This is a genomic window from Dysosmobacter sp. Marseille-Q4140, from assembly GCA_018228705.1.
Classification (GTDB): domain Bacteria; phylum Bacillota; class Clostridia; order Oscillospirales; family Oscillospiraceae; genus Oscillibacter.
Genome location: CP073694.1, coordinates 170,896 through 284,073, shown reverse-complemented (window position 1 = coordinate 284,073; position 113,178 = coordinate 170,896). Strand labels below are relative to the sequence as shown.

The following is a 113,178-nucleotide window of genomic DNA, read 5'->3' as shown; positions in this document are numbered from 1 at the left end:
GCTGAACGGCCCCAACGTGGACGGCGACATCGCCGCTATCAACGCCGCCATGCAGGACTACCTGGATAAGGGTGTGTTCAAGACATTGTCCGAATCCCTCATCTACATTGAGCGCACCCAGTCCGACGGCAAGGTCCGTCACGGCCTCATCGGCATGGTGGATCTGGACCAGTACGACTTCACCCCCGGCTCCGGCGCCCTGATCCGGGCCACCGAGGGCACCGTCCTCTCCCGCATCCCGCCCCGGGTGAAGGTGCGGCAGGACGCCCCCATCGAGCTGCCCCATGTGATGTTGCTGATCGACGACCCGGACCGCACCGTCATTGAGCCCCTGACTGCCGCCAGCGGCGCCATGGAGGCACTGTACGACTTCGACCTCCAGCAGGGCGGCGGCCATTTGAAGGGCTGGAAGCTGACGGACGCCCAGATGGACGCCGCGGCGGCGGCCCTGGAGGGCCTCTGCGCCGAGAGCGAGATGGAGAAGAAGTACGGCATGAAGGGCGTTGCCCCGCTGCTCTTTGCCGTGGGCGACGGCAACCACTCCCTGGCTACCGCCAAGCAGTGCTATGAGAACCTGAAAAAGGTCACCCCGGAGAGCGAGTGGGCCAGCCTGCCCGCCCGGTACGCCCTGGTGGAGGTGGTCAACAACCACGACGATGCCCTCCAGTTCGAGCCCATTCACCGGGTCCTCTTCGACGTGGACCGGGAGGCCTTTATGGCAGCGTTCCGGGCCGCCTATCCCAACGCCCACGAGGGCAGGGGCGAGGGCCACGTCATCGAGGTGGTCTGGGAGGGCCACGACGGTTTCATCACCGTGCCGGATCCCAAGGTCCAGCTGGCGGTGGGCACTCTCCAGGCCGTCATCGACGATTATCTCAAGGCCCACGGCGGCGAGGTGGACTACATCCACGGCGACGAGGTCACCAAGGATCTCGGCTCCAAGCCCGGCAACATGGGCTTCCTGCTGCCCGCCATGGGCAAGGAGCAGCTGTTCAAGACCGTCATGGCCGACGGCGTGCTGCCCCGCAAGACCTTCTCCATGGGCCACGCTCAGGACAAGCGCTACTACGTGGAGGCCCGGAAAATCAAGTGAAGTGCAGTCCCCGCGACTGCTGCGGCACCGCGAGCCTCGGTTCGCGGTGCCGCTTTTTTCCGCTGCCGGGCTTTTCCCGCGGCGGCGGACGTGCTATACTGAGCAAAAACACGGGCTGCGGCCCGGAGGAGGAGCCTATGCGGACGCTTTCCCTGACAGCTTACGCCAAAGTGAACCTGGCCCTGGATATCCTGGGCCGCCGGGACGATGGCTACCACACCATGCGCATGGTGATGCAGGCCGTCTCCCTGGGGGATACCGTCACCGTCACGGAGACGGCAGGGGGCTTTGCCCTGCTGGCGGAGGGCCTGGAGCTGCCGCCGGACCGCAAGACCATGGAGCAGCAGGCGGCGGAGGCATTTTTCGCCGCCCTGGGCCGGCCTGTTCCGGGTCTGGAGGTGCGCCTTGAAAAAAAGGTGCCTGCCTACGCGGGCCTGGGCGGCGGCAGCGCCGACGTGGCGGCGGTGCTGCGATGCCTGCGGCGGCTGTACTGCCCGGAGATGCCGCTGTCAGAGCTGGAGGCCGTGGGGGCCCGGGTGGGCAGCGACGTGCCCTTCTGCCTCCGGGGCGGCACGTGCCTGGCGGAGGGCAGGGGGGAGGTCCTGACGGACCTGCCGCCGCTGCCGCCGTGTGAGATCGTGCTGTGCAAGCCGGACTTTGGCCTGCCCACCCCGGCCCTCTTTGCCCGGGTGGACGGCGGCGACCTGGGTCGGCGCCCCGACGTGGACGGCATGGCCGCCGCTCTGGCCCGGGGGGACCTGGACGCTGTGGCTGCCCGGCTGGGCAACGTTTTTGAGACGGTGCTGACCGGGGAGGAGGGCGCCGCCGTGGCGGATATCCGCCGGACGCTGCTGGACTGCGGCGCCCTGGGCACCGTGATGAGCGGCTCGGGCCCCACGGTGTTCGGCCTCTTTCGGGACGCCGCGACGGCCCGGGAGGCGGAGCGGACCCTCTCGGAGCGGTACGCCCAGACGTATCTGGCCCGTCCGGTAAAAAAAATTCCAGAAACGGTATAAAATCCGCGCCCTCTGTCCATCCTTGTGACAAGGATCCCCTGCGGGACCTACATAGCAAAGGATGGATACCGTATGAAAACGAAACAGCAGCCTGCCGGGCGGAAACTGCACCGGCTGGAGATCGCCCTTTTGATCGGCCTGGCCGCGGCCCTGACCTGGGGGGCCTGGAGCCTCAGCACCCAGCGGGAGCTGGCGGACCGGGTGGTGCGGCTCCACGTGCTGGCCAACTCCGACTCGGAGGAGGACCAGGCGCTGAAGCTGACCGTCCGGGACCGGATCTTGGAGGTGGCGGAGCCGGTGCTGGAGGTCTCCGCCGACCGGGAGGAGGCCAGAGCTGCCCTGGAGGCGGCACTTCCGCAGCTGGAGCAAACGGCGGAGGAGACCATCGCCGCCGCCGGGTATGACTACGCCGTCACCGCCAGTCTGGAGGAGACGGAGTTTCCCACCCGGGAGTACGACGGCTTTTCCCTGCCCGCCGGAGAGTATCTGGCGCTGCGGGTGGTCATCGGCGCCGGGGAGGGGCAGAACTGGTGGTGCGTGGTGTTCCCGCCCCTGTGCGCCGCGGCGTCGGAGGACGTGCCGGCGGTGGCCGTGGCGGCGGGTCTCAGCGAGGACCAGGTGTCCCTTATCACGGAGGCCGACCAGGGCTATGTGCTGAAATTCAAGGCGGTGGAGCTGTGGAACGCTCTGCGGCAGAAGCTGGAGGGCTGACCGCCCCGAACCAAAAAAGGGCAGACCCAAACGGGTCTGCCCTTTTTACGTTCTCAGGCGGCCAGATGGAACCACAGGGGGATGGACAGGATCAAAATGACGCCGCACAGCGTCACGGTGATGACGAAGGCCAGGGGATGGCGGGTTTTGAAGTCGTTCATGAGACACCTCTCCTTCGATGATATGTAGATGAGATCACCGGGCCAGGTAGGCGCTGATGTCGAAGTCCTGCAGTTTCGTGTCCCCCTTGAGATACAGGGGGTGGTGGGGCTGCCCGGATTTGAGCAGAGGCCCGGCGGTGAACCACCGGGCGCCGGCGGCGCGGCCGTCGGCGGCGAAATCCCGCATACAGTCCATGAGATAGTCCCGCTTCAAAATGATGTTGCCCCAGGCGGCCCACACTGCCGGACGCTCCGACAGGGACAGCAGATACCGGAACGCCCTGCGGTTCTCGGCGTGAAGGACCGGGTTCAGCGTGGGCTCCATATCGTCGGGCCGGGTGGCCCGCTGGGCATAGACGTTGAACATCAAGAAGCTGTCGTACCCGTTGGCCAGGGCGATCCGCTGGGCGGACTGGAGGGTGGGGTCCAGGGCGTCCGGCGCGGCGGTGGAGGGGTTGATGCCCACGCAGATCAGGGGCTTTTCTCCCCGGGTGCCCAGGATGTAGCGGTACTCGGAGTAGCGGTTGGGCACGTAGAGCCAGCGGCTTACGTCGTAGTCGGGACTGGGCTGTAAGGCCGCGGAAAGGGCCTGGTCAAAGGGCTCCAGCTCCAGATCGCCGGTGGGTCCCTGGGGAATGTGCATGGGAGGTCCTCCTCTCCGGCGGGGGCGCCCGCCGCGTTTTCCCCATTGTACCATACCCCCGCCCGCCGCGCACCCCTTTTTTCGACGCCGGACAAAAAAGAGGGTGCAGGGCAGGGCCGGATATGCTACAATATCCTCTGAACAAAACCGACGGAAGGGAGGGCTCGCCGTGCTGACCATTCTCATAGGCCGGGCCAAGACGGGAAAATCGGACTGGGTCCTGGAGCGCATCCGCGCCCAGGGGGACCGGGGCCGCCAGATCCTGCTGGTGCCGGAGCACGCCTCCCACCAGGCGGAGGTGGACCTGTGCCGCTTCTGTGGTGACACCGCCAGCCGCCACGCCGAGGTCCTCAGCTTCCGCCGCCTGAGCGAGCGGGTGCTCTCCGTCACCGGCGGCGCCGCCCAGGTGACGCTGGACGCCGGCGGCAAGCTGCTGACGCTGCAAAAGGCTCTGGGCGAGGTGGCGCCGGAGCTGCGGGTCTACCGCCGCCCCTCCCGGAAGGCTGCCTTTTTGCAGCAGCTGCTGGACCTGTTCGACGAGCTGCGCAGCTACGAGGTGGATCCCGCCGCCCTGGACGCCCAGGCCCGGGAGATGGAGAGCGGCGCCACTCGGGATAAGCTGTTGGACCTGAGCCTGCTGTACGCCGCCTATGAGGCCCGGCTCCTGCGGCCGGGCCTGGACGCCCGGGACCGGATGAGCAAGCTCTGCGACCACCTGGCCGAGTCCGCCTACGCCGTGGGGAAGGATGTCTACCTGGACGGCTTCACCTACTTCACCGCCCAGGAGCGGCGGGTGCTGGAGATCCTGCTGCGGCAGGCCAGGAGCGTCACTGTGACCCTGCTGGGGGAGCCGGACAGCCGCGAGGAGATGTTCGAGGCCTCCCTGCGCACCAAAGAGCAGCTGGTGCGCCTGGCCCAGCGGGCCGGGCGGCCCTGGGAGGCGGTCACGCTCACCGGCGGGGACGACACGCCCCTGGGCCACCTGGAGCGGTATTTTTTCGGGACCTTGGCCCCTTACGGGGGAGACCTGGGCGGCGCCGTCCGCATCCGGGAGGCGGACACCGCCTTCTCTGAGGTGGAGCAGACAGCGGCGGACATCCGGCGCCTCACGGCGGCGGGGAAGTGCCGCTACCGGGACATCACCGTGGCCGCCGCCTCCATGGGGGATTACGAGGGCATCATCCAGGCGGTGTTCCCCCGGTACGGCATCCCCGTGTACCTCAGCCGCCGCAGCGACATGCTGGAAAAGCCCGTGTGGAGCCTGGTGACCGGTGTCCTCTCGTCTCTGGAGAACGGCTTTGAGTACGAGGATATGTTCCGCTGGCTGAAAACGGGCCTGGCGGGATTGACGGCCGAGGAGTGCGACCTGCTGGAAAACTACGTCCTCAAGTGGGAGATCCACGGACGGATGTGGCTGCGGGACGTGGACTGGACCGACAACCCCGACGGCTACGGCGCCCCCTGGGACGAGCGGCGCCAGGCCCGGCTGGATGCGGTCAACGACCTGCGCCGCCGGGTGCGGGAGCCCCTGGAGCGGCTTTGGAACGGTCTGAAAGCCGGAGAGACGGCGGGGGAGAAAGTCAATTCCCTTTACAGCTTTTTGGAGGAGCTGGGGCTGCAATCGGCCCTGGAGGCACAGATGCGCGCCCAGGCTGACGCGGGCCGGATGCAGGAGGCGGAGGAGACCGCCCAGCTGTGGGAGATCCTCTGCGGCATCCTGGACCAGTTCGTGGAGATCTTGGGGGACGAGCCCATGGAGCTGGAAGAGTTCAGCCGTCTTCTGCGGCAGGTGGCCTCCCAGTACAGCGTGGGCACCATCCCGGTGTCGCTGGATCAGGTCAGCGTCAGCGGCATCGACCGCAATGACCGCCACACCGCCAAGTACCTGTTTCTCCTGGGGGCCAACGACCATGTACTGCCCGCGACGGGCCAGAGCGGCGGCATCCTCAACGAGGACGACCGGGAGGCCCTGGCCCTGCGGGGCATCCGGCTGGCCCCCAGCGGCATGGACCAGATGGGCATTCAGCTGCAAAACCTCTACGCCGCCCTGGCCCAGCCCACCCGGGGCCTGACGGTCAGCTACCCGGTCAGCGACGTGACCGGGGCGGAGCTGCGCCCGGCCTTCGTGGTGGAGCGGCTGCGGGTGCTGTTCCCGGAACTGGCGGTGGAGCGGGAAACGACTGAAAAGGATTATCGATTTACAGCGATTCAGCCTGCACTGGAGGCCGCCGGGACCGACCCCGGCGGCCCCCTGTGGCGGCACTTTGCGGAGGACCCGGATTGTGCGGACCGGCTGGCGGCCATGGAGCGGGCGGCCTCCGCCCGCCGGGGGAAGCTCTCCCGGGCGGCGGTCCAGACCCTCTACGGCAGTCGTATCAGCATGACCGCCTCCCGGGCGGAGCGGCTGCGCAGCTGCCACTTCGCCTACTTCATGGAGTACGGTCTCCGGGCAAAGCCCCGCCGGACGGCAGCCTTCGACGCCCCCCAGATCGGCACGTTCCTCCACTACCTGCTGGAGAACGTCACCCGGGACGTGCTGGCCATGGGCGGCTTTGCCGCTGTGGAGGAGGAGACCCTCCACGCCCTGACGCAGCAGTACATCGACCGCTACGCCCGGGAGGAGCTGCAGGGCCTTGACGGCCGGACCGCCCGGTTCCGCTATCTCTTCGCCCGGCTGCGGAATACCGCCTTTGCCATCGTGGACCAGATCGCCCGGGAGATGCGCTGTTCGGACTTCGTACCCCTGGCCTTCGAGCTGAGCTTCGGCGACCAGGGAGAGCTGCCGGCGGTGACCATCAGCGAGCCCGACGGGGAGCTGCGGATCGGCGGCAAGGTAGACCGGGTGGACGGCTGGGAAAAGGACGGAAAGCTGTATCTCCGGGTGGTGGACTACAAGTCCGGCCGGAAGGCCTTCGACCTCTCCGCCGTGAAGATGGGCCTGGACATCCAGATGCTGCTGTACCTCTTTGCCCTGGAAAAAGAGGGCAAAGCCCGGTTCGGCCGGGACATCGAGCCCGCCGGCGTGCTGTACTTCCCGGCCCGGGACGAGCTGCTTCCGGCGGAGCGGAACATCACGCCGGAGCAGCTCCAGAGCGAGCGGGACAAGCAGCTGCGCCGCACGGGACTGCTCCTGGCGGAACCGGAGGTGCTCCAGGCCATGGAGCACGAGGCATTGACCCAGCCCCGGTATCTCCCCGTGCGGGTGGGCCGGGACGGGGCGCTGGGCGGCAGCCTGGCCTCCGCGGCTCAGCTGGGGAAGCTGGGACAGTATGTGGAAAAGCTGGTGGGGCAGATCGGACGGGAGGTCCGGGAGGGCAACATCGATGCGGACCCCTGCTGCCGCAGCGAGGAGGACAGCTACTGCCGCTTCTGCGACTGGGCGCCGGCCTGCCACTTCCAGGACGGCCGGGACCGGGACCGCCTGCGGTGGATTTTGCCGGTGAAGCCGGAGGAGTTCTGGCAGGCCGTGGAAGAGGAGACGGCACCGGAGGCGCCGTGACGGCGGAGGGACTATGCTGGCACAACGAGGAGAGGAGGAGGAGGTCCCATGGCAAAGGTGAAGCTGACCGACCAGCAGTGCGCCGCGGTGGAGGACCGGGGCGGGGCACTGCTGGTGTCCGCCGCCGCCGGCTCCGGCAAGACCAAGGTGCTGGTGGAGCGGCTGTTCCGGTATGTGACGGAGGAGCGCCGGAACCTGGACGACTTCCTCATCATCACCTACACCCGGGCTGCCGCGGCGGAGCTGCGGAGCAAGATCGCCGCGGAATTGAACAAGCGCCTGGGGGAGGACCCCGGCGACGGACGCCTCCGGCGGCAGCTGCTGCGGGTGTACCAGGCGGACATCAAGACCGTGGACGCCTTCTGCACGGCGCTGCTGCGGGAGAATACCCACCTGCTGGCCCGGGAGGAGGACCGCCACGCCCTGACGCCGGACTTCCGGGTCCTGGACGAGGCCGACGCGGACCTGCTCCGCCGCCGGTGCCTGGGCCGGGAGCTGGAGGAGTTCTATGGAAACCTGGATGAGGGCGGCGCAGCGCTGGCGGACACCCTGGGCGCCGGCCGGGACGACAGCCGCCTGGAGGAGCTGGTGCTGGAGCTGTACGGCAAGCTCCAGAGCCACGCCTCCCCGGAGGGATGGCTGGAGAAGAGCCGGGCGGCCTGGGCGGACCTGCCCGCCGGGTTCGACGGAACGCCTTACGCCGCGGAGCTCCTGGCCCAGGTGCGCCGCCGGGCGGCCCACTGGGCGGCGCTGCTGCGGTCCGGCGCGGACCGGACGGCGGGGGACGAGGCGTTGGAGCGGGGCTACGGGGAGAAGTTCTCCGTGGCCGCCGGGTGCTTCGACGCCCTGGCCGGGGCGGAGACCTGGGAGGCGGTCCGGGCGGCCAACGCCGCCGTGACCTTCCCCCGGCTGACCACCCCCAAGGGCCGCAAGGACGATGCGGACGTGGCGGCCCTCAAGCAGATCTGGGAGAACTGCAAGGCGGGCTGGAAGAAGCTGGGGGAGCCCCTGGGCGTCAGCGGGGAGGAGGCCATGGAGGACCTGCGGGCGGTGGCTCCGGCCATGGTGGCCCTGCTGGATCTGACGGCGCGCTTTGCGGAGCGCTACCGGCAGGAGAAGCTGAGGATGAACGCCGCGGACTTCTCCGACCAGGAGCACCTGGTCCTGGGCCTCCTGGTGGGCCCCGACGGGACCCCTACGGAGCTGGGCCGCCAGGTGGCGGACCGGTACGCGGAGATCCTGGTGGACGAGTACCAGGACACCAACGAGGTGCAAAACGCCATCTTCCGGGCCGTGTCCCGGGAGGGGAAGAACCTCTTCACCGTGGGCGACGTGAAGCAGAGCATCTACCGCTTCCGCCTGGCGGACCCCACCATCTTTCTGGACAAGTACAGCCGCTACAAGACCCGGGGCGAGGCCGCCGAGGGCGAGCCAAGGAAGCTGCTGCTGACGAAGAACTTCCGCTCCCGGCAGGAGGTGCTGGACGGGGCCAACTTCATCTTTTCCAACATCCTCTCTCCCCAGATGGGGGAGATGGCCTACGGCGACGACGAGTCTCTCCACTTCGGCGCGGAATACTATCCGGCCGCGGAGGGCTGTGAGACGGAGTTCCACCTGATCTCCGCCCAGCCCCGGGGGGCGGCGGAGGAGCGGCCCGTCCGCAAGCTCACCGCCGAGGCCCGCTTCGTGGCGGCGCGGATCCGCCGCCTGCTGGACGAGCCCTTCCTGGTCACCGGAGAGGACAGTGCCCGCCGTCCCTGCCGGCCGGAGGACGTGGTGATCCTGCTGCGCTCCCCCGGCAGCCGGGGCGCGGCCTATGCCCAGGCCCTGGCGGAGCAGGACATCCCCTGCGCCTTCCAGGAGAGCGGGGACTTCTTTGAGACCATGGAGATCTCTGTCATGCTGGCGCTGCTGGAGATCGTGGACAATCCCCGTCAGGACGTGCCCCTCATCTCCGTGCTGCGCTCGCCGGTGTTCGGCTTCACCCCCGACCGGCTGGCCGAGATCCGGGGCAGAGACCGGACCGGGGACTTCTACGACGCAGTCCGCGCCGACGGCGGGGAGGACTGCCAATTTTTCCTGGCCGCGCTGGAGGACCTGCGCCAGGCGGCCCGGGACCTGAGCGTCCACCAGCTGATCTGGACCATCTACGACCGTCTCAACGTCCTGGGCGTGTTCGGCGCCATGGACGACGGACCCCAGCGCCGGGAGAACCTGATCGCCCTGAGCGGTCAGGCGGAACGGTTCGAGGCGGGAGGCTGCAAGGGCCTGTTCGCCTTCGTGACGGAGCTGCGGCGGCTGCTGGACCAGGATCAGGCGCCGCCCACCAAGGGGCCCTCCGCGGTCTCCGGTGTGCGGCTCATGAGCATCCACAAGTCCAAGGGCCTGGAGTTCCCGGTGGTGATCCTGGCGGACCTGGACCACGCCTTCTCCCGGCAGGACTTTGATACGGCGGTGCTGGTGCACCCGACCCTGGGCCTGGGGCCCCGGCGGGTGGACCTGGAGCGGCGGATCCAGTATCCCACCCTGGCCCGCCTGGCCCTCCAGGAGAAGCTGCGGCGGGAGAACCTGGCGGAGGAGCAGCGGATCCTGTACGTGGCCATGACCCGGCCCCAGGAGAAGCTGATCCTGGTGGACGCGGTGTACCACGCCGGGACCCGGCTGAAAAAGCTCTGCGCCGTGGCCGGCTGTCCGGCGCTGCCGGAGGCGGTGGCGGAGGGCCGCAGCATGGGGGACTGGGTCCTGCTGCCCCTGCTGTGCCGCCCGGAGGCCGCGCCCCTGCGGGCCCTGGCGGAGCTGGAGCCGGAGAGACTGTACGTCGGGGAGGACCGGCCCTGGCAGGTCTTTGTTCACGTCGCCGCCGATTACGCCGCCCGCCCGGCCCCGCCGGAGAGGGCGGCGGGGGAGACGGCGGAGGAGGTCTCCTTCGACCCGGCCCTGCTGGACTTCGTCTATCCCTTCCAGCGGGAGACCGCGCTGCCCGCCAAGGTCACGGCAACCCAGCTCAAGGGCCGGGAGCTGGACCAGGAGATCGCGGAAAACGCCGCCCACACGCCCTATCTGCGCCCTCTGCGCCAGCCGTTGTTCCGGCAGGAGCGCCGGGGCCTGACGGCGGCGGAGCGGGGCACCGCCACCCACCTGGCGCTGCAATACCTGGACTTCAAAAACCCCGACGCGGCGGGGCAGATCGAGGACCTGCGCCGCCGGGGGCTGCTGACCGACCAGCAGGCCGCCTCCGTGGATCCTGGGCAGCTGGTCCGCTTCCTGGAGAGCCCCCTGGCGGAGGAGATCCGCCGGGGTGGAAACCTCCTGCGGGAGTATCGCTTCACGCTGCTGATGGACGCGCGGGACTATGACGGCGCGGCTGCCGGCGGGGACCGGATGCTGCTCCAGGGCGTGGTAGACTGCTGCTTCGAGACGGCGGAGGGGCTGACGGTGGTGGATTTCAAGACCGACCATGTCCGCACGCCGGAGGAGGTCGCCCAGCGGGCGGCCCACTACCGGCCCCAGCTGGAGGCGTACAGCGGCGCTCTGGAGCGGGTGCTGGAAAAAAGGGTGGCCCGCCGGGTGCTGTACTTCCTGACCCCCGGCGAGACCGTGGAGGTCTGAGAGGCTCTTCCCGAAAAAAAGCCGCCGGAGCGTTTCGCTCCGGCGGCTTGATCGATTTTTGAAGGAGGCGGCATCACATCTCAGACGCTGCATCCTGGTCCCGGAAGAATTCTGCCAGGGCCTCCTGGGGCATGGGGCAGGCATAGTAGAATCCCTGGATCATGTCGGCGTTCTGTTCCGCCAGGTATTCGGCCTGCTCAGCGGTCTCCACGCCCTCCACGATCAGCGTCTTGTCCAGCCGGTGGAACAGCGTCAGCAGCGTCTCCGCCATCAGGCGGGAGCGCTGGTCTCCGGGCAGCCGGCGGATCAGGCTCCGGTCCAGCTTGATGCAGTCCAGCGGATAGTCCAGCACGCTGGAGAGGTTGGAATAGCCCACACCGAAATCGTCCATGTAGATCTCAAACCCCGCGGACTTCAGCGCTGCCAGCTGCCGCCGGGCGTGGCGGGCGTCGTGGAGCAGGAACCGCTCCGTGATCTCCAGCTTCACCCGGTCCGGTGTCAGGCCGTAGGCGTCCAGGATGGACAGCAGCCGGTGGGACAGGTCCTCGTCCAGCAGCTGCTGCATAGAGAGGTTCACCGACACCGACTCCAGCTCCGGGACCGTTCCGCTGCTGAGCAGGCGGCAGACCTCCTCCAGCACCAGCCAGGTCAGGTCCCCGATCATGCCCGTCTCCTCCGCCAGGGGGATGATGGTGTCCGGGGGAATGATGGTGCCCTCCTGGTCCATCAGCCGCAGCAGGGCCTCCGCGCAGCAAAAGCGCTTGTCCCGGCAGCTGTAAATGGGCTGATACCACACCCGGAACCGCCGCTCCTGGATGGACCGGCGCAGGGTCCCGATCAGTTCCTGCTTGCGCCGCAGGCTGCGGGCCACCCGCTCGTCAAACCGGACCACGCCCCGGTCCGCCTTGGCCAGGGACAGGGCGTACTCCAGCTGCTCCAGGATCTGCTCGGCGGAGCCGCTGGGCCGGTCCGCACAGCAAAGGTCCGTCATGCAGAAGTCGGAGCGGCAGACCAGATCCCCCAGGACCCAGGGCTCCTGAAAACGGGCGCGGACGGCCTCCAGATCCCGGTCGGCCTGCTGCTGGGAAGTCCATGGCAGCACCAGGGCGAAGGAGGTGTTCCCCGGTCGGAAGGCCCGGCTCTGGGGAGAGAAGCGCTCCAGATACTGGGCCGCCTCATACAGCACGGCGTCGCCCACGGCGTGGCCGTGCTGGAGATTGATGTCCGACAGGGACAGCAGCGACACCATGATCACCTGGATGGGCTGGCGGCCCGCGATCCGCAGGGATAGTTCCGTGAGGAAATTGTTGTGGCTGCGGACGCCGGTGAGACTGTCATGGTCGTTGGTGTGGCTCTGGAAGGCGATGAAGAGGATCAGGATAGCGGCGGCGCTGAGTGTGCCGTTGAGCAGGATCTCCGGGTAGCACAGCTGGAACAACGAGAGCGCAAGAATGAAGGGCGGCAGGCTGCGCATGACGTACACCATGTGGGTGGAGACGCTGCTGCGGTTGCGGAAAAAGCAGATAGCCAGCACCAGCAGCTCCAGAAACAGAAAGCCGTAGCCGATCTGGTTCAGAGGGCCCCGCTGGTAGTAGCCGTTTTCGTCAAAGTAGAACAGCAGGCCGGTGAAGGGGGTGGCCAGCGACAGGGCCGCAAAGGCGGCCGTCAGGACCATCAGGACCCGCCGGGCGGAGCGCAGGCACCGGGAACCGTAGACGTGCTCCAGGATCAGCACCAGCAGGAAATAGGCGAACAGGGAGCACATGGCGGCGCTGAGCAGGAAATACAGGGTGTTGAGGGCCATGTTCACCCACAGAGGGACCGCGTCCGGCCGGGCCAGAGTGAACACACACAGGATATTCAGCAGGATGGAAGCCCCGGAAGAGAGCAGGCAGAATAAAAACAGCCTCCGCTTGCGGGTGAAGGCCACTTTCCGCTCGTAGCAGTAGTAGCGGACAAAGATGATGCCCAAAATGAACAGCGAAAAGAATTCCGCCAGCAAGGACCAACGGATCACAGCGCACACCTTCTTTTTTGGGAAATTATACAATATTATATCATAATACCGCACGGAACGTTGCATTTCAAGGAAAGAAACGCAAAAAAGCAAAAAGAATGCTACCGGGAGACAAAAAAATCTGAAAATTCTGTGAAAAATGCTTGCATTTCAAAGGGGACTGTGGTAAACTAAAGTTCGCTTTTGTGAGGTGAAAGCTTCCCAAGGGTAGTCTGGAAGAGAAAGAGGTGAACGAGAGCAATGAAGGAAGGAATCCATCCCAATTATCAGCAGACTACGATTACTTGCGCCTGCGGTAATGTGATTGAGACAGGTTCTACCAAGAAGGATATCAAGGTGGAAGTCTGCTCTAAGTGTCACCCCTTCTTCACGGGCAAGCAGAAGCTGGTGGATACCGGCGGACGCGTGGCCAAGTTCAACAAGAAGTTCGGCCTGGACAAGTAAGTCTGACACATCGAAAAGGGTCTGCTGCGTTTGTCAGCAGACCCTTTTTTTACTCCGTGGAAAACTTTACTTTTCCCGGCAAAGCGCATATACTAATGCAATGCATATGATTATCGCGACCATCTGCCAGGATCCGGAAAGGAGCGTTTTTTTATGAATCTGCATCCCGTGGAGCTGCAAACCCTGACGCCGGAGGTGCTGCGGGTATTCGGCGCCCAGCCGCCCCTGCTGACCGCCGGGGATAAGAGCGGCTGCAATACCATGACCATCGGCTGGTGCCAGATGGGCCAGCTGTGGAGCCTTCCGGTATGCACCGTGTACGTACGGCCGGAGCGGCACACCTTCTCCTTCATGGAGAGCAGCGACTATTTCACTGTCTCTGTCCTGCCGAAGGAACTGAAGCAGACCACCGCTTTCTGCGGCAGCCACAGCGGCCGGGATACCGACAAGATCGCCGCCTGCGGTCTGACGGTCCGCTACGGTGCCGGAGACGCCCCCTTCTTTGACGAGGCGGAGTGGGTCCTGGTGTGCCGGAAGCTCTATGTCCAGGACATGGACCCCGCCTGCGTCCTGCCGTCGGCGGAGGGGACCATCCTGCCCTACTATGGCGCCAAGGGCGGCTGGCACCGCATCTACACCGGACAGGTGGTGGAGGCCTACGCCCGGTAATTACCCAAAGGAAAGGGAATCGATGGAAAAAACGGAAACGATCAGAGACAAAGTGCTGCTGGTGGGCCTGAGCTCACCGGTGCTGAAAAAAGAGGAGAATGCCGACGAAGCCACACTGGAGGAGCTCAGCGCCCTGGTGGAGACCGCCGGGGCGGAGACCGTGGGCATGATGCTGCAAAACCGCCCCGCGCCGGACCCCCGCACCTTCATCGGCGAGGGCAAGGTGGCGGAGGCCAAGCTCTACTGCGAGAATACCGGCGCCACCATGGTGATCTTCGACAACGACCTGTCCCCCTCCCAGATGCGGGTGCTGACCCAGCTGCTGGGGGTCCAGGTCCTGGACCGGTGCGCCCTGATCCTGGACATTTTCGCCCAGCGGGCCCGGACCAAGGAGGGCCGCCTCCAGGTGGAGCTGGCTCAGTATCAGTATCTGCTGCCGCGCCTGACCGGCATGTGGACCCACCTGGAGCGCCAGGCGGGCACCAGCGGCAAGGGGCCCATCGGCTCCAAGGGCCCCGGCGAGACCCAGCTGGAGACGGACCGCCGCCACATCCACCGCAAGATCGACAAGCTCAAGGCGGACCTGGAGGAGGTGCGCCGGGTCCGGGGGACCCAGCGCCAGCGGCGGCAGAAGAACGAGATCCCGGTGGTGGCCATCGTGGGCTACACCAACGCGGGCAAGTCCACCCTTCTCAACCACCTGACCGGGGCGGACATCCCCGCCAACAACCGCCTGTTCGACACTCTGGACACCACCAGCCGCCTGCTGACCGTCTCAGACACGCTGGACGTGGTGATTTCCGATACCGTGGGCTTCATCCGCAAGCTGCCCCACCAGCTGGTGGAGGCCTTCAAGGCCACGCTGGAGGAGCTGGAATACGCGGACCTGCTGCTCCACGTCATTGACGTGTCCAATCCCGAGTGGCAGCAGCAGTCCCAGGTGGTGGAGAACCTGATTTTGGAGCTGGGCGCCGGGGAGCTGCCCCGGATCGACGTGTTCAACAAGTGTGACCAGCTCCCGCCGGGGGAGATCATGCCCCACGGCGAGGACATCGTGTCCATCTCCGCCCGCACCGGCGCTGGGGTGGATACGCTGCTGAAGAAGATTGCCGACCGGCTGGACAGCGGCAGCCGCCGCTGCGTGCTGCACCTGCCCTACGACAAGGGCGGCTTGCTGGATATGCTCTACCGGGAGGCCAAGGTGGAGTCCGTGGAGTACGGCGCCACCATCGACGTGACGGCGGTCTGCACGCCAAAGGTCCTGGGCCGGGTAGCGACCTACGCGGAGCCGCCCCAGTGACGGACATAGAAGAGGAGGACGGGCCGTGAGCGAGATTTGGGTGCCCTTTGAGAACGCGGAGAGCGAGTTTGTGGAGAAGCGGTCCCGCTTCATCGGACGGGTCTTTCATGTGGAGAGCGAGGCCGAGGCCCGCGCCCGGATCGAGGAGACGAAAAAGCGCCACTACGACGCCCGGCACAACTGCTGGTGCTACCTGCTGCGGCAGGGGAACACCGTCCGCTACTCCGATGACGGGGAACCCCAGGGCACAGCGGGCCAGCCCATGCTGAACGTGTTCCAGCGCCTGGGCGTCACGGACGTGTGCTGCGTGGTGACCCGGTACTTCGGCGGGATCCTGCTGGGGGCCGGGGGATTGACCCGGGCCTATTCCAAAGGGGCGCACGACGCCCTGGCCGCCGCCGGCATCTGCCGGCTGAGCCTTTGGACGCTGTGGACCGTGCCCTGCACCTATCCGCTGCTGGAGCGGGTGAAGCTGGAGATCGCCGAGCGCGGCGGCGTCATCCGGAACACGGAGTACGCCGCGGACATCCGATTGACCGCCGCCTTTCCCGAGGGCGGGGCGGAGATGTTTTCCGCCCGGCTGACAGAGCTGTCCGCCGGTGCTCTTTCCATGGAGGAGGCCGGCGAGGAGCTGCTGCCGGGCCCCCGCCGGGAGATCAGCTGAAAAACAAAGACCCGGGAGAACACTTGGTTCTCCCGGGTCCTTTTCGCCTCAGTCCGTGGCCCGCAGCTGATAGCCCAGCTCCTGGACCTTCTGCCGGATCTCGGACTGCCGGACACCGGTGGAATCGTAATCCACCGCCAGGCATCCGCCGGGGCTGACGCTGACGGAGGTCACCCCCGGCAGGCCGTCCAGCTCCCGTTTGATCCGCTTCACATCGTGGGCCCCGGTGGGGTCCTCCAGAGAAAAATACGTGCTCAGATGTGCCATATGCATGCCTCCTCCCGCCATAGCTTGCCCGGCGGAGGCGGGATTTATCGCCGGGCATAATCCGCGCCTGCTGGGACATACAATAGGGATATTGTATGATATCGGGAGGGATGGACGTGGAGCGGCTGCGCAATGCGGGACGGGAAGTCCTGCTGTTTTTGATGGGCGGCATGGGGTATTTCTGCCTGGAGCTGCTCTGGCGGGGCTGGAGCCACTGGACCATGGTGCTGGTGGGAGGACTGTGCTTCATCGGCGTGGGGCGCATCAACGAGGTGCTGGACTGGGACACACCCCTGGTGCTCCAGGCGCTGATCGGCGCCGCGGTCATCACGGTCGTGGAGTTTGCCAGCGGGTGCGTGCTGAATCTGTGGCTGGGGCTGAACATCTGGGATTACAGCGATCTGCCGCTGAATGTGCTGGGGCAGGTGTGCCTGCTCTACGCGGTACTGTGGTATTTCCTGGCCCTGCCGGTGATCGTGGTGGACGACTATCTGCGCTGGCGGCTGTGCGGCGGCAGTTGGCCCCGCTACCGGCTGTTCCGAAGGAAACCGGCCTGAGAGACAGCCAAGCGCGGCGAAACTCTTTGGTTTCGCCGCGCTTGCAGCATGGATCATTTGCCGGTCTGCGATTTCTGAGAAGCAGGATCCTCCATTTGCTTGAGCAGGCGCCACAGGGTCACCCGGCTGATACCGAGCTCGGCCGCGGCGTGCGTCTTGTTGCCGTGACTGGCTTCCAGTGCCGAAAGCACGCGCTCCCGATCGCAGATCGGAGCGGGGGCTTGTCCGCCGCTTTCAGCCTGACTGATTTTTTTGCCGCCCAGCAGATGGACAAGCAGTTCGGAAGGAGAGGTGCCGGGTTGGAAGAGAACGGCGAACCGCTCGCAGAAATTTCGCAGTTCCCGGACGTTTCCGTACCAGGGCTGTGCCTGCAAAAGCGCGTAATCCGCCGGGGTCAGGTGAATCTCTGTGTGGAACCCCTCCCGCTGCCGGAATTTTCGGATAAAGCTGTCCACCAGAGGCGGGATATCCTCCTTTCGCTCCCGCAGAGGAGGAATATTCAGCTGGAGCACATAGAGCCGGTAGTACAGATCCTGCCGGAATTTTCCCGCACGCACCAGATCTTCCAGATTTTTGTTGGTGGCTGCGATGACCCGGATGTCGATGGGGATGATCCGGCTGTCGCCCAGCCGCATGATCTCACGCTCCTGCAGGACTCGCAGGAGCCGCCCCTGGAGCCCCAGCGGAATCTCGGAGATTTCGTCCAGGAAGATCGTTCCCTTGTGCGCAATCTCGAACAGGCCTGCCTTTCCGCCCTTGGCGGCGCCGGTGAAAGCGCCCTCCACATAGCCGAACAGCTCGCTTTCCAATAGATTTTCCGGTAGGGCGGCACAGTTGAGGGCCACAAAATTGTTTTGAGAGCGGCGGCTGGCGGCATGGATGCTCTGGCTGACCAGCTCCTTCCCGGTTCCGGATTCTCCGACGATCACGATGTTGGAATCCGTTCTGGCGAAGGCCTTGGCCTCCTGCACGCACTCCAGCATTCTGGGGGCGCGGATGATCATTTGATCAAAACTGTATTTGGCACTGTGTCCCTTGTGGTGCAGGGTCATGCGGAGCTTGTCCTCAGTGGTCTGGATCTGCGAGGCGTTGAGGACTGTCACCACACTGCCGACGACGGCGCCGTGCATCAGCAATTCGACCTTCTTTACCGAAAGGTGCGTATTTTTATAGGGGATGATCTCGTCATATTCGCCGGAGAGCGAGAGGATCCTGTTCAGCGCAGGGGAGGAGAGCACCTCGGCGGCTTTCCGGCCCAGATAGTGTTCCCTGGTGGAGAGCTGAAGGATGCGGATGGCGGCGGCGTTCAGAAAGGAGACACAGCCGTTTCGGTCAATGGCAAACAGCCCTTCGTACGCGTTATCCAGCAGGGTCTGGAGGCTCAGAGCTTTCTCCCGCTCCGCAAGGCTGATCTTTGCAACCTGCTTGGCCTCTGCGATGGCATTCCAGAAGGTATCCCGACCGGAGAGGATCTGCATGGAGGGAATCCCCAGCTCCCGTGCCCGCTGACAGCCGATCTTTCCGCCGATGATCACCCGTTTTCCATCCCGGACCGCCCGCTCCACAGTCTGCCGGACCTCCTGATATGTGTTTTCTTTTAGTGTGTACGGGGTCACATCGACGCTGAGCTGCTCGCCAAGCTGCTCCACGCCCATGACCATGTTCTGGGTGCCCAGGATCGCGGCTGGCACGCCGCTGTAATTGTGGCGCAGGCGAAGCAGCATTTCCACGATATCCGAGCCGCTGACGATCAGTTCCACAAGCGGCACGGGGAAGGACCGCTTGCACAGGTCCAGATAGGTGCCGCCCCGGGCGATCATAACGTCGCACTCCGGCGTGTTGGTCAGGACTTCGTCTGTGGCTGCGGCGACGATCGTCTCCAGGAGGTAGTGCGTGTTGTCCTGCACCTGCCGTTTCATATAAGCAGTGTGTTCTTGAAAAACCTCCTGAGCCAGGGGCTCTGCCTCAGGGTAGGGAAGCGCGATGCCAATTCGAATCAAGGAAAGACCTCCTTTTGCCGCCGGGGGTTCATGGCGTGCACAATAGACTTGCTGCGACGGGAAGCTGCTGCGATATACTATAACAGAGATGTTTCAGTTTTACAAGGAAACGTTTCGGTGAAACAGTTTGTTAACGCTTGAAAAGGAAGGGGAAAGGTGGACTTTTCAAAGAAAAAAGAGAGGATCCGCGGGAACATATGAAGAAATCAGCTGGAGAGAAGAGATTGTTTCTGCGGCTGCTGAAACAAATTCAAAGGATGTAGTGAAAAATCTGACAAATTTGAAACATGGTTTTTGGAGGCCTTCTTGGGATGATGGATAAAATATTAACATTCTTTTTTGCAAAATAACGAAAAAAGCAAAGAAAAATTTGATATTATAAAAGTGGCACGAAAAATGCTTATATATCCTGGCAGCTGTATCGGGTTCCTACGGACCCAAATCACAGTGCTGATTTACGAAGGAGGAAGATTCAATGAAAAAGACGAAGAAACTGCTTGCCCTGCTGCTGGCGCTGCTGCTCACCGGTTCACTGCTGACGGCCTGCGGCGGTTCTGAGGATGAGGTTCAGGAGGACGCCCAGGATCAGACCACAGAGGATACCCAGTCCGGTGACAGCACCGAGACCGATTGGCCCACCAAGCCCATTCAGATGATCGTGCCCTTTGACGCCGGCGGCGACACGGACTTCAACGCCCGGCAATATGCAAAGTATCTGGAAGAGGAACTGGGCCAGCCTGTGGCGGTGAGCAATGTGGTGGGCAACAGCGGCATGCTGGCTGCCAAGGAGGTCTATGATGCGGACGCCGACGGTTATACCATCCTGTTCACCCATTCCTCCATTAACGTCAACACTGCCGCCGGTACTTCCGATATCGGCATTGAGGATTTTGAAATGGTGCGCGTCTGCGGCCGTCCTGCCGTGGAGGCCATTGCCGTCCGCAGCGACTCTCCCTATGAGACCCTGGACGATCTGGTGGCCGCTATCAAGGAAAATCCCGGCGAATTCATCGTGCCCGCTTCTATCGGCGCCACCTCTCACTATGCCTGCCTGCTGATGGAGAAGGCCTGCGGCGTGGAGCTGAACATCGTCAACTCCGGCGCCTCCAGTGACCGTACCGCCGGCCTGAAAGGCGGGAATTTCGAGTTCATCATCAATCCCTACGGCACCATGAAGTCCTTCATCGACAGCGGCGACTTCCGGATCCTGGCCACTGTGGGCGAGGAGCGCAGCTCTCAGTTCCCCGACATCCCCACCGCCAAGGAGCTGGGTTATGAGGACCTGGTTTCCGTGAACGCCTATTATATCCTGGTTCCCAAGGGTACCCCCGAGGCCATCATTGAAAAGCTGGGCGCTGCCATTGACGATATTTCCAACAACAATGAGGAGTACGCCACCGCCATTGCCGAGGCGTATTATCAGGACACCTTCCTGCTCAACCGCGAGGACTCCGTGGCTTACGCGCAGGATGAGCTGGCCCGTTTCATGGAGATGTCCGCGGAACTGAAGGGCGAATGAGCCGGCGCTCTGTAAAAATCAAAAGTTAACCATCAACCACAAAACTCCGCAGGCGAGTGGACGAGCTCGCCTGCGGAGTATTAGAGAAGAGAGGAGATGAAGCACGATGTTCCGTTATCGCCGCACCATTATGTCAGCCGGTGTCCTTGCGGTGTCGCTGTTTTATTTTATATATGCGCTGCTGTGCATCGAGTCGCGCCATGTGCGGGGTGTGCCGGATTCCGGGTTTATTCCGCGGATTGTGGGCGGTCTGCTGGTCATTCTGAGTGTCATCATGACAGTATCTGACTTCCGCAGGAACCGGAGGGAGCCGGACGAAGCCTCCAGCACGGAGAAAAAAGAGAGCAGGAACGTCCTGGGAACCGCTGTGCTCCTGCTGGTCTACATTTGCCTGATCGAGCCCCTGGGCTTTTTGATCGCATCCGTCCTGTATCTGTTTGCGCAGTTCCTGTACCTCACGGAAGTGAGCAATCTGCGCCGTCTGAAGACGTATGTTCTGTATTTCGTGATTGCCCTGGTGGTATCTACCGGGATCTACTACCTGTTCCTGAACGTGTTCCACCTGATCCTGCCGGCAGGTATTTTGAAGTGAAGAGGGAGGTCGCAGTAAATGAGTATGATCCTTGAAGGTCTCCAGATGATCTTCACCCCCGGCTGTCTGCTGATCATGGCACTGGGCGTGGCCATCGGCATTATTTTCGGCGCGATCCCCGGCCTGTCCGCTACAATGGCCATTGCGCTGTTTCTGCCCATTACCTTTGAGATGGACGCTGCCCACGGCATCGCGCTGCTGTTGGCGCTGTATGTGGGCGGTATTTCCGGCGGACTGATTTCCGCCATATTGATCAACATTCCCGGCACGGCCGCCTCCATCGCCACCACCTGGGACGGACATCCCATGGCGTTGAAGGGCGAGGCGCCCAAGGCACTGGGCGTCGGCATCGTGTTCTCCTTCCTGGGGACGCTGTTCGGCGTCGTGCTGCTGATGGCCATTGCTCAGCCGATCGCTGATTTTGCCGTGACGTTCAGCCCCATGGAGTACTTTGCCATCGGCCTGTTTTCCATGACCATGGTCATCGGACTGTCCGGTGATTCCATTGTCCGCGGCTGCATCGCCGGATTGTTCGGCGTGGCACTGGGAACGGTGGGCCTGGCCCCCATCGACTCCGTCAAGCGGTATACTTTCGGAATTTACGACATGCAGTCCGGCTTTGATCTGCTGCCGGTGCTGATCGGCCTGTATGCGGTGACGGAGATCTTCATGCTCTCCAAGCACCGGGGCGAGGCGGCAGCGGACATGAGCGGCGAGGTGGATAAGAAGTCCCTGAAGATCAAGGGCTTCGGCTTTTCCATCAAGGAATTCAAGTCCCAGCTCGGAAATCTGGTCCGCTCCTCCGTGATCGGAGCCGCCGTTGGCATCCTGCCCGGCATCGGCGGCAGTGCCGCCAATGTTCTGGCCTACTCCGCTTCCAAGAGCGCCTCCAAGCACCCGGAGAAATACGGCACCGGCATCATCGACGGTATCGTCGCCTCGGAGACCTCCAACAACGCCTCCATCGGCGGCGCCATGGTCCCGCTCCTGACGCTGGGCATCCCCGGCGACACCAATACGGCCATGCTGCTGGGCGGCCTGATCGTTCAGGGTCTCGCCCCGGGTCCCATGCTCTTCTCCACCAACGGCAGCTTTGTCTACGCCATCTACATCGCCCTGCTGCTGGCCAGCTTTGTCATGCTGATCGAGGAGTTTTTCGGTCTGCGGCTGTTCGTGAAGCTGCTGAACATCCCCAAGCACATTCTGCTGCCGGTGATCTTTGTGATGTGCGTGGTGGGCGCCTTTGCCACCAACAACCGCATGTTCGATGTGTTCAGCATTTTTATCTTCGGCGCCATCGGCTATATCTTCAATATGGTGAAGCTGCCTCTGCCTCCTGTCATTCTGGGCTTCATCATGGGACCCATCGTGGAGGAGAAGCTGCGTTCCGGACTGATGTATACCAACGGAAACTTCTTCGCGTTCTTCCAGCGTCCTGTGACCGCCTGCTTCATGATCCTCACGATCCTGGTCCTTGTGTGGTGGGGGGTCAAGTATGTGCGGAAGATGCGCAGCAGCCGGAAAACGACAGCCTGAGAGGGGGATGCAGATGTACAACGCACATAAGATCACGGATAAAGTTGCCCAGGGAAAAATTGCCCTGGGATCCCACGTGGGCTTCGACAGTCCCTTTATCACCGAGATGATTGCCGGCTGCGGTTTTGATTTCATCTGGATCGATGGAGAGCACAGCGCCATTGACCGCAAGGACATCCAAAACCATCTGATGGCCTGCCGGGCCGCCGGAGCCGCCGGCATCGTGCGGGTCCCCTGGAATGACCCGGTCATCATCAAGGCGGTTCTGGATATGGGCGCCGACGGCATCGTGGTGCCCATGGTCTGCTCCTTGGAGGAGGCCAGACAGGCCGCCGCCGCCACCCACTATCCCCCCTACGGCATCCGCGGCATGGGTCCCAGGCGGGCCGTCAACTACGGCATCTGGGATAAGCAGGACTACGTGGACAACACCGACAAGTACGTCCTTACCATCGTGCAGATCGAGCATATCGACGTGGTGAAGGATCTGCCGGAGATCGCAAAGCTGCCCGGAATCAGCGGCTTTGTGGTGGGGCCCAACGACTTCTGCATGAGCATGAATACCCCGGAGCGGACCTACACCGTCAATGACCCGGAGGTCCGGGAGCAGTTCGACAAGATCGGTGAGGCCCTGGCTGGGAGCGGAAAGCTCTTTGGCGTCTCCGGTGCCTGCAGCGAGAGCTTCGTCCGGGACTGGGTCCGCAGGGGCGTCAACTACATCGCTATGAATTTTGACTTCAACTACATCGTCAGCGGCGCGCAGGGCGTCTTGCAGACTTCCCGCAGTGTGCTGGAAGCGATGGGAAAGGCATATTGAGATGAAATTGCTGACACGTGAGCAGCTGGAGGCGCTGTCGAGATTCGACACGCCGACCATCTGCAACGCTATCGAGGGCTTCGGCGTCCGGGGGCGGACGGAAGGCTTCACCCGGCCGGAGCTGCGGCTGCGTTCCGCCATGAGCGACAAGCCCATGGTGGGCTACGCCCGGACCGGTGTGATTTCGGCCCGGCATCCGGCCCGCCCGGAACACGCTGAGGTCATGGAAGCGTATTACCGTCAATACGAGGGATTCGATCTGCCCATGGTGGCCGCTATCCAGGATCTGGACCGGGTGCCTGTGGGTTCCTTCTGGGGCGATGTGCAGGCGACTGTCCACCGGGCCCTGGGCTGCATCGGCGTCATCACGGACGGCGGTGTGCGGGATATCGAAGAAGTCCGGAAGGTCGGCTTTTACATGTTCTCCAAAGAGGTCCTGATCTCCCACGCTTACATCCATATGGTGGAGGCCGGGACCGAGGTGGATATCTGCGGCATGACCGTGCGGCCCGGCGACCTCATCCATGCCGACCATCACGGAGCCATCGTGATCCCGGAGGAGATCGCCGGGGAGGTGGCGGAGGCCTGCGTCCGGGCAATGGATGCGGAAAATGCCCTGCTGGAGCCCTGCCGCGAGGCCATCGCCCGCGGCCAGCGGGTCACCGCCAGGGAGATCATGGTCTGGCGCAATGAGATGCAGCGCCGCCGGGCCTCCATTGCCGGCCGGAACTGACATGCTGCCAAGGCGCTGAAGTGCCTACCTGGGACGAGGCCTGCGTTTTTCCGCAGGCCTCGCCTTGTAAAGTAGAGGAATCCATAAGCTGAGCGGCGTTCCCCGTTCAGACGGGAAGCAGAAGAAGAGACACGGCCTTGGCCGTGTCTCTTTCTTCACAAGGGATGAGCGGTGCTTGCCGGATGCGGTCCACCGATCACTGCATGAAGGTGCCTTCCACCATCTGGTCGATGTAGGCCAGATACTGGTCCTGGACCTCCGCGGGGACCAGGTCGCTGAGGCCGCCGGCGGACAGAACGCCGTTCTGCATGGTGCCGTAGATGACCTCTCCGCCGAAGGTGCCGCTCTGCACGGCCTCCATGCAAAGACCCACCAGGGAGGCGTTGTCGGTGACCTGGCTGCAGATGATGCACTCGTTCTGACCCAGCAGATCGGAGGGCTGGGCGATGTCGTAGATCTTCACAGAGCCGCTGGCGGCGTTGGCCTCGTCGATGGCCTGCCGGGCGCCGGAGTCCACGGCGGAGGCGTCGCCGAAGAACACGTCGGCGCCCTCGTCGATCATGGCCTTGGCGAACTCAATGCCCTTGTCGGAGGCGGAGAAGTCGCCGGAGTAGACGATGTCCAGGGTGCTGACGGTCTTGCCGGCCTGCTCGCCCACATAGGCGGCCGCCTCGGCATAGCCGTTGTACTTGCCCACGGTGGTGTCCAGCTCCATGCCGCCGATGAAGGCGATGGTGCCGGTCTCGGTCATGAGACCCGCCAGAGCGCCGGCGATCCAGCCGACCTGCTGGGCGTCGGGCAGCAGGGAGGTGACGTTGCCGTTGACGGCCTGCTCAGGGGTGCCGGTGCCGCCGTTGAGCAGGGCGAAGGCCACATCCGGATACTCCTCGGCGGCCTGGAGAACAGCGTCGGTGTACTGGTTGCCGGGGGCGTAGATCAGGTCATAGCCCAGGTCGCAGTAGGTGACGATGGTCTCATAGTAGGCGGACTGGGCGATCATGTCGGAGACCTCGGTGGCCCAGCCGTGCTCAGCGGCAGCGTCCACCATGGCGTTGTAGCAGGACATGCCCCACCCGCCGTCGGAGATGCTGGAGTCGCAGATCATGGCCACCTTGTATTCTTTGTCTCCGCCAGACTCCTCGGTCTGGGCGCCGCCGTCATCGGCGGCCGTGTCGCCGCCACCGCCGCCGCAGGCGGCCAGGGACAGGACCATCGCCAGGGATAAGAGCAGAGCAAACAGTTTTTTCATCATTCTTTCCTCCAATTCTTGATATCCGTGGTTTAAGGTACGTTCTATGATCTAACAGCCGCGCAGGCGGCGGTTATTCCTCACTGATCCTCCCGCAGGTAGGGCTTGCCGGCGCCCTTGGGGCCGGCCTTCTTCATGCCGATCAGGGCCAGCACCACCACCGTGGCGATATAGGGGATCATCTGGAAGAACTGATAGGGGATGCCGAAGCTGCCCACCTGGAGGCGGATCTGCAGCGCGTCGCAGAAGCCGAAGAACAAACACGCCAGCAGCACGCCGGCGCCGGTCCAGCGGCCGAAGATCACCGCCGCCAGGGCGATGAAGCCCCGTCCGGCCACGTTGCCGTCCACATAGGTGTTGGAGTAGCAGGTGGTGAGGTAGGCGCCGCCGATGCCGGCCAGGGCGCCGCAGATCACGCAGGCGGCGTACTTCACGCCGATCACGTTGATGCCCAGGGTGGCCGCGGCCTTGGGATACTCGCCCACGGCCTTGTAGTTGAGGCCGGACTTGGTCTTGTTGAAGTAGATGGCGGTGAAGATCACCAGACCGTAGGCCAGATACACCATGGGGGGCTGATCCAGCAGGAGCTTGAGCAGGAAGTTGTCGGTGCTGATGCCCAGGGTGGCGGAGAGGTTGTTCATCAGCGTCACCTGCACCAGGGTGCTGCCGGCGCCGAAGTAGACCCGGTAGATGAAGGCCGCCAGGGCCGGGGCGAAGATGTTGATGGCCATGCCGTAGACGATCTGCTCAGCGCAAAGCGTTACGGTGGCATAGGCAAAGACCAAGTTCACCAGGATGCCCACCGCCGCGCCGGCCGCCACACCCAGCATGGGGCTGCCGGTGATGAGGCTCACCAAAAAGCCCGCCAGGGAGCCGATGGCGGCCAGACCCTCCAGGCCGATGTGGACCAGGCCTGCCCGCTGGGAGTACAGCTCCGCCAGGGACAGGAAGATCAGGGGCGTGGCCATGCGGATGCTGGCCAGCAGCAGATTGGAGATGAATTCCCAACTCATGACGTAGCGGCCTCCTTTCTGGTAAAGAGGCGGTCAATGGCCGCCTTGAACTGGGGCAGCTTCACCATGGCGAGGCCCGCCACGGTGAACACGATCACCAGGGCCTGGATGATGTCCGAGACGCTGGTGGGCACGCCGGTGGCCGCCTGCATGGTGGTGGAGCCCACCCGCAGCGCCGCGAAGAAGATGGCCACCAGGATGGTCGCCAGGGGGTGGAGCTGGGCGATCAGGGCCATGGCCACGCCGTCGAAGCCGTAGCCGGAGGCGAAGCCGTTGATGAGCCGGTACTGGGTGCCCAGCAGCTCCGCGCTGCCGCCCAGGCCCGCAATGACGCCGGAGACCACGAAGCTGAAGAGGATGTAGCGCTTGACCGCGAAGCCGTTGAACTCCGCCGCCGTCATGTTCAATCCCACCGCCCGCAGCTGGAAGCCCTTGGAGGTGTAGAACAGGAAGTAGTAGACCAAAAGGCCCGCCGCGATGGCGATGACGAAGGCCGTGGTGGCCCGCAGGCCGAACAGGCGGCTGAGCTTGGTGGCGTCCGGGACGGACATGGTCTGGGGCACGCTGCCCTCCCGCAGCCAGTTGGTGTACACCACGCCCATGAAGAGGGTGGCCACATAGTTGAGCATGATGGAGATGATCATTTCGTTCTGGCCCCGGTAAACTTTCAAAAGGCCCGGGATCAGCGCCCACAGACCGCCGGCAACAGCCCCGGCGATCAGGCACAGGATGATGGCGGGGAGGCCCTCGATCCCGCTCTGGGTGGCCACATAGCAGCAGACCACGGAGCCGATGATGAACTGGCCCTCGCCGCCCAGGTTGAACACGCCGCAGCGGTAGGCAAAGCAGGCGCAAAGGCCCGTGAAGATCAGGGGCGTTGCCCGGGACAGCGTGGTGCCCACGTTGCGCAAGTTGCCGAAGGCACCGGTCCACAGGGACTGCAGCGCCGTCAGGGGATTGGCGCCCAGGAAGGCCATGACCGCGCAGCCGATGGCGAAGGCCAGCAGCACGGAGACCACCGGCACCAGCACGCAGATCAGCTTGTTGCTGTTTTTCATATCCGTGTCTCCCTCCTCACTTGCCGGCCATGGCCAGACTGATGTCCTGGATGGGTGGTTCCTTGCCGGAAAAGACGCCCATCACCTGTCCCTCGAACATGACCACGATCCGGTCGGAAACCTCCAGGATCTCGTCGAAGTCGGCGGAGATCAGCAGCACGCCGCAGCCCTTTTCACGGGCCTCGATCATGGTGTCGTGGACGAAGCGGGTGGCGCCGATGTCCAGGCCCCGGGTGGGGTGGACCGCCACCAGCAGGTCCGGGTGGCCCTCCAGCTCCCGGGCCAGGATGACCTTCTGCTGGTTGCCGCCGGAGAGGTTCCGGGTCTCCTGGTCCACGGAGGTGCAGCGGATGTCGTATTTCTCCCGCATCTTCTCCGCATACTCCCGGATGGCCCGCTTTTTCAGCCGGAAGCCCCGGGCGGAGGAGAACTGGGGGGTGTCCGTGGATTTGAGGACGATGTTCTCCTGGATGGACATGCTGCCGATGAGGCCCATCTTGTTCCGGTCCTCGGGGATGTGAGACACGCTCTCCAGAATAAAGCCGTTGGGGGTGAACTGGGCCACCCGGGACCCCTTCAGGTCCACATGGCCGGCGTCCGGCGTCAGCACGCCGGTGACCACCTGGGCCAGCTGGCTCTGGCCGTTGCCGTCCACGCCGGCGATGCCCACGATCTCGCCCCGGCCCACGGTCAGGGACACGCCGTTGAGGCCGTTGTGCTTGGACTCCTTGTGGTAGTCCACCTTCTCCAGGGACACCACCGGCTCTCCCGGGGCGGTGATCTTCTCGTAGTGGGAGGGGGTCAGCTCCCGGCCGATCATCAGGTTGGCCAGCTCCTCGCCGTTGGTGTCGTCCCGGTTCAGGGTGCAAACGGTCCGGCCCGCCCGAAGAATGGTGATCCGGTCGGAGATCCGCATGACCTCCCGCATCTTGTGGCTGATGAAGATGATGCTCTTGCCCTCGCCGGTGAGCTTGCGCATGATGTCGAACAGGCCCTCCACCTCGATGTCCGTCAGGGCGGCGGAGGGTTCGTCCAGGATCAGCAGCTCCGCGCCCCGGTATAGGGCCTTGAGGATCTCCACCCGCTGCTGGGCGCCCACGGCGATCTCCGTGATGGGCTTGTCCAGTTCCACGTCCAGGCCGTACCGGGCGGAGAGGTCCAGGATCTCCTTTTTCCGGGCCTCCCGGTCGATAAAGATCCCCTTCGTGTTCCGGTCGCCCAGGATGATGTTCTCAAAGACCGTCATGGCCTCTACCAGCATGAAATGCTGATGGACCATGCCGATGCCCAGCTTCACCGCCTGGGCGGGGGAGTCGATGCGGACCTTTTTGCCGTCTAAGTAGATGGCGCCCTCCGTGGGCTGATACAGCCCGATGAGGACGTTCATCAGCGTGGACTTGCCGGCGCCGTTCTCGCCCAGCAGGGTGTGGACCTCGCCCCGCCGGACGGTGAGGTCGATCTCCCTGTTGGCGTAGAAGTCGCCGAACCGTTTGCTGACGTGCTCCATTCTCAGGAATTCATCCAACGTCCATCCCTCCTTCATGGGTGCTCATCCCGCCGGGACAGACGGGCGAGCATCAGTTGCTTTTTCTCCTGCAAGGTGTAGATCATGGGCTCCGCCCAGGAGTACTGCCGCAGAAAATCCCCCTGGAAATGGCAGATGGCGTCCTCGTCCCCGTCCAGAAAGCGCTGGTAGTCGGAGTCCACCAGCTCCAGCCGCAGCTGAAGGCTCCCCCTGGCCCGGAGGATCAGCTCCTCTGCGGCGCAGTCACGGAGCGTGTCCGTCAGCTCCTTGATGGTGCGGCGGTAGCCGGTGCTGTCGGCTCCGGCGGTCTCCTCGCCCCAGAGGCACTCCACGATCTCGTGAATGGACACGGGACAGCCCTGCCGGTACAGGCACAGGGCCATCAGCTCCTTGGCCTTGGCGGAGCGGAAGCGGACCGGCTCCCCGTCCACCAGCATGTCGAAGGAGCCGAAGGTGCGGAAGAAAAACCGCTTGCTCTGCCGCCGGCGCAGGAGCTTGGCCCGCTCCATGACATCGGCGATGTCCTCCCGGTCAAAGGGTTTGAAGATCATGTAGTCCGCCTTCATCCGCAGGGCGTCCACGGCGAACTTGGGGTGGGCCGTGGCAAAGACGATGATGATGTCGCCCCGGATCTGACGCAGGCGCTGCGCCAGCTCCATGCCGTTCATACCGGGCATGTCGATGTCCAGCAGAGCAAAGTCCACCACATGACCGGCGGCATAGGCGATGGCCTGGTCAGGGTCCGTGAATTTGCCCACGATCTCAAAGTCGGGCATGTCGGCGCATTTCAGCTCGAACAGCTGCAGGTCCAGCAGCATGTCGTCCACCAGGATGGTCTTCAAAGCGCCTCACCTCCCTTTTCTATGTAGATTATACCAAATGAAGCGTACGGGAACCGTACGCTTCATTGTGGATATTGTATAGAATTTGTCAAAAATTGATCTGCACTCTTCTGATAGGACAGCACCACCCGCGTACCCCGGCCCGGAGCGCTTTCGATCTCGATGCCGCAGCCGGGGAAACGGCTGAGCCGGCGGCGCACATTGCCAAGGCCGATGGAGCCTGCCTCCGTAGCCGCGGTGGGGTCGAAGCCCAGGCCGTCGTCGGCCACGGTGACGCGCCAGTGGGTCGGCGTCTCGTCCAGGGTGAGAGTGACGGTACCGCCGCCAACCTTGGGCTTGATGCCGTGGAGGATGGCGTTCTCCACCACCGGCTGGATGGTCAGCACCGGCAGGGGGAAGTCCGCCTCCGGCGGCACATGGTAGACCATGGTCAGCCGCTTGCCCAGCTGGGCTTGGTTGATGTCGGCATAGGCCCGCACCGCCCGCAGTTCCTCCCGGAAGGAGCCCATGCCCCCGGCGGCGGTGGCCGCATCCAGGGTAAAGCGCAGATATCGCGCGAAATCTCCGGCCATTTTGTAGGCGGCGTCCGGCTGCAGGACGATCAGGGCCTGGAGGGAGTTGAGGGTGTGGTAGAAGAAATGGGACCGGATCTGGCTGAGGAGCATATCGGTCTGCTCGTGCTCCAGCTGGGTCTGGAGCTGGAGGATCTCCCGCCGGGCGGCCTCGGCCTGCATCAGCCGTACACGTTCCAGGTTGTAAGTGCCCGCAGCGGCCAGCAGGCTCAGCAGCAGTCCAATGGCCAGGTACAGCCACAGACTGGGCTGGGCGTACCAGGGCCGCAGGGGAGAGAGGGTGATGGTCCAGTCGGCATTGAACAGCTCCTGCTGAAGAGAGACCGCCTCCCAGCCGGACCGGGGCGCCGTCTCCGACATCAAAATGGTCTGCCGCTCCCCGGTGTCCGGATTGATGCGCCAGACCTCGCAGGCGAAGCCCTGGTCGCTGACCCGCTCCACCGGGCTGCCGGAGAGGACCTCCGGGAAGTCCAGCGTCACGGAGACGATGCCCCAGAAGGTCCGCTGCCCGGCGGCATCCTCCAGATATACCGGCAGCCGCCCGGCGATGCCCAGGCCTCCTTGAACCAGCTCGAAGGGACCGGCGATATAGAGCTCGCCCTTTTCCATGGCGGCCCGGGCCTCCAGATTGCCCGCGCCTTCCTCGTTCATATCCAGGCCCATGGCGCTCTCATTGCCAGCTAGGGGATAGATCGCCTCCACCACGCCGCCGGGAGCGAAGAGCACGTTCCGCACGAACCGCTCCCGCAGCAGAATGGGAGCGACCTTTTCAAAGCCCTGGTAAGAGCCGCCGGTCTGGATCAGATAGGCCTCCAGCACCCGGGTCTTTCCCATTTCAGAGAGCAGCGTCTCATAGGTTTCCGAGCCGATGGACTGGGCGATATGGGACATGCGGTCCCGGTCCTGCTGGATGGCGCCGTATTCCATGTACGCGGTCAGCAGCAGCGCCGCTGCCAGCACCAGGGCGAACACGCCGCCGGCGTGGACCCACAGCCGGTGTTCGTTTTTTCGATCCTCCATGGCGGCGCCTCCCTTCCGCCTCCAGCATACGGTATTTTTTGCCGTTTGTAAAGCCGGAGAGAGCGCCGGGAGCCGGAAGAAAATTTTCTGCGGAAAATGAGACGTTCGGCTGGAAAACCCGGTATTATAGGTGAAAGGCCTTTCCGGGAAAAACAAGAACAGGAGACATGCCCATGCTGACGGAAGCGGAATTCAACGAAGCCGCTGAGCGGTATTTGAATATGGTGTACCGAATCGCCCTGAACTGGTTCGGCAACGTCCCCGACGCGGAGGACGCCGCCCAGGAGGTGATGCTGCGGCTGTGGAAGAGCGGTCCGCCGCCGGGGGAGGAGGAGCGGCTGCGATACTGGCTGGCTCGGGTCAGCGTCAATGTCTGCAAGGATCTATCCCGCACGCCCTGGCGGCTCCACACCGTTTCCCTGGAGGAAGCGGCGGAGCCTCTGGCGCCGGAACCGGAGGACCGGCAGGTGCTGGAAGAGGTCCTGCGCCTGCCGAAGAAATACCGTGTCCCCCTGTACCTCCACCACTACGAGGGCTACTCGGCGGCGGAGGTGGGGGCCATGCTGGGCTTGAATGTCTCCACCGTCCGGACCCGGCTGGACCGGGCCCGGCGGAAGCTGAGACAACAGTTGGAGGAGGGCTGAACCATGCGGACGAAGTATCAGCGGGCCTTTGACCATGTGGCCGCCTCCCACCGGCTGAAGGAGGAGGTACGAAATATGACGAAGCAGGAGCGGCGCGCGCTGCACCGGCAAGTGCCCAAGACCCTGCTGGCGGCGGTCCTGGTGGTGTTGCTGCTGGCCGGGACGGCGCTGGCCGTCAGCACACCGGGCATCCAGGACTGGTTCCGCCAGTACTGGCAGGAGGCCACCGGCCAGACGAAGATGGATAAGGGCCAGGCCGCCGCCGTGGACGGCCTGACCCAGAGCGTGGGCAGCCAGGCCGCCGGGCAGGAGCGGGAGGAGGATGTCATCGTGGAGCTCCCCGGGGCGGTCGGGGAGGAGACGGCCCCCGCAGCGGGGCCGGAGAGCGGAACGTCATCTCCGGCATCCCGGGAGGAGAATGCCGCCGGCCCGGAGGATACGGCACAATCCCCGGCCGCCGAAGCGGCGGCCGCGGCGTCGGAGGTCACGGTGACGGTGGATTCCGTCACTGCCGGAAAGTCAAATCTGTGGATTCTGCTCCATGTGAGCGGCGATTACCAGCCGGGAAAGCACTACTCCTTCTGGTCCGGATGGCTGGAGGGCGCGCCTGAAAAGAGCTTTGAGGAAGTAGGGATCGTGGTCAGCACCGGGATCATTTTCTCCCGGGACAACACACGGGTCCGGGAGGACGGCAGTCTGGAGATGCTGGTGCGCTATGAGAGCCCGGACCCCACCGCGGACCTGACGGAGAGCCGGGACATGACATTGGAGCTGGAGGACCTGAGAGCAGACGGGGAGGTGCTGGTGAAGGGCCGCTGGGAGGTGCCCATCTCCCTGTCGGCCACGGAGACCCAGCCGCCCCTGGTGCTGGAGAACGTGACGCTGCCGCTGACGGAGGACGGCGTCACCCGGCAGGTGACCTATCAGAAGGTGGAGGTCACCTCCACCGGCGTGCAGCTGACCTGCGCGCCCCAGGACTGGAAAAACGCTCTGGCGTTCTATGATATGGTCCTGGTACTGAAGGACGGTTCGGAGGTCGCTACTGAGGGCGGCCGCGCCAACTGGGTGGGCGAGGCCGATGTCAGCCCTTATGTGGGCAGCTTCGCCTGGAAGATGCCGGTGGACCTGGACCAGGCCGCCGCCCTCCGGTTCAGGGAGACGACAGTGCCTTTGGCCTGAGAAGCGAGAAGCAGCGGGACGGAATGCTCCGTCCCGCTGCTTTGCTGCGGGGTCACTCTGAAAACGTCAGGAGCTGCGCCAGGGCTTCCAGGTCCGCTCCCTGGGGCAGATAGTAGTCGCCCTCAGACTGCAGAGACGGACGACCCATGGGGATCACCGACAGAGATTTCTCCCGGACCACGATCCAGACCGTGCCCTCCGGGCCCTCGAAGCAGACCTCCAGCAGGGGGCGGATGCCGGAGAAAGTGTACTTCCCGGCAAGGGCCTCCAGCTTCAGATCGCCCAGCCTGGAGGCCAGGGCCTCCGGGTCGGCGCAGCGGCAGGGTACGGTCCGCATCTTCGTGTGCCACTGGACTGTGCGGAGTGTATATGCCTCCTGCCCGTCGGGAAAGAACACCTCCGCGCCCCGGACGGGATCGTAGGCCAGGGCCGTGAGGCTGCTGGTCATCAGCAGGGCGAACATCAGCACGCCGACCAGCAGGGCGCCGCCGTGGCGGCGGGGCGGATGGACCACGCTGCGCAGCCGGTAGCGCAGGGTCTTGGCCGAGGCGGAGAGACAGGTGGTGAAGCCCCGGCCGTTCCCGGCGGCGGAGAGCAGCAGCTCCGCGTAGCGGCGGCGGGCGCCGTCGCCGGCGTCCAGCAGCACCGTTTCGTCGCAGCTGAGCTCCAGGTCCTGGGCGCTGCGCTCCTTTGCCAGCCACATCAGGGGGTTGAACCAGCACATGGCGGTGCAGAACACCAGAAAGAACTTGGCGGCGCTGTCCGTCCGGCTGATGTGGATGATCTCGTGGCGCAGGATCAGCCGCAGGTCCTCCGCCGTGTACGTCCGCTCCGGCAGCACCACCCGGATGGACCGGGAGAAGAGACCGACGCTCAGCGGCGTGGACACGGCCGGGGAGACCAGCAGGGGGAGGCGGATCTTTTTCCATCCGGCGCTTTGCTGTTCTTCCTGCCACAGTGCCAGATCGTCCGGGTCCTCCACCGGCCGGGCGCTTTTGAGCAATGCGCGGCGGAAGCGCAGATGGTCCGCGATCTTCCACCCCAGCACAGCGCAGAAGCCTGTGGCCCACACCGCCCCGACCCAGATCACCGGCACCGGCAGGGACACCACCCACCGCGGCTCCGACCGCTCCATGCAGGGGTAGGCGGTGAGGTACAGGTAGGTGGGCAGCAGCCACAGTGCGGCGCAGGTCCGGGCGCTGATGCGTCTGCGCAGCAGCGGCAGTGCCGGCAGCAAAAGGGCGTCATAGACGCAGATGCTCAGGAAAATGGGAAAGCAGAGCGACAGCAGGGCTCGCGCCGCCCGCTCCGGGCCGTAGGTCAGACAGAGGAGGATGGCCGTAAAAGCCACATAGAGCGGCAGCACCCAGCCCGCAAGATACGGCAGATACCGCTGGCGGGGCTTTTTGCCGGGCGCGTCCGTTTCCGCCTGCTCCCCCGCGCGGAGGAAGGCCCAGACCGTTGCCCCGGCAAAGAGCAGAGATACCAGTACCCGGGCCGCAGTCTCCGTGTAGAGTTCCGAATTCATGAGACATTCCTTTCCGGGAGCGGCTGTCTTGCCGCCGCCCTCTTGTGAGGATGGATGTACGGGCGCTCAGCCGGGGGCCGCCTCCAGCAGGGAAAAGACCGCTGTCCAGTCCGCGGGCTCCCTGAGATGGTAGACCCGGTCGGAGAGGACGGGGGCGCTGGCGGCGTCGGGGAAGAGCTCCAGATAGTGGTCCTCCAGCACGGCGGTGTAGGACCCGCCGGGCCCGGCGTATTCCACGATCAGACCGCCGTCCTTCCCTCTGGGGAGACCCAGGGAACGAGTGGCGTAATTGCCGTCCAGCTCACCCAGCTCCAGATCCCCCAGAAGCCCGGTCAGGGCGGCGCCGTCGGCGCAGGTGTACTCCGTGCTCTCCCAGTCCTCCCGCCAGGCGACGCGCTGGACAGTGTAGTCCTCAGGCCGGCCGGTGGGGAAGAGCAGGTCCCGCCCGGCGCCGCTGTCTGCGACCAGGGCGGGCCAGCCGCCGGTGGACAGCAGGGCGAAGATCAAAACGCCCACCAGGGCCGCTGCGGACCGCCGCTCCGCGGCCGGATGCAGTACAGACCGCAGCCGGTAGCGCAGGGACCGGGCCGAGGCGGAGAGGCAGGTGGTAAAGCCCCAGCCGTCCCCGGCGGCGGAGAGCAGCAGCTCCGCGTAGCGACGGCGGGTGCCCTCATCCGCGTCCAGCAGCACCGTCTCGTCGCAGCCCAGCTCAATGTCCTGGGCGCTGCGGTCCATGGCCAGCCACGTCAGGGGGTTGAACCAGCACAGGGCGGTGCAGAACACCAGGAAGAACTTGGTCACATTGTCCCGGCGGGAGAGATGGACCAGCTCGTGCCGCAGCACCAGCTCCAGCTCCTCCGCCGTGTACGCCCGCTCCGGCAGCACCACCCGGAGGGCCCCGGGAAAGAGGCCGATGCTCAACGGCGTGGCCGCGGCGGGGGAGACTACCAGCCGGTAAGGCGCCGACGGAAAGCCGGCGTCCGTCTGGACCTTCCGCCACAGGGCCAGCCATTCCGGATCTTCTGCGGGGCGTGCCCGGCGCAGCAGGGCGCGGCGGAAGCGCAGGTGACCGGCGATCTTCCCCACAAGAACGGCGCAGAACCCGGCGGCCCACAGGACGCAGGCTGCCTGCACGGCCATGACGGGCAGATGCACCACCCAGCGGGGCCGGTCCAGCTTCATCTGGTTCAGGTTGGCCAGGAGGACCAGATAGTTGGGCAGCAGCCACAGCACGGCGCAGGTCCGGGCGCTGACGTACCGCCGCAGAAGAGGCAGGGCCGTCAGCAGCAGAGCGTCATAGACGCAGACGCTGACCAGTACGGAGAACAGCACGGACAGCACGTGCCGGAAGGACAGCAGGCCGAAGCAGGGCAGCAGCGCGAAAATCAGCATCAGCGGCGGAAGCCAGAAGGTAGCCAGGTAGGGGATGTGCCGTCGCCTCCCGTCCAGGGGCGTTCCGTCACCGTCCCGAAAGCTCTTTTCGCTGACGGCCGCGGCCACTGCCACTGCCGCCACCAGGCAGAAGATCTCCCGCTTGGTGAGGAGGGAACTGGCGGACATGGTCCGTGCCAGCATCTCATCCACGCTCATAGGGCGTCCCTCTCCAGCAGGTCCCGCAGCTCCTCCAGCTCCTCCCGGCTAAGCCCGCTGTCGCACAGGGCGGCGGCGAAGGTGGATACGCTGCCGCCGCAGAGTCCCCGGAAAAAGGCGCCGCTCTGGGCGGCCAGGTAGTCCGACCGGGACACCAGGGGCCGGTACACTCTCCTCCGGCCGGCTCTCTCCGCGGTCACAAAGCCCTTTTCCCCCAGCCGGGTCAGGATGGTCAGCACCGTGGTGGGCGCCATGGGGTGGGAGGCGCGCAGGCGCTCCTCCAGGTCTGCGGCGGCCGCAGGGGCCTTGCAGGCCCACAGGGCCTGCATCACTTCCAGCTCTCCGTCCGGCAGACGGCGGATGGTCGGAGTCATGGGATCACTCCTCTACATTTGTAGTATATTAATATTCTACACTTGTAGAGCATAACTGTCAACAGAATTTTCCCGCGCCCCGGGCAGTTTCTAAGGTTCGGTTAAGCTGCGGGCGGTATCCTCTCCGAAAAGAGGTGTGTGTATGAAGCTGCTGTATGCGGAGGATGAGGCGGCCATGTCCGAGGCCGTGGTGGACATTCTGACCTATCACAACTACATGGTGGACGCCGTGGCCGACGGGGCGGACGCCCTGGCCTATGCCCGCCTGGAGCACTATGACGGCATCATCCTGGACATCATGATGCCGAAGCTCAGCGGGCTGGAGGTCCTGCGGCAGCTGCGGGCCGAGGGGTGCCGCACGCCCATTTTGCTGCTGACGGCCAAGGGGGAGATCGAGGACCAGGTCCAGGGCCTGGACCTGGGGGCGGATGACTACCTGCCCAAGCCCTTTTCCATGGAGCTGCTGCTGGCCCGGGTCCGGGCCATGCTGCGCCGCCGGGAGGAGTTCACCCCCAATGTCCTGCGGCGGGGCAGCATCACGCTGAACCAGCAGACCTACGAGCTCTCCGGCGGCGGCCAGACGTTTGTCCTGCCAAAGCTGGAGTATCGGCTGATGGAACTGCTGATGCTGAACAAGGATGTGTATCTGTCCTCGGAGGAACTGCTGGTAAAGGTGTGGGGGTACGACACCGAGGCGGAACTGGGGACAGTGTGGGTCTACATCTCCTATCTGCGCAAGCGCTTGGCAGCGCTGAACGCCGACGTGACCATCGCCGCCAGGCGGAATGTGGGCTACCGGCTGGAGGTGGCGGAATGATCCGGACCCTCCAGAAAAAATTTGTGATGACCGCTATGGCGGCCATCACGGTTCTGATTGTGTTTATGCTGGGCGCCATCAATATTGCCAATATGGTCATCGTGGGCGGGCAGACCGACCGGACGCTGCGGGTGGTGGCGGAGCACGAGGGGGGGGAGCGGACTGCTGCCCCAGCCGGACACCAGTATGCCCCGGCCCTTCATGGACCCGCCGAAAAACGACTACGACACGTTCCTGTCCTCCAATTTCTTCGTGGTCCGGTTCGACCGCAGCGGCGCAGTCCTCTCCGTGGATGTGAGCCGCACCTCCGCCGTGACGGAGGCGGAGGCGGAGGAGATGGCCTGCCGGATCTATGAGAGCGGGGACGAGAGCGGACGGACCGGCCGCTTCCGCTATCTGCTGGGGGAGAGCCGGTCCGGCCGGGGCAGCGCCCTGGTATTCCTGGACACCTCCGTGGAAAACCTCTCCTACCTGCGGGTGCTACTGCTCTCCGGTGCGGCGGGTCTTGCCTGCTGGGGGGTCATGCTGCTGCTGGTGATCTTCCTGTCCCGCCGGGCCATCCGGCCCATCGTGGAGAATATGGAAAAGCAAAAGCAGCTCAACGAGGGGACGGACATTGAAGCGGTGGTGGATGTGGACCAGGTGATCCGCTATTTCGTGGTCCACAATTTCGTCTGCAACTTCGACAGCTACACCGGCTCCATGATCCACAACTACTACCTCTACGAGGAGGACGGCCTCCTGTCCATGATCCCCTGGGACTATAACCTGGCCTTCGGCGGCTTCCAGGGCGGCGGCGACGCCACGTCCATGGTGAACTACCCCATCGACACGCCGGTCTCCGGCGGCACGGTGGAATCCCGGCCCATGCTGGCCTGGATCTTTGCCGACGAGGAATATACGGCCCTGTACCATCAGTATTTCTCAGAGTTTATCGCCCAGTATTTCGAAAGCGGCTATTTTGAGCAGATGATGGCCGAGACCAAGGCCCTGATCGCCCCCTATGTAGAGCAGGATCCCACCAAATTCTGTACCTACGAGGAATTTGAGGCCGGCATCGACACGCTGGAGCGGTTCTGTCTGCTGCGGGCGCAGAGCGTCCGTGGCCAGCTGGAGGGGACCATCCCCTCCACCGACGAGGGCCAGACGGAGGACGGCAGCGCCCTGGTGGACGCCTCCGGCCTCAGCATCTCCGACATGGGCTCCATGAACAACGGCGGCATGGGCGGCGGTATAGGCATCCGGGATCGCGGTCAGACGGGGGAGGGAGATCTCTCTGCTTCCACGGGCGCGCCGGCGGAGCAGGAGGGCTCCCAGCCGGACGCCGGGGAGCCATCGGCGGGCAGTCCGCAGGGCGCGGATGACGCCGCCGACGAAGCCTCTGCCATGCCGGAGCAGCAGACCGCTCCAAATGATGTTCCCTCTCCGGACGCGGCAGGCGGCGGGCAGCCGTCCGCCGCCTCCTCCGCCGGAGACAGTCAGCAGGGTCACCCGACGGACAGGAACTCCGCAATGACCTTCCCGGGGAATTCCGCTGTGTCCGGAACGACGAGTACAGATACTTTACTGCTGTTGGGCGCCAGCGCGGCAGTCCTTCTGATCGGCCTGCTGGCCGCGGTCTTGTACCGAAAGCGCGCCTGACGATTTCTTTGATACCACTCCGCCGCGCTTTGATCCCCTCATCCCGGCGCGGCAAAAACTCTCCGGGAAAAACCGCCCCACCGGGCGGTTTTTCCCGTTTTCAGCCATGGCTGAGCGGCTGGGGAAATTTTCTTTTTGCCGGTGGAACCTTTTGACATTTTTTTCGTCTGACCTTATAGTGGATCGCAAGGAGAAACCCTACGGATACCAGCCGAAGAGAATGGAGGTACGACGATGAAAAAGCTGCTCTCCCTGCTGCTCAGCATTCTGCTGTTCACCGGCGCGGCCCTGCCCTGGGCCCAGGCCGCAGGCGGGACTGACGGAGATCTGGACCGGGTCACCCGGTCGGTGAAGTCCGCTCTGGACCTGGATACCGACGGCTACACCGATTTCAGAGGCAATTACGAAGAGGGAGAACTGGCCCCGCTCTGGAACCTCTACTGGAGCGGAGATGCCGGATCCCTGTCGGTCAGTGCCCTGGCTGACGGAACGATCACCGACTACTATGTGACGAACAGCGAACCGTCCTCTGGTCCGGACCAGGGCGTTCCAGGCTTCCCCAAGGGGGACGCCGGCCAGGCGGCCGCCGCGGCCAACGCCTTTTTGAAACGGGTACTGGGAGCGGGTGAGTCCGTGGAGCTGGAGGAGCCCTCCGGGATGGACAGCCTGGACAGCACCACCTACCGCTTCTCCGGCACTATTTTGTTAAACGGCCTGCCCTCGCCTCTGACCTGCTCCGTCACGGTCCGGGCGGCGGACAATGTGGTCACCCGCTTCCGCCGGGATGTGCCGGAGACCGCCTTCCTGGGAACCATCCCCTCTGCCGACGCCAGCGTCACCCGGGCGGCTGCGGAACAGGCCCTTCGCTCGGAGCAGTCCCTGCGGCTGGAGTACATCCTGCCGGATGAGGACAGCACCACCGCCGTGCTGTGCTACCTGCCTGACAGCGTCCACACCTTCTATGTGGATGCCAAGACCGGGAAGCTGGTAGACCTGACTGCGCTGGAGCAGGATATGTACAAATCCGGTGCCGGCGCCGCGGCGGGAGATACCGCTGCTGAGACGGAGGCCGCGGAGAACGGCCTGTCCCAGGCCGAGCAGGAGGGCATCCGGCAGCTGGAGGGCGTCCAGTCCTCCGAGGCGCTGGACAAAGCCCTGCGGGCCGTACCGGAATACGGCCTGAGCCGCTATGCCCTGGCCTCTGCCCGTTACTCCGTGGGACAGACAGCGGAGGACGGCGAGGCCCCGGTGACCTGCGTTCTCCGGTACAGCCGGACCAGCGGGGAGGACGTACTGGCCCGCACCTTCACTGTGGACGCCCGGACCGGCCAGGTCCAGACCCTCTATTCCTCCATGCCCTGGGACAGTGAGCAGAAGGCCGCCGTCAGCCAGACGAAGGCCCAGGCCGCGGCGGAGGCGTTTTTGAAGGCCTATTACGGTGACCGCTATACCCACCTGGACCTCTATGAGATGCCCGGCGAAGAGGCCGTGCCCATGGACAGCGGGGCGAGCGTCTCCAGCTACACCTTCCGCTTTGCCAGGAAGGAAAACGGCTACTTCTTCCCGGAGCAGTATTACATCGTCCGCATCGACGCCTCCGCCGGTTCGGTGTGCGGCTTCAGCTTCCAGTATGACGAGGCCGTCTCCTTCGACACGCCCGAGGGCGTGCTCTCCGCCCAGGCGGCCATGGACGCCTGGATGGACACCTATGAGGTGACTCTGGGCTATCTGCTGGTGCCCCAGAAGCTGACGGGGTCCGACGAGGTGACCCGGCGGCTCCAGCAGATGGGCCTGACCTCCTATTACTACCTGAAGCTGGGATACAGTCTGGAGCGGGAGGAGACCTGCCGGGGCATCGACGCCAAGAGCGGCCAGGTGGTCCTGTACAGCTGGCAGAGCGACGACGGGGACCTCACGTACGGCGATCTTGCGGGCAGCTGGGCGCAAAGCGACATCCAGCGCCTGGCCCGCTACGGCGTGGGTTATCTGGGCGGCGCGTTCCAGCCCAGCAAGGCCCTGACCCAGTGGGATCTGGTGTGCCTTCTGTACAGCCTGGACCGGATGGCCCTGGACCCCGCCCAGGCCACGGAGCAGGAGCGGGACGAGGCCTATGCCGCCGCCTATGCCCGGGGTACGCTGACCCGGTCAGAGCGCAATGACAGTGCGGTCCTCACCCGGAGCCAGCTGGTGCGCTGCCTGCTGGACAGCGCCGGATACGGCGCCGTTGCCCAGCTCAAGGGCATCTTCACCTGCGCCTACCCGGACCGGTCCTCCATCCCGGCGGACGAGCTGGGCTATGCGGCCCTGGCCCAGGGGCTGGAACTGGTGCAGGGCAGCTACAAGGGCCGGGGCACCGCCACCCGAGCCCAGGCGGCGGTCATGCTCTGCCGCCTGATGGACCGGTAAACCGGCCTGCTGCCTGGCGGCCGAGCTGACAAAGAGAAGACGGGAGTGCCGGATGCCCGGCGCGCCCTGGCCCGGGCAGTGAGCGCCTGCGGATCAAGCGGCATTGATGAGGCCTGCAAAACAGTGCCGCAGAAAGCCCGTGTCCCTTTGGGGCACGGGCTTTCTGCGCGGCTGACGCAGGGACGGAGCAAAAGGCTTTTTTACTTGTGCTTGCCGGAGAAATGTGATAAAATAAAAACGGTTTTATTAAATTGTCTTTATTTGAGAGGGGGGATTGCCATGCCGAAGGTCGCATACTCAGAGGAAGAGCGGGAGAAGATCCGCGCCGCCCTGATCTCTGTCGGACTGTCGCTGATGGCCGTACAGGGAATCCGCCATACCACGGTGGAACAGATCTACAAAAAGGTAGGAATTTCCCGCACCTTTTTCTATACCTTCTTTCCCGCTAAGGAGGACCTGATCGTGGAGGCCCTGTACCTCCAGCAGCCCAAGATCCTGTCCTATGCCCGCCGGTTGATGGAGGACCCTTCCCTGAGCTGGCGGGAGGGGGTCCGCCGCTTTTTTGAGGCTTGCTGCGACGGAGAGCGCAACGGCATCGCTGTGCTGACCGTGGAGGAGCAGCAGCGTATTTTCCGCCGCCTGTCGCCGGAGAGCTATCGGATCTTCCGGGAAAAACAATTTCAGCTCTTTGGGGAGATCCTGCGGTGTTTTGGTATCTGCGCCGATAAAAAGCGGATCCAGCTGCTCACCAATCTGAGCCTGTCCGTTATGGTGATCCGCCGGGCGGTGCCGGATACGCTGCCTCTGCTGGTGCCGGAGGCTGCCGACGAGACCGCCGCCATCCAGATTGAGGGCATCGTGGACTATCTGGAGCGGGTCCGGAAGCAGGATCCCTTGTGACGGTGGAGCACTGTTCCGCCCGTGTCCTTGGGCCGGGCGGATACTGTGCCCCAAAATAAAGATAAAATGTTTTTATTATCTTTAAAAATGAATGATGCCGCCGGGCAGCATCTGCCGCCCGGCCGGATCAGAATAAAAATAAGCAGGAGGAACTACCATGGGATTGTTCGGAAAACTGTTCAAGGGGCCTGAGGTGGATCAGGAGAAAAGCAGCGCCAACGCCAAAAGGATGCGGGTGCTGTTTGACCAGGTGGTGGAAAACGGCGGCGATTACAAGCTGATCTTCGGCTACACCGAGGACGTGGGCTGGTTCAACTACGGCTTCGTCCACGGCAGCAAAACCAAGATCGGCAATCTGATCGTGGGCTGGAACGAGGCCAGCGAGACCATCGTGGTGGTCCCCACAGTACCCGATCTCTCCGGCTGCGGCGATCCCACCTACTACCGCCGCTCCGAGATCCTCAAGGCCTACCGCAACAAATATCCAACAGACGCCTTTATCATCTATCCGGACCGGAAGGGCTACATCGGCATCAACGCCTACGACTGGCTGGACGATGAGAAGCTGTATGTCTATGTGTCCCAGGAGGCAGAGCTGGCGGCCTTTACCGATTTCTTCATGAATCGGTTTGCCAAGAAGTGAGGCGGAGATGTCCCTGGGAGCGATCCTGGCGTTTTTGGCGGTCCTGGTGGTCGTTTTTCTGTGGGGGAACCTGTGGTTCCATCTGGTGGAGGGGCTGCTGGGCAGGCTCCGCCGCCTGCTTCCCGACCGGCAGCCGCCCTCCGGCTGGCACCCGTATCCGACAGAGGAGGCCCCGGAGGAGCAGCGGGCGGATGACGGGCCGTGAGGCCCTGCCGGAAAAGGCGCGTGAAAAGGCCTGTGTTCTTGTGGAACACAGGCCTTTTTGTCTGTCTCTCTGGGATCGGGGAGCGCCGCACTCAGGCGGTTTCAGCCGCAGCGCCCGCCTGGGCGGCCACCGGCACGGCCTCCGCCGTCTGTCCGGTGCCTTGGCCGGGAGTCTGTTCCGGCGTCTGGACCACCGGAGGACGAAAGCTGCCGTCCAGCTTGCTTCGGACCCGGGCGGCCTCCTTGCTGTCCGCTTCATAGGGAGTGGGCTGGTAGTCGTTGCGGTCGGAGCGGCTGCTGACCCGGCAGGGCACGGCGGTCACGTCCGCCACTTCCGCTGTGCCGTCCTCCCGCAGCTGTACGGCAATCTGGACTACGGCAGTGTCCTTGTCGGAGGGGTTGCGGTTGCCGCCGAAGCAGAAGTTCCCCATGCTGTACAGGATGACACTCTCGCCCCACCGCTCCATGGGCTGGAGCACGTGGGGATGGCTGTTGTAGACGATGTGGGCGCCGCACTCGGCGGCGTAGCGGCAGATCTCCTTCTGCCAGGCGGTGGGGGAGTAGGAGCCCTCGGTGCCCATGTGGAAGGCGGCGATGATGATCTGGGCCCCCTGGGCCCGCAGGTCCTCGACAGCCTGCCGGACCTCCGCCTTCCCGATATGATAGGCGGTGTAGACGCCGATGGTCAGCCCCCGGTCCGTGGTGTAGAGAAAGGTCTCCTTGTCGCCTCCGGCGGCGATGCCCAGGTCTGAGAGCACCTGCCGCGTGTCGGCCAGGCCGGTCTTTCCATAATCCCCGCTGTGGTTGTTGGCCAGCGTCACCGCGTCGATGCCGCCCTCCAGGAGGATCTGTCCGTAGGCGGGCGGTCCCCGGAAGCGGTACTCCTTTTCCACGGGAACGTTGTAGTCCGTCAGGGCCCCTTCCAGATTGACGAAGGTGAAGTCATCCTGGATAAACAGATCCCGCACACCGGCAAAGGGGTAGGCGTAGTCGGTGCCCACCACCGCCGGAAAGGTGCCGCTTTTTCCCCAGCTGGTATGCTCCACGCCAAGGGTGCAGTCCCCGGCAAAGCTCAGGAGAAATGTATCGTCATCCGGGGCCTCTGCGGGGAGCTCTTCAGAGAGTTCCTGGGTGGGCGGAGACTGCTCCGGGAGGGCGTTCGTATCGCTGCCGGAGGAGTCCGGCGCTCCGGACGGGACCATGCGCTGCCAGCACAGCGCGCCGCCGGTCAGCAGGGCGGCACACAGCACGAGGAGCCCCAGAACGCGGGGTGCCCTGCGGCGCTTTTGGGCGCAAAGCCGCTTTCCGCCCCGGGACTTTGCCAGGCGCTTGCCGCCGCCGCTGTACAGGCTCATGGGATCCCTCCTTGCGTGGATGCACACTTTTTGCCATTGTAACGCCATGGCGCCGGAAGTCAACAACAATACAGTGACAAATTTGACAAAACCGGCTGTTTTTTGGCCCTTGGCGGAAATTTCAATGGAAGAGCGTGGGCCGAGCTGCCGCAGAGCGGCCGCAAGAGGAACCGCCGCAGACATTGGAGCGTCTGCGGCGGGCTGATATACGCAAAGACAGTATTGCTTCCGGACTGGAGAATCGCGGCGTTTATCCCACTTTTTCCACGGCGATGGCGATGGGGGACGGATTTTCGCTGTCCAGCGTGCCGGTGTAGGTGATGTTTACACTGTCGCCTTCTTCCAGACTGGCCTTGTCAACATCCTCGCCAAAATCAAAGATGTGATATTCTCCGTTGTCATCCAACAGAACCAGATAGTCGCCCAGCCGGTTGATAACGCCGCTGATGGTCTGCGTGTCCTCTGCGCTGTCCTCGACAGGGGGCTCGGTGGTATCCTGCTGCTTGCCCGCATCCTTCTGGCCGCAGGCCGTCAGCATGGACAGAGCACAGGTCAGTGTCAGTATGAAGATCAGAAATTTTTTCATGATGGATCGTCCTTTCCTGCTTGTTTGCCAGCAGGATCTTCCCATTGGACCAGGCGTTTTCCTCTCTCCCTGCCGTTGTGGGATCTTTGCGGTTTCCTCCTCCTTACCCGGCAGTGCCCCGATTGTATCAGCCGCCAGGTCCGTAAAAAACTACAATCCGGAAACAAATATATTCGAAAATGACAAAACATTTTTACAGAAGGGAGGAGGGGGCGCTTGCTGAAAAATAAAAAAGACGTGGTCGCAAAGCAAGCTTTGCGACCACGTGGTACGCCCTGAGGGATTCGAACCCCCGGCCTTCTGGTCCGTAGCCAGACGCTCTATCCAGCTGAGCTAAGGGCGCGTGTCTCACAGACAGCTTAATTATACTAGCACACTACTTTTGAAAATGCAAGAGTTTTTTTGCATTTTTTTTGGCTTTTTTTCAAACCCTTGTCAATGATGCGGCTTTGTGCTAAAGTACAGATTGTATCGATACAGGAAAGCGGTGGGTTTATGGAAAACAACACCTTCAAGAGCGTTGCCTTCGGCGGGTTTGACAAGCAGGACGTCATCCGCTACATTGAACAGTCCTCCCGGGAGGCCGCGGAGCTCCAGGAGCGGCTCCAGCAGGAGCTCGACGGCCTGCGTGCCAAGGTTCAGGCATTGGAGACCCAGGCTGCGGATCAGGAGCGCCGGGCGGGGGAGGCGGAGGACCGCTGCCGTGAGCTGGAGCGGCGTCTGAACCGGGAGCAGAGCGCCCGGCAGGCATTGGAGCAGGAGCGGGACCGCCTCCAGACCCTGGCCGACGAGGCCCAGCGCCTGCGGCCGGAGGCTCAGGCATACGCCCAGTTCCGGGACCGGGTTGGAGATATCGAGTGTGAGGCCCACCAGCGTGCAGCCGCTTTGGAAAGTGCCACTCTGACCAAGCTGCGGCAGGCGTCTGGTACTTTCCAGACACAGTACCAGACGGCCATGGGCGTGTTTGAGACCGCGGCCGCCCACGTCAATGCCGAGCTGCGCAAAATTGAGGTGACGCTCTCCCAGCTGCCCCGGGCCATGGATCGGACCGGCTTGGAACTCAAGGAATTGGAGCAGATGCTTGAGCCGGCGTCCGCCGGGAACAAGTGAATGAAAATAAGGCAGCGGGGCCGGGTGAACCACCTGGCCCCGCTGTGCTTTTCCTCCGAAAAATGAAAAAGTCAGGTAAAACCAAAAATTTTGGCCTTCGCTGCATAGGGGTGGACAAGCCTGTTAAAAATAAAACAAAAAGGAAACTTTTGATGGTATCGCACACGTTTGCATTAATTTGCGCACACGTTTGCGTTCAATCGACAAAAAATCTTACCCGATCTTTGTGCAAAAGGAAGAAACCGGGACCATCCGGTAAAATTTCCTTGCAAAGGAAGGGGGCCTGCCCTATACTGAATTCAATTAATTAAATCTTGACAGTGGGTCAGTGCGCCGCAGGGGCGGGGAGAAGCGCGGCGCAGCCGGCCGCAGGCGGCCGGCACAAGCGTATACCAATGGCAGAAGATCCGCCCGGAACCCCCTATCTTTATTTACGGAGAGAAGGTGAAAATGGATGTCCCTGGAAGTCATTGAGAAAGTCACACAGGTGGAGACCGAGACCCGGGAGCGCAAGTCTGCCGCGGAAGCGGAGGCGAAAAAGATCATTGCCGACGCGGAGCGGGAGGGGCTTGCGCTCTTGCAGCAGGTGCGCGCCAAGGCCGCTGAGACCGGCGGCGCCCAGCTCAAGCAGGCGGAGGCGAGAGCAGCGGAGCGTTCCGCCAAAATCGCCGCCGATGCAGAGGCAGAGGCGGCCGTGCTGCGGACGGAGGCCGGCAAGCATCTGGAGGAGGCAGCCGAGTATATTGTCGGAAGGGTTGTGAATCACTGAGATGGCCATTGTAAAAATGAAAAAGCTCCGGGTCATCGCCATGGCCGACCGACGGGAGGAACTGCTCCGGGAGCTGCTGCGGCTGGGGTGCCTTGAGATCAGCGAGCCGGATGAAAAGCTGTCCGACCCGGCCTGGTCCGCTCTGATGCAGCGGGAGAGCTCCGGCCTCTCTGCCACCAAGGTGGAGATCGGAGACGTGAACACCGCCCTGGCGGCCATCAAGCGGTATGCCCAGCTGAAGGAGGGCGTATTCATCAAGCGCCACCCCATCTCCGAAAAGGAGTTTTTGGGCAGCGGCACGGTGGAGCAGGCCAAGGCGGTCAGCCGGGAAGTGGGGCGGCAGCTCCAGACGCTGACCCGCCTTCAAGGCGAGGAGAGCCGTCTGCTGTCCCGCCAGGCGGGGCTGGAGCCCTGGCGGGCTCTGGACATGCCCCTGGAACTTCAGGGCAGCGAACACGCCGTGTTCCGCCTGATGGTGTGTCCCGGATCCACGGATATGACCGCTGTGCAGACGGCTCTGGCGGACACCGCCGCCCAGATGCTGGAGATCAGCGCCGACAAGCAGCAGCGCTACTGCCTGCTGATCTGCCATAAGGCGGAGGAGGAGCAGGCGCTGGAGCAGCTGCGGCCCTTCGGGTTCAGTGCCACCGCCTTCCAGGGCCTCACCGGCACGCCGGAGGAGAACCTGCGGCAGCTGGATGGCGAGATCGCGGAGAACCGGAAGCAGCAGGAGGCGGCCACCGCGGCCATCGTGTCCCAGGCCGGCGCCCGGGACGCCCTGCGGGTCTACGCGGACCGGCTGGCGGCCGAGGCGGCTAAGGATCAGAACAGCGAGCGGCTGCTGACCGACGGAACCATCCTCTTTTTCGAGGGCTGGGCCCCGGCGGAGAAACTCAGCCGGGTGGGCGCCCTGCTGGACAAGCTGGGCTGCGCATGGGAGGCGTCGGACCCCGCGGAGGACGAGATCTCCAAGGTGCCGGTGCAGCTGAAGAACAACGCTCTGACCCGCCCGCTGAACATGGTGACGGAGATGTACTCGCTCCCTGCCTATGACAATGTGGACCCCAACCCGCTGATGGCGCCGTTCTTCATTTTGTTCTACGGCATCATGATGGCGGACATGGGCTACGGATTGCTGATGATCCTGGCCTCGGTGCTGGTGACGAAGAAATATCACCCCAAGGGCACCATGGGCCACCTGTTTTCCCTGATGGGCCTGTGCGGCGTCAGCACCTTCATCATGGGTGCTATCACCGGCGGCTTCTTCGGAGACTTCCTGACCCAGGTGGTGCTGCTGACCACCGGCAAGGACTTCGCCCTGCCGGCCCTGTTCACCCCGCTGAACGACACGCTGATGATCCTGGTGGGCGCCATGTGTCTGGGCTTCGTCCAGATCGTCACGGGCATGGTGATCAGCATGGTCCAGAAGTTCAAAAAGGGACAGGTTATGGACGCCGTGTGGGAGGAGATCACCTGGTTCGTGGTCTTTGCCGGCGGCGGACTCCTGGCCCTGGGCGTGACCCCCATCGTGCTGTACGTGGGCCTCGCCATGGTGCTGCTGGGCCCCATCATTACCGGAAAAGGCCTGGGGAAGATCACCGGCATCTTCGGCTCCCTGTACAACCACATCACCGGGTACTTTGGCGACATCCTGTCCTATTCCCGTCTGATGGCTCTGATGCTGGCCGGCAGTGTCATCGCCCAGGTGTTCAACACCCTGGGCGCCATCCCCGGCAACATCGTCGTCTTTATCATCATCTCCATGGCGGGCAACGCCCTGAACTTCGCCCTGAACCTGCTGGGCTGCTATGTCCACGATCTGCGCCTGCAGTGCCTGGAGTATTTCGGTAAGTTCTACGAGGACGGCGGTAAGCCGTTCCGGCCCCTGGCGATCAACACAAAATTTGTCGATATTCAAAACGACTGAGGAGGAAAAATATTATGAGCGGTTTCTTTGATGCATTCGGCGGTCTGGCTCTGGCGCTGCTGGGCGCCGGTCTCGCGGCGGCTCTGTCCGGCGTTGGCTCTGCAAAGGGTACCGGCATTGCCGGTGAAGCCGGCACGGGCCTTCTGTGCCAGGACCCCTCCAAGTTCGGCAAGGTCATGATCCTGCAGGTCATCCCCGGCACTCAGGGCCTGTACGGCCTGGTGGTGTGGTTCTTCGCCATCTTCCGCATGGGGCTGCTGGGCGGCGACGGCCTGCCTGATCTGACCGTGCAGCAGGGTCTGCAGTACTTCGTGGCGTGCCTGCCCATGGCGTTGGGCGGCCTGCTCTCCGCCATTGCCCAGGGCCGCGTGGCCGCCGGCTCCATCAACATCCTGGCCAAGAAGCCCGACGACTGGTCCAAGGGCATGGTGCTGTGCATCACCGTGGAGTTCTACGCCATCCTGTCTCTGCTGGCTTCCATGCTGATGATCATCAATATCAGCAAGTAAGCGCCGGAAGAAAGGCGAATTGCTTATGAACGGAATCGAAAAAATCACGGCGCGGATCAACGCGGACGCCCAGGCGGAGATCGACCGGACCCTCGCCCAGGCAAGGGAGGAGGCCGCCCGCATCACCGAGCGGTACAAGGCCCAGGCGGACGCTGAGGCCGCCGCCCTGGCTGCCCGCAGTGAAAAAGCTGCCGCGGAGCGGGAAGAGCGTCTGGTCAGCGTGGCCCAGATGGAAGCCCGGAAGGTGGGGTTGGCCGCCAAGCAGGAAATGGTGGAGAAGGTCTATGAGCGGGCCCTGGAGAAGCTGCGGACCATGCCCCAGGAGCAGTACACAGCCGTTCTGGCAGCGCTGCTGATCCAGGCCTCCGCCACCGGCACCGAGGAGGCCATCTTCTCTCCGGAGGACCGGGACAAGGCCGGCAAGGCCGCCGTGGCCAAGGCCAACGAGCAGCTGCCCAAGGGCGGCCTGACCGTCTCCCAGGAGACCCGGAACATTGCCGGCGGCTTTATTCTCAAGGACAACAACGTGGAGGTCAACTGCACCTTCGATACCCTGGTGCGCCTGCAGAAGGCGGAGACCGCGGGAGCGGTGGCAAAGAAGCTGTTCCCGGACACCTGACAAGGAGGAAGTGTCTTGGCGAAAAAAATCAAGGACACCGATTACCTGGTGATCTCCGCCCGCGTCAAGGCCATGGAGACCGGGCTGCTGACCCGGGAGCGGATGGAACAGATCCTGGAGGCCAAAACCGACGAGGAGGCCGCCAAGATCCTCCAGGAGTGCGGATATCCGGAACTGGACGCCGCCGATCCCGAGGCCATGGACGCGGCGCTCTCCGCCGCCCGGGAGGCCACTCTCTCCGATGTCATGGACGGCGCCCCGGAGCCCAGGTATATCGAGCTGTTCAAACTGAAATACGACTATCACAATGTCAAGGCCCTGCTGAAGGCCGAGGCCATGGGCACCAGCGCCGACCGGATGCTGATGGACATGGGCCGGGTAAGCGCGGCGGTGCTGAAGGAGGCGGTCCGCTCCGGTGAACTGGACAGCCTGCCTCCCATGCTGGCCTCGGCGGTGGCGGAGGCCCGGGAGATCCTGGACACCACCCGCGACCCCCAGCTCAGCGACATCGCCCTGGACCGCTGGACCTACGCTGACATGGCGGCCCTGGCGGAGGAGGTCAACAGCGATTTCCTCCGGGGCTATGTGGCCGTTCAGATCGACGCCGCCAACCTCCGCGCCCTGGTGCGGACGGTCCGCATGGGCAAGAGCCCGGAGTTCCTCCGGGGCGTGCTCATGGAGGGCGGCGAGGTGGCGACCGACGCCATTTTGACCCTCAGCGCCAACCGCGGCAGCGGCATGAACGAGGTCTACGGACCCACCCGGTTCGCCGCCGCGGCGGAGGCCGGGGCCGAGGCCCTGCGGGGCGGTCCTCTGACGGAATTTGAAAAGCTGTGCGACGACGCGGTGGGCGACTATCTCGCCGGCGCCCAGTACGTGCCCTTCGGCGAGGCGCCGCTGGTCGGCTACCTGGCCGCCCGGGAGACGGAGTACACCAACCTGCGGATCCTCCTGATGGGGCGCGGCGCGGGGCTCCCGGCGGACGTGATCCGCTCCCGGCTCCGGGCCAGCTATGTGTAAGGCGGGGTGAGAAGTATGGCGACAACGTATCAGATCGCAGTCGTGGGAGACTGGGAGTCCGTCATGGGCTTCCGTGCCCTGGGGCTGGACACCTACCCCGTCACCTCCGTGGAGGAGGCCCGGGAGCAGATCCGGGAGCTGGCCAAGACCAACTGCGCGGTGATCTACCTGACGGAACAGCTGGCCAAGGACATGGAGGACGTGATCTCCCACTACAAGGATGAGATCCGCCCCGCCATCATCCTGATCCCCGGCCGGGAGGGCTCTCTCGGCATCGGCAAGGCCAACATCCAGCGGGCCATCGAGCGGGCGGTAGGCGCGGACATTCTCTAAGGGGGACAGGTCATCTCCGGCCTAAGAGCCGCCGCGCTGCGGCGGTTGGCCTCCAAAACGCGCCTTCGGGCGCAGCCCTTAGACGCTCCGGCGGACTGTGTCCGCCTCCGCTGACCCCCCTCACCAGTGACGTCGGTCACTGGTGGACGCCGCCCAGGGCGGCTGAGTCGGGGAATTTTCGGCAGGCACATGTCCTGCCGAAAATGATTGGAGATCCTTCATTCGCCTTGGGCGAATGAACCGGGGAAACCCCTTCGGTTTCCCCTGGCCCCCTTCCGCTGGGCGCGGAGTGGGGGAGGGGGAGGACCGGTTTCCCAATTCTTTCTGGCGAATCTATCCTGAAAGAAGGTATTTGTATTGAGCGGTAAAGTTGTGAAAGTATCCGGACCGCTGGTCGTGGCCACGGGCCTGAAGGACGCCAATATGTCCGACGTGGTCCGTGTGGGCCCCCAGCGGCTGATCGGCGAGATCCTGACCATGAAGGGCGACTCCGCCTCCATCCAGGTCTACGAGGAGACCTCCGGCCTGGGACCCGGCGCCGTGGTGGAGACCACCGGCGCCCCCATGAGCGTGGAGCTTGGCCCCGGCATGATCGAGGGCATCTATGACGGCATCCAGCGCCCCCTGGAGAAGATCGTGGAGAAGGTGGGCGCCTGCATCACCCGCGGCGTGGAAGTTCCCGCCCTGGACCAAGAGAAGAAGTGGGAGTTCACCGCCACTGCCGCCGTGGGCGACAAGGTGACGGGCGGCGACATCATCGGCACCGTCCCCGAGACGCCGGTGGTGCTCCACAAGATCATGGTGCCTCCCACCCTGAGCGGCACCATCAAGAGCATCCAGAGCGGCTCCTTCAACGTTCGGGAGACCGTGGCGGTGCTGACTACCGACGACGGCAAGGACGTGCCGTTGACCATGAGCCAGAAGTGGCCCGTCCGCGTTGGCCGTCCCTACAAGCACAAGTATCCCCCCAAGCGGCCCCTGTGCTCCGGCCAGCGGATCATCGACACCATGTTCCCCATCGCCAAGGGCGGCACCGCCGCCGTGCCGGGTCCCTTTGGCTCCGGCAAGACCGTGGTGCAGCACCAGCTGGCCAAGTGGTCCGACGTGGACATCGTGATCTACATCGGCTGCGGCGAGCGCGGCAACGAGATGACCGACGTTCTGCGCGAGTTCCCGGAGCTGAAGGACCCCCGCACCGGCGAGTCGCTGATGAAGCGGACCGTGCTGATCGCCAACACCTCCGATATGCCCGTGGCCGCCCGTGAGGCCTCCGTCTACACCGGCATCACCATTGCGGAGTACTTCCGCGACATGGGCTACGACGTGGCCGTCATCGCCGACTCCACCTCCCGCTGGGCCGAGGCCCTGCGCGAGATGTCCGGCCGTCTGGAGGAGATGCCCGGCGAGGAGGGCTACCCCGCGTACCTGGCCTCCCGTCTGGCCCAGTTCTACGAGCGCGCCGGCTCCGTGGAGTGCATCGGCACCGACGAGCGCCGGGGCAGCCTGACCGCCGTCGGCGCCGTGTCGCCGCCCGGCGGCGACCTCTCTGAGCCCGTCTCCCAGGCCACCATGCGCATCGTCAAGGTGTTCTGGGCCCTGGACTCCTCTCTGGCCTACAAGCGCCACTTCCCGGCCATCAACTGGCTGAACTCCTACTCTTTGTACCTGGACTCCCTGAAGCCCTGGTTTGACGAGAATCTGGGCGAGGCCTTCATGGCCAACCGCGGCCGCGCCATGAGCATCCTGCAGAATGAGGCCAGCCTCAACGAGATCGTCCAGCTGGTGGGCAAGGACGCCCTGTCTCCCGCCGACCAGCTGACCCTGGAGGTGGCCCGGATGGTCCGCGAGGACTTCCTGCAGCAAAACGCCTTCACCGATATCGACGGCTTCTCCAGTTACGACCGGCAGGAGAAGCTCCTGGCTATGATCCTGCGCTACGAGACGCTGTGCCGGGACGCCATTACCAAGGGCGCCGCCGTCATGAAGCTCTTCGACATCCCTGCCCGTGAGAAGATCGGCCGCGCCAAGAGCGTGCCCGTGGAGGAGTACGAGCAGGCCTACGCCCAGATCCAGGCCGAGATGGAGCAGCAGATCGCCGATGTGATCGCTCAGGGAGGTGACGAGTTATGATCCGTGAATACAGAACCGTAGAGGAGATCGTCAGTCCTCTGATGATGGTCCGCATGGTGGAGAACGTCACCTACGACGAGCTGGTCGAGGTGGAGCTCCACGACGGATCCATCCGCCGGGGCAAGGTGCTGGAGGTCAACGGCGACACCGCTGTGGTCCAGCTGTTCGAGTCTGCCGCCGGCATCAACCTGGCCGACGCCAAGGTCCGCTTCCTGGGCCATCCCCTGCAGCTGGGCGTGTCCGGCGACATGCTGGGCCGCGTGTTCAACGGCATGGGCCAGCCCATCGACGGCGGCCCCGACATCCTGCCCGAGGAGTACCGGGACATCAACGGCCTGCCCATGAACCCGGCCGCCCGTGACTACCCCAACGAGTTCATCCAGACCGGCGTTTCCACCATCGACGGTCTGAACACCCTGGTCCGCGGCCAGAAGCTGCCCATCTTCTCCGGCTCTGGCCTGCCCCACGCCAACCTGGCGGCCCAGATCGCCCGTCAGGCCAAGGTGCTGGGGGACGACGCCTCCAACTTCGCCGTGGTGTTCGCCGCCATCGGTATCACCTTCGAGGAGTCGGAGTTCTTCGTCAGCGAGTTCCGCCGCACCGGCGCCATCGATCGTACGGTGCTGTTCTCGAACCTTGCCAACGACCCGGCCGTCGAGCGTATCAGCACCCCCCGTATGGCCCTGACCGCCGCGGAGTACCTGGCCTTTGAGAAGGGCATGCACGTGCTGGTCATCATGACCGACATCACCAACTACGCCGAGGCCCTGCGCGAGGTCTCCGCCGCCAAGAAGGAGGTCCCGGGCCGCCGCGGCTTCCCCGGCTACCTGTACACCGACCTGGCCACGCTCTACGAGCGGGCCGGCCGTCGGCTGGGCAACCCCGGCTCCATCACCCTGATCCCCATTCTGACCATGCCCGAGGATGACAAGACCCACCCCATCCCCGACCTGACCGGCTATATCACCGAGGGCCAGATCATCCTCTCCCGCGCACTGTACCGCCAGGGCATCCACCCGCCGGTGGACGTGCTGCCCAGTCTGAGCCGTCTGAAGGACAAGGGCGTCGGCAAGGGCAAGACCCGGGAGGACCACGCCGACACCATGAACCAGCTCTTCGCCGCCTACTCCACCGGTAAGGACAACAAGGAGCTGATGTCCATTCTGGGCGAGGCCGCCCTGACCCCCACGGACCTGCTGTACGCCAAGTTCGCCGACGAGTTTGAGCGCCGCTACGTCAACCAGGGCTACGAGGAGAACCGCTCCATCGAAGAGACACTGAACCTGGGCTGGGAGCTCCTCAGCATCCTGCCCAAGGCGGAGCTGAAGCGGATTAAGCCGGAACTGATCGAGAGATACTGGCCGAAAAAAGACGAGCAGAAGTAAGGAGGGGTGAGCCATGGCGAATATCACGGTAAGCCCTACCCGTATGGAGCTCACCCGCCTCAAGGGCAAGCTGCGCACGGCTCAGCGGGGCCACAAGCTGCTCAAGGACAAACGGGATGAGCTGATGAAGCAGTTCCTGGACACCGTCCGGGAGGTCCGCGCCCTCCGCGCCGAGGTGGAGGAGGAACTGATGAAGGTCCACAACTCCTTCACCGTGGCCTCCGCCCTCATGAGCTCCGAGGCTCTGGAGCAGGCCCTGCTCTATCCCAAGCAGAGCGTGGAGCTGACCCAGACCACCCAGAACATCATGTCCGTCAACGTGCCGGTGTATCACTTCCAGACCAAGACCAAGTCGGATTCTGACATCTACCCCTACGGCTTCGCGGCTACCTCCGGCGAGCTGGACGCTGCCGTGGACGCCCTGGGGAAGGTGTTCCAGAAGATGCTGAAGCTGGCGGAGATCGAGAAGTCCGCCCAGCTGATGGCGGAGGAGATCGAAAAGACCCGCCGCCGGGTCAACGCGCTGGAGTACGTGATGATCCCCGACACCCAGGATGCCATCCGGTATATCACCATGAAGCTGGATGAGAACGACCGCGCCACCACCACCCGGCTGATGAAAGTCAAGGATATGCTCCTCAAGGAGGCTATCGAGGAGCGCCGGGAGGCCAGCGAGGAGGCGGTCAAAGCCTTCGGCGGTGCCCAGGAGGTCTGATCCTCCCGGCGCGCGCCGTTCCGCAAAGACCCAGAGACGGGGTCCCGGCAGGGACCCCGTTTTTCCTTGCCTCTCTCCCGCAAACTGGGGAAATGGAGATAAAGAAGTCTTGACGAAACAGAAAAACCGGTGTAGTGTATTTTTGTTAGGCAACAACGCATTTGCGCGTGATTTCCGCTGAAAAGGAGAGAAAACGACCATGTACTGCGTACAGAATATCCATGAGGACCTGCTGTGGCTGGGCGCTTCCGACCGGCGTCTGGCCAAGTTCGAGAATGTGTTCCCCATCCCCCGGGGCGTCAGCTACAACAGCTACTTGGTGCTGGACGAAAAGACCGTCCTGCTGGATACCGCTGACCAGGCGGTGGGCGAGCGGTTCTTTGAGAACCTGTGCTTTGCTCTGGCGGGCCGGGAACTGGACTATGTGGTTGTAAACCATATGGAGCCGGACCACTGCGCTACCCTGGAGCAGCTGCTGTGCCGGTTCCCCAGCGCCCAGGTTGTGGGCAATGCCAAGACCATCACCATGATCGGCCAGTTCTTCGACTGCGATCTGACCGGCCGCACCGTCGTGGTGAAGGAGGGGGACACCCTCACCACCGGCCGCCACACCTTCACCTTCCTGATGGCTCCCATGGTCCACTGGCCAGAGGTCATGGTGACCTATGACACCACCGACAAGACCCTGTTCTCCGCCGACGCCTTCGGCACCTTCGGCGCCCTCAACGGCAACATCTTCGCCGACGAGGTGAACTTCGAGCGGGACTGGCTGGACGATGCCCGCCGGTATTACACCAACATCGTGGGCAAGTATGGCGCCCAGGTCCAGGCCCTGCTGAAGCGGGCCGCCGGTGTGGAGATCCAGTGCCTGTGCCCGCTGCACGGCCCTATCTGGCGTGAGAACATCCAGTGGTTCGTGGACAAGTACCAGACCTGGAGCACCTACGCTCCCGAGGACCGGGCCGTGGCCATCTTCTCCGGCTCCATCTACGGCCATACGGAGAACGCCGCCGATATCCTGGCCTGCCACCTGGCCCAGAAGGGCGTGAAGAACATCGCCCTGTACGACGTGTCCCACACGGACGTGTCCTATCTCGTCAGCGAGGCCTTCCGGTGCAGCCACCTGGTGTTTGCCTCCGCCACCTATAACGGCGAGATCTACACCCCCATGGAGGACTTCATCCGGGATCTGAAGTCCCACGGCCTGCGGAGCCGGTCCGTGGCTCTGATCGAGAATGGCACCTGGGCGGCTCAGTCCGCCCGGCTGATGACCGGCATCCTGGACACCATGAAGGACATGCGGGTCATGGAGGGCACCGTGACGCTGAAATCCTCCGTGAAGGAGGCCCAGCGCCGCAGCCTGGAGGCCCTGGCCGACAAGATCGCCGAGGAGCTGCTCCACTGAGCGTACATCCAAAAATGCCCCCGCCGGTCTCCCGGCGGGGGCAATGTTTTTCCGGGAGACGGCGGGGAGCGGAAGGGCAGAAAAGGCGCCTGACGTGAAAGCGTCAGGCGCCTTTGAGCTCGGATTTTCTGTGATGGAAAATACCTTTACAGCAGCGTGATCCCAGCCTGCTCACAGGCCTCCATGGTCTCTTTGTCCCACAGGCTGGCCTGGACCTCGCCGATGTGGCAGGTGCCGATCAGCAGCATGCACAGACGGGACTGGCCGATGCCGCCGCCGATGGACTGGGGCAGCTCACCGTTCAGGAGCATCTGGTGGAAGGGGAGCTTCCGGCGCTCGTCACAGCCGGCCTCGGTCAGCTGGCGGTCCAGGGCGGCCTCGTCCACCCGGATGCCCATGGAGGAGATCTCGAAGCTCCGCTGGAGGACGGGGTTCCACATGAGGATGTCGCCGTTGAGGGTCCAGTCGTCGTAGTCCGGGGCCCGGCCGTCGTGGGGCTTGCCGGAGCGGAGCTTGCCGCCGATCTGCATGAGGAACACGGTGTGGTGCTTGCGGCAGATCTCGGTCTCCCGCTCGCTGGGGGTCAGGTCGGGGAAGCGGTCCTCCAGCTCCTGAGTGGTGATGAAGTACACGTCCCGGTCCGGCTTGAAGGTCAGGACGGGGAAGGCGTTGCGCAGCGCGGCGGAGGTGTCGCAGATGGCGCCCACGATGTCCCGCACGGTCTCCCGCAGATAGATGTGGTTGCGGTTCTGGGGGTCGATGTGCTTCTCCCAGTCCCACTGGTCCACGTAGATGGAGTGGAGGTTGTCCACCTCCTCGTCCCGGCGGATGGCATTCATATCGGTGTAGAGGCCGGTGCCCAGCTTGAACTCGTACCGCTTGAGGGCCAGCCGCTTCCACTTGGCCAGGGAGTGGACTACCTGGCCGTCGGTGCCCACGTCGGGCACGTCGAAGGTGACAGGGCGCTCCACGCCGTTGAGGTCGTCGTTGAGGCCGGTCTTGCCGTCCACGAACAGGGGGGCGGAGACCCGGTGCAGGTTCAGCCGCACGGTCAGGCTGTGCTGGAACTCCTGGTGGATCAGCTCGATGGCCCGCTGGAGCTCGTTGTTGGTCAGGGGCATCCGGTAACCGGCGGGAATGGTGATCTTGCTCATAGATGGAGGGTCCTTTCTGAATGTGGTTTGATGGGCTCAGGCGCCCAGTTTTTCAAGGCCCAGCCGCAGGCGGCGCAGGACCTCTTCCTTTCCGAGGATGTGGCAGATCTCCACGGCGCCGCCGGGAGTCACCTGCTTGCCGGCGGCGGCGATCCGCACGGGCCACATGAGGGTGGCGTTCTTCACGCCCAGGGACTCGGCCAGGGCGATCAGGCAGTCGTGGACGGCGTTCTGGGTCCAGTCGGACAGGGCCTCCAGGGCGGGGATGGCGGCTTGGAGCATCCGGGCGGAGACCTCGGCGTCGGTCTTGGACTTCTTGTTGGTGAAGAGGGCCGCGTCATAGTCCGGCAGGGCGTCGAAGAAGTCCACCTTCTCGGGGATCTCTGTCAGCTTTTCGCACCGGGCCTGGAGCAGGGCCGCCACAGCGGCGGCGTCGATGGCGGGGTTCTTTACGCTCTCACGGATATAGGGCTCCGCTACCTTGGCAAAGGCCTCCGGCGCCATGGCGCGGAGATAGGTTGCGTTGAAGTAGGTGAGCTTGTCCATGTCGAAGATGGCCGGGGACTTGGAGATGCCGGCGATGTCGAAGGCCTTCACCAGCTCATCCAGGGAAAAGATCTCCTGCTCGCCAAGCTCCCCCTTGGGGGCCCAGCCCAGCAGGGCCACGTAGTTGAGGATGGCGTCGGTCAGGTAACCCTGGTCCCGCAGATCCTCGTAGGAGGGGTCGCCGTGGCGCTTGCTCATCTTGTTGTGCTGGTCCCGCATGACGGGGGAGCAGTGGACGTAGGTGGGGATGTCCCAGCCGAAGGCCTCGTAGAGGAGGTTGTACTTCGGGGCGGAGGAGAGGTACTCGCTGCCCCGGACCACGTGGGTGATGCCCATGAGGTGGTCGTCGATGACGTTGGCGAAGTTGTAGGTGGGCAGGCCGTCCCGCTTGATGAGCACCTGGTCGTCCAGGGTCTTGTTCTCCACGGTGATGTCCCCGAAGGAGACGTCGTGGAAGGTGGTGGTGCCCTCGTGGGGGATCCGCTGGCGGATGACCCAGGGCTTGCCGGCGGCCAGGTTGGCCTGGATCTCCTCGGGGCTTAAGTCCCGGCAGGGGTCGTCGCCCCGGGAGAAGTCGCCGCTGTCCTCCTCAGACTCGGTCTTTTCACAAAAGCAGTAGTAGGCCGCGCCCTTCTCCACCAGGAGCTTGGCGTAGGGCAGATACAGGTCCCGGCGCTCCGACTGGATATAGGGGCCCACGGGGCCGCCTACGTCGGGTCCCTCGTCGTGGGTCAGGCCGCACTCGGCCATGGTGCGGTAGATGACCTCCGTGGCGCCCTCCACCTGGCGGACCTGGTCGGTGTCCTCGATGCGCAGGATGAAGGTGCCGCCGGCGTGCCGGGCGATCAGCCAGGTGTACAGGGCGGTGCGCAGATTGCCCACGTGCATATAGCCGGTGGGGGAGGGGGCGAACCGGGTGCGGACCTTCCCCTTGGGGATGCGGGCTTCCATCTCGTCAAAAAAAGCGGTGTCCATTGCCATGAATGTACCTCCGATCAAAAAATTCACGCAAAACAACAACCTACATTATCTATGGATTTCCCTGGAATGTCAAGGCTGATGCGCGGGTTTTTCCGAGATCGCCCTGGGATTTTTGCGGCTTACCAGAGATTTCGGCGGGATGGGCGCAGAGGCCTCCGCACCGAAGCACTCCACATGCGGATGTGCGTTTTATCCGTTGCACTTTTTCAGGCTTTGTGATACACTATATTAGTTAAATTGCGCCCTGGCAAAGGACGCTTTCAATAGAAAGATTTGAGGTGTTCCGACTTATGGAAAATGAAGTGCAGAAAAAGCGTATTTTGAGCGGCATTCAGCCCTCCGGCGACCTGACCCTGGGCTCCTATCTGGGGGCCATCAAGAACTGGGCGGCCCTGGCCGATCAGTACGACTGCTACTATATGCTGGCGGACATGCACACCATCACCGTCCGGCAGGACCCGGCGGCGCTGCGCCGTCACACCCTGACCCAGGTGGCGGCCTACATTGCCAGCGGCCTGGACCCGGAGAAGAACGTGCTCTTCGTCCAGTCCCACGTGCCCGCCCACGCCCAGCTGGGCTGGGTGCTGGACTGCTACACCATGTTTGGTGAGCTCAGCCGCATGACCCAGTTTAAGGACAAGTCCGCCAAGAACGCCGACAACATCAATGCGGGTCTTTTCACCTATCCGGCTCTGATGGCCGCCGATATCCTGCTCTACCAGGCGGACCTGGTGCCCGTGGGCGGCGATCAGAAGCAGCACGTGGAGATCTGCCGGGACATCGCCAACCGCTTCAATGGCATCTACGGCGACGTGTTCAAGATCCCCGAGCCCTACATTCCCCAGGTGGGCGCCCGGGTCATGAGCCTCACCAGCCCCGAGAGCAAGATGAGCAAGTCCGACAAGGACCCGGGCGGCTGCGTCTATATGCTGGAAAAGCCCGAGGATATCCTGCGCAAGTTCAAGAAGGCCGTGACGGACTCCGACGCCTGCGTCCGCTACGACAAGGAGACCAAGCCCGGCGTGTCCAACCTCATGCAGATCTACTCCGTAGCCACCGGCCGCACCTTCGAGGAGATCGAGGCGGAGTTCGCCGGCCGCGGCTACGGCGACTTCAAGAAGGCCGTGGGTGAGGCCGTGGTGGAGCTGCTGCGGCCCATTCGGGAGGAGACGGAGCGCCTGCTGGCGGACAAGGCGTATTTGGAGAGCGTGTACCGCGCCGGCGCCGAGAAGGCCGCCTATGTGGCCAATCGCACCCTCTCCAAGGTCTATAAAAAAGTGGGCTTCCTGCCCCGCTGACGGAGGTCGCGCAATGGAGTTTGAGAGCGGTCTGATCGTCCTGGTGCTGCTGGCGCTGCTGGTGGCGGGGATGGTCAGCTTCCTGACCACCCCGGTGGTCAAGACCTTCGCCTATAAAGTGGGCGCTATTGACGTGCCCAAGGACGAGCGGCGGATGCACAAGGTGCCCATCCCCCGGCTGGGGGGCCTGGCCATCTTCATCGGCTTCATGGTGAGCATCCTGCTCTTCGTCCCTATCACCCCGGAGTTGAAGAGCATCCTGCTGGGTGCCGTGGTCATCGTGGTGCTGGGCGTGGTGGACGACATCATGGCCCTGCCGGCGCTGCTGAAATTCGTGGTGCAGATCGTGGCGGCCCTGATCCCCGCCACCCACGGGGTGGTGATCCAGGCCTTTTCCAACCCCAACGTCTTTTCGGACAACCTGTACTGGGTGCTGGGCTGGATGTCGGTGCCGGTGACGGTGCTGTGGATCGTGGCCATCACCAACTCCGTGAACCTGATCGACGGACTGGACGGCCTTGCCAACGGCGTGTCCGCCATCTCCGCCATCACCATGCTGGTCATCGCCCTGGTGACGGCCCAGAACCAGGTGGCCATCGCCCTGGCGGCCCTGGTGGGCGCGTGCGTCGGGTTCATGCCCTACAACATGAACCCCGCCAAGATGTTCATGGGCGACACCGGCGCCACCTTCCTGGGCTTCATCCTGGCCACCATGTCCATCCAGGGCCTGTTCAAGTATTACGCCGTCATCACCTTCGTGGTGCCGTTCCTGATCCTGGGTCTTCCCATTTTCGACACCAGCTTTGCCTTCATCCGCCGCATCGCCCACGGCCAGAGCCCCATGCACGCCGACCGGGGACACATCCACCACCGGCTCATCGACATGGGCCTCAACCAGAAGCAGGCGGTGGCCACGCTGTATGTGATCTCCGCCATCCTGGGCCTTAGCGCCGTGGTGCTGACCACCGGTGGGGAGGAGAAGGCCATGCTGCTGTTCGCGGCCCTTTGCATCGTGGCGGCGGTGGCCGCCCGGGTGGTGTTCCCCAAGGAGGTCCGGGAGGAGCTCCACGAGGAGCTGGAGGAGCTGCGGGAGCACGGCCACCACGACCACCATCACAGTGAGCATCCGTCCGCGCCGGAGCAGACGCCCGGCGGGGACGGCAAGGAGGAATAATGGAAAAGCTGCGTATCATGAGCGTGTTCGGCACCCGGCCGGAGGCCATCAAGATGTGCCCCCTGGTGAAGGAACTGGCGTCCCGGCCGGAGATCGAGAGCCTTTGTTGCGTCACCGCCCAGCACCGCCAGATGCTGGACAGCGTGCTGGAGGTCTTTGACGTGAAGCCCGACTGGGACCTGGACATCATGACCCCCCGGCAGACCCTGTCCACCATCACCAGCAAGTGCCTCACCGGCATGGACGAGGCCATCGACACGCTGAAGCCGGATATGATCCTGGTCCACGGGGACACCTCCACCACCTTTGCCGGGGCCCTGTCGGCCTTCTATCACCAGGTGCCGGTGGGCCATGTGGAGGCGGGCCTCAGGACCTACGACAAGTACTCCCCCTTCCCGGAGGAGATGAACCGCAAGCTGGTCAGCGCCATCGCGGACCTCTACTTCTGCCCAACGGTCAACAATAAAAACAACCTCCTCAAGGAAGGCATCACCCAGGGGCTCTTCGTTACCGGCAACACGGTGATCGACGCCCTCAAAACCACGGTCCGGGACGATTATGTCTTTGCAACGGACGAGCTGAACAAGCTGCCCTACGGGGAGAAGAAGATCATTCTCGTCACCTGCCACCGGCGGGAGAACTACGGCGAGCCCATGAAAAACATCATGCTGGCCCTGCGGCAGATCGCCGAGGAGGACCCCGAGGTGGAGCTGGTGTATCCCGTCCACCTGAGCCCCGTGGTCCGGGAGGCGGTGGACACGTATCTGCGCGGCGCGCCCCGGGTCCACCTGATCGATCCCCTGCCCGCCGACGAGATGCACAACCTCATGGCCCGGTCCTATCTGGTGCTGACGGACTCCGGCGGCCTCCAGGAGGAGGCGCCTGCCCTGGGCAAGCCCGTGCTGGTTATGCGCCGGGAGACGGAGCGGCCGGAGGCCGTGGAGGCCGGGACCGTGAAGCTCTGCGGCGTGGTCCAGGACGACATCGTCACCATGGCCCAGCGGCTGATCCGGGACGAGGCGGCATACGGCCGTATGGCCCACGCGGTCAACCCCTATGGCGACGGCAACGCCTGCCGCCGCATCGCCGACGCGGTGCTGTGGCGCTTCGGCCGTGGGGAGCGGCCCGCGGATTTTCAGTGACGTCCCCGCCGGGGACGGACCGGAAGGAGGGAGCCCATGGACAAGCGCCGGATGAACCATATCACCGTGGGCTTCATCGTGGTCATGGCCCTGGTGATCGCCGTGATGTTCGGCAACAACCTCCGCCGCCCGCCGCAGGTGGTGCTTCCGGATACCTCAGCTACCGGCGACCAGTCGGACCAGGCAGAGGATGACGCCGGCACGCTGTCGCTGGTGCAGGTGACGCCGGAGACAGTCCAAACTGCCATTGCGACCCTTTCCAGGCCGGAGCAGTACCGCCGCACCATCACCATCGAGCAGTTCTGGGACGGCGGCAGCGGCACCTATGAGGTCAGCGTTCTGGTGTACGGCCCGTGGACCCGGACGGACCGGACCCTGCCGGACGGCCGGGCGCGTCATACCATCACTGACGGTAAGACCACCTATATCTGGTATGACGGAGACAGCGCGGTGTACAGCGGACCTTCCGCCGGCATCACCGCCGACAACGAGCAGACCATCCCCACCTACGAGGACGTACTGGACCTGCCCAAGGAGATCATCGTACAGGCGGATTACCGCACCATCTCCGATGCGAACTGCATCTATGTGGAGACCGAGGAAGGACAAGACGGCGTCCTGCGGTACTGGGTCAGCGTGGAGACGGGGCTGCTGGCGGCGGCGGAGCGGCTGGTGGACGGGGAGACCGTCTACCGCATGGGAGCGCTGACAGTGGACCTGACCGCCCCCACGGCGGCGGATCTGACCCTGCCGGACGGCACGGTTTTGGCGCCGGAGCTGTAAGGGGAAGTCCGATTTGGACTGTCATTTTAATATCGAGTAGAGATTGCTTAGAATACAAAAAGCAGCTGGAGCGATACCGATGGCCGGTGTCGCTCCAGTTGTTTTGTTTTTTGCTTTAAGACTCTTTCTGAAAAAGAGCAGGTTGAGCTATCAGTTATCCGGTGAAAAGTAGCGGTACCGAAACCGACCATGAGTTCGCATGTCCATATTTAGGGAATTGCGATCCTGATCGCGTGCTTGAGAAGGAGATATACCTGCGTATCTATGAAAAACCCTGGAAAAGTAATGTATGCTGGAAAAGCCGCAGCTGCTGGAAATGTCTGAAAGGGTTTGGCTTGTATATCGTACCATATCATATGCTTTGCGGATGCGTAACATATTTCTATATTCGATAATTGTATATCCTGTCGCTTCTTTAAAAACTTTACACAAGTAGTTCTTAGAATATCGCAAATCTTGGGCTAACTGATCCAGAGAGATCTCAACCAAAAAGTTTTCCAAAATATAATTTGCTATTTCCTTTTCAATGCCGGTTAAGCTAGCTATTTTTTGCTCCATTTCATGATAAAACGGGACTTCAGCGGGAGAACAATTCATTTCACGAAGATAAAGATACAACAATTGCTCAAAAATGAGTGTTGCCATTTCGTAACAATAAGGTGCACCGGAAGCCCATTCATTGCGTGTTTCTTTCTGGAGCCAAGAAAAGGTGGGAGAGGCAATATTAATGTGTGCAGGCATTTTTATAAGGGAACGATAAAGCTCTTCGTCATGAACATAGAATTTAGTATCTAGAATTCGCAAATATCCATTGGGAAGGGGTTTTACCTCATGAATTTGATTTGGATGTATCAACAGACAGTCATTGGGCGCTAAACGGATATCCTGATCTTCAAGAAAAACGGGGCTTTCACCAGCAAGGCAATAATACATTTGGAAATAGTCATGGCTATGTTTCCGCACTCCCCAACCTTTAGCATAGTCTACAACAAATACCCATACTAACTCTACTTTTTCACTCATATAAAATCCCTCCCGCAGACGTCTAAGAAAGATTGTTAATTAGTTTTGCACAGAATTAATTAATTTTCAAGTATATTAACCTCAAATATTAATATAAGACAAATTCAGGAAAATGAAGGCTAAAGACATACAGGTATATTTGGTGATATCATGAAAGCGAAAAGGGGAAAATAGATAAAATATAAAGAATTTTATTGAGATTATTTTTACATTTACTACAAAAAACCAAAATAATCAAATGTTTCCACAAACAACTTAATATTTGTATAAAATTCTCATAAAGAAAATCTTTTAAATACAGAGGAGTGAGATGCAGCGTGGCAACAACTATTTCAGTTTCCTGGGACAATTTATATAAATTAATTGCAGAATTATATGAAAAGGCCGGTATGACGCAGGCGGATGCAGAGTACCACGCCTACGGACTTGTGACTGCCAGTTTACGGGGCGTGGATTCCCACGGAGTGATGCGCACAGAGGCTTACCTTACTCGGATTTTGAATGGGGCGATCAATCTTCATCCCCAGATGCGGTGCATTCAGAAAGATGGGGCCCTGCGAGTGCTGGATGCAGATGGGGCTTCTGGTTACATTGCTGGGCGTGAGGGAATGTCTTTGGCAATCCAAATAGCAAAGGAAACTGGAGTGGGGATGACTTTGGTCCGCAACAGTAATCACTTTGGAGCAGCTGCTCTTTATGCGCAGATGGCTGTGGATGCAGGTATGATTGGTTTTTCGACTACTAATGTCAAACCCAATGTAGCTGCCCCTGGTGCTATTGGGAATGTAGTGGGAAACAATCCTTTTGCGGTGGGGATTCCTACATATTGTGAATTTCCCTTTATGCTGGATATGGCGCTTTCCGTAGTGGCCGGAGGAAAACTGAAGATGGCCATAGCAAAGGGAGAGAAGATTCCTCTTGGATGGGCTTCTGATAGAGAGGGGATGCCCACAGATGATCCCCAAAAGGGCTTTGACGGATATCTCCTTCCTGCGGGAGGCTTCAAGGGCTTGGGGATTGCGTATGCCATCGATTTGCTGTGCGGCGTCATGACAGGCGGAGCATTCCAAAATCACATCAGGAATATGTTCAAAGACCCAACGGAACCCAGCCGTACCTGCCATATGTTTTTGGCAGCGGATGTAAAGCGGCTGCTAAGCCGGGAAGAGATTCAATCCAGAATGAAAGAGTATCGGGACTACATCAGAAGTATTCCAACCGTTTCAGGGATTCCACTCGTTTTTCCAGGAGAAATAGAGGCTGCCTGCGCTGCGGATCGCCGAGAACACGGAATTCCTCTGCCGGAAGCTGTGTACCGCCAGTTAGCGGACCTTGGAGAACAGTACGGCCTGTCTGTGCGGCTATGAGAAAGTTCGCCGTAAAGGACAGGGAATAAAGATAGCAAAGGAGAATACCATGCTGCGTTTAGGAGAAGAACTGAAGAATCCTGTTAAACAAATGCTAAAGGAAAACAAGAAAGTCTTGGCTGCCTGGTTGCAAATGGCAAGTCCCTACGCTGCGGAGATCTTTGCAAAAGCGGAGCTGGATGCGCTGGTGGTAGACATGGAACACGGCCCGAACAATATTTTGAGCCTGATTGACCAGTTGCGGGCCATGGGGCGGTTCTCATCTATACCCCTGGTACGGGTGCCTTGGAACGATATGGTGGTCATAAAGCGCGTATTGGATGCCGGTGCCTACGGTATTCTAGTGCCTTATGTGAACACGCCGGAGGAGGTTGCGGCAGCTGTATCCTACTGTAAGTACCCTCTGGAGGGTGTTCGGGGCGTTGCGCCCAGCCCTCGCGCTCCTGGCTTTGGGATGGACAGCATGAACTACATGCGTCGCGCCAATGAGGAGATCCTGGTGATGACCGCAGTAGAGACCATGGAGGCGGTGGATCAGATTGATGAGATTGTAAAGGTTGAAGGACTTGACGGCGTATTTATTGGTCCTATGGACCTGGCTACTTCCATGGGACATTTCTGTGACCCGGGCTGCTCGGAGGTTCAGGCTGCTATCCGAAAGGTAGAAGAGGCGGTGATCGGTTCTGGAAAATTCCTGGCTTCCGTTGCCAAGGGAATGGAGGAGGCAAAGGAAAAGTTTGACAGAGGCTATGGCCTTGTAATCGCATTTGCAGATGGCGGGACACTAGGAAACGCTGCCAGAAAGAACGTGGAGGATTTCCGCAGAACTTATCCGAATCGCTGACGAGTTCTCAAATCAAATTGCCTCCCTGTGGATATTGAGACGAGTTCAATAGGGAAATGGAGGGAGCTATGAAACGAGTTTTGCTCACGGAAAAAATCCATCCGGATGCAGTGAAGCTGCTGGAAAAGCACTTTGAGGTAATACAAGGAAGCGGTGTGGAGCATGTTTCTGAGCAGCTGCTGGGGTGTGAGGGGGTGCTTGTTCGATCCGCACATGTAACAGCTTCTGATATGGAGAAAAATCCGCAGCTGAAGGTAATCGCCAAACATGGGATGGGGCTGGATTCCATAGATGTAGAAGCCGCAACCGCCCGCGGGATTGCAGTGGTGAATGCACCATTTGCCAATATGAACGCGGTTGCTGAGCATATTGTTATGCTGATTCTTGCGTTGAGCAAACGGACGGTCCGCATGGACAAGCTAACGAGAGCAGGACAGTTTTTCCGACGCAATCAGTACCAAACTACAGAGCTCAAGGGAAGTACTCTGGGAATTATTGGGTTTGGGAAAATATCTCGCTTGGTAGTAAAAAAACTATCCGGCTTTGAGATGAATGTAGTCGCCTGCGATCCCTTTGTAGGGCAGGAAGAAGCAGACCCCTTCGGTGTGCGGATGCTGTCAGATCAGGAGGTATATCAGACAGCGGATTTTGTAGTGGTGCACACGTCTCTGACCCCGGCCACATACCATTTGGTTGGAAAACGGGAGTTCGGACTGATGAAACCTTCTGCGTATTTTATTAATGCTGCCCGAGGAGCCGTGGTGGACGAAGAGGCCTTGATCGAGGCTCTGCAATCCGGAGAAATTGCCGGTGCTGGCTTGGACGTGTTTGAGAAGGAGCCTCCTGCGGCGGATAATCCGCTGTTTTCTATGGACAATGTAATCGTCTCTCCCCATAATGCGGCGCTCTCAGACGGAGCGATGCTGGCCATGGCTATGGACAGTGCTCAGGGAATCATTGATTGTTTGGAAGGAAATACTCCGCAATATTTGTGTAACGATGTTTTATAATCTGCTCACGCAGGGAAAGGACGGGCCTTATGGGCAAAAAAGTATTGATCCCTACGGACATTTCGGAGCCGGGTAAGGAGTATCTGCGTAGCCGCGGGTTTGAAATCAAGCTGGGACGAGGAATCGACGAGGACTCATTAATTAAGGATCTTCAGGACTGTGATGCCCTTCTTGCTCGCAACGAATACATCACCCGCCGAGTTATTGAAAGTGCTCCTAATCTGCGGGTAATTGCCAAACATGGAGTTGGGCTTGACAAAATCGACCTTAATGCAGCCCGGGATTGTAAGGTATGGGTTACCAACGGCCCTATCTCCAACACGGTAGCTGTGGCAGAGCATACAGTGCTGCTGATTCTGGCTTGTGCCAAAAGACTGGTGTTTTTTGATGCAGCGGTCCGCTCCGGCAACTACGAAGTCCGAAACCAGATCAAAGGAATGGATCTGGAGGGCAAGACGGTTGGGGTCATCGGACTGGGGAAGATTGGAATGCAGGTAGCAAAGAAGTGCCACTACGGATTTGATATGAAGGTTTTGGGTTATGATCCTTATGTGAAAAAAGAGCAGGCACCTGATTTTGTCACCTGCTGCGCCAGTATGGAGGAAGTGATTCGAGAAGCTGACTTTGTTAGTCTGCATTTGCCTGCAACGGCTGACAATACAGGCTTCTTCAACAAGAACTTGATCGCCCTGATGAAACCTACGGCATATTTCATCAACGCAGCTAGAGGATCTCTGGTCAACGAGAGAGATCTCTATAACGCCTGCAAAAATGGAGAGATTGCCGGAGCAGGCTTGGATGTATTTGCTGCGGAGCCCTTCGATCCGAATAATCCTCTGTTTACTCTACCAAATGTGACTTTAACCCCCCACAATGCTGCCCTGACCCAGGAGACCACAGACCGTATGGGGCTCCATGCGGCCCAAGGAATCGACGAGGTCTTTTCCGGCAAACGTCCCACTTGGCCGGTGGTTATTCCGGAGTAACCAAGAAACGGTTGCTTTGGTGATAGAAACATAAAAAACGGGAGGAAAAGAAAATGAAAAAGAAGTTGGCGGTCCTTTTGGCGAGCACGATGATGCTGGCGATGCTGGCCGGCTGCGGCGGCGGAAGTACAACAGGAGAAACGACCACAGCAACGGATGAGAGCGGCTCCGCGGAGACCATTACCTTTGTAATGGGAAATGCAGCCCCGGTTAGTGAGGATAATCAGCTATATCAGTGGTGCGAGGAGTTCAAAAGACTTGTCAGCGAAGCCACGGACGGACAGATTGTAATTGAAAACCACTATGCCAGCGAACTTGGCGGTGAACGCGATTTGTTTGAGGGTGTACAGTTGGGAACGGTCGATATGTGCATCATTGCCAACGGACCTGTCGGAAACTTCGTTCCGGATGTTCTGGCCTTTGACTTCCCCTTCCTGTTCCGAGATTACGACCATGTGACCAAGGTTTTTGATGGAGAGATCGGCGACCGACTCAGCGCAAGCATTGAGGAAAAGGCCGGTGTGGTTATGCTGGACTGGGCCATCAACGGCTTCCGTCAGTTAGTGAATTCTGTGCGTCCTGTGGAGCATCCTTCTGATCTGGAAGGAATGAAGGTCCGTACGATGGAGAACCAGATCCACATGGAGACCTTTGCTGCGCTGGGTGCGGACCCCACTCCGATGAACGGCAGCGAGCTGTATACCGCGCTTCAGCAGGGGATTGTAGATGCCATGGAAAGTCCTCTCACCTATATTATTCCCAGTAAGTTCTATGAGGTTCAGGATTACTTGTCCATGACCAACCATTTCTACTCTCCCTCTGTTGTGGCTATGAACAAGGCAAAGTTTGAGGCACTGACTCCTGAGCAGCAGGAGATCATGCTCAGCTGCGCTGAACAGGCAACTGCGTATCAGACAGAGTTCTGCCTGTCCATGGATGAAAAGCTGGCGGATGAGGCGGCTAATATCCATGGGATGGAAGTGGTCTATACTGACATGGAGGAGTTCCGTGAGGCTACTCAGGTGGTGTATGACAATCACCCTGAATATGCAGAAATTCTGGCTGAGATCAGTGCCGTGAAGTAAAGGAGACAAAAATAGGCATATGATCATATACTTATTGGTCATATGCCTATTTAAAAAAAGGAGTTCAAAATGAAGAGCTTAACCAAAATCATTCATATTTTGAACCAGATTATAGGCTATCTGATGGTCCTAATGATGGCTGCGATGACGGTTGTAATTATTGCCCAGGTAATCTGCCGCGTGGTCCACGGGTCCATCCCCTGGTCGGAAGAATTTTCCCGGTTTCTGATGATTTACATTACTTTTTTGGGAATGGCCTATGCCTGTCGCTACGACCAATTGATGTCTGTAAAATTTTTGCAGATGAGCCTTCCGGAACTGGGGAGAAAAATCCTTTATGCCGTTGCTCTTTTCATTCAGATCGCATTTTTTTCTGCCGTTTTTTACCAGGGCATTGCAATTATGCAGACCGTACATACGCAGATTTCTCCTGCGCTGCGCATTCCCATGTCATTACCGTATTCAGCGATGATGGTGGGAAGTGCTCTGGCGGTGATCAACTGCCTGTATCTGCTGATCTTCCATATTTTCAACATTCCTGTAAGCTTTTCACCGGAAGATAAGGAGGGGACTGCGTAATGGCCGGACTGGTTTTCATTGTTCTTCTGGTTCTTTGCTTCATCGGGGTGCCCATTGCCACCAGCATTGGCGCGGCCAGTACGGGCTACTTAGCCTTTTTGACAGACTTGCCGCTGATTGTAGCACCCCAGCGAATGTTTACCACCATCGACTCCTTCCCGCTGATGGCGGTACCGTTTTTCGTACTCTCTGGTGGACTGATGCAGGCAGGTGGTATTTCTAAGCGCCTGATTCGTCTGGCGGATGCATGTGTTGGTCACCTGACCGGTGGTCTTGCCATCGTAGTTATCATCACATCTATGTTCTTTGCGGCAGTGTCCGGATCTAGTGCTGCCACCATTACAGCTCTGGGCGTCATTTTGATCCCTGCTATGGTGGAAAAGGGCTACGACAAGAGCTATGCCGCTTCTGTACAGGCCTGCTCTGGTCAAATGGGAGTTATCATTCCGCCCAGCATTCCCATGGTAGTTTACGCTGTGGCTACGGAAACTTCCATTGCGGACTTGTTTAAAGCTGGTCTATTCCCCGGTATTTTAATGGGTGCATCCCTAATTATATTCTGCTACTTTACCTGTAAACGGCGAGGTTATGTGGGAAACAGCACCCGGGCTACCGGCAAGGAAAAGCTGTTGGCTTTGAAAGATGCTATCTGGGCGATTTTCATGCCTATTATCATTCTGGGGGGCATTTATAGCGGCTGGTTTACGCCAACTGAAGCTGCGGCCATTGCTGTTGGATACGCCTTTATCGTGGGCATCTTTGTCTATAAGGAACTGGACATTCGAAAGATCAAGGGCATCATGCTGGAGTCGGCCGTAACCACAGCGACCATTTTGTTCCTGATTTCTTGTGCTGGATTATTGGCTTGGATCATGGGCCGCTTGAATGTGGCTCAGGCTGTGGCTGGGTTCTTTGATCTCTTTGTTCACAACAAGGTGGCGTTCCTGCTGGTAGTCAATCTGCTTTTGTTCTTCGTGGGTATGTTTTCTGATGCAGGGCCGGCTATCATCATTCTGGCTCCGCTGCTGGCACCGATTGCGGAGTCCTACAACATCAGTCTTGTACATTTCGGTATCATCATGGTAGTGAATCTGGCGGTTGGTTTCTGCACACCGCCTGTGGGTGTGAACCTCTTTCTATCCAGTCAGATTGCGGGAATCAAGTTGGAGGACATGCTGAGAGATGTTGTAAAATTCCTGATCATCCTTGTGGCAGATGTTTTGATTATCAGTTTTGTTCCGGCACTGTCCACTGCACTGTTATAAAAGAAAGGATGTGCTTTTGTGTATACTATTAAGCCAATTTTCCATGGCGTATTTGAGAATTTTGAAAAGACCATCTTTACCTACCGTACGGACGCAGGCATGAAAATTACAGTCCCTCTGGTATCCTATTTGGTCCAGGGCGAGGGATGCACGTTTATCGTGGACAGTGGTCCTCCTGATCCAGAGCTGGCTAAGACCAGAGGACACCGTCCTGTGCTCCAAGCCACTTATTTGCAGGATGAGTTGCATCGTTTGGGGGTGAAACCCTCTGATATAGACTTTGTGGTGCTGACTCATATGCATTGGGACCACAGCTACAATCTGGAGCTGTTTCCCGGGGTGCCTGTGTATGTGCAAAAGCGAGAACTGGAGTATGCAGTCAATCCGGTGCCCTGTGATGCCGCCAACTACTGTTTTGCCGTACCTGACAAGGATGCTGCTCCCAGCTGGTTCCCGGCCTTGAGAAGGTTCTGTGTGATCGATGGAGAGGAACTGCTGCGCCCTGGTGTCCGACTGGTGCCTCTGCCTGGCCACACCTGCGGCCTTCAGGGGGTTTTGGTAGATACAGAGGAAGGCAAATATATGATCACCAGCGATGCGTATCCGCTGTACGAAAACTATGAAAAGGGCTGTCCTGCCGGAATCTGCGTCAATATGCTGGAGTGGTATCAAAGCCATGAAAAAGTCAAAAAGATGGCGGATTTCATCCTGCCCGGTCATGATATGAAGGTTCTGGACAGGAAGGTTTATGGTGTTGTAAATGGATGAGCGCTATCAGATCCAAAAGCTTCAGAAGAAAATTGAGGAAAAGAGGCTGATTTTAGGATCTCATGTGGGCTTTGACAGTCCTTTTGTAACGGAGATGATCGCCAATCAGGGGTTTGACTTCATCTGGATAGATGCAGAGCACTCTGCTTTGGATAAAAAGGATATCCAAACTCATTTGCTGGCCTGTCGGGCGGCTGGTGCAGCTGGGATCGTCCGTGTCCCCTGGAATGACCATACGTTCATAAAGGGGATTTTGGATATGGGGGCTGACGGAGTCATCATCCCTATGATCTGCAGCTATCAGGATGCACGATCTGCAGTGGCAGCTACTCACTACCCCCCCTTGGGAATTCGGGGAATGGGAACACGCCGGGCTTGCGGATACGGGGAATGGGACAAGGCGTCTTACGTTGCGGATACTGACCGGCATGTATGGACGATTCTCCAGATTGAACATATCGATGTAGTGAAGGATCTTGATCGGATCGCTGCTCTGCCGGGAGTCAGTGCTTTTGTGGTAGGACCCAATGATTTCTCTATGAGCATGAATACTGCGCAGCGCAGTTTTAAACCAGGGGATCCTGAGGTGAAGGAGCAATTTGACAAGATTGCGGAAATTCTTCGAAAGAGTGGAAAGCCCTTTGGTGTTTCTGGTGCATACAGTGAGCAGTTTGTACGGGATTGGATTGGTAGGGGCGTGGATTTCATCGCGATGGGTTTTGACTTTAATTTTGTGGTCAACGGAGCAAAGACGGTTATGACGAGAACCAAATCCCTATGTGACGCTATTAATCGGACTTATTGAGGAAATGCATATGGACTTATTGACGAGAGAAGAGCTTGAGGCTCTGCGAGCCTTTGATACGCCCACGATCTGTAATGCCATCGAAGGGTTTCAGGTTCGAGGCAGAACGGTTGGCTTCACCCGTCCCGGGCTGAAAAGACAGGTGTCCTGGGATGGTAAGCCTATGGTTGGATATGCCCGTACTGCCTTGATCTCCGCAGCAAATCCATCTGTCCCAGGACACTGGGAGATCATGCGTCAATACTACCGGCAGTATGAGGATTTCGATCTGCCGCAGGTGGCGGTTATTCAGGACATCGATCCTGTACCCATTGGTTCTTTATGGGGTGATGTTCAAGCTACGGTCCACCGGGCCCTTGGGTGTGTGGGCGTGATCACCGACGGCGGAGTGCGAGATTTGGACGAAGTGAAAAAGGTCGGCTTCAACATGTTTTCCAGGGAAATTTTGGTATCCCATGCTTACGTTCACATTGTGGAAGCTGGCGGCCCGGTGACAGTGTTCGGAATGACCGTCCGTCCCGGTGATTTGATACATGCGGACGGGCATGGAGCTATCGTGATTCCATGTGAGATCACAAAGAAGATTGCCGGCGCCTGCCGACAGGCGATGGATGCCGAGGATGCCTTGCTGGTGCCATGTCGTGAAGCGCTGCGGGAGAACCGAAGAGTAACTGCAGACCAAATTATGGAATGGCGGAAGGAAATGCAGGAAAGACGGCTTCGTGTAGGTCAAAACTGAGTGCCCGAAGCGCCTGAGCACCATAGCTGGAACTGTGATCGATCGGCGTGAGCCGGATGAGTGCAGTGGAACAGCACCGCAATTCAGGAAAAGCAGCAGGCGCGTGTCAGCCGTGCCTGCTGCTTTTTGGAATCATAAGGGAGGAGCGTTATGAATCACTACTATCATTCCCTGAGCGAACTGTTTACTCAGTATCCGCCGCTGCCAGAGGAGCCGGTCCGCCAGAGCCTGTTTCAGGCTCTGGGCGCATTTGATCAGACCATCGTGGTGCTGGACGATGATCCGACCGGCACCCAGACGGTAAGAGCGGTGCCTGTGGTTACGGAATGGAGCCGCGATACCCTTCGCAATGAACTTGCGCGCAAGCCGCGGATGCTGTTTGTATTGACGAACTCCAGATCCCTTTCCGCTGAGGAGACAGAACAGCTCCACAGGGAATTGGCGCAAAACATCGCTTGGGCGTCGGAAACAGTCGGCCGGGAGGTTCTCTTGGTAAGCCGGGGAGACTCCACACTGCGGGGGCATTTTCCCTTGGAGACAGAAACGCTGCGCGAGGGACTGGAGAAGGCTTTGGGAATTACTTTTGACGGAGAGATTCTCTGCCCCTTCTTTCCCGAGGGCGGGCGGTATACTGTTGGCGACATCCACTATCTTGAAGAAGATGGGTGTCTGGTGCCTGTCGGACAGTCGGAATTTGCAAAGGATAAAACCTTTGGCTATCAAAACTCTCACCTGGGCCAGTGGGTGGAGGAAAAGACAGGCGGACGCTGGCGGGCGGAGGATGTAATTTCCATCAGCCTGGAGGATTTGCGCCGTGAGGACGCAGACACTGTGCTGAAAAAATTGTCTGCTGCCCGAGATTTTCAGAAGATCGTGGTAAACGCCGTATGCTACCGGGATTTAGAAGTATTCGTCCCGCTGCTGCTGAAGAGCATCCGGGAGGGAAAGCGCTTCTTGCTCCGGACAGCGGCAGCCATTTTGCGGGTAATGTGTGGGTGTCTTGACGATACGGTCCTGGAAAGAGAGAAGCTGATTAAAGGACAAAATCGAAACGGCGGCATCGTCATCGTTGGCTCTCACGTTAGCAAGACCACTCGGCAGCTGAAAGCCCTGTGCCAAGAGTTCCCCATGGAAAAGCTGGAGTTCAATCAACATCTTGTCCTGGATGAATCTCGTTTTCAGGAGGAGATTCTGCGGGTCAGCAATCTGGCGGATGAGGCGGTTTGCCATGGGCGAGACGTGGTGGTATACACCCGCAGAGAGCGACTGGATTTGAATGGAACGGATAAAGAAGAGGAGTTGCGACTGGCTGTCCTGATATCCCAAGGACTGGTACAGGTTATATCCAATCTCCAAATAAGGCCTCGATTCGTGATTGCAAAGGGAGGGATTACTTCCAGCGACGTGGCAACAAAGGGCCTGTCTATTAGCAGAGCAGAAGTCATGGGCCAAATCCTGCCGGGCATCCCTGTTTGGCAATCAGGTCCGGAAAGTAAGTTCCCTCACATGCCGTATGTGATTTTCCCAGGAAATGTGGGAAATGATGACAGTCTACTAAAGGCGGTAAGGAAGCTGTCTCCACTGGTGGATACTGCAGAAGGATAGTACGATCGATGCAACAAAGCTGGAACGTCATCTGCCGTTCCAGCTTTGTTGCATTTGTACGGAAGACTTTCTGGTGGGGAGCTCATTCTGATTCTTCACAGGATCAGCAGCAGGCCCAGGGCCACCAGCAGCTCCTCGTCGGCGTCCTCCCGGAACAAGAAGAATAGCAAACCCAGGAGCAGCAGGTCTCCGGTGTCCACGCTGTCCAGGTGCCACTGGTCCAGGAAGTGCCGGAGAAAGCCGGTCAGGCCGTCGCCCCGGCCGCCGGAGGGCGGTGGCGGACCGTAGAAGGGCGGTTCCTCCCAGGTGCGCTCCCGGTGTGTCTCGCCGTGCCGCTCCCCGCCGCGGTCCTGCTCCCCGGAAGAAGGAGGCGGCCTCCGCTCCCCGGCCCCGGCGCCGGGCGGGGGGTCCTGTCCGCCGCCGGAGGGCGGCGGAGCCTGGCCGGGCCGGCGGGCGGGCTCCTCCTCCGGGATCCGGGTATAGGAGCCGTCGTCGTTGCGCATATACCGGTTATACATCCCTCAAGACCCCTCCCATCCGGCCAGGAATTTCTTTCCCAGATGGAACAGCCTCGCCAGCTGGAGGGCCCGCTCCACCTTCTCCTGCCGCTCCGGCTTCAGGTAGGGCCGCAGGGCGTAGACCAGCGCGCGGGCGTTGGAGTCCTGCTGGCCGCCCAGCTCCTGGATCAAGGGCAGCAGCCGCATCAGCAGCTTGGGGTCCAGGCCGCCGGTGAGGCCCGACAGCAGATCGCCGCCGCCGTTTTCCGGCGGCGGTCCCTGATGGTGCCGGTCCTGGGACGCCTGCCGCGTCTGCGGCGGAGACTGGGGCGGTTCGGGATCTCCGCCGCCCCCGGTCTCGCCGGAGAGGGACTGGGCCAGCCGCATGATCTGTGCCATGCTGTCGGGGTTGGACAGCAGTTCGTTGAGCTTGTCGTCGAATTCGGCCATGCCCGGCCCCCTTTCTCTCAGGTCACTTCTGCTTCATGCTGCGGTTGATCCGCTGGACCAGCTCCGCCCCGGCGGGGCTCTGCATCACCTGGTTCATCATCCGCATGATCTCCGCAGGGTTGCCCCTGGCGGCGGACTGGGCCGCCCGCTGGAGGGACGCTCCCTGATCTCCCGCGGAGAGCATCTGCATCAGAGCCTGGCCGTCCCGGGACTGCATCAGGGACTGCAGCATGGCGGGATTGGCTTTGAGCTGCTGGATCATTCGCTTGGTCTGTTCGTCCATAGTGCCTCCTTACGCCTCACGGCTGTTGAGTTCCATCACAGTATATGAGGCGGGGCCGGGAAATGTGCCCCGGAAAGAAAAAAACGCCCCGCGCCGTACAGACGCGGAGCAGGGAAGGAGTTTATTTTTTCCGGGCGGCGGCCTTGGCCGTGTCGCAGTCCTTGGCCAGGGGGCAGCCCTCGCACTGGGGGGACCGGGCGGTGCAGGTGTCCCGGCCGAAGAGGACCAGCCGGTGGCAGAAGTTGTTGGACTCCTTGGGCGGGATGCTCTGGCGCAGCTGCCGCTCCACCTGGAGGGGATCCTTGGACCCATCGGTGATGCCCAGCCGCCCGGTGATGCGGATGCAGTGAGTGTCGCAGACGTAGCCCTCCTGGCCGAACACGTCCCCCAGGATGAGGTTGGCGGTCTTGCGGCCCACGCCGGGCAGGGCCGTCAGCTCCTCCATGGTGCCTGGGACCTTGCCGCCGTGCTTTTCGATCAGCTGCTGCGCGCAGGCTACGATATCCCGGGCCTTGCCGTTATAGAAGCCGCAGGAGTGGATGTACTCGCCCACCTCCTTGGGATCGGCTTCGGCGAAGCTCTCCAGGGTGGGGAAGCGTTCGTACAGGGCCGGGGTCACCTTGTTGACCCGCTCGTCGGTACACTGGGCGGAGAGCCGCACGGCGAAGAGCAGCTCGTAGTCCTTTTCGTATTGCAAAGAGCAAAGGGCGTCGGGATAGATCCCTTTCAGCGTCTCGATGATCCGCTTCACGGCGGCTTTGGATTTCATGGCAGTCACCTCGCTTGACACGATACCACAAAGTCCGACGGAAAACCAGAGGAATTTGCAACACTTTTCCGTCCTTTCCCGGGAAAGAGCGGAAAAGTTTGGGCCAGGCGGTGGAAATCCGGGCAGCGCTGTGCTATAATGCCTATCTGGAATTTTCACGGAGAAGGGAGGCGGCGCCATGCAGCGGCCCCTGGCGGACGAGATCCGTCCGAAAACCCTGGACGAGGTGGTGGGGCAGAAGCACCTCCTGGCCCCCGGCGCGGTGCTGCGGCGGCTGATCGAGAGCGGCGCGGAGGCCAACATGGTCTTTTACGGCCCCTCCGGCACCGGCAAGACCACCATCGCCAACATCATCGCCCAGCGGACCCACAAGACGTTGTACCGGCTCAACGCCACCACCGCCTCGCTGCAGGACGTGAAGGACATCATTGCCGACGTGGGAACGCTGATGGCCCCCGGCGGGATCCTGCTGTACCTGGACGAGATCCAGTACTTCAACAAGAAGCAGCAGCAGAGCCTGCTGGAATTCATGGAGAACGGGTCGCTGACCCTGATCGCCTCCACTACGGAGAACCCCTATTTCTACGTCTACGGCGCCCTGCTCTCCCGCAGCACGGTGTTTGAGTTCAAGGCCGTGCCGCCGGAGGAGGCGGAGGGCGCCGTGCGCCGGGCGTTGGACATCGAGCGGGAGCGGGCGGCCCTGCCCCTGACCTGGGAGGAGGGGGTGCCCCGGCAGATCGCCACCGCCTGCGGCGGCGACGTGCGCAAGGCCATCAACGCCGTGGAGCTGCTCTGCCAGGCGGCGCAGCCCCGGGACGGGCAGATTATGCTGACAAGCGGGGACGCTTCACAGCTGGCACAGCGCAGCGCTATGCGCTATGACAAGGGCGGCGACGCCATGTACGACCTGGCCTCCGCACTGATGAAGTCCCTGCGGGGCAGCGACCCGGACGCGGCGCTGCACTATCTGGCCCGCTTTCTGGAGGCCGGGGACCTGGTGACCCCCTGCCGGCGGCTGCTGTGCTCCGCCAGCGAGGATATCGGCATGGCGTACCCCCAGGCGGTGAGCATCGTGAAGGCCTGCGTGGACACGGCCATGCAGCTGGGCCTTCCCGAGGCGCAGCTGCCCCTGGCCCAGGCGGCGATCCTGCTGGCCACGGCCCCCAAGTCCAACAGTGTGGTGGAGGGGATCTCCGCCGCCTGGGCGGACGTGAAGGCGGGCCGCACCGGGGACGTGCCCCGGGAACTGCAGAACGTCCACGCCGACTCCACCGGCATGGAGCGGGAACAGGGCTACCGCTACCCCCACAGCTACCCCGGCCACTGGGTGCGCCAGCAGTACCTGCCGGACGCCCTGAAAAGCGTGAAATACTACCACTACGGCGACAACAAGACCGAGCAGGCCGCCAAGGTTTACTGGGAGAAGATCAAGGGTCCGGAGACGTGAACACCGTCTCCACCGGCTCCTTCTCGTAGCCCGGCGGGGAGTAGACCCACCGCTCCAGCACCCCGTCGGTGATCTGGTAGCGGGGAGGCTCCGGCTGCCGGGGCGGCGGCAGGGTCTCGATGACCTGGAGCTTGATCTTCATGCGCTCGGGCCGGATGCTCTTGATGAACACGGAGACGCCGTCGCCCACCCGAAGGCCCTCCCGGCTGTCGGCCAGGCCCGAGAGGTTGGGGGCCAGTTCCACGAAGCTGCCGTAGTCCTTGACGCTGCGGACCACGCCCCGGACCGTCTCACCGGTGCGGAAGCGGCTGGCGTTTTCCATCCAGGTGCCCAGCAGCTCCCGGTGGGTCATGGTGAACCGGCGGCGCTGGCGGGCCACGGACTTTACCGCCGCCAGGATCTTCTGCCCCGGCCGGAACCGCTGGTCCGGGTGGGGGATGCGGGAGACGGAGATGTACTCGATGGGCAGCATGGCGATGACGCCGCAGCCGATGTCCAGAAAGGCGCCGAAGGACTCCAGCCGGGTCACCACGGCGGTGACCACGCTGCCGGGGACCAGGTGCTCCAGGAAGTCATCTAAAGCCTGCTCCTGAACGAGACGGCGGCTGAGCATTGCCACCGGCGCGCCTTTTTCGTCGGCGCGGATGGCCGTGACACAAAAGCAGGTGGGCTTTCCCACCCGGCTCAGCACCGCGATGTCCCGCTCCGCCCCGCTGATCCAGGGGGAGAGGACCTCCTCCCGGGGCATGAGGCCCCGGACGCCGCCCAGGGTGAAGTGGAGGGCGTGAGCGGTGTCGCACCGGTCCGCCGCGGCCTCCAGGACCGTACCGGCGTCCATGGCCTCCTGGAGGGCGGGGAGGGTCCAGGGCCCTTGGGGGCGCAGGCCTTCCGGCGGGAATCGTCTGTTTTCCGGCATGAGCGATCGCATCCTTCTGCCGCGGAGGCGGCGTGTTATGATGATGTTACTATATGCGGCCCCGGTGGTCCGCTTGACAGGAGGCGTAAAATGGACCTGCACCTGCATGACAAAGTGGAATTGAAGAAACCCCACCCTTGCGGCTCCACCCAGTGGGAGATTTTGCGGGTGGGCATGGACATCAAGCTCCGGTGCCTTGGCTGCGGCCACGAGCTGATGCTGCCCCGCAGCAAGGCAGAGAAGAGCATCCGGAAGATCCTGACGGAGGAGGGACGGATATGAACAGAGGAACGAGAACGGTGGCGCTGGTGCTGGTGGTGGTCCTGGTGATCTCTCTGCTGGCATCCCTGGTGCTGCCCTATCTGTCGCTGATGTGAACAAGGACGGAAAAATCCGCTGTGCATGTGTCACAGCGGATTTTTTTGAATACTTGTAACGAATGGACCGCGGCGTCTATTGATAGGCAGAACGGATGGGAGAGGAGGGAGCGCGTTGGAGGATATCTACCAGTGTTACGCGGACCAGGTGAAGCGGTTTCTGGTGTGCCTGACCGGGGACCCGGCCCTGGCGGAGGAGCTGACCCAGGAGACGTTCTATCAGGCGGTGAAGTCCTTCTCCCGGTACGACGGTTCCTGCAAGACCTCGGTATGGCTGTGCCAGATCGCCAAGCACTGCTGGTACGACCACCTCAAGCGCCAGCGGCGCCACCCGTCCGTGTCCCTGGAGGCCCTGTGCCAGGGCGGAGAAGAGCCCGCTGTGGGGGAGGAGGACGGCCTTCCGGAGATCTCTTTGCTGCGGCGGGACAGCTGCGTGTCCATCCACAAGGCCATTCACAGTCTGCGGGAGCCCTATCGGGAGATTTTCCTTCTGCGGACGCTGTCGGAGCTGAGTTTTCGGGAGATCGGGGAGGTTTTTGACCGCACGGAGAATTGGGCCCGCGTGACCTACTACCGCGCCAGGACCATGCTGGCGCAGCGATTGGAGGAATGACAATGGAGTGTGAAGTGATCCGGGACCTGCTGCCGTCCTATCTGGACGGCCTGTGCAGCCTCAAGAGCCAGGAGCTGGTGGAGGCGCACCTGGCATCCTGTCCGGACTGCGCCCGGGCTGCGGAGGCCATGCGCGAGGCGGTGCGGGTGGAGCCGCGGCCGGACCTCCGGGCGAAATCGCCCTTTTATGCCCTGCGGAAACGGCAGCTGCTGCGGACAGGGATGGCCGTGGTGCTGACAGCTGCGGTGTGTTTTGCCGCTTTCCTGGGCTGGCAGGTTTTTGTGGAGAACGTTCCTCCGGCCCAGATGGTCCTCAGCCGGGTGGACCCCGGCGAGGAGGACCAGTGGCGGCAGGCGGAGGAAACGGTGGTGTTCGACAGTCTCTTCCAGCGCTGGGAGGTCATCAACGACATCGACAGCGACTCGGCGGCGCAGCTGCGGCTGCTGGACGAGGGGGGAAATGTGGCGCTGGAGACCACGGTGGAGCCGGGGAAGTCCGCCGAACTGGAGGGATTGGAGCGGAACCGGATCTACACGGTGGAGGTCCGGGGCGGCCCCTTCCTGCTGCTGCGCTTTTTCTGACAGAGAGGATTGTAAAAGGAGGCGGGGCCGATTTCCGCGGGCCCGCCTCCTTTTTGCGACCGCTTTTCCCAGTCCGCTGTCCTATAATGGTCCCCGTGACCGGAAAGGGGGCGGCGCCGTGACGACAGTCTACGTGGACAGTGTCTTTGTGCTCAATGCCCTGATGGACTATCTGCTGCTCCTGTGCACCGGGCGGCTGGCGGGGGTGACCCTGCGGCGGGGGCGCTACGCTCTGGCTGCGGTGCTGGGCGGGGCCTACGCCGTGGCGGTGTTCCTGCCGGGGTGCGGCTTCCTTGCGCTCCTGCCGGCCAAAGCGGCGGCAGGGGTGGTCCTGGCGGTGGCGGCCTTCGGCGGCGAGGCGCGGCTGGGGCGGCTGATGCTGCTGTTTTTTGCCGTGTCCTGCGCCATGGCCGGGTGTGTCCTGGGCCTGGGCCTGCTGGCGGGGGGCGGCGTGCCGGTGGCACGGGGCGTCTTTTATACCGACGTCTCCGCCAAGGTGCTGCTGATCGCCGCGGCGGCCGCCTATCTGGTGCTGACGGTGGTGTTCCGGGCGGCGGCCCGCCACGGCCTTGGCGGGCATCTGGTGCCGGTCCGGGTGTGCCTGGAGGGACGGACCGCCGCTCTGACGGCCCTGCTGGACACCGGCAGCGCCCTGCGGGACCCGCTGTCCGGCGCACCGGTGCTGGTGGTGTCCCCGGGGGCGTTGGACGGCGCGCTGCCGCCGCCGGTGCGGCGCCTTCTGACGCCGGCGCTGCTGCGCTTTCCGCCGGACCTGTTGGAGCCGCTGGAACAGGCGGCGCCGGCGCTGCGATGGCGGCTCGTGCCCTACCGGGCGGTGGGCGTGCCGGAGGGGCTGCTGCTGGCGGTGCGCAGCGACTGGACGGAGATCGGCGGAGAGCGGCACCCGGGGCTGACGGTGGCATTTTCCCCCACGGCCCTGGGGCCGGGATATGCCGCCCTGTGGGGCGGCGAGGCAGGCAAAAGGAGAGTGGGACATGAGACAATGGAGGATGATCGCAAGGCGGCTTTTGGAGCGGCTGGGGCTGCTGGCGGAGCACGGGGTCCACTACATCGGCGGCAGCGACACCCTGCCGCCGCCCCTGCCCCGGGAGCGGGAGGCGGAGCTGCTGGCCCGGCTGGACCAGGAGGACGCCCGCAAGGAGCTGATCGAACATAATCTGCGGCTGGTGGTGTACATCGCCCGGCGGTTTGAAAATACCGGCGTCGGCATCGAGGACCTCATTTCCATCGGGACCATCGGCCTCATCAAGGCCGTGGGCACCTACCGCTCCGACAAGAACATCAAGCTGGCCACCTACGCCTCCCGGTGCATCGAAAACGAGATTTTGATGTACTTGCGAAAAAACGCCGGGCGGAAGGGAGAGGTCTCCTTCGACGAGCCGCTGAACACCGACTGGGACGGCAACGAGCTGCTGCTCTCCGACGTGCTGGGCACCGAGGCGGACGTGGTCATGCGGCCCATCGAGGAGGATGTGGACCGCTCACTCCTGGCGGCGGCCATCAGCGTGCTCTCTCCCCGGGAAAAGGAGATCATCACGCTGCGCTTCGGCCTGGGCGGCGGCCGGGAGCAGACCCAGAAGGAGGTGGCGGACCGGCTGGGCATCTCCCAGAGCTACATCTCGCGCCTGGAAAAGCGCATCATCAACCGGCTGAAAAAGGAGATCCTGCGGCTGAGCTGAGCACCGCCGGTCAGGGCCGACGCCCCTTGACCGGCGGCGCTTTTTGTCATAGAATGGTCTGCGAGACTATGAGGACAGGTGGACCCTATGACTGATTTTGAACAGCGTTACATCGCCGCCCGCAAGGCCGTCATCGCCCGGGACCTGCGGCGTCTGAACCCCATGCAGCGCCAGGCCGCCATGACGACCGAGGGGCCGCTGCTGCTGCTGGCCGGCGCCGGCAGCGGCAAGACCACGGTGCTGATCCAGCGGGTGTATAATCTCCTGACCTACGGCCGGGGCAGCGACACCGACGAGGTCCCCGGCTGGGCCACGGAGGAGGACCTTCATTTCCTGGAGACCCTGCCGGACCAGCCGGACGAGGAGCAGTACCGCCGGGCGGTGCGCCTTTGCGCCGTGGACGTGCCAAAGCCCTGGGAGATCATCGCCATCACCTTTACCAACAAGGCCGCCGGGGAGCTGAAAGAGCGCCTGTCGGTCCGGCTGGGCCCGGCGGCGGAGGACGTGTGGGCCTCCACCTTCCACTCCGCCTGCGTGCGCATCCTGCGGCGGGACATCGACCGGCTGGGCTTCGGCAAGGACTTCACCATCTACGATACCGACGACTCCAAGCGGGTGGTGCGGGACATCCTCAAGGAGATGAACCTGGACGAGAAGGCCTTCCAGCCCCGCGCCGTCCTCTCCGTCATCAGCGCTTCCAAGGACCGCTACGAGAGCCCGGAGGACTTTGCCAGGGCCCACTCCAATGAGGCCGACTGGAAGATGGCCCGCATCGCCAAGGTCTACGCCGCCTACGCCAAAAAGCTCCGCGCCGCCAACGCCCTGGACTTCGACGACATCATCTACCACACCGTGACCCTCCTGCGCCAGGAGCGGTCGGTTCTGGAGTACTACCAGCGCAAGTTCCGCTACGTGCTGGTGGACGAGTACCAGGACACCAACCATCTCCAGTACCTGCTCACCAGCCTCCTGGCGGGAGGGTACAAGAACCTCTGCGTGGTGGGCGACGACGACCAGTCCATCTACCGTTTCCGGGGCGCCAACATCGAGAATATTCTCAGCTTTGAAAAGCAGTACAAGAACGCCCGGACCATCCGCCTGGAGCAGAACTACCGCTCCACCCAGAACATCCTGGACGCCGCCAACGCCGTGATCCAAAACAATACCGGCCGCAAGGGCAAGACCCTCTGGACCGACAACGGCGCCGGGGAGACGGTCACCGTCAAGACCACCTTCAACGAGAGCGACGAGGCCAACTACGTGGCCGGGGACATCCTCTCGGGGCTGAATCGGGGGCGGAAGTTCTCCGACTGCGTGGTCCTCTACCGGATGAACGCCCAATCCAACGCTCTGGAATACGCCATGAAGCGCAACGGCATCCCCTACAAGGTGGTGGGGGGTATGAAGTTCTTCGACCGGGCGGAGGTGAAGGACATGCTGTCCTACCTCTGCGTCCTCAACAACCCCCTGGACGACCTGCGCCTGCGGCGGATCATCAACGTCCCCGCCCGGGGCATCGGCAACACCACCCTGGATAAAGTGGCGCTTCTCGCCGAGAGCCAGGGGGCGTCCCTCTATGAGATCATCCGCAACGCAGACCTGTTCCCGGAGCTCAAGAGCGCCGCTTCCAAGCTGCTGAAATTTGCGGACCTGATCGACGGCCTCCGCCGGGCCGGAGGAGAGCTGGCCCTGCCGGAGTTCTACGACGCCGTCTGCGACCAGACCGGATACATCCGTGCCCTGGAGGAGAAGAACGACCTGGAGAGCCGGGGCCGCATCGAGAACGTCCAGGAATTGAAATCCAACATCCTGGGCTTCCTGGAGCGGGACCCGGAGGACGCCACCCTCTCGGGCTTCCTCAACGAGATCGCCCTGTACACGGACCTGGACGGCGTGGAGGCCGGGGAGGAGTCCGTCACCCTCATGACCATCCACGCCGCCAAGGGCCTGGAGTTCCCGTGGGTCTATGTGGTGGGCATGGAGGAGGGGATCTTCCCCGGAGCCTCCGCCCAGTACGACGAGGAGGAGCTGGAGGAGGAGCGGCGCCTTTGCTATGTGGCCATGACCCGGGCCAAGGAGAAGCTGACACTGACCAACGCCCGCCAGCGGATGCTCTACGGCCGCACCAGCACCAACCGGCCCTCCCGGTTTTTGGAGGAGATCCCGGAGGAGAACCTCCGCTGGCTCAGCAAGCCGGAGCCCCGTGCCGCCCGGCGGGACGACCTGGACACCGCCCCCTGGGGCGACAGCTTCGGCGCGGCCCCGGCCCGGTCCGCTCCGGTGCGGACCTACGGCGCCGCCAAGCCCCGGGAGCCGGTCCGCAAGCCCCTGGCCTCCGCCTCCGGACGGACGGCGGGAAGCACGGCAGGGCTTTTGCAGCTGGCAGTGGGGGACACTGTGGAGCACAACGCCTTCGGCCGGGGCACCGTCACCGCCGTCCAGCCCATGTCCGGCGACGCCATGGTGACCGTGCAGTTTGAAAAAGAGGACAAGCCCAAACGGCTGATGCTGAAATTCGCCGGCAGCCACATGAAGAAGCTGTGACCATGGATATGACGAAATGGATGGCGGCGTATGAGGCCGCCATGCTGGTGGCATTCGGGGACCGGGTGCGGTACATCGGCCTCCAGGGCAGCCGCGGCAGGGAAGAGGCCGGGCCGGACAGCGACATCGACGTCGTGCTGATTTTGGACGAACTGACTCCGGCGGACCTGGAGACGTACCGCACCGCCGCGGCGGCTCTGCCGGAATGGGACAAGCTCTGCGGCTTCGTGTCCGGGGCGGCGGAGCTGGCCGCCTGGGACCGGGGGGAGCTGTTCCAGTTCCGCCGCGACACCACAGATTACTATGGCTGTCTCTCCGATCTGCTGCCGCCGGAGGAGCCCGGCGACGCCCGCCGGGCGCTGCATACCGCCGCCTGCGGCATCTATCACCTCTGCTGCCACAACGGCCTCCACGGCCGGGATCTGTCCGCGGCGGAGGGGACCTGCAAGGGGGCGGTGTTCGCCCTCCAGGCCAAGGCGTATCTGGAGACGGGGACCTTTTACCGCCGTCATCGGGACCTGGGGAAGGCCCTGACCGGGGCGGACCTGGCGGTGTTCCGGGCGGCGGAGGCCGTCCGGCAGGGGGAGCATCCCCTGGACCTGGACGCCCTGACGGCCCTGCTGCTGGAGTGGAGCGGCGATCTGATCCGCCGACGGGAGGACTGAACGGCGCCCTGCCCCCGGCCGGCGGCAGCGGCCAAAGAAGCGGGCAGGTTCGATATCCACCCCGCCCAATCTGCCGAGCCCGCTTTTCGGAGACGCAGTTCTCCGGCCGCCGGGGCCCGGCGCGGGGTCGACGGGCCATTGATGCCCGCCGGACCGGTTTGCGTGATCTCCGTACTTACGAACAGGAGGACCGGAAGGTCCTCCTGCTTGTCTCTGCGGTTTTCTCTTCCGCCTGGTGCGGTGCATTCTCTTTTGCCAGGTCAAAAGAGAATGGGGTACATCCCCGCGGGGACCTAGCCTCCCGGCAGATGGGAGCGGCCCGCAAAAACTCCCACTCCCGGCCCGCCAAGAAAAGAGGTCCTGCATCCTGGGCGCAGAAAAGAGAGCAGACACCATCAGGTGTCTGCTCTCTTTCGCCTCCGGCAGATCTCAGCCTCGGACTGCCTCCGCCATGGCCCGGTAGCTCTGGATCAATGCCAGCACGTCCAGCCCCAGGGCGGCGCTGTCAAAGCCTGCGGCCAGCCGCTTCCTGGCGGTTTCCGCGTCGCCGCAGAAAATCATGGCCAGCTTCCCTGCGGCCTTGCAGGCGGCCACCACCCGCGCCAGCGCCTCCCGCATTTGGGGCGCGTCCAGTTCCATGGGGCAGCCCAGGGCGATGGACAGGTCCAGGGGACCCACGAAAATGCCGTCCACGCCCTCCATGGCGGCGATGGCCTCGATGTTCGCCAGGCACCCGGCGGTCTCGCACTGGGGGATCAGCAGGGTCTCACGGTTGCTGCGGTCCATGTAGACCGCGGCCCCGGCCAGGGAGGCCTCGTCACAGCCCCACAGGCCGTCCCGGGTGGGGCAGAAGCCCCGGCCTCCCACAGGGGGGAATTTGGCGAAGCGGACCAGCCGCTCCACCTCCTCCACGGTTTCCACCGCCGGGACGATGAGCCCCTTGGCCCCCAGGTCCAGGGGGTGCAGCACTGCCTCCCGGGTGACGGAGTGGATGCGGACCAGGGCATCCAGCCCCGCGGCGCCAGCGGCAGTGATGCACTCCGCCATGGTCTCCGGGTTCAGAACGCAGTGCTCTGTGTCCAGAACCACAAAGTCCAGCCCGGCAGTGCCCAGGGCCTCCACGGCCACGGAGCTGCGCAAGTGGGTGAAGGTGCCCACGGAGGGCTGGCCCGCCCGGTATTTCTCCAAAACGCGGTTCATGCAGATCGCTTCCTTTCTCTTGATGTCAGGTTCGGTTACGGTTTTACTTCGATGCCCAGGATCCGGGCCACCACCGCCGCCTGGGAGGCGTGGATGGCGGCTCCTTTGAGCTCGGCGCAGGTCTCTGACAGCACGATGCCGTCCAGGGTGCAGGTGGTCAGGTCCACGCCGGCAAGAGCAGTGCGGAACAGCTCCGCCCGGGTCAGGTCGGTCTGCTCCAGCGTCACCTTGGAAAGACGCAGCTCCGACAGGATGGCCTCTGTGAAGTTACATTCCTTCACGGCTAACCGGTCCCAGCGGCCGCCTGTAAACGGAACGGACCGGAACAGGCACTGCTCCAGGACTGTGTCCTTGAGACGGCTGCGGCGGAAATCCGCCCCGTCGGCCTTGCAGCCGCTCAGGCGGCAATCCCGCCAGAAGGAGCCCGGCAGGCGGCAGCCGGAGAAGTCACAGTTCTCCAGGCGGCAGCCGAAAAAGGCGGCACCGGAAAAGTCACAGTGGATGAAGCGGCACTTGCGCAGCGCCGCGTCGTGGAATTCCAGGTCGGAAAGGTCCAGCCCCTCCGCCGTCTCCTGGGTGAGTGTCAGCCCGGCGGGGAGACGGCTCTCCTCCTCCCGGGTCCGGGCCAGCAATTCTGTAAAGTCGCTCATGACCGCCGCCTCCGTTGTTCCTCCCGCTGCTCCGGCATCCACAAAAGCTCCTGGAAGCTCTTGATATACACGTCGCAAAAGCCCCGCATGGCTCCCTCGTCCCGGGCGAAGAAGGGATCGTACACGCCCACCACCCGCATCTTCGCCGCCCGGGCGCCCCGGCAGGCGGAGAGGCTGTCGTCAAACACGGTGCACGCCTCCGGCTCCACGCCGGCGGCTTTGGCCGCCGCCAGCCAGATGGCGGGTTCCTTTTTCTCCAGGCCCAGGTCGTGGGCGAAGGTGACGCGGTCGAAGTACTTCATCAGGTCCAGCCGCTCCAGGGCGGTGCGGCAGTGCTCCGGCACGCTGGAGGTCACCACCGCCATGGACCGGCCCTCCGCCCGGCACTGCTTCAGGTACGCCCGGACGCCGGGCTTCACCGCCACATGGACGTAGGCGTCCTTGGCCAGGTCCATCCACTCGGCGATGATGTCCTCGCAGGACTCGCTGAGATGGCAGTACTCCCTGGTGAATTTGGCTGCCAGGGGCAGGATCGTGTGGGCCACGCCCTCGTAGTAGGCGTGGGTGTAGGAAAGGCCCCGGCGGGCCAGGAAGGTCCGGTCCACATCCTTCCACACGCCGTTGGAGTCGATCAGCGTCCCGTCCATATCAAATAGCAGCAAGGCTCACTCCTCCTTTTCCAGCCAGAAGCGCCAGGGGAAGTCCCGGGCCTCCTCCGCGTAGTCCACCCCGATCCGGGGCCCGCAGCGCATCCGCTCCCTGACCGGCGCCGGAGCAGGGAGGCCCAGGTCCTCCGGGCCGTCGCAGACAAACAGTTCACCGTCCGTCACCAGGTCCAGGCCGTTCTGCGCTCGGGTAAGGGACAGCCCTTTGCAGAGTTTGCCGGGACCGTTGAGAAAATTCTTCCTCCGATAGGAGGTCAGTGGCTTGTCTCCGAAGCGCAGACGCCGGATGGTCTCTACTCCCGCCAGGGGCTCCCCGGCGCGGATCAGCACCGCGGCGGGCTCGCCCTCCGGCTCCGTGACGAAGTTCAGGCAGTGGTACATCCCGTAGATGAAGTAGATATAGGCGGTGCCTGCCTGGCGGAAGAGGGTGTCGGTCCGGGCAGTGCGGCGGTAGCCAAAGGCGTGGCAGGCCTTGTCGCACCGGCCGATGTAGCCCTCCGTCTCCGTGATCCGCACCGCCAGCAGCTCCCCGTCCAGCCGGCGGACCAGACACTTTCCCAGCAGCGCCTGCGCCGCGGAGAGGGTGTCCTGGAGATAGAATTCCCTGCAAAGCCTTGCCATTTTCTCACCTCGGTGTTAAAATACGACCCGTCGTGCCCGTTCGTCCCCGCAGGGGACGGAAGGGCGGAACGATGCTTTATTTTACCATGGAACGAGTATGGGAGCAAGAGCGATGAAAAGCAATCAAATCCGTCAGAATGTCTTTCCGGTGCTGGCCGCTTTGATCTGGGGCACGGCCTTTGTGGCCCAGAGCGTCAGTGCGGACTATGTGGAGCCCTTCACCTTCAACGCCGTCCGGGCGGCCGTGGCCTTTGTATTTTTGCTGATTCTCAGCGCGGTGTTCCGGCGCCTGCGGCGGCGGGACTTCGCCGGCAGCGCTGCGCCCCGGCCCCACGCCCGGCGGGATCTGGTGCTGGGAAGCCTGTGCTGCGGCGCGGCGCTGACCCTGGCGACCAATCTCCAGCAGAAGGGGCTGGAGACCACCACCTCCGGCAAGGCCGGGTTCATCACGGCGCTGTACATCGTCATCGTACCGGTGGCGGGGCTGCTGTTCCGCCGCCGTGTGCCAAGGGCCGTGTGGCTGGGCGTGGTGCTGGCAGTGGCGGGGCTGTACTGTCTGTGCATCAACGAGGGCTTCACGGTCAGCAGCGGCGACATCTATATCCTGCTGTGCGCCGTGTGCTTCTCCGCCCACATTCTGGTCATCGACCACTTCACCCAGAAGGTGGACGGCGTGGACATGTCCTGCGGGCAGTTCCTGGTGGTGACGGTGCTGTCGGTCATCGGGATGCTGGCCACGGAGCACCCCAGCCTGTCCGCCATCCTCCGCTGTGCGGGTCCCATTTTGTATGTGGGCGTGTTTTCCAGCGGCGTGGCCTATACTCTTCAGATCCTGGCGCAGAAGGACTCCAACCCCACGGTGGTGTCGCTGCTTTTAAGCCTGGAGTCCGTGTTCGCCACGGTGGCCGGAGCGCTGATCCTGGGAGACCGGATGAGCGGAAAGGAGTACTTCGGCTGCGTGCTGATGCTGGCGGCGGTGGTGCTGGCCCAGCTGCCGGAGCGGAAGAAACCGGCGGCGATTTGACATTGGACAAAGGTTTTTCATTGTGTTATACTATAAAACTGTATGAGTATGCTGCGAGGTGATTCCATGCGGATCGACGTTTTGGGCGTAGGCTTTGACAATGTAACCATGGCGGAGGCCGTGGATCGGGCCTGCGCGCTGCTGGACCAGCCGGGGCCCCACTATGTGGTGACGCCCAACCCGGAGATCGTGGAGGTCTGCCGGGCCGACGGGGCGGCCGCGGCCGCCGTCAACGGCGCGGATCTGGTGCTGGCGGACGGCATCGGCGTCATCAAGGGCGCCGCCATGCTGGGTACGCCCTTGAAAGAAAGAACGCCCGGGATTGAATTTGCCGGGCATTTGATGGGGAAACTGGCAGAGAGGGGCAAGTCCCTGTACCTGCTGGGAGCCAAGCCCGGCGTGGCGGAGCTGGCGGCAAAGCGGCTGACGGCGCAGTATCCGGGATTGACCATCGCCGGTACCCGCGACGGCTACTTCAAGGAGGACGGCCCGGTGGCGGAGGAGATCCGCCGCAGCGGGGCCGACTGCGTGTTTGTCTGCCTGGGCGCGCCCAAGCAGGAGAAATGGATTGCCGCCAACGGCGCGGCCACCGGGGCGGCGCTGCTGTGCGGCCTGGGCGGCAGCTTGGACGTGTTCGCCGGTGTAGTGGCCCGGGCCCCCAAGTTCTGGTCCGACCACGGGCTGGAGTGGTTCTACCGCCTGTGCAAGGAGCCCCGGCGGATTGGCCGGATGATGAAGCTGCCGCTGTTTCTGGTCCATGTGCGGCAGGAGAGGAGACGCAAATGAGGGGCAAGCTGATCGTGCTGGAGGGGACCGACGGCTCCGGCAAGGCCACCCAGGCCTGTCTGCTGGCGCAGCATCTGGCGCGGGAGGGCCGCGCCTTCCGGGAGATCGACTTTCCCCGGTACGGCAATCCCTTCGCCGAGCCGGCCAAGCTGTACCTGGACGGCGCCCTGGGCGCCCACGCCGGGGACGTGAACGCCTACGCCGCGTCGGTGCTGTTCGCCGTGGACCGCTTCGCCTCCTACAAGGAGGACTGGGGCGGCGCCTACGAGGCCGGGGAGCTGATCCTGGCCAACCGCTACACCACCTCCAACGCCGTCCATCAGGCCTCCAAGCTGCCGGCGGGGGAGCGGGAGGCATATCTGCGCTGGCTGTTCGACCTGGAGTATCACCGCATGGGCCTTCCGGCGCCGGATCTGGTGATCTACCTGGATCTGCCCACGGAGCTGTCCGAGGCCATGCTCCGCAAGCGCCAGCAGGCCACCGGCACCCATGCCGACATCCATGAGCAGGATGAGGACTACCTCCGCGCCTGCCGGGACAATGCCCGTTCCATCGCCCGACAGCTGGGCTGGACCGTGGTCCGCTGCGACCGGGATGGCACCGTCCGCCCGCCGGAGGACATCCACCGGGAGATCTGGGACCTGGTGGGAATGCTTCCGTGAGGCCTGTCCCAATACGGGACAGGGAAGAGCGGGGCGTTTCCGCCCCGTTTCCGCCCCGCCCGGCTTAGCAGCAGGTGTTGCAGCCGTCATTGCAGCCGCACCCGCAGTTTCCGCCGCAGCTGCTGCCGCCCATGGAGCCGCCGCAGCAGCAGCAAACCACGATGAGGATGAGGATGATCCACAGGCAGGAGTTGTTGTTTCCGTTGTTGAAGCACATGTCTGTCACCTCGCTTTGAGACATTCTATGCGCCGTTGGCTCCGGGAGAGCCTGGCCATTGAAAAATTTCCCCCGCTGGGGAAAAACACAGGGATTTCTGGCCGCTTCGGTCCGCCGGAGCGGGAAGAACAGGAGGTTCATATGTCTGATTTCAAAAAGGGTGATACCGCCAGCTGGGACAGCGAGCAGGTCCGCCGGAGCCAGCCGGCGCCCAAACGGACGGCTCGTCCCCGGAAACGGCGGCGCCGCCGCATCAACCCCTTCGTCTATATCCTGTTGGTCCTGCTGATCTCCGCTCTGCTGGCGGGGGTGGGCTGGCTGCTGGCCTGTGATCTGTGCGCCTTCAACCGGGGTGCCATTGAGGAGGTGACTGTGGAAGTGACCGCCGAGGACTCCATGGGCGACGTGGCGGATAAGCTCCAGGAGGCCGGGCTGATCAAGTACAAGTGGTTTTTCCGCATTTTTGCCGCCTTCTCCGGCGCCGATGAAAAAATCGGCATCGGTACCTATACGCTCAACACCGACATGGACTACCGGGCGCTGATCGTGGGGATGCACAGCTCCTCCGGCAACCTCAACGCCGAGACCGTCACCGTCACCATCCCCGAGGGCTACACGGTCCGCCAGACCATCGCGCTGCTGGCGGAGAAGGGTGTCAACACCGAGGAGGCCCTGACCGAGGCCGCCCAGACCGCCACCTTCGACTACGATTTCATCGACAACAACAGCGAGGACCTCTCCAGGCTGGAGGGCTACCTCTTCCCGGACACCTATGAGTTCTATGTGGGGCACAACGCCAAGGACGCCCTGAACAAGCTGATCTCCAACTTTGTCAGCCGTCTGGGCAGCGACGGCATGGAGCAGGTGGAGGCCTCCAAGTATTCCCTGGAGGAGATCATCACCATCGCCTCGTTGATCGAGGAGGAGACCGACGGCTCCGACCAGGCCAACATCGCTTCGGTCATCTACAACCGTCTGAACAACACCTCCTATGAGACCGCTGGCCTGCTGCAGATCGACGCGTCGCTGCTCTACGCCCTGCCGGATCACGAGGGGGCCATCACCAACGAGGACAAGGCCGTGGACTCCCCCTACAACCTCTACAAGAACAAGGGCCTGCCGCCCACGCCCATCTCCAACCCGGGCCTAGCTTCCATCCAGGCTGCCCTGGACCCGGCTGAGACCAATTACTACTACTACGCCCTGGGCACCGACGGCAAGCACCACTTCTCCACCACGCTGGCAGAGCACAACGCCTTCCTTGCCAGCGGCCAGTATGCCGGGTAAGCGGCGCCCGCCGGAGCTGCTGGCTCCGGCGGGCGATATGGAGCGGCTGGAGATGGCCGTCCGCTACGGCGCCGACGCGGTGTATCTGGCCGGGCAGAGCTACGGTATGCGGGCCTTCGCCGGGAACTTCACCGACGAGGAGCTCCGCACCGCCGTCGCCCTGGCCCACAGCCACGGCGTGAAGGTCCACTGCACCATCAACACCATGCCCCGCTGCGACGAAGTGGAGGGCCTTCCGGCCCACCTGGAGCTGCTCAACGACGCCGGGGTGGACGCGGTGATCGTGGCGGACCTGGGCGCCTTCACCCTGGCGGGGAAGTACGCCCCCCGCTGCGCCCGGCACATCTCCACCCAGGCCAGCATCTGCAACCCCGTCACCGCCCGGGCCTGGTACGACCTGGGCGCCTCCCGGGTGATCCTGGCCCGGGAACTGAGCCTGGAGGAGATCCGCACCATCCGGGACAGGACGCCGGAAGAACTGGAGATCGAGGCCTTCGTCCACGGCGCCATGTGCGTCAGCTACTCCGGCCGGTGCCTGCTCTCCAACTACATGACCGGCCGGGACTCCAGCCGCGGCGCCTGCGCCCAGCCCTGCCGCTACCACTACGCCCTGATGGAGGAGAAGCGCCCCGGCGAGTACTTCCCCATCGAGGAGGACGGCCAGGGCAGCTACATCTTAAACTCCCGGGACATGTGCATGATCGACCACCTGGACGATCTTATGGACGCGGGGCTCACCAGCCTGAAGATCGAGGGCCGGGCCAAGTCCGCCTACTACGCCGCCATCGTGACCGGCGCCTACCGCCACTGCCTGGACGCCGCGGCGGCGGGGGAGCCCCTGGACGGCGTCTGGCGGGACGAGGTGGAGCATGTGAGCCACCGCCCCTACTCCACCGGCTTCTACTACGGCCCGCCGGGCCAGTACTACGACACCTCCCGGTATATCAGGCAGTGGCAGGTGATCGCCCTGGTCACGGACTGCGACGGCGAGGGCAACGCCACACTGTCCCTGCGCAACAAGTTCCGCGCGGGAGACACGGTGGAGGTGGTGGGACCAGACACGCGGCCCTTTGCCCTGACGGTGCCGGAGATGACTGACGCCGACGGCGCCCCCCTGACCGAGCCCCGGACCCCGGGCTCCGTCTTTCATATGAAACTGCCCCGGCCGGTGCCGGCCTGGTCGCTGCTGCGGCGCCAGGCGGACCTGTCGGCGAAATAAAGAGGAAAACGAGAGAAAAAGGAGAACGTCCCTATGAACGCAGATGTTGTCATCGTCGGCGCCGGCCCCGCCGGTATCTTCACCGCCCTGGAGATGATCAAGAAAGGCAGCCGCCAGAAGATCGTCATGGTGGAGAAGGGACAGCCGGTGGAAAAGCGCCACTGTCCCAAGGATAAGACCCGCAAATGCATGAACTGCAAGCCCTACTGCCACATCACCACCGGCTTTTCCGGCGCCGGCGCCTTCTCCGACGGCAAGCTGTCCCTGAGCTACGAGGTGGGCGGCGACCTGCCCACCCTGATCGGCGAGGACCTGGCCCAGGAGACCATCCACTACGCCGACCAGATCTACCTGGAGTTCGGCGCGGACACCCACATCGAGGGTCTGGAGCATGAGGCCGAGCGCAAGGAGATCCGCAAGCGGGCCATCCAGGCGGGCCTCAAGCTGGTGGACTGTCCCATCCGCCACATGGGCACTGAGAAGGCCCAGGCCATCTACCTGGGCATCGAGCGGTTCCTCCAGGAAAACGGCGTGGAGATGTACTTCGGCTATGAGTGCAGCAACATCATTCTGGAAAATGACGTCTGCAAGGGCGTGGCCATCTCCAACGGCAAAACCGACCTGGAGATCTACGCCAAGCACACCGTGGTGGCCACCGGCCGCCGGGGCGCCGACTGGCTGGAAAAGCTCTGCGCCGAGCACGGCATCGCCCACGCCCCCGGCACCGTGGACATCGGCGTGCGTGTGGAGGTGCGCAACGAGGTCATGGAGCTGGTGAACCGGGTGCTGTATGAGTCCAAGCTGGTAGGCTATCCCAAGCCCTTCAAGAACAAGGTCCGCACCTTCTGCCAGAATCCCGGCGGCTTCGTCAGCCAGGAGAACTACGACAACGACCTGGCGGTGGTCAACGGCCACTCCTACAAGGACCTCAAGAGCGACAACACCAACCTCTCCATCCTCTGCTCCCACAACTTCTCCGTGCCCTTTAACCAGCCCATCGCCTACGCCCAGAAGGTGGGCGAGCTGACCAACATGCTGGCCAACGGCCAGATCCTGGTCCAGCGTTTCGGCGACATTCTGGACGGCAAGCGCACCTGGCAGAAGGAGCTGGCCCAGTCCAATATCCGGCCCACCCTGCCGGATGCCGTGGCCGGCGACATCACCGCCGCCATGCCCTACCGGGCCATGATGAACATTATCAACTTCATCCAGGCCATGGACTACGTGGTGCCTGGCTTCGCCTCCACGGAGACGCTGCTGTACTCTCCCGAGCTGAAGTTCTACTCCAACCGGGTGAAGATGGACACCGACTTCAACACCAGCCTCCAGGGTCTCCACTGCCTGGGCGACAGCTCCGGCTGGACCCGGGGGCTGATGATGGCCTCCGTCATGGGCACTCTCATGGGCCGCAAGATCGCCCAGGAGGGCTGATCTCCCAAGCCACGCCAAAGCCGCCGGGAAATATTCCCGGCGGCTTTTTTTCATCCTGCCGCCAGATTGGCCGGGGCTTTGTCGTTTTATCAGTGAACGGCGCCGCGAGAGGAGTGGATACCAACGGAAGTCATCACATACACAAGAGAACAGGCGGAGGCGGCGGTGGACCGCTGGTCGGACACGGTGCTGCGCTTGGCGTACACCTGGACCGGCAGCATCCACGACGCCCAGGATATCTGCCAGACGGTGCTTTTGAAGCTGCTGACCAGCCCCCGCCGCTTTGATGAGGAGCGGCTGGAGCGGGCCTGGGTGCTGCGGGTGGCGGTCAACTGCTGCAAGGACTGGCGCAAGTCCGCCTGGCAGCGCCGCCGGGCGCCCATGGAGGCCGCGGCAGACGCCGCCGTCTACTTGCCGGAGCCGGGGGAGAGCCCGGTGCTGGAGGCGGTGCAGGCCCTGCCGGAGAAGTACCGCCGGGCCGTCTACCTGCGCTATTACGAGGAATATACCGTGGAGGAGATCGCGGCGCTGATGGGGTGTGCCCCCAGACAGGTCAGCACCTACCTCTACCGGGGCAAGGCCAAGCTGAAAACGATGCTGGGAGGCAGTTATGGAACAGAATGTCTATCGGAGTGAACTGGACCGCCTGCGCTTTACGGAGCAGGGCAGAGCGGAACTGACCGACGCCCTCATGGCGGAGCAGGCGGCTCCCCGCCGTTCTCCCTGGGTGAAGCGGGGCATGGCGGCGGTGCTGGCCGCAGTGCTGTTGGTGGGTACTGCGGCGGCGGTGACGTTTCCTCTGTGGGAGGCGTATTTCGGCCCTATGGACCAGGGACAGCAGGCGGTGGTGGAGGCCCTCAGCGGGACGCTGCCCGCCGCCGTCACCAGCAACGGCGCCACCATGACGCCTCAGGCGGCCTTCGGCGGCCAGGGGGCGCTGTACCTGATGCTGGAGGTGGAGGCCCCGGAGGGGACCGTGCTGCCCGCGCTGGAGGGCGACGCGGTCTACTGGCTCTCCAGCAATGACGATCCGGAGACCCATCGGATGCGGCTGGAGACGGCGGAGGGCCGGGAGGTGGAGGACCTCTCCTACTTCATCGGCGTCACCTGCCTGGAAGACGGCGATCCCACCGACAACAAGATCGCCCTGGTGGTGGACGTCACCGCCGACGGGGACCTGGCGGGACTGACGCTCCGCATCCCGGGCCTTTGGAAGTGGGAGATCGGAGATAAGAGCATCTTCGCCCCCATCTTCACCGGGGACTTCGCCTTCCCCATCTCGGAGGATATGGGAGAGGAGAGCGTGGTGACGCTGGATGTGGCCGGCGTCACCGCCCAGACCTCCTGGGGCCCCATCACCATGGAGACGCTGGAGATCTCGCCTCTGGGGGCCCGGTGGACCTACCGCATCGACGAGGCCACCGCCCAAGCCGCACAGGAGGCGGAGCAGGCGGCCATGGAGGAGCCCCCGGCCGTGACGGCGGTGGACGAGGACGGCGCCGCCACGGCGGCGCGGCTGACGATCACGCCCAGCGCGCCGCTGTCGCTGGTGCTGAAGGACGGTACGGAAGTCTCCGTCACCGGCGGTTTCCTGGGGGAGGAGGATGGCCTCCAGGTGTGCTCCGGCAGCCTCCCGGCTCCCTTGGACCTGTCAGAGGCGGACTATCTGCTGTGGGGCGAGACCAGGATCCCGCTGAACTGAACGCTTGGGGCAGGAACCGCCCCAAAAGAGAAAAGCAGGAGGACCGTGAGGTCCTCCTGCTTTTTTATCCGGTACAGCACAGGGCCTTACGGCCTGCCCAGCACCTCTTTTCGGATGTAGTCGAAGGCGGCGTCCTCGCCCTCGTCACGGAGCTTCACCAGCATGGTCTCCAGCAGCGCCGCCGTCTCCGGGGCGATGAGGATGCGCTTTTGCATGGACCACTGGAAGAACTTGTAGGGGTCCGCGGGGTCGAAGTCCTTGCCCCGGTACACCCGGCTGGCCGCCAGCCGGTCGCAGAACATCTCCGCCACGTACCGCTTCGGCATCTCCACGCCGGTGATGCCCTCGCCCTTGAGGCTGTAATCGGTCCAGTACTCGAAGTGGTGGCGGTTGCGGCCCTTGTGGTGGAGCCAGGCGGCGCTGTATCCGAAAGTCCGGCGCTGGGCGTCGTTGGGGCTGTGGTCCCCCTGGAAGTACTTCACTCCGGCCAAGAACTCCACCGGGGAGTATTTGGACAGGTCGTGGGTCAGCCCCTGCCAGTAAAGCCCCAGGCGGAAGCAGTACTTCCGCACCAGCGCGCGGTGGCGGTGGACCGTCCGCAGATGGCCCCAGAAGTTCATGGCCCTCACCTCCGATGGGATTTCTCAATGTAACAGTATAGCACACCGCAGCGAAAATGACGAGCAAAATTTTACGCATGGAACGGCCTTCGGACGCAGACACTAGGCCGGAGAGGTGTGTTATCATGGAGGGGATCATTTGGCACTGTCCCGCGCTCTGGCGGCCGCTGCTGCCGCCCCGGGCCCTGGCGGCGGAGTCGGCCCGGGACCTGACGCTGCGCCGCTGGAGCGTGCTTGCCCTGACGGAGCGGGGCTGCGGAGACCTGGAGCGGGCGGACTGCGGTGTGCTGCTGGTGCCGGGGGACCGGGCGGAGGCGGTGCTGGCCCGCGTCCGGGCGGAGACGGTGGTGACCTGCGGCCTGTCCCAGCGGGACAGCCTGACCCTGTCCAGCCTCAGCGAGCCGGTGGTCTGCCTTCAGCGAGCCCTGCTGCGGCCCGACGGCGGCACCGTGGAGCCCCAGGAGTTTCCGCTGCCGCCGGACCTGCCCGCCCCGGCGGAGGCGCTGCTGCCCCTTTTTGGACTGCGCCTGTTGCAGATGCCACTGACAGAGCCGCCTTTTTCATGGTAGGATCCTTTAAAAAGGAGGGCGTATGGTATGGCTTGGTATCAGTGGCTGATCCTGGCGATCGTGCTGGGCGGGACCTTCTGGGTATGGCGGACGCTGATGGGCAGCGGCGTGATGCACTGCGTGGGCTGCGGCCAGTGCGCCGTCACGGGCCGGTGCGTCCTGCGCCGGAGAAACGGCGGGAAACCGGGGGAAACGGACCGGAAACCGTCTTGACAAACGGAGAAAAAAGGATATAATAAGTGCGTTCACCTGATAAATGCCAGGACGAAGCCAGCCGCAGGAGACCGGCGTCAGCGAGAGGGGAGACGGTGCAAGCCCCTCGCCAAGGCCTTGCGGCAGCCACTTCGGAGCGGCCCGCGACGAGCGGGACGGCTCATCCCCGTTACCGGATGGCTAAGACGCCCCCGTCAGGGGGATAATTAGGGTGGTACCGTGGAAGCCTTGCGCCTCCGCCCCTAAACCGGGGCGGGGGCTTTTTTGCGCCTCCGCGGACGGCCCTTATCCGTACCGCGATCAGAAAAATTCATCATACAGGAGGAAGAACACCATGGCACATCCCTACTACGGGCTGAACGAACTGCGGGAGATGTTCCTCAGCTACTTTGAGAGCAAGGGCCACCTGCGTCTGCCCAGCTTTTCCCTGATCCCCCCGGCCAACGACAAGTCCCTGCTGCTGATCAACTCCGGCATGGCCCCCATGAAAACCTGGTTCACCGGGGAGGAGGAGCCCCCCCGCCACCGGGTGTGCACCTGCCAGAAGTGCATCCGCACCGGCGACATCGAGAACATCGGCAAGACCGACCGCCACGGCACCTACTTTGAGATGCTGGGCAACTTCTCCTTCGGCGACTACTTCAAGAAGGAGGCCATCCCCTTCTGCTGGGAGTTTTTGACCAAGGTGGTGGGCCTGGAGGAGGACCGCCTGTATCCCTCCATCTACCTGGACGACGACGAGGCCTTCGAGATCTGGAACAAGGACATCGGCATCCCCGCTGAACGGATCTTCCGCTTCGGCAAGGAGGACAACTTCTGGGAGCACGGCTCCGGCCCCTGCGGCCCCTGCTCCGAGGTGTACTATGACCGCGGCCCCGAGCACGGCTGCGGCAAGCCCGGCTGCACCGTGGGCTGCGACTGCGACCGGTATATCGAGGTGTGGAACAACGTCTTTTCCCAGTTCGACAACGACGGCCAGGGCAACTACTCCGAGCTCAAGCAGAAGAACATCGACACTGGCATGGGCCTGGAGCGCCTGGCCTGCGTGTGCCAGAACGTGAACTCCCTGTTCGATGTGGACACCGTCATGAACATCACCAACAAAGTGAGCGAGATCACCGGCGCCCACTATGGTGAGTCCCACGCCAAGGACGTCTCCCTCCGGGTCATCACCGACCACATCCGCTCGGCCGTGTTCATGATCTGCGACGGCGTCCTGCCCTCCAACGAGGGCCGAGGCTACGTGCTGCGCCGCCTGCTGCGCCGGGCTGCCCGCCACGGCAAGCTCCTGGGCATCAACCACGCCTTCCTCTACGAGGTGGTGGACACCGTCATCCATGAGAACGAGTGCGCCTATCCCGACCTGCGGGAGAAGCAGGCTTATATCACCAAGGTCATCCGCACCGAGGAGGAGAACTTTGCCCGCACCATCGACGGCGGCATGAAGATCTACGACGAGATGCTCGCCGCCCACAAGACGGCGGGGGAGACCGTGTTCTCCGGCGCCGACGCCTTCAAGCTCTACGATACCTACGGCTTCCCCGTGGACCTGACCGTGGAGATGGCCCAGGAGGCCGGCATGAGCGTGGACCGCGACGGCTTCGACAAGATGATGGAGGAGCAGCGCGTCCGCGCCCGGAAGGCCCGGGAGGCCCTGGGCGACCTGGGCTGGGCCGGCATCGAGTTCGGCAAGGAGATGCCCGCCACCACCTTCCTGGGCTACGATCACGACGAGGCCCAGGGCAAGGTCCTGGCCATCGTGGCCGAGGGCGAGCTGCGGGACGAGGTGGCCGCCGGTGCCGAGGCCACGCTGGTCCTGGACCAGACCCCCTTCTACGCCGAAATGGGCGGCCAGGTGGCCGACCACGGCGTGATCCGCTGCGACGGCGGCGTGCTGGAGGTGAAGGACGTCCAGAAGAACAAGGGCGGCAAGTTCCTCCACAGCGGTCTTGTGACCGAGGGTGTGCTGAAGGTGGGCGACACCGTCACCGCCACCATCGACACCGAGCGCCGCAAGGCCATCCGCCGGGCCCACAGCGCCACCCACCTGCTGGATGCCGCGCTGAAGAAGGTCCTGGGCGACCACGTGCACCAGGCGGGCTCCCTGGTGGAGCCGGACCGTCTGCGCTTTGACTTCACCCACTTCGAGGCCATCACCCCCGAGCAGCTGACGGAGATCGACCGCCTGGTCAACGACGCCATCCTGGAGGGCTACTCCGTGGTCACCGAGGAGCTGCCCATCGACGAGGCCAAGGCCAAGGGCGCCGTGGCCGTGTTCGGCGAGAAGTACGGCGAGACCGTCCGCGTGGTGGAGATGGGCGACTTCTCCATGGAGCTGTGCGGCGGCACCCACCTGGACAACACCGCCAAGGCCGGCACCTTCCGCATCAAGTCCGAGGGCTCCATCGCCTCCGGCGTCCGCCGGATCGAGGCCACCGTGGGCAAGCTGAGCCTGGAGGTCATGAACCACAACCAGGAGCTGCTGTTCCGGGCGGCCCAGGTGTTCAAGACCAGCCCCGGTGAGCTGGCCGCCAAGGCCGAGCAGCAGGCTGCGGAGCTGAAGTCCACCCGTCAGGCCCTGGAGAAGTTCAAGGCCGAGGCGTCTCTGGGCGAGGCCCGTCAGTTCCTGACCGCCGCCAAGGACGTGGGCGGCCTCAAGGTCCTGACCGTCCACCGGGACGGCATGGACGCGGGTGCCCTGCGCCAGATGGGCGACTTCCTGCGGGACAAGGAGGCCGGCGTGGTGGCCGTGCTGTCCTCCGTCAACGCTGGTAAGATCACCTTCCTGGCCGTCTGCGGCAAGGAGGCCGTGGCCCGGGGCGTCAAGGCCGGCGACCTGGTCAAGACCGTCTGCGCCGTCTGCGGCGGCAAGGGCGGCGGCAAGCCCGACAGCGCCATGGGCGGCGGATCTGACCTCCTCAAGCTGGACGACGCGCTGGCTGCTGTGGACGATTTCGTGGCGGAGAAGCTGGGCATCTGAAAGCCTGAACAGGAAAAATCCTTTACAGAAAGAGAACGGCTATGTTACCCAATGACCCCTGTATTCTTCTGAGTTATGTAAACACAAAACTCCGGGACCAGTACCCCAGCCTGGCGGCCCTGTGCGCCGATCTGGACGCCGACGAGGCGGATCTGTGCCGGGCCCTGGCGGGACTGGACTACCGGTACGATCCGGTGTATAATCAGTTCATCTGAACGTCCCAACGAAGGAGGTTTGTACAATGTCCGATTGCTTATTCTGCAAGATCATCGCCGGGGAGATCCCCAGCAGCAAGGTCTACGAGGACGAGGTCTGCTTCGCCTTTAACGACATCGCCCCCCAGGCGCCCACCCATTTCCTGGTGATCCCCAAGGCCCACATCGGCTCCGTGTCCGAGGTAACGGCGGACAACAGCGCCGTGGTGGCCCACATCTTCGAGGTCATCGCCAAGCTGGCCAAGGAGCAGGGGATGGAGAGCTACCGGGTGGTCTCCAACATCGGCGAGCAGGCCGGGCAGAGCGTGTTCCACCTGCATTTCCACGTGCTCAGCGGCCGGGATATGACCTGGCCTCCGGGCTGAGCGGCTGCGCTTTGGCCGGAGGGCTTCCGGGAAGTGCGGCTTTGCCGCAGGAATCCGCCCCCCCATTCTCTTTTTGCCAGCGTCAAAAAGAGAACGGGCCGCGGCCGGTCCAAGAGAAAAAACGCTTTTGACGAAAGGGCGGCCCATCCGGGCCGCCCTTTCGTGAGTGCGGGAGTCGTGCGAATCGGTCCGGCGGGTGTCGATGGCCCCGTCGACCTGCGCCGGACCGGTTCCGCGAAGAGCATGGTCCCCGCATAACCACTTTGGGTGGGTAGACGGGGCGGGAAACGAATGGACCAGCGCCGCTTTTCGCTGCCGCTCACCTGGCATTTGAAGAGAGCTCGGAAACACGCTGCGGCGGGATGTATGGGGCCCGCCCTGCCGGTGCCGGGGATGCGCAGTTGGCTGCCCAGTTTGCCGTAGGGGCGGATTTCCATATCCGCCTGCCGCTCAGGCTTTTTACCGGCACCGGGCCAGCGGCAGCGCAGTTCCAGGCATGGAGCCGCTTCCGGTGCTCTCCGTGAGCACTCAGGCAGCGGCAGCGGAAAGAGACGCAGGCAAAATCGACAAGCACCCGCGTCCTACCGCCGCAGGGTCCATACGGCAGCAGAAGCCTTCAACCGTCAGGGAAAGACGCAAGGCCGGCGGGACCGCCGGACCAGCGCGTAGCAAAGCGGAACGCGCGGAAAGAGGAGCAGAGGCAAGTGCGATTTTCCACCCCGTCCCTCTGCCGCAGTCGTTATGCGGGGACCAGGCTTTTCGATTGCCAGAGTAAGGCGCAGGGGCGACGGGGCCATCGACGCCCGCCGCACCGCTTCGCACGACCCCCGTATTCCGGCAAAACGCCCCAGCCGGGGCATTTTGCCGCCCCGGCGGTTTTCTTTTGACCGGCCGCGGCCGTTTTCTTTTGTCAAGACAAAAGAAAATGGGGGCGGGTCCCCCGCGGGGATCCCGCGGCCTCCCGCCCGGCGTGAGGACCACGCATGAAAATACATGGCATTTATCACCCCCATATGCTATGATGTATAAAGTGAATCCGTATGGATGAAAATGCAGCAGAAGAATGTTGCCGTTTGGTAGCATTTTTCTGAGGTGATACCATGCATTTTCAGCGACTGGAGGATTTGCGCGTCGATCACGACAAGACGCAGATCGAGATTGCGGAATACCTGAATATGGGCCGCAATGTATACTGGCGCTATGAAAAGGGGATCCGGGAGATCCCCACCTGGGCAGTAATCAAGCTGGCCGACTTCTACAACGTCAGCACCGACTATCTCCTGGGCCGCACCGACGACCCCACGCCGCCCATTAAAAACCATCCATGAGAAAACTGGCCCTGTTCGCCGGGGCCTTCGCCCTGGGCATCTTTCTGGCGCAGTACCTGCCGGGCACGGCGTGGCAGATCCCTGCCGCGGCGGGCTGCTTTGCTGCGGCCCTTTTGGCCCTGGCTCTGCCGTCGCCGGGCCGCAGGCGGGGCCTGATCGCCCTGTGCGCCCTGTCCATGGCCTTTGGGTGGAACTGGCTGTACATCCGGCAGGTCCAGGCGCCTCTGGAGGCCCTGGCCGGGACGGAGCAGGTGGTGACCATGACCCTCTGCGACTACGCCGTCCCCACAGACTACGGCGCCAAGGTCACGGTGCGCCTGGCAGGGTATCCCCTGGGCCGGGCTGTCTACTATGGCGACGAGACGCTGCTGGACCTCCGGCCGGGCCAGACCGTGACGGATCTGGCGGCGCTCAGCAGCGCCGCCCGGATCCGGGACGACGACATCACCACGTTTACCTCCAAGGGCGTGTTCCTGCTGGCCTACAACCGGGGCGAGCCGGAGGTGGGGGAGGGATCCATGGACTCGCCCCGGTGGTGGCCCGTCCGGGCCGGGGAGGCATTGCGGCGGCAGATCTCGGCCCTCTGGGGCCAGGGAGACACCGGCGCCTTCCTCACCGCCATCCTCACCGGGGACAAAAGCGGTCTCTCCGAGGCGGCGTCCTCGGACCTGTCGGAGGCGGGGCTGTACCACATCCTGGCAGTGTCTGGCCTTCACTGCGGTTTCCTTCTGGCCCTGGGGGAGCTGCTGGTGGGACGGCACCGGCGGCGGCTCCTGGCCGCCGTGACCCTTCCGGCGCTGGTGTTCTACGCCCTGCTGACCGGGGCCAGCCCTTCGGTGGTCCGGGCCTGCGTGATGCTGAGCCTGCTGGTGGCGGCACCGCTGTTCCGCCGGGAGGGGGATGGGATCACGTCACTGTGCGCCGCCCTGATGGGTATTTTGCTGGTGAACCCCTTTGCGGCGGCCTCCATCAGCCTCCAGTTGTCCTTTGCCGCCATGGCGGGCATCCTGGCGGTGACCGGGCGGCTGTACCGGCTGCTGCAGGGCGGAAAGAGGCGCGGCAGAGTGTTTCGCTTCACGGCGGCCAGCTTTTCGGCCTCCCTGGGCGCGCTGATGTTCACGGTGCCCCTCAGCGCCGGGTATTTCGGCTATCTGGTGCTGGTGTCGCCTTTGAGCAACCTCCTGTGCCTCTGGGCCGCCAGCCTGGTGTTCATCATGGGACTGACAGCGGCGGTGCTGGCCTTCGTCTGCCCCGCTGCGGCGATTTTGGCACTGGCGCCCCGGGCGCTGGTGTGGTATATTCTCTCCGTGGCCCGCTTTCTGGCGGGGCTGCCGTACCACGCGCTGTATCTGGCGAACCCCTACCTCAAATACTGGCTGGGGTACGTGTATGTACTCTTCGGCGCCGCCTGGGCCATGCGGTCCGGGCCGAAGCGCCGGTACGCGGCAGCCGCCGCCCTGGCGGCGGTGTCCCTGGCGGCCACGGTGAAGCTGGGGGAGGCCTCCTACCACGTCAACGATCTGGAGGCCCTGGTGCTGGACGTGGGGCAGGGGCAGAGCGTGCTGCTGGCCTCGGAGGGGATGTACGCCCTGGCGGACTGCGGCAGCAGCAACAGCTGGTACAGCGCCGGCGGCATCGCCGGGGACTATCTGGCCTCGATGGGCTGCCGGAAGCTGGACTATCTGCTGCTGACCCACTATGACGCCGACCACGTAAACGGCCTCGAGGAGCTGCTGTCCCGGGTGGCGGTGGACACGCTGTACCTGCCGGACACGGAGGACGACAGCGGCACCCGGACCTGGGCGGAGGCCCTGGCGGCGGAACACGGCACCGCGGTCCGCTATGTGACGGCGGCGCAGACGCTGCCCCTGGGCGCGGCGGAACTGACGGTGTATCCGCCTGTGGGGACCGGGGAGGACGACAACGAGCGGGGCCTTTCCCTGCGGGCGGACTGCGGGGACTTTGCACTGCTGCTCACCGGTGATATGAGCGCCGCCGCGGAGCAGCGGCTGGCGGAGGCGTACGATCTCTCCGGCACCGATGTGCTGGTGGCGGGCCACCACGGGTCCAAATATTCCACCTCCGCAGAACTGCTGGAGGCGGCGCAGCCGGAGGTGGCGGTCATCAGCGTGGGCAGCAACAGCTACGGACACCCCAGCACCGAGGCCCTGCGGCGGCTGACCGCGGCGGGAGCCGCCATCTGCCGCACGGACCTGCAGGGCACGGTCCGGATATCCTGGAATCGAGGAGACGACCATGGCTTATAAAAAGAGGGAGAGCGGGTCCAGCCCGGCTTTCCAGAAACTGAAGCAGGACCTGGCGGAGGGCGACGCCGCCAGCGCCTATATCTTCTACGGGGAGGAGAGCTACCTGCGGGCGCACTATCTGCGCCGGCTGCGGGAGGTGCTGATCCCCGCCGGGGCGGAGGAGTTCAACTACCACGCCCTGGAGGGCAAGGACCTGACGGTCCAGCAGCTGAGCGAAATGGCGGAGGCCATGCCCATGATGGCCCAGCGGACCATGATCGCCGTGACGGACATGGACCTGTTCAAGCTGGGCAAGGAGCAGCGGGAGCAGCTGGTGGAATTCCTCAGCGACGTGCCGCCCTACTGCTGCGTGGTGTTCGTGTACGACACCGTGGCCTACAAGCCCGACCGGACCATGAAGCACCTGTGCAAGGCCATCGCTGACCACGTCCAGGCGGTGGAGTTCCGGGCGGCGGAGAGCGGGGACCTGCTGGCCTGGATCGCCCGGCGGTTCCGGGCCCTGGACAAGGAGATCGACCGCCAGACGGCGGAGTATCTGGTGTTCCTGTGCGGTGGACTCATGACGGGCCTGGTGCCGGAGATCGCCAAGATCGCCGCCTACGCCAAGGGAAAGGCCGTCACCCAGGCGGACGTGGACGCCGTGGCGGACCCGGTGCTGTCGGCGGAGGTGTTCAAGCTGTCCGACGCGGTGATCGGCCGGGACTTCGACAAGGCCGCGCAGATCCTGGGGGACCTTTTGAAAATGCAGACGGAGCCCATTTTGATCCTGGCTACCCTGGGTGGGCAGCTGCGGCGGCTGTACACCGCGCGCCTTGCCATCGACGGCGGCAAGGACCGGGCGTGGCTCATGGAGCTGTGGGGCATGAAGTCCGACTACCAGGCCAAGCTCCTGCTGGGCGCCGCCCGCCGGACCACCACCGCCTGGTGCGCCGACGCGGTGAAGATGTGCCAGGTGCTGGACAAGCGCATGAAGAGCGAGAAGGGCCTGGACGGCGTGGGCGAGCTGAAGCTGCTGCTGGTGCGGCTGGGGGCGGTGCGCACATGAGGAAGATCCGGGAAGTAATCGTGGTGGAGGGCCGCTACGACAAGAACACCCTCTCCCAGGTGGTGGACGCCACGGTGGTGACCCTGGGGGGCTTCTCCGTGTTCAACGACAGGGAGAAGCTGGCCTTTCTCCGGCGGCTGGCCCTGGAGCGGGGCCTCATCGTCCTGACCGACAGCGACGGCGCCGGGTTCGTACTGCGCAACTACCTCAAGGGCGCGCTGCCGAAGGACCGGGTGAAGCAGGCCTACATCCCCGACGTGGCCGGGAAGGAGCGCCGTAAACGCCGCCCCGGCAAGGAGGGGAAGCTGGGTGTGGAGGGCATGCGGCCCGAGGTGCTGCTGGAGGCCCTGCGCCGCTGCGGCGCCACCTTTGAGGACGAGGCGGCGGAGCAGACGCCGCCGGAGCCGCCCATCACAAAGGCGGACCTCTTCGCCCTGGGTCTCACCGGCGGCACGGACAGCGGCGAGCGGCGCCGGGCCCTGCTGCGGCGGCTGGAGCTGCCGGAGCACCTGACCGCCAACGGATTGCTGGAGGCGCTGAACCTGCTCTACGGCCGCTCCGCCTTCCTGGCGCTGATGGCCGTGAAGGACTCTGCGGACTGAATATAATTTCCGATAATCGAACAAATTCGACAAAATCCCCCAAGGTCCCGGTGGTATGCTCTGCCCTGTGTGTATCTGCCTGCAAGGCGAACAGGGGAGGAGACGACATGCGGAGCGTGTACATGGGAGACTGCCGCCTGGGCGGCGGGACGGTGCGCTACCACCTGCTGGTGGAGGAGGTGGAGGGCCTGGGGGAGAACTACGGCGTACAGCTGGAGGGCTTCGGCCAGATGGAGGCCATCAGCGGCGTCACGGTGAGCCAGAGCCGGGCCCTGGCCCTGCTGGAGAAGCTGCGCCGGTGCGCCGTGACCCCGACGGGGCTGCGGGACGTGGTGGAGGACTGGCTGCTGTCGTGAGCGGTCCCTCTTGCAATTTGCGACGGGAGCCGGTATAATAAAACGACTACGACCAAATCTCAACAGGAAGGGATTGACAGCGCATGGCGGAGGACCGCATCATCGCCCCGGAGGAGACTCCGGAGGGCGGACGCAACTTCATCCATACCTTTATCGAGGAGGACATCGGCCCCGGCGGACAGTATGAGGGCATGACCGTCCACACCCGTTTCCCGCCGGAGCCCAACGGCTACCTGCACATCGGCCACTGCAAGGCCCTGACCATCGATTTTGGCACCGCTGAGAAATATGGCGGTCTTTGCAACCTGCGGATGGACGACACGAACCCCACCAAGGAGGACGAGGAGTTCGTGGAGGCCATTCAGGAGGACATCCACTGGCTGGGCTTTGACTGGGGGGACCGGTTCTATTACGCCTCCGACTATTTCGAGCAGATGTACCAGTATGCCGAAGAACTGATCCGCAAGGGACTGGCCTATGTCTGCCAGCTCTCCCCCGAGGAGTTCAAGGCCAACCGCGGCACCATCGGCGTGCCCGCTACCTCCCCTTATCGGGACCGGCCCGTGGAGGAGTCGCTGGACCTGTTCCGCCGGATGCGAGCCGGGGAGTTCCCGGAGGGCGCCATGACCCTGCGGGCCAAGATCGACCTGAACAGCGGCAATTTCAACATGCGGGACCCGGTGCTCTACCGGATCAATTACCTGCCCCACCACCGGCAGGGGACCAAGTGGTGCATCTATCCCATGTACGACTTTGCCCATCCCATCGAGGACGCTCTGGAGGGGATCACCCACTCTCTTTGTTCCCTGGAATTTGAAAACCACCGCCCCCTGTATGACTGGGTGGTGAGCAATCTCTCCATCCCCTATCACAAGCCCCGTCAGATCGAGTTCTCCCGGCTGGGGCTGGACCACACGGTCATGAGTAAGCGCAAGCTCCGCCGCCTGGTGGAGGACGGCGTGGTCTCCGGCTGGGACGACCCCCGGATGCCCACCCTCTGCGGCCTGCGCCGCCGGGGCTACACGCCCCGTTCCATCCGGAATTTCTGTGAGCAGGCGGGCGTCACCAAGTCCAGCAACGTGGTGGAGTACGCCTTCCTGGAGCATTGCCTGCGGGAGGATCTGAACGCCACCGCCCGGCGTGTGATGGCCGTTACCCGGCCCATCAAGCTCACCATCACCAACTACCCCGAGGGAAAGACGGAGACCGTCACCGTGGAGAATAACCCCGTGGATCCGGAGGCCGGTACCCGGGAGGTGGCCTTCTCCGGTCACCTGTGGATCGAGGCCGATGACTTTCTGGAGACCCCGGTGCCCAAGTACAAGCGCCTGTTCCCCGGCGGGCCGGAGTGCCGCCTCAAGGGCGCGTACCTCATCACCTGCACCGGCTGCGTCAAGGATGAGGACGGCAATGTGACCGAGGTCCTGGCAACCTACGATCCTGAAAGCCGCGGCGGCGATCCCGCCGACGGCCGCAAGGTCAAGGGAGCGACGCTCCACTGGGTGGACGCCGCCACCGCCGTGGACGCGGAGGTCCGGCTGTACGACAACCTGTTCACCGATCCGGACCCGGACGGGGCGGACAAGGACTTTATGGAGTGTCTGAACCCCAACTCCTTGGAAGTCCTCTCCGGCTGCAAGGTGGAGGCCTGTCTGGCTGATGCCGTGGCTCCCGCCAGCTTCCAGTTCATGCGGCTGGGCTATTTCTGCCTGGACAGCAAGGACTCCTCTCCGGAGCACCTGGTGTTCAACCGCAGCGTCAGCCTCAAGGACGGGTTCAAGAAGTGATAAAAAACGCGGAGCGCTGTGCGCTCCGCGTTCTTTTGTCCGCTTACAGCTCGATCTCCCGGTCCAGTTTATAGAAGGTGAAGGTCCCGCTGCCCAGCAGGGTGCCCTCCTGGTTGGTGATGCGCACGCCGTAGACACAGAGGGTCCGGCCGCCCTTGACCTCCGTAGCCACAGCGGTCAGCGTGTCCCCGGCGCGGCTGCTGCGGAGGAAGTCGTAGCTTGCGTTGACGGTGACGGCGTAGTAGCCGTGGGAGGCCATGGCGGAGCCGCAGGCGGTATCCGCCATGGAGAAGTACACACCGCCGTGGGGCACGCCCACGGGATTGAAGTGCTTATCCTCCAGGCGCAGCGACACCCGGGCGGTGCCTTGGCCGATCTCCTCCACCCGGATACCCAGCAGGGCGGCGTATGGATTGTTGGAGTTGCGGAATTCTTTCAATTTTTCCAGGTCCATCAAAACGCTCCTTTGCAGTTTGCTGTTTCAATTCATGCTCAGTGTACTACAAAGGAGCGGGAGAGGTCAAATGGTTCCTGCGGGCGGGGGCCGGGCCGTACAGGCGCAAAGCCCCTTCGGACCGGCCTCAAAGGTGCTTCTTGATGGTGTTGATGGCGCCCTTTTCCAGGCGGCTCACCTGGGCCTGGGAGATGCCCACCTCGGCGCTGACCTCCATCTGGGTCTTGCCCTCGTAGAAGCGCAGGGAGAGGATGCGCCGCTCCCGGTCGTCCAGCTTTTTCAGCGCCTCCTTCAGAACGATCAGGTCCGTCCAGTTCTCATCGTTGTTGCGGTTGTCGCTGACCTGGTCCATCACGCAGATGGCGTCGCCGCCGTCGGAGTACACCGGCTCGTAGAGGGACACCGGGTCCACGATGGCATCCATGGCGAACACCACCTCCTCCCGGGGGATGTTCAGCTCCTTGGCGATCTGCTCCACGGTGGGCTCCCGCTGATTCTCCGTGAGGAAGCGGTCCCGGACCTGGAGGATGCGGTAGGCGGTGTCCCGCATGGAGCGGGAGACCCGGATGGCGCTGTTGTCCCGGAGATACCGGCGGATCTCACCGATGATCATGGGCACGCCGTAGGTGGAAAAGCGCACCGGCTGGCTGATGTCGAAGTTGTCGATGGCCTTGATGAGCCCCACGCAGCCCACCTGGAACAGATCGTCGGCGTTCTCGCCCCGGCTGGAAAACCGCTGGATCACCGACAGCACCAGCCGGAGGTTCCCCTCGATCAGCTCCTGCCGGGCGCTCTGATCCCCTTCTTTTACCCGGCGCAGCAGCGCCATGGTCTCGTCGTTTTTCAGCACCTTCAGCTTTGCGGTGTTGACTCCGGCGATCTCCACTTTTCCCTGCATCAATTCGCGGCCTCCTCAGCACCTGAGACTTTACTGGTGAGTATGGGCCGCGGCGCGGTTTCCTATACTGGGAGCTTTTGTCACATTCCGGGACAAGGGGCGCGGTACTGGGACGGCCCCGCCGCCGCATATCCTTGGAGAAGGGAAGGGGGTGCGGCGATGCAGTGCAGACTCCGGGACCTCCGCTGCAAGGAGGTCATCAACATCTGCGACGGCTGCCGCCTGGGGTGCGTGTCGGACGTGGAGGTACGGGTGCCGGAGGGCCAGGTAGTGGCTGTGGTGGTCTACGGCCCCTGCCGCTTTTTCGGCCTCTTCGGCCCCAGGGAGGAGTATTACATCCCCTGGGAGTGCATCCAGCGGATCGGGGACGACATCATCCTCATCGACAAGCCCATCCAGCGGGGGCCGCCGCCTCCGCCGGAGCGCCGCAGGCGGCGATTTTAGGGAGGCGGGACAGGGAGGACCGGAGTGCGCTCCGGTCCTTTTCCGCGCCCGCCGCCGCTCCCTGGCCGCAGGGGCGGGAAAAACGCCGTTTTATCCAGGATTTTTTACAGAGTTTTGGGAAAAAATACTTGCATCCGGTCCATCCTTGTGGTATGATATTTCAGCATTCCGCATAGCCGCGGACTCTCTGTCTGTGCCCCGACCGGGTTGGCAGAGGGGAGGAAACGGCTAGAGGTAACAACTAAATCAGATTTGGAGGAACAAAACACTATGGCAAATTCTAGCGTCGTATCCATGAAGGCCCTGCTGGAGGCGGGCGTCCACTTCGGTCACCAGACCCGTCGTTGGAACCCCAAGATGGCTCCCTATATCTACACCGAGCGCAACGGCATCTACATTGTCGACCTGCAGAAGACCGTCCGCAAGCTGGAGGAGGCCTACAACTTCGTTCGTCAGCTGTCTGAGAGCGGCCAGTCCCTGCTGTTCGTGGGCACCAAGAAGCAGGCCCAGGACGCCATCCGCGAGGAGGCCACCCGCTGCGGCCAGTACTTCGTCAACGCCCGCTGGCTGGGCGGCATGATGACCAACTTCAAGACCATGCGCACCCGCGTGGACCGCCTGAACCAGCTCAAGACCATGCAGACCGACGGCACCTTTGAC

Annotated in this window: 109 protein-coding genes, 1 tRNA gene and 1 pseudogene (2 of these 111 cut by a window edge); 79 read left to right on the top strand and 32 right to left on the bottom strand. The window is 63.0% G+C overall.

Annotation, left to right across the window (positions count from 1 at the left end; genetic code table 11):
* From KFE19_01360 to spoIIR, 3 genes are all read left to right on the top strand, one after another.
* On the top strand, positions 1 to 1,093 hold the 3' portion of the coding sequence (locus KFE19_01360; protein QUO38203.1) for a DUF1015 domain-containing protein. 188 nt of this gene lie to the left of the window's left edge; only the last 1,093 of its 1,281 coding nucleotides appear in the window; its start codon lies off the left edge, out of view; the stop codon is at positions 1,091 to 1,093.
* Positions 1,094 to 1,230: 137 nt separating this feature from the next.
* Positions 1,231 to 2,109: a 4-(cytidine 5'-diphospho)-2-C-methyl-D-erythritol kinase gene (gene ispE, locus KFE19_01355; protein QUO38202.1), complete on the top strand. Its 879-nt coding sequence runs from the start codon at positions 1,231 to 1,233 to the stop codon at positions 2,107 to 2,109.
* Positions 2,110 to 2,181: 72 nt separating this feature from the next.
* Positions 2,182 to 2,820 (top strand): stage II sporulation protein R, encoded by a 639-nt coding sequence (gene spoIIR, locus KFE19_01350; GenBank protein ID QUO38201.1) that lies wholly within the window; start codon positions 2,182 to 2,184, stop codon positions 2,818 to 2,820.
* Between the two features lie 195 nt (positions 2,821 to 3,015).
* Here the strand turns inward: spoIIR and KFE19_01345 are convergent, their stop codons facing one another.
* The gene (locus KFE19_01345) at positions 3,016 to 3,624 is read right to left on the bottom strand and encodes a DUF1643 domain-containing protein (protein ID QUO38200.1); all 609 of its coding nucleotides are present in this window, start codon (positions 3,622 to 3,624) and stop codon (positions 3,016 to 3,018) included.
* A gap of 169 nt (positions 3,625 to 3,793) precedes the next feature.
* Here KFE19_01345 and KFE19_01340 point away from each other — a divergent pair, with 169 nt between their 5' ends.
* The gene (locus KFE19_01340; GenBank protein ID QUO38199.1) at positions 3,794 to 7,123 is read left to right on the top strand and encodes a PD-(D/E)XK nuclease family protein; all 3,330 of its coding nucleotides are present in this window, start codon (positions 3,794 to 3,796) and stop codon (positions 7,121 to 7,123) included.
* A 48-nt stretch (positions 7,124 to 7,171) separates the two neighbouring features.
* Complete coding sequence (addA, locus tag KFE19_01335; protein QUO38198.1) at positions 7,172 to 10,732, top strand: helicase-exonuclease AddAB subunit AddA; 3,561 nt, start codon at positions 7,172 to 7,174, stop codon at positions 10,730 to 10,732.
* Positions 10,733 to 10,805: 73 nt separating this feature from the next.
* On the opposite strand, the gene KFE19_01330 is transcribed toward addA, so the two are convergent.
* Complete coding sequence (locus tag KFE19_01330; GenBank protein QUO38197.1) at positions 10,806 to 12,749, bottom strand: EAL domain-containing protein; 1,944 nt, start codon at positions 12,747 to 12,749, stop codon at positions 10,806 to 10,808.
* Between the two features lie 240 nt (positions 12,750 to 12,989).
* Between KFE19_01330 and rpmE the strand changes: the two genes are divergently transcribed.
* The 4 genes from rpmE (at position 12,990) to KFE19_01310 (ending at position 15,826) form a co-directional block, all read left to right on the top strand.
* Positions 12,990 to 13,193 carry a 50S ribosomal protein L31 gene (rpmE, locus tag KFE19_01325; GenBank protein QUO38196.1) on the top strand — a complete coding sequence of 68 codons (204 nt, stop codon included), beginning with the start codon at positions 12,990 to 12,992 and terminating at the stop codon, positions 13,191 to 13,193.
* Between the two features lie 153 nt (positions 13,194 to 13,346).
* Complete coding sequence (locus KFE19_01320; protein QUO38195.1) at positions 13,347 to 13,862, top strand: flavin reductase; 516 nt, start codon at positions 13,347 to 13,349, stop codon at positions 13,860 to 13,862.
* A gap of 22 nt (positions 13,863 to 13,884) precedes the next feature.
* A complete protein-coding gene (hflX, locus tag KFE19_01315) occupies positions 13,885 to 15,162 on the top strand; it encodes a GTPase HflX (protein QUO38194.1) in 1,278 nt (425 codons plus the stop codon).
* A 25-nt stretch (positions 15,163 to 15,187) separates the two neighbouring features.
* A complete protein-coding gene (locus tag KFE19_01310) occupies positions 15,188 to 15,826 on the top strand; it encodes a YigZ family protein (GenBank protein QUO38193.1) in 639 nt (212 codons plus the stop codon).
* A 48-nt stretch (positions 15,827 to 15,874) separates the two neighbouring features.
* Here KFE19_01310 and KFE19_01305 read toward each other — a convergent pair whose 3' ends face one another.
* Positions 15,875 to 16,093 (bottom strand): heavy-metal-associated domain-containing protein, encoded by a 219-nt coding sequence (locus KFE19_01305; GenBank protein QUO38192.1) that lies wholly within the window; start codon positions 16,091 to 16,093, stop codon positions 15,875 to 15,877.
* Positions 16,094 to 16,203: 110 nt separating this feature from the next.
* Between KFE19_01305 and KFE19_01300 the strand changes: the two genes are divergently transcribed.
* The gene (locus tag KFE19_01300) at positions 16,204 to 16,650 is read left to right on the top strand and encodes a hypothetical protein (protein QUO38191.1); all 447 of its coding nucleotides are present in this window, start codon (positions 16,204 to 16,206) and stop codon (positions 16,648 to 16,650) included.
* A 53-nt stretch (positions 16,651 to 16,703) separates the two neighbouring features.
* Here the strand turns inward: KFE19_01300 and KFE19_01295 are convergent, their stop codons facing one another.
* Positions 16,704 to 18,569 carry a sigma 54-interacting transcriptional regulator gene (locus KFE19_01295; GenBank protein ID QUO38190.1) on the bottom strand — a complete coding sequence of 622 codons (1,866 nt, stop codon included), beginning with the start codon at positions 18,567 to 18,569 and terminating at the stop codon, positions 16,704 to 16,706.
* A gap of 208 nt (positions 18,570 to 18,777) precedes the next feature.
* Between KFE19_01295 and KFE19_01290 the strand changes: the two genes are divergently transcribed.
* The 6 genes from KFE19_01290 (at position 18,778) to KFE19_01265 (ending at position 23,847) form a co-directional block, all read left to right on the top strand.
* A complete protein-coding gene (locus KFE19_01290; GenBank protein ID QUO38189.1) occupies positions 18,778 to 18,972 on the top strand; it encodes a hypothetical protein in 195 nt (64 codons plus the stop codon).
* 153 nt (positions 18,973 to 19,125) lie between these two features.
* Positions 19,126 to 20,169 carry a tripartite tricarboxylate transporter substrate binding protein gene (locus tag KFE19_01285; protein ID QUO38188.1) on the top strand — a complete coding sequence of 348 codons (1,044 nt, stop codon included), beginning with the start codon at positions 19,126 to 19,128 and terminating at the stop codon, positions 20,167 to 20,169.
* 106 nt (positions 20,170 to 20,275) lie between these two features.
* Complete coding sequence (locus KFE19_01280) at positions 20,276 to 20,761, top strand: tripartite tricarboxylate transporter TctB family protein (GenBank protein QUO38187.1); 486 nt, start codon at positions 20,276 to 20,278, stop codon at positions 20,759 to 20,761.
* A gap of 24 nt (positions 20,762 to 20,785) precedes the next feature.
* Entirely contained in the window at positions 20,786 to 22,297 is a 1,512-nt protein-coding gene (locus KFE19_01275) for a tripartite tricarboxylate transporter permease (protein ID QUO39485.1), read from the top strand.
* 13 nt (positions 22,298 to 22,310) lie between these two features.
* Positions 22,311 to 23,114, top strand: coding sequence for a 4-hydroxy-3-methylbut-2-en-1-yl diphosphate synthase (locus KFE19_01270; GenBank protein QUO38186.1), 804 nt, complete (start codon positions 22,311 to 22,313; stop codon positions 23,112 to 23,114).
* 1 nt (position 23,115) lies between these two features.
* Complete coding sequence (locus KFE19_01265) at positions 23,116 to 23,847, top strand: RraA family protein (GenBank protein ID QUO38185.1); 732 nt, start codon at positions 23,116 to 23,118, stop codon at positions 23,845 to 23,847.
* Positions 23,848 to 24,043: 196 nt separating this feature from the next.
* Here the strand turns inward: KFE19_01265 and KFE19_01260 are convergent, their stop codons facing one another.
* The 6 genes from KFE19_01260 to KFE19_01235 all read right to left on the bottom strand — a co-directional run bounded on the left by KFE19_01260 (position 24,044) and on the right by KFE19_01235 (position 31,126).
* Positions 24,044 to 25,096 (bottom strand): BMP family protein, encoded by a 1,053-nt coding sequence (locus tag KFE19_01260; GenBank protein ID QUO38184.1) that lies wholly within the window; start codon positions 25,094 to 25,096, stop codon positions 24,044 to 24,046.
* 80 nt (positions 25,097 to 25,176) lie between these two features.
* Positions 25,177 to 26,109 carry an ABC transporter permease gene (locus KFE19_01255; GenBank protein QUO38183.1) on the bottom strand — a complete coding sequence of 311 codons (933 nt, stop codon included), beginning with the start codon at positions 26,107 to 26,109 and terminating at the stop codon, positions 25,177 to 25,179.
* Positions 26,106 to 27,167: an ABC transporter permease gene (locus KFE19_01250; GenBank protein ID QUO38182.1), complete on the bottom strand. Its 1,062-nt coding sequence runs from the start codon at positions 27,165 to 27,167 to the stop codon at positions 26,106 to 26,108. The genes KFE19_01255 and KFE19_01250 overlap by 4 nt, the downstream gene beginning before the upstream one ends.
* A 16-nt stretch (positions 27,168 to 27,183) precedes the next feature.
* Entirely contained in the window at positions 27,184 to 28,692 is a 1,509-nt protein-coding gene (locus KFE19_01245) for an ABC transporter ATP-binding protein (GenBank protein ID QUO38181.1), read from the bottom strand.
* 14 nt (positions 28,693 to 28,706) lie between these two features.
* Positions 28,707 to 29,534: a response regulator gene (locus tag KFE19_01240; GenBank protein ID QUO38180.1), complete on the bottom strand. Its 828-nt coding sequence runs from the start codon at positions 29,532 to 29,534 to the stop codon at positions 28,707 to 28,709.
* Positions 29,535 to 29,596: 62 nt separating this feature from the next.
* On the bottom strand, positions 29,597 to 31,126 hold the full coding sequence (locus KFE19_01235; GenBank protein ID QUO38179.1) for a histidine kinase: 1,530 nt from the start codon (positions 31,124 to 31,126) through the stop codon (positions 29,597 to 29,599).
* A gap of 176 nt (positions 31,127 to 31,302) precedes the next feature.
* Here KFE19_01235 and KFE19_01230 point away from each other — a divergent pair, with 176 nt between their 5' ends.
* Together KFE19_01230 and KFE19_01225 are read left to right on the top strand one after the other, a co-directional pair.
* A complete protein-coding gene (locus KFE19_01230) occupies positions 31,303 to 31,770 on the top strand; it encodes an RNA polymerase sigma factor (GenBank protein QUO39484.1) in 468 nt (155 codons plus the stop codon).
* Positions 31,771 to 31,773: 3 nt separating this feature from the next.
* A complete protein-coding gene (locus tag KFE19_01225) occupies positions 31,774 to 32,949 on the top strand; it encodes a hypothetical protein (GenBank protein QUO38178.1) in 1,176 nt (391 codons plus the stop codon).
* A gap of 52 nt (positions 32,950 to 33,001) precedes the next feature.
* Here the strand turns inward: KFE19_01225 and KFE19_01220 are convergent, their stop codons facing one another.
* The 3 genes from KFE19_01220 to KFE19_01210 form a co-directional block, all read right to left on the bottom strand.
* Entirely contained in the window at positions 33,002 to 34,084 is a 1,083-nt protein-coding gene (locus KFE19_01220; GenBank protein QUO39483.1) for a M56 family metallopeptidase, read from the bottom strand.
* A 459-nt stretch (positions 34,085 to 34,543) separates the two neighbouring features.
* Positions 34,544 to 36,067, bottom strand: a complete 1,524-nt coding sequence (locus KFE19_01215) for a M56 family metallopeptidase (GenBank protein QUO38177.1) — start codon at positions 36,065 to 36,067, stop codon at positions 34,544 to 34,546.
* Complete coding sequence (locus KFE19_01210; GenBank protein ID QUO38176.1) at positions 36,064 to 36,441, bottom strand: BlaI/MecI/CopY family transcriptional regulator; 378 nt, start codon at positions 36,439 to 36,441, stop codon at positions 36,064 to 36,066. The genes KFE19_01215 and KFE19_01210 overlap by 4 nt, the downstream gene beginning before the upstream one ends.
* Positions 36,442 to 36,583: 142 nt before the next feature.
* Here KFE19_01210 and KFE19_01205 point away from each other — a divergent pair, with 142 nt between their 5' ends.
* From KFE19_01205 to KFE19_01180, 6 genes are all read left to right on the top strand, one after another.
* Positions 36,584 to 37,258 (top strand): response regulator transcription factor, encoded by a 675-nt coding sequence (locus tag KFE19_01205; GenBank protein QUO38175.1) that lies wholly within the window; start codon positions 36,584 to 36,586, stop codon positions 37,256 to 37,258.
* Positions 37,259 to 37,444: 186 nt separating this feature from the next.
* Positions 37,445 to 38,899, top strand: a complete 1,455-nt coding sequence (locus KFE19_01200; protein QUO38174.1) for a CotH kinase family protein — start codon at positions 37,445 to 37,447, stop codon at positions 38,897 to 38,899.
* A 234-nt stretch (positions 38,900 to 39,133) separates the two neighbouring features.
* Entirely contained in the window at positions 39,134 to 41,305 is a 2,172-nt protein-coding gene (locus KFE19_01195; protein ID QUO38173.1) for an S-layer homology domain-containing protein, read from the top strand.
* A 279-nt stretch (positions 41,306 to 41,584) separates the two neighbouring features.
* Entirely contained in the window at positions 41,585 to 42,205 is a 621-nt protein-coding gene (locus KFE19_01190; GenBank protein QUO38172.1) for a TetR/AcrR family transcriptional regulator, read from the top strand.
* Between the two features lie 157 nt (positions 42,206 to 42,362).
* Complete coding sequence (locus KFE19_01185) at positions 42,363 to 42,848, top strand: hypothetical protein (GenBank protein ID QUO38171.1); 486 nt, start codon at positions 42,363 to 42,365, stop codon at positions 42,846 to 42,848.
* Positions 42,835 to 43,053, top strand: a complete 219-nt coding sequence (locus tag KFE19_01180; protein ID QUO38170.1) for a hypothetical protein — start codon at positions 42,835 to 42,837, stop codon at positions 43,051 to 43,053. The genes KFE19_01185 and KFE19_01180 overlap by 14 nt, the downstream gene beginning before the upstream one ends.
* Before the next feature lie 91 nt (positions 43,054 to 43,144).
* Here KFE19_01180 and KFE19_01175 read toward each other — a convergent pair whose 3' ends face one another.
* From KFE19_01175 to KFE19_01165, 3 genes are all read right to left on the bottom strand, one after another.
* The gene (locus KFE19_01175) at positions 43,145 to 44,407 is read right to left on the bottom strand and encodes a CapA family protein (protein QUO38169.1); all 1,263 of its coding nucleotides are present in this window, start codon (positions 44,405 to 44,407) and stop codon (positions 43,145 to 43,147) included.
* A gap of 250 nt (positions 44,408 to 44,657) precedes the next feature.
* Complete coding sequence (locus KFE19_01170) at positions 44,658 to 44,993, bottom strand: hypothetical protein (protein QUO38168.1); 336 nt, start codon at positions 44,991 to 44,993, stop codon at positions 44,658 to 44,660.
* 266 nt (positions 44,994 to 45,259) lie between these two features.
* A tRNA-Arg gene (locus KFE19_01165) sits at positions 45,260 to 45,336 on the bottom strand.
* A 152-nt stretch (positions 45,337 to 45,488) separates the two neighbouring features.
* On the opposite strand from KFE19_01165, the gene KFE19_01160 reads away from it, so the two are divergent.
* From KFE19_01160 to KFE19_01110, 11 genes are all read left to right on the top strand, one after another.
* Positions 45,489 to 46,103: a hypothetical protein gene (locus KFE19_01160; GenBank protein QUO38167.1), complete on the top strand. Its 615-nt coding sequence runs from the start codon at positions 45,489 to 45,491 to the stop codon at positions 46,101 to 46,103.
* Positions 46,104 to 46,557: 454 nt separating this feature from the next.
* A complete protein-coding gene (locus tag KFE19_01155; GenBank protein QUO38166.1) occupies positions 46,558 to 46,872 on the top strand; it encodes a hypothetical protein in 315 nt (104 codons plus the stop codon).
* Position 46,873: 1 nt separating this feature from the next.
* Positions 46,874 to 48,799: a V-type ATP synthase subunit I gene (locus KFE19_01150; protein ID QUO38165.1), complete on the top strand. Its 1,926-nt coding sequence runs from the start codon at positions 46,874 to 46,876 to the stop codon at positions 48,797 to 48,799.
* Between the two features lie 14 nt (positions 48,800 to 48,813).
* The gene (locus KFE19_01145) at positions 48,814 to 49,308 is read left to right on the top strand and encodes a V-type ATP synthase subunit K (protein ID QUO38164.1); all 495 of its coding nucleotides are present in this window, start codon (positions 48,814 to 48,816) and stop codon (positions 49,306 to 49,308) included.
* Between the two features lie 25 nt (positions 49,309 to 49,333).
* The gene (locus tag KFE19_01140; protein QUO38163.1) at positions 49,334 to 49,927 is read left to right on the top strand and encodes a V-type ATP synthase subunit E; all 594 of its coding nucleotides are present in this window, start codon (positions 49,334 to 49,336) and stop codon (positions 49,925 to 49,927) included.
* 15 nt (positions 49,928 to 49,942) lie between these two features.
* Complete coding sequence (locus tag KFE19_01135; protein QUO38162.1) at positions 49,943 to 50,947, top strand: V-type ATPase subunit; 1,005 nt, start codon at positions 49,943 to 49,945, stop codon at positions 50,945 to 50,947.
* Between the two features lie 15 nt (positions 50,948 to 50,962).
* Positions 50,963 to 51,280 carry a V-type ATP synthase subunit F gene (locus KFE19_01130; protein QUO38161.1) on the top strand — a complete coding sequence of 106 codons (318 nt, stop codon included), beginning with the start codon at positions 50,963 to 50,965 and terminating at the stop codon, positions 51,278 to 51,280.
* Between the two features lie 357 nt (positions 51,281 to 51,637).
* Positions 51,638 to 53,410 carry a V-type ATP synthase subunit A gene (locus KFE19_01125; protein QUO38160.1) on the top strand — a complete coding sequence of 591 codons (1,773 nt, stop codon included), beginning with the start codon at positions 51,638 to 51,640 and terminating at the stop codon, positions 53,408 to 53,410.
* Complete coding sequence (locus KFE19_01120) at positions 53,407 to 54,795, top strand: V-type ATP synthase subunit B (GenBank protein ID QUO38159.1); 1,389 nt, start codon at positions 53,407 to 53,409, stop codon at positions 54,793 to 54,795. Before KFE19_01125 ends, KFE19_01120 begins: the two co-directional genes overlap by 4 nt.
* Positions 54,796 to 54,808: 13 nt before the next feature.
* Positions 54,809 to 55,510 (top strand): V-type ATP synthase subunit D, encoded by a 702-nt coding sequence (locus KFE19_01115; GenBank protein QUO38158.1) that lies wholly within the window; start codon positions 54,809 to 54,811, stop codon positions 55,508 to 55,510.
* A 199-nt stretch (positions 55,511 to 55,709) separates the two neighbouring features.
* On the top strand, positions 55,710 to 56,915 hold the full coding sequence (locus KFE19_01110) for an FprA family A-type flavoprotein (protein QUO38157.1): 1,206 nt from the start codon (positions 55,710 to 55,712) through the stop codon (positions 56,913 to 56,915).
* A gap of 146 nt (positions 56,916 to 57,061) precedes the next feature.
* Here KFE19_01110 and KFE19_01105 read toward each other — a convergent pair whose 3' ends face one another.
* Both KFE19_01105 and KFE19_01100 read right to left on the bottom strand, forming a co-directional pair.
* On the bottom strand, positions 57,062 to 58,069 hold the full coding sequence (locus KFE19_01105) for an aspartate--ammonia ligase (GenBank protein QUO38156.1): 1,008 nt from the start codon (positions 58,067 to 58,069) through the stop codon (positions 57,062 to 57,064).
* 36 nt (positions 58,070 to 58,105) lie between these two features.
* The gene (locus KFE19_01100) at positions 58,106 to 59,596 is read right to left on the bottom strand and encodes a glutamate--tRNA ligase (GenBank protein ID QUO38155.1); all 1,491 of its coding nucleotides are present in this window, start codon (positions 59,594 to 59,596) and stop codon (positions 58,106 to 58,108) included.
* A 290-nt stretch (positions 59,597 to 59,886) separates the two neighbouring features.
* On the opposite strand from KFE19_01100, the gene trpS reads away from it, so the two are divergent.
* From trpS to KFE19_01080, 4 genes are read left to right on the top strand one after another with little or no spacing between them, the layout of a single operon-like run.
* Positions 59,887 to 60,894 (top strand): tryptophan--tRNA ligase, encoded by a 1,008-nt coding sequence (gene trpS / locus KFE19_01095; protein QUO38154.1) that lies wholly within the window; start codon positions 59,887 to 59,889, stop codon positions 60,892 to 60,894.
* Between the two features lie 13 nt (positions 60,895 to 60,907).
* Positions 60,908 to 62,068 carry an undecaprenyl/decaprenyl-phosphate alpha-N-acetylglucosaminyl 1-phosphate transferase gene (locus KFE19_01090; GenBank protein ID QUO38153.1) on the top strand — a complete coding sequence of 387 codons (1,161 nt, stop codon included), beginning with the start codon at positions 60,908 to 60,910 and terminating at the stop codon, positions 62,066 to 62,068.
* On the top strand, positions 62,068 to 63,210 hold the full coding sequence (gene wecB / locus KFE19_01085; protein QUO38152.1) for a UDP-N-acetylglucosamine 2-epimerase (non-hydrolyzing): 1,143 nt from the start codon (positions 62,068 to 62,070) through the stop codon (positions 63,208 to 63,210). Before KFE19_01090 ends, wecB begins: the two co-directional genes overlap by 1 nt.
* A 36-nt stretch (positions 63,211 to 63,246) precedes the next feature.
* Entirely contained in the window at positions 63,247 to 63,993 is a 747-nt protein-coding gene (locus KFE19_01080; GenBank protein QUO38151.1) for a hypothetical protein, read from the top strand.
* A gap of 150 nt (positions 63,994 to 64,143) precedes the next feature.
* Here the strand turns inward: KFE19_01080 and KFE19_01075 are convergent, their stop codons facing one another.
* Positions 64,144 to 65,016 carry an AraC family transcriptional regulator gene (locus tag KFE19_01075; protein ID QUO38150.1) on the bottom strand — a complete coding sequence of 291 codons (873 nt, stop codon included), beginning with the start codon at positions 65,014 to 65,016 and terminating at the stop codon, positions 64,144 to 64,146.
* Between the two features lie 317 nt (positions 65,017 to 65,333).
* Between KFE19_01075 and KFE19_01070 the strand changes: the two genes are divergently transcribed.
* From KFE19_01070 to KFE19_01020, 11 genes are all read left to right on the top strand, one after another.
* Positions 65,334 to 66,383, top strand: coding sequence for an Ldh family oxidoreductase (locus KFE19_01070; protein QUO38149.1), 1,050 nt, complete (start codon positions 65,334 to 65,336; stop codon positions 66,381 to 66,383).
* Between the two features lie 49 nt (positions 66,384 to 66,432).
* Positions 66,433 to 67,227, top strand: coding sequence for a 2,4-dihydroxyhept-2-ene-1,7-dioic acid aldolase (locus tag KFE19_01065; GenBank protein QUO39482.1), 795 nt, complete (start codon positions 66,433 to 66,435; stop codon positions 67,225 to 67,227).
* 68 nt (positions 67,228 to 67,295) lie between these two features.
* On the top strand, positions 67,296 to 68,237 hold the full coding sequence (locus KFE19_01060; GenBank protein QUO38148.1) for a hydroxyacid dehydrogenase: 942 nt from the start codon (positions 67,296 to 67,298) through the stop codon (positions 68,235 to 68,237).
* A 29-nt stretch (positions 68,238 to 68,266) separates the two neighbouring features.
* Positions 68,267 to 69,223 (top strand): hydroxyacid dehydrogenase, encoded by a 957-nt coding sequence (locus KFE19_01055; GenBank protein QUO38147.1) that lies wholly within the window; start codon positions 68,267 to 68,269, stop codon positions 69,221 to 69,223.
* 53 nt (positions 69,224 to 69,276) lie between these two features.
* Complete coding sequence (locus KFE19_01050) at positions 69,277 to 70,308, top strand: DctP family TRAP transporter solute-binding subunit (protein ID QUO38146.1); 1,032 nt, start codon at positions 69,277 to 69,279, stop codon at positions 70,306 to 70,308.
* A 69-nt stretch (positions 70,309 to 70,377) separates the two neighbouring features.
* Positions 70,378 to 70,887: a TRAP transporter small permease gene (locus KFE19_01045; protein ID QUO38145.1), complete on the top strand. Its 510-nt coding sequence runs from the start codon at positions 70,378 to 70,380 to the stop codon at positions 70,885 to 70,887.
* Positions 70,887 to 72,152, top strand: coding sequence for a TRAP transporter large permease (locus KFE19_01040; protein QUO38144.1), 1,266 nt, complete (start codon positions 70,887 to 70,889; stop codon positions 72,150 to 72,152). Before KFE19_01045 ends, KFE19_01040 begins: the two co-directional genes overlap by 1 nt.
* 18 nt (positions 72,153 to 72,170) lie before the next feature.
* Positions 72,171 to 72,920 carry an N-acyl homoserine lactonase family protein gene (locus tag KFE19_01035; protein QUO38143.1) on the top strand — a complete coding sequence of 250 codons (750 nt, stop codon included), beginning with the start codon at positions 72,171 to 72,173 and terminating at the stop codon, positions 72,918 to 72,920.
* Positions 72,913 to 73,725, top strand: coding sequence for a 4-hydroxy-3-methylbut-2-en-1-yl diphosphate synthase (locus KFE19_01030; protein ID QUO38142.1), 813 nt, complete (start codon positions 72,913 to 72,915; stop codon positions 73,723 to 73,725). The genes KFE19_01035 and KFE19_01030 overlap by 8 nt, the downstream gene beginning before the upstream one ends.
* Before the next feature lie 10 nt (positions 73,726 to 73,735).
* Positions 73,736 to 74,464, top strand: coding sequence for an RraA family protein (locus KFE19_01025; protein ID QUO38141.1), 729 nt, complete (start codon positions 73,736 to 73,738; stop codon positions 74,462 to 74,464).
* Positions 74,465 to 74,614: 150 nt separating this feature from the next.
* Entirely contained in the window at positions 74,615 to 76,069 is a 1,455-nt protein-coding gene (locus KFE19_01020; GenBank protein ID QUO38140.1) for a hydroxyacid dehydrogenase, read from the top strand.
* A 95-nt stretch (positions 76,070 to 76,164) separates the two neighbouring features.
* Here the strand turns inward: KFE19_01020 and KFE19_01015 are convergent, their stop codons facing one another.
* The 4 genes from KFE19_01015 to nth all read right to left on the bottom strand — a co-directional run bounded on the left by KFE19_01015 (position 76,165) and on the right by nth (position 78,068).
* A complete protein-coding gene (locus KFE19_01015) occupies positions 76,165 to 76,587 on the bottom strand; it encodes a hypothetical protein (protein QUO38139.1) in 423 nt (140 codons plus the stop codon).
* 3 nt (positions 76,588 to 76,590) lie between these two features.
* Positions 76,591 to 77,016, bottom strand: a complete 426-nt coding sequence (locus KFE19_01010; GenBank protein QUO38138.1) for a hypothetical protein — start codon at positions 77,014 to 77,016, stop codon at positions 76,591 to 76,593.
* A gap of 22 nt (positions 77,017 to 77,038) precedes the next feature.
* Positions 77,039 to 77,299, bottom strand: coding sequence for a hypothetical protein (locus KFE19_01005; protein ID QUO38137.1), 261 nt, complete (start codon positions 77,297 to 77,299; stop codon positions 77,039 to 77,041).
* 121 nt (positions 77,300 to 77,420) lie between these two features.
* On the bottom strand, positions 77,421 to 78,068 hold the full coding sequence (gene nth, locus KFE19_01000) for an endonuclease III (protein ID QUO38136.1): 648 nt from the start codon (positions 78,066 to 78,068) through the stop codon (positions 77,421 to 77,423).
* A 178-nt stretch (positions 78,069 to 78,246) separates the two neighbouring features.
* Between nth and KFE19_00995 the strand changes: the two genes are divergently transcribed.
* Positions 78,247 to 79,515 carry a replication-associated recombination protein A gene (locus KFE19_00995; protein ID QUO38135.1) on the top strand — a complete coding sequence of 423 codons (1,269 nt, stop codon included), beginning with the start codon at positions 78,247 to 78,249 and terminating at the stop codon, positions 79,513 to 79,515.
* On the opposite strand, the gene KFE19_00990 is transcribed toward KFE19_00995, so the two are convergent.
* Complete coding sequence (locus KFE19_00990; protein ID QUO38134.1) at positions 79,496 to 80,431, bottom strand: 30S ribosomal protein S1; 936 nt, start codon at positions 80,429 to 80,431, stop codon at positions 79,496 to 79,498. The two genes, KFE19_00995 and KFE19_00990, sit on opposite strands and share 20 nt — an antisense overlap.
* Before the next feature lie 90 nt (positions 80,432 to 80,521).
* Between KFE19_00990 and KFE19_00985 the strand changes: the two genes are divergently transcribed.
* The 7 genes and pseudogenes from KFE19_00985 (at position 80,522) to KFE19_00955 (ending at position 86,911) form a co-directional block, all read left to right on the top strand.
* Positions 80,522 to 80,713 (top strand): DUF951 domain-containing protein, encoded by a 192-nt coding sequence (locus tag KFE19_00985; protein ID QUO38133.1) that lies wholly within the window; start codon positions 80,522 to 80,524, stop codon positions 80,711 to 80,713.
* A 210-nt stretch (positions 80,714 to 80,923) separates the two neighbouring features.
* Entirely contained in the window at positions 80,924 to 81,421 is a 498-nt protein-coding gene (locus KFE19_00980; protein ID QUO38132.1) for a sigma-70 family RNA polymerase sigma factor, read from the top strand.
* Between the two features lie 2 nt (positions 81,422 to 81,423).
* Positions 81,424 to 82,002 (top strand): zf-HC2 domain-containing protein, encoded by a 579-nt coding sequence (locus KFE19_00975; protein ID QUO38131.1) that lies wholly within the window; start codon positions 81,424 to 81,426, stop codon positions 82,000 to 82,002.
* A 118-nt stretch (positions 82,003 to 82,120) separates the two neighbouring features.
* A pseudogene (locus KFE19_00970) lies at positions 82,121 to 82,963 on the top strand (sigma-E processing peptidase SpoIIGA).
* Between the two features lie 34 nt (positions 82,964 to 82,997).
* Positions 82,998 to 83,702, top strand: a complete 705-nt coding sequence (gene sigE, locus KFE19_00965) for an RNA polymerase sporulation sigma factor SigE (protein ID QUO38130.1) — start codon at positions 82,998 to 83,000, stop codon at positions 83,700 to 83,702.
* 87 nt (positions 83,703 to 83,789) lie between these two features.
* Positions 83,790 to 86,246 (top strand): UvrD-helicase domain-containing protein, encoded by a 2,457-nt coding sequence (locus KFE19_00960; protein ID QUO38129.1) that lies wholly within the window; start codon positions 83,790 to 83,792, stop codon positions 86,244 to 86,246.
* A gap of 2 nt (positions 86,247 to 86,248) precedes the next feature.
* Positions 86,249 to 86,911, top strand: coding sequence for a nucleotidyltransferase domain-containing protein (locus KFE19_00955; protein ID QUO38128.1), 663 nt, complete (start codon positions 86,249 to 86,251; stop codon positions 86,909 to 86,911).
* 429 nt (positions 86,912 to 87,340) lie between these two features.
* Here the strand turns inward: KFE19_00955 and KFE19_00950 are convergent, their stop codons facing one another.
* From KFE19_00950 to KFE19_00935, 4 genes are read right to left on the bottom strand one after another with little or no spacing between them, the layout of a single operon-like run.
* Positions 87,341 to 88,111, bottom strand: a complete 771-nt coding sequence (locus KFE19_00950) for a hypothetical protein (protein QUO38127.1) — start codon at positions 88,109 to 88,111, stop codon at positions 87,341 to 87,343.
* Positions 88,112 to 88,146: 35 nt separating this feature from the next.
* A complete protein-coding gene (locus tag KFE19_00945; protein QUO38126.1) occupies positions 88,147 to 88,761 on the bottom strand; it encodes a pentapeptide repeat-containing protein in 615 nt (204 codons plus the stop codon).
* Positions 88,758 to 89,423, bottom strand: coding sequence for an HAD-IA family hydrolase (locus KFE19_00940; protein QUO38125.1), 666 nt, complete (start codon positions 89,421 to 89,423; stop codon positions 88,758 to 88,760). Before KFE19_00940 ends, KFE19_00945 begins: the two co-directional genes overlap by 4 nt.
* Positions 89,424 to 89,426: 3 nt before the next feature.
* A complete protein-coding gene (locus KFE19_00935) occupies positions 89,427 to 90,047 on the bottom strand; it encodes a DNA-3-methyladenine glycosylase (protein ID QUO38124.1) in 621 nt (206 codons plus the stop codon).
* A 112-nt stretch (positions 90,048 to 90,159) separates the two neighbouring features.
* Between KFE19_00935 and KFE19_00930 the strand changes: the two genes are divergently transcribed.
* The 3 genes from KFE19_00930 to KFE19_00920 all read left to right on the top strand — a co-directional run bounded on the left by KFE19_00930 (position 90,160) and on the right by KFE19_00920 (position 92,519).
* The gene (locus KFE19_00930; protein ID QUO38123.1) at positions 90,160 to 91,071 is read left to right on the top strand and encodes a DMT family transporter; all 912 of its coding nucleotides are present in this window, start codon (positions 90,160 to 90,162) and stop codon (positions 91,069 to 91,071) included.
* Between the two features lie 66 nt (positions 91,072 to 91,137).
* Positions 91,138 to 91,857 (top strand): WecB/TagA/CpsF family glycosyltransferase, encoded by a 720-nt coding sequence (locus tag KFE19_00925; protein QUO39481.1) that lies wholly within the window; start codon positions 91,138 to 91,140, stop codon positions 91,855 to 91,857.
* Positions 91,854 to 92,519: a thymidylate kinase gene (locus KFE19_00920; GenBank protein ID QUO38122.1), complete on the top strand. Its 666-nt coding sequence runs from the start codon at positions 91,854 to 91,856 to the stop codon at positions 92,517 to 92,519. Before KFE19_00925 ends, KFE19_00920 begins: the two co-directional genes overlap by 4 nt.
* 64 nt (positions 92,520 to 92,583) lie before the next feature.
* Here KFE19_00920 and KFE19_00915 read toward each other — a convergent pair whose 3' ends face one another.
* The gene (locus KFE19_00915) at positions 92,584 to 92,760 is read right to left on the bottom strand and encodes a hypothetical protein (GenBank protein ID QUO39676.1); all 177 of its coding nucleotides are present in this window, start codon (positions 92,758 to 92,760) and stop codon (positions 92,584 to 92,586) included.
* A gap of 117 nt (positions 92,761 to 92,877) precedes the next feature.
* Here KFE19_00915 and mltG point away from each other — a divergent pair, with 117 nt between their 5' ends.
* The 5 genes from mltG (at position 92,878) to KFE19_00890 (ending at position 98,375) form a co-directional block, all read left to right on the top strand.
* Positions 92,878 to 94,023 carry an endolytic transglycosylase MltG gene (gene mltG, locus KFE19_00910; GenBank protein QUO38121.1) on the top strand — a complete coding sequence of 382 codons (1,146 nt, stop codon included), beginning with the start codon at positions 92,878 to 92,880 and terminating at the stop codon, positions 94,021 to 94,023.
* Positions 94,013 to 95,242, top strand: a complete 1,230-nt coding sequence (locus KFE19_00905; protein ID QUO38120.1) for a U32 family peptidase — start codon at positions 94,013 to 94,015, stop codon at positions 95,240 to 95,242. The genes mltG and KFE19_00905 overlap by 11 nt, the downstream gene beginning before the upstream one ends.
* A 33-nt stretch (positions 95,243 to 95,275) precedes the next feature.
* Complete coding sequence (locus tag KFE19_00900) at positions 95,276 to 96,673, top strand: FAD-dependent oxidoreductase (GenBank protein ID QUO38119.1); 1,398 nt, start codon at positions 95,276 to 95,278, stop codon at positions 96,671 to 96,673.
* Positions 96,674 to 96,838: 165 nt separating this feature from the next.
* Positions 96,839 to 97,309, top strand: a complete 471-nt coding sequence (locus tag KFE19_00895; GenBank protein QUO38118.1) for an RNA polymerase sigma factor — start codon at positions 96,839 to 96,841, stop codon at positions 97,307 to 97,309.
* Complete coding sequence (locus KFE19_00890; protein QUO38117.1) at positions 97,284 to 98,375, top strand: hypothetical protein; 1,092 nt, start codon at positions 97,284 to 97,286, stop codon at positions 98,373 to 98,375. The genes KFE19_00895 and KFE19_00890 overlap by 26 nt, the downstream gene beginning before the upstream one ends.
* An 86-nt stretch (positions 98,376 to 98,461) precedes the next feature.
* Here KFE19_00890 and KFE19_00885 read toward each other — a convergent pair whose 3' ends face one another.
* Positions 98,462 to 98,995, bottom strand: coding sequence for a catalase (locus tag KFE19_00885; protein ID QUO38116.1), 534 nt, complete (start codon positions 98,993 to 98,995; stop codon positions 98,462 to 98,464).
* A 125-nt stretch (positions 98,996 to 99,120) separates the two neighbouring features.
* Between KFE19_00885 and KFE19_00880 the strand changes: the two genes are divergently transcribed.
* The 11 genes from KFE19_00880 to KFE19_00830 all read left to right on the top strand — a co-directional run bounded on the left by KFE19_00880 (position 99,121) and on the right by KFE19_00830 (position 110,722).
* A complete protein-coding gene (locus KFE19_00880) occupies positions 99,121 to 99,564 on the top strand; it encodes a hypothetical protein (protein ID QUO38115.1) in 444 nt (147 codons plus the stop codon).
* 27 nt (positions 99,565 to 99,591) lie between these two features.
* The gene (locus KFE19_00875) at positions 99,592 to 99,777 is read left to right on the top strand and encodes a hypothetical protein (GenBank protein ID QUO38114.1); all 186 of its coding nucleotides are present in this window, start codon (positions 99,592 to 99,594) and stop codon (positions 99,775 to 99,777) included.
* 334 nt (positions 99,778 to 100,111) lie between these two features.
* Positions 100,112 to 102,757, top strand: a complete 2,646-nt coding sequence (gene alaS / locus KFE19_00870; GenBank protein QUO38113.1) for an alanine--tRNA ligase — start codon at positions 100,112 to 100,114, stop codon at positions 102,755 to 102,757.
* A 41-nt stretch (positions 102,758 to 102,798) separates the two neighbouring features.
* Positions 102,799 to 102,972, top strand: a complete 174-nt coding sequence (locus KFE19_00865; protein QUO38112.1) for a DUF4250 domain-containing protein — start codon at positions 102,799 to 102,801, stop codon at positions 102,970 to 102,972.
* Between the two features lie 26 nt (positions 102,973 to 102,998).
* Positions 102,999 to 103,337 (top strand): histidine triad nucleotide-binding protein, encoded by a 339-nt coding sequence (locus tag KFE19_00860; protein ID QUO38111.1) that lies wholly within the window; start codon positions 102,999 to 103,001, stop codon positions 103,335 to 103,337.
* A gap of 1,100 nt (positions 103,338 to 104,437) precedes the next feature.
* Complete coding sequence (locus tag KFE19_00855) at positions 104,438 to 104,665, top strand: helix-turn-helix transcriptional regulator (protein ID QUO38110.1); 228 nt, start codon at positions 104,438 to 104,440, stop codon at positions 104,663 to 104,665.
* Positions 104,662 to 106,932, top strand: a complete 2,271-nt coding sequence (locus KFE19_00850) for a DNA internalization-related competence protein ComEC/Rec2 (protein ID QUO38109.1) — start codon at positions 104,662 to 104,664, stop codon at positions 106,930 to 106,932. Before KFE19_00855 ends, KFE19_00850 begins: the two co-directional genes overlap by 4 nt.
* Complete coding sequence (gene holA / locus KFE19_00845) at positions 106,922 to 107,977, top strand: DNA polymerase III subunit delta (GenBank protein QUO38108.1); 1,056 nt, start codon at positions 106,922 to 106,924, stop codon at positions 107,975 to 107,977. Before KFE19_00850 ends, holA begins: the two co-directional genes overlap by 11 nt.
* Positions 107,974 to 108,579, top strand: coding sequence for a DUF4093 domain-containing protein (locus tag KFE19_00840; GenBank protein ID QUO38107.1), 606 nt, complete (start codon positions 107,974 to 107,976; stop codon positions 108,577 to 108,579). The genes holA and KFE19_00840 overlap by 4 nt, the downstream gene beginning before the upstream one ends.
* 107 nt (positions 108,580 to 108,686) lie before the next feature.
* The gene (locus tag KFE19_00835) at positions 108,687 to 108,935 is read left to right on the top strand and encodes a hypothetical protein (protein ID QUO38106.1); all 249 of its coding nucleotides are present in this window, start codon (positions 108,687 to 108,689) and stop codon (positions 108,933 to 108,935) included.
* 83 nt (positions 108,936 to 109,018) lie between these two features.
* Positions 109,019 to 110,722, top strand: coding sequence for a glutamine--tRNA ligase/YqeY domain fusion protein (locus KFE19_00830; protein QUO38105.1), 1,704 nt, complete (start codon positions 109,019 to 109,021; stop codon positions 110,720 to 110,722).
* A 43-nt stretch (positions 110,723 to 110,765) separates the two neighbouring features.
* Here the strand turns inward: KFE19_00830 and KFE19_00825 are convergent, their stop codons facing one another.
* Together KFE19_00825 and sigG are read right to left on the bottom strand one after the other, a co-directional pair.
* On the bottom strand, positions 110,766 to 111,176 hold the full coding sequence (locus tag KFE19_00825; GenBank protein ID QUO38104.1) for a PaaI family thioesterase: 411 nt from the start codon (positions 111,174 to 111,176) through the stop codon (positions 110,766 to 110,768).
* 127 nt (positions 111,177 to 111,303) lie between these two features.
* A complete protein-coding gene (gene sigG / locus KFE19_00820; protein ID QUO38103.1) occupies positions 111,304 to 112,074 on the bottom strand; it encodes an RNA polymerase sporulation sigma factor SigG in 771 nt (256 codons plus the stop codon).
* A 159-nt stretch (positions 112,075 to 112,233) separates the two neighbouring features.
* Between sigG and KFE19_00815 the strand changes: the two genes are divergently transcribed.
* Positions 112,234 to 112,518 (top strand): YlmC/YmxH family sporulation protein, encoded by a 285-nt coding sequence (locus KFE19_00815; protein QUO38102.1) that lies wholly within the window; start codon positions 112,234 to 112,236, stop codon positions 112,516 to 112,518.
* 270 nt (positions 112,519 to 112,788) lie between these two features.
* Positions 112,789 to 113,178 carry the 5' portion of a 30S ribosomal protein S2 gene (gene rpsB, locus KFE19_00810; GenBank protein QUO38101.1) on the top strand. Its footprint extends 336 nt past the window's final position, so 390 of the gene's 726 nt are visible here — the first part of the coding sequence; the start codon lies at positions 112,789 to 112,791; its stop codon lies beyond the right edge, outside the window.

Excerpts from the sequence above, each read along its gene's own strand:
- KFE19_01225 (QUO38178.1), top strand. The coding sequence starts at position 31,774 with ATGCGGACGAAGTATCAGCGGGCCTTTGACCATGTGGCCGCCTCCCAC.
- KFE19_01160 (QUO38167.1), top strand. The coding sequence starts at position 45,489 with ATGGAAAACAACACCTTCAAGAGCGTTGCCTTCGGCGGGTTTGACAAG.
- KFE19_01030 (QUO38142.1), top strand. The coding sequence starts at position 72,913 with ATGGATGAGCGCTATCAGATCCAAAAGCTTCAGAAGAAAATTGAGGAA.
- KFE19_00985 (QUO38133.1), top strand. The coding sequence starts at position 80,522 with ATGGACCTGCACCTGCATGACAAAGTGGAATTGAAGAAACCCCACCCT.
- KFE19_01020 (QUO38140.1), top strand. The coding sequence starts at position 74,615 with ATGAATCACTACTATCATTCCCTGAGCGAACTGTTTACTCAGTATCCG.
- KFE19_01040 (QUO38144.1), top strand. The coding sequence starts at position 70,887 with ATGGCCGGACTGGTTTTCATTGTTCTTCTGGTTCTTTGCTTCATCGGG.
- KFE19_00825 (QUO38104.1), bottom strand. The coding sequence starts at position 111,176 with ATGGACCTGGAAAAATTGAAAGAATTCCGCAACTCCAACAATCCATAC.
- addA (QUO38198.1), top strand. The coding sequence starts at position 7,172 with ATGGCAAAGGTGAAGCTGACCGACCAGCAGTGCGCCGCGGTGGAGGAC.
- KFE19_01060 (QUO38148.1), top strand. The coding sequence starts at position 67,296 with ATGAAACGAGTTTTGCTCACGGAAAAAATCCATCCGGATGCAGTGAAG.
- KFE19_01150 (QUO38165.1), top strand. The coding sequence starts at position 46,874 with ATGGCCATTGTAAAAATGAAAAAGCTCCGGGTCATCGCCATGGCCGAC.
- KFE19_01305 (QUO38192.1), bottom strand. The coding sequence starts at position 16,093 with ATGGCACATCTGAGCACGTATTTTTCTCTGGAGGACCCCACCGGGGCC.
- KFE19_01140 (QUO38163.1), top strand. The coding sequence starts at position 49,334 with ATGAACGGAATCGAAAAAATCACGGCGCGGATCAACGCGGACGCCCAG.
- KFE19_00840 (QUO38107.1), top strand. The coding sequence starts at position 107,974 with ATGAGGAAGATCCGGGAAGTAATCGTGGTGGAGGGCCGCTACGACAAG.
- KFE19_01260 (QUO38184.1), bottom strand. The coding sequence starts at position 25,096 with ATGAAAAAACTGTTTGCTCTGCTCTTATCCCTGGCGATGGTCCTGTCC.
- KFE19_01100 (QUO38155.1), bottom strand. The coding sequence starts at position 59,596 with ATGGCAATGGACACCGCTTTTTTTGACGAGATGGAAGCCCGCATCCCC.
- KFE19_00830 (QUO38105.1), top strand. The coding sequence starts at position 109,019 with ATGGCGGAGGACCGCATCATCGCCCCGGAGGAGACTCCGGAGGGCGGA.
- KFE19_01080 (QUO38151.1), top strand. The coding sequence starts at position 63,247 with ATGGACAAGCGCCGGATGAACCATATCACCGTGGGCTTCATCGTGGTC.
- holA (QUO38108.1), top strand. The coding sequence starts at position 106,922 with ATGGCTTATAAAAAGAGGGAGAGCGGGTCCAGCCCGGCTTTCCAGAAA.
- KFE19_01065 (QUO39482.1), top strand. The coding sequence starts at position 66,433 with ATGCTGCGTTTAGGAGAAGAACTGAAGAATCCTGTTAAACAAATGCTA.
- KFE19_01175 (QUO38169.1), bottom strand. The coding sequence starts at position 44,407 with ATGAGCCTGTACAGCGGCGGCGGCAAGCGCCTGGCAAAGTCCCGGGGC.
- KFE19_01115 (QUO38158.1), top strand. The coding sequence starts at position 54,809 with ATGGCGAATATCACGGTAAGCCCTACCCGTATGGAGCTCACCCGCCTC.
- KFE19_00905 (QUO38120.1), top strand. The coding sequence starts at position 94,013 with ATGCCGGGTAAGCGGCGCCCGCCGGAGCTGCTGGCTCCGGCGGGCGAT.
- KFE19_00935 (QUO38124.1), bottom strand. The coding sequence starts at position 90,047 with ATGGCAAGGCTTTGCAGGGAATTCTATCTCCAGGACACCCTCTCCGCG.
- KFE19_00960 (QUO38129.1), top strand. The coding sequence starts at position 83,790 with ATGACTGATTTTGAACAGCGTTACATCGCCGCCCGCAAGGCCGTCATC.
- hflX (QUO38194.1), top strand. The coding sequence starts at position 13,885 with ATGGAAAAAACGGAAACGATCAGAGACAAAGTGCTGCTGGTGGGCCTG.
- KFE19_01345 (QUO38200.1), bottom strand. The coding sequence starts at position 3,624 with ATGCACATTCCCCAGGGACCCACCGGCGATCTGGAGCTGGAGCCCTTT.
- KFE19_00975 (QUO38131.1), top strand. The coding sequence starts at position 81,424 with ATGGAGTGTGAAGTGATCCGGGACCTGCTGCCGTCCTATCTGGACGGC.
- KFE19_01255 (QUO38183.1), bottom strand. The coding sequence starts at position 26,109 with ATGAGTTGGGAATTCATCTCCAATCTGCTGCTGGCCAGCATCCGCATG.
- KFE19_01235 (QUO38179.1), bottom strand. The coding sequence starts at position 31,126 with ATGGAGGATCGAAAAAACGAACACCGGCTGTGGGTCCACGCCGGCGGC.
- KFE19_01250 (QUO38182.1), bottom strand. The coding sequence starts at position 27,167 with ATGAAAAACAGCAACAAGCTGATCTGCGTGCTGGTGCCGGTGGTCTCC.
- KFE19_01195 (QUO38173.1), top strand. The coding sequence starts at position 39,134 with ATGAAAAAGCTGCTCTCCCTGCTGCTCAGCATTCTGCTGTTCACCGGC.
- KFE19_00930 (QUO38123.1), top strand. The coding sequence starts at position 90,160 with ATGAAAAGCAATCAAATCCGTCAGAATGTCTTTCCGGTGCTGGCCGCT.
- KFE19_01300 (QUO38191.1), top strand. The coding sequence starts at position 16,204 with ATGGACGTGGAGCGGCTGCGCAATGCGGGACGGGAAGTCCTGCTGTTT.
- KFE19_00855 (QUO38110.1), top strand. The coding sequence starts at position 104,438 with ATGCATTTTCAGCGACTGGAGGATTTGCGCGTCGATCACGACAAGACG.
- KFE19_01130 (QUO38161.1), top strand. The coding sequence starts at position 50,963 with ATGGCGACAACGTATCAGATCGCAGTCGTGGGAGACTGGGAGTCCGTC.
- KFE19_01170 (QUO38168.1), bottom strand. The coding sequence starts at position 44,993 with ATGAAAAAATTTCTGATCTTCATACTGACACTGACCTGTGCTCTGTCC.
- sigG (QUO38103.1), bottom strand. The coding sequence starts at position 112,074 with ATGCAGGGAAAAGTGGAGATCGCCGGAGTCAACACCGCAAAGCTGAAG.
- KFE19_00860 (QUO38111.1), top strand. The coding sequence starts at position 102,999 with ATGTCCGATTGCTTATTCTGCAAGATCATCGCCGGGGAGATCCCCAGC.
- KFE19_01155 (QUO38166.1), top strand. The coding sequence starts at position 46,558 with ATGTCCCTGGAAGTCATTGAGAAAGTCACACAGGTGGAGACCGAGACC.
- KFE19_01025 (QUO38141.1), top strand. The coding sequence starts at position 73,736 with ATGGACTTATTGACGAGAGAAGAGCTTGAGGCTCTGCGAGCCTTTGAT.
- KFE19_00915 (QUO39676.1), bottom strand. The coding sequence starts at position 92,760 with ATGTCTCAAAGCGAGGTGACAGACATGTGCTTCAACAACGGAAACAAC.
- rpmE (QUO38196.1), top strand. The coding sequence starts at position 12,990 with ATGAAGGAAGGAATCCATCCCAATTATCAGCAGACTACGATTACTTGC.
- KFE19_00875 (QUO38114.1), top strand. The coding sequence starts at position 99,592 with ATGGCTTGGTATCAGTGGCTGATCCTGGCGATCGTGCTGGGCGGGACC.
- KFE19_00835 (QUO38106.1), top strand. The coding sequence starts at position 108,687 with ATGCGGAGCGTGTACATGGGAGACTGCCGCCTGGGCGGCGGGACGGTG.
- KFE19_00865 (QUO38112.1), top strand. The coding sequence starts at position 102,799 with ATGTTACCCAATGACCCCTGTATTCTTCTGAGTTATGTAAACACAAAA.
- KFE19_01280 (QUO38187.1), top strand. The coding sequence starts at position 20,276 with ATGTTCCGTTATCGCCGCACCATTATGTCAGCCGGTGTCCTTGCGGTG.
- KFE19_01050 (QUO38146.1), top strand. The coding sequence starts at position 69,277 with ATGAAAAAGAAGTTGGCGGTCCTTTTGGCGAGCACGATGATGCTGGCG.
- KFE19_01075 (QUO38150.1), bottom strand. The coding sequence starts at position 65,016 with ATGAGTGAAAAAGTAGAGTTAGTATGGGTATTTGTTGTAGACTATGCT.
- KFE19_01005 (QUO38137.1), bottom strand. The coding sequence starts at position 77,299 with ATGGACGAACAGACCAAGCGAATGATCCAGCAGCTCAAAGCCAATCCC.
- KFE19_01015 (QUO38139.1), bottom strand. The coding sequence starts at position 76,587 with ATGTATAACCGGTATATGCGCAACGACGACGGCTCCTATACCCGGATC.
- KFE19_00890 (QUO38117.1), top strand. The coding sequence starts at position 97,284 with ATGGAACAGAATGTCTATCGGAGTGAACTGGACCGCCTGCGCTTTACG.
- KFE19_00945 (QUO38126.1), bottom strand. The coding sequence starts at position 88,761 with ATGAGCGACTTTACAGAATTGCTGGCCCGGACCCGGGAGGAGGAGAGC.
- KFE19_00995 (QUO38135.1), top strand. The coding sequence starts at position 78,247 with ATGCAGCGGCCCCTGGCGGACGAGATCCGTCCGAAAACCCTGGACGAG.
- trpS (QUO38154.1), top strand. The coding sequence starts at position 59,887 with ATGGAAAATGAAGTGCAGAAAAAGCGTATTTTGAGCGGCATTCAGCCC.
- KFE19_01090 (QUO38153.1), top strand. The coding sequence starts at position 60,908 with ATGGAGTTTGAGAGCGGTCTGATCGTCCTGGTGCTGCTGGCGCTGCTG.
- KFE19_01120 (QUO38159.1), top strand. The coding sequence starts at position 53,407 with ATGATCCGTGAATACAGAACCGTAGAGGAGATCGTCAGTCCTCTGATG.
- spoIIR (QUO38201.1), top strand. The coding sequence starts at position 2,182 with ATGAAAACGAAACAGCAGCCTGCCGGGCGGAAACTGCACCGGCTGGAG.
- KFE19_01210 (QUO38176.1), bottom strand. The coding sequence starts at position 36,441 with ATGACTCCGACCATCCGCCGTCTGCCGGACGGAGAGCTGGAAGTGATG.
- nth (QUO38136.1), bottom strand. The coding sequence starts at position 78,068 with ATGAAATCCAAAGCCGCCGTGAAGCGGATCATCGAGACGCTGAAAGGG.
- KFE19_01295 (QUO38190.1), bottom strand. The coding sequence starts at position 18,569 with ATGAAACGGCAGGTGCAGGACAACACGCACTACCTCCTGGAGACGATC.
- KFE19_00815 (QUO38102.1), top strand. The coding sequence starts at position 112,234 with ATGCAGTGCAGACTCCGGGACCTCCGCTGCAAGGAGGTCATCAACATC.
- KFE19_01285 (QUO38188.1), top strand. The coding sequence starts at position 19,126 with ATGAAAAAGACGAAGAAACTGCTTGCCCTGCTGCTGGCGCTGCTGCTC.
- KFE19_01270 (QUO38186.1), top strand. The coding sequence starts at position 22,311 with ATGTACAACGCACATAAGATCACGGATAAAGTTGCCCAGGGAAAAATT.
- KFE19_01145 (QUO38164.1), top strand. The coding sequence starts at position 48,814 with ATGAGCGGTTTCTTTGATGCATTCGGCGGTCTGGCTCTGGCGCTGCTG.
- KFE19_00885 (QUO38116.1), bottom strand. The coding sequence starts at position 98,995 with ATGAACTTCTGGGGCCATCTGCGGACGGTCCACCGCCACCGCGCGCTG.
- KFE19_01220 (QUO39483.1), bottom strand. The coding sequence starts at position 34,084 with ATGGAGCGGTCGGAGCCGCGGTGGGTGGTGTCCCTGCCGGTGCCGGTG.
- KFE19_00950 (QUO38127.1), bottom strand. The coding sequence starts at position 88,111 with ATGAACCGCGTTTTGGAGAAATACCGGGCGGGCCAGCCCTCCGTGGGC.
- KFE19_00900 (QUO38119.1), top strand. The coding sequence starts at position 95,276 with ATGAACGCAGATGTTGTCATCGTCGGCGCCGGCCCCGCCGGTATCTTC.
- KFE19_01010 (QUO38138.1), bottom strand. The coding sequence starts at position 77,016 with ATGGCCGAATTCGACGACAAGCTCAACGAACTGCTGTCCAACCCCGAC.
- KFE19_00920 (QUO38122.1), top strand. The coding sequence starts at position 91,854 with ATGAGGGGCAAGCTGATCGTGCTGGAGGGGACCGACGGCTCCGGCAAG.
- KFE19_01265 (QUO38185.1), top strand. The coding sequence starts at position 23,116 with ATGAAATTGCTGACACGTGAGCAGCTGGAGGCGCTGTCGAGATTCGAC.
- KFE19_00955 (QUO38128.1), top strand. The coding sequence starts at position 86,249 with ATGGATATGACGAAATGGATGGCGGCGTATGAGGCCGCCATGCTGGTG.
- KFE19_00880 (QUO38115.1), top strand. The coding sequence starts at position 99,121 with ATGGAGGGGATCATTTGGCACTGTCCCGCGCTCTGGCGGCCGCTGCTG.
- KFE19_01110 (QUO38157.1), top strand. The coding sequence starts at position 55,710 with ATGTACTGCGTACAGAATATCCATGAGGACCTGCTGTGGCTGGGCGCT.
- KFE19_01045 (QUO38145.1), top strand. The coding sequence starts at position 70,378 with ATGAAGAGCTTAACCAAAATCATTCATATTTTGAACCAGATTATAGGC.
- sigE (QUO38130.1), top strand. The coding sequence starts at position 82,998 with ATGAGACAATGGAGGATGATCGCAAGGCGGCTTTTGGAGCGGCTGGGG.
- KFE19_01055 (QUO38147.1), top strand. The coding sequence starts at position 68,267 with ATGGGCAAAAAAGTATTGATCCCTACGGACATTTCGGAGCCGGGTAAG.
- ispE (QUO38202.1), top strand. The coding sequence starts at position 1,231 with ATGCGGACGCTTTCCCTGACAGCTTACGCCAAAGTGAACCTGGCCCTG.
- KFE19_01105 (QUO38156.1), bottom strand. The coding sequence starts at position 58,069 with ATGAGCAAGATCACCATTCCCGCCGGTTACCGGATGCCCCTGACCAAC.
- KFE19_00990 (QUO38134.1), bottom strand. The coding sequence starts at position 80,431 with ATGCCGGAAAACAGACGATTCCCGCCGGAAGGCCTGCGCCCCCAAGGG.
- KFE19_01185 (QUO38171.1), top strand. The coding sequence starts at position 42,363 with ATGGGATTGTTCGGAAAACTGTTCAAGGGGCCTGAGGTGGATCAGGAG.
- KFE19_01190 (QUO38172.1), top strand. The coding sequence starts at position 41,585 with ATGCCGAAGGTCGCATACTCAGAGGAAGAGCGGGAGAAGATCCGCGCC.
- mltG (QUO38121.1), top strand. The coding sequence starts at position 92,878 with ATGTCTGATTTCAAAAAGGGTGATACCGCCAGCTGGGACAGCGAGCAG.
- KFE19_00925 (QUO39481.1), top strand. The coding sequence starts at position 91,138 with ATGCGGATCGACGTTTTGGGCGTAGGCTTTGACAATGTAACCATGGCG.
- wecB (QUO38152.1), top strand. The coding sequence starts at position 62,068 with ATGGAAAAGCTGCGTATCATGAGCGTGTTCGGCACCCGGCCGGAGGCC.
- KFE19_01200 (QUO38174.1), top strand. The coding sequence starts at position 37,445 with ATGCCCCGGCCCTTCATGGACCCGCCGAAAAACGACTACGACACGTTC.
- KFE19_01205 (QUO38175.1), top strand. The coding sequence starts at position 36,584 with ATGAAGCTGCTGTATGCGGAGGATGAGGCGGCCATGTCCGAGGCCGTG.
- KFE19_01275 (QUO39485.1), top strand. The coding sequence starts at position 20,786 with ATGATCCTTGAAGGTCTCCAGATGATCTTCACCCCCGGCTGTCTGCTG.
- KFE19_00850 (QUO38109.1), top strand. The coding sequence starts at position 104,662 with ATGAGAAAACTGGCCCTGTTCGCCGGGGCCTTCGCCCTGGGCATCTTT.
- KFE19_01320 (QUO38195.1), top strand. The coding sequence starts at position 13,347 with ATGAATCTGCATCCCGTGGAGCTGCAAACCCTGACGCCGGAGGTGCTG.
- alaS (QUO38113.1), top strand. The coding sequence starts at position 100,112 with ATGGCACATCCCTACTACGGGCTGAACGAACTGCGGGAGATGTTCCTC.
- KFE19_01215 (QUO38177.1), bottom strand. The coding sequence starts at position 36,067 with ATGAGCGTGGATGAGATGCTGGCACGGACCATGTCCGCCAGTTCCCTC.